This window comes from Caenibius sp. WL, from assembly GCF_019803445.1.
In the GTDB taxonomy this organism is placed as follows: domain Bacteria; phylum Pseudomonadota; class Alphaproteobacteria; order Sphingomonadales; family Sphingomonadaceae; genus Caenibius.
Window position 1 is genome coordinate 1291323 of the sequence record NZ_CP081844.1, and the last position, 114342, is coordinate 1405664.

Annotated in this window: 102 protein-coding genes, 1 tRNA gene and 1 riboswitch (1 of these 104 cut by a window edge); of the genes, 64 read left to right on the forward strand and 39 right to left on the reverse strand. The window is 64.6% G+C overall.

Translation table 11 applies throughout. The features are described from left to right. Window positions 1-77: 77 nt before the first annotated feature. The 4 genes from K5X80_RS06000 to K5X80_RS06015 are packed head-to-tail and all read left to right on the forward strand — an operon-like array spanning window position 78 to window position 3780. Window positions 78-1799 (forward strand): methylmalonyl-CoA mutase family protein, encoded by a 1722-nt coding sequence (locus K5X80_RS06000; RefSeq protein WP_222559935.1) that lies wholly within the window; start codon window positions 78-80, stop codon window positions 1797-1799. 5 nt (window positions 1800-1804) lie between these two features. Beyond that, window positions 1805-2233, forward strand: coding sequence for a cobalamin B12-binding domain-containing protein (locus tag K5X80_RS06005; RefSeq protein WP_222559936.1), 429 nt, complete (start codon window positions 1805-1807; stop codon window positions 2231-2233). Further along, entirely contained in the window at window positions 2233-3171 is a 939-nt protein-coding gene (gene meaB / locus K5X80_RS06010) for a methylmalonyl Co-A mutase-associated GTPase MeaB (RefSeq protein ID WP_222559937.1), read from the forward strand. Before K5X80_RS06005 ends, meaB begins: the two co-directional genes overlap by 1 nt. A gap of 6 nt (window positions 3172-3177) precedes the next feature. After that, the gene (locus tag K5X80_RS06015; protein WP_222559938.1) at window positions 3178-3780 is read left to right on the forward strand and encodes an EthD domain-containing protein; all 603 of its coding nucleotides are present in this window, start codon (window positions 3178-3180) and stop codon (window positions 3778-3780) included. A gap of 194 nt (window positions 3781-3974) precedes the next feature. Here the strand turns inward: K5X80_RS06015 and K5X80_RS06020 are convergent, their stop codons facing one another. Beyond that, the gene (locus K5X80_RS06020) at window positions 3975-5567 is read right to left on the reverse strand and encodes a class I adenylate-forming enzyme family protein (protein ID WP_261390654.1); all 1593 of its coding nucleotides are present in this window, start codon (window positions 5565-5567) and stop codon (window positions 3975-3977) included. Between the two features lie 459 nt (window positions 5568-6026). On the opposite strand from K5X80_RS06020, the gene K5X80_RS06025 reads away from it, so the two are divergent. Continuing rightward, entirely contained in the window at window positions 6027-8435 is a 2409-nt protein-coding gene (locus K5X80_RS06025; protein ID WP_222559939.1) for a TonB-dependent receptor, read from the forward strand. Between the two features lie 140 nt (window positions 8436-8575). On the opposite strand, the gene K5X80_RS06030 is transcribed toward K5X80_RS06025, so the two are convergent. Continuing rightward, a complete protein-coding gene (locus K5X80_RS06030; RefSeq protein WP_222559940.1) occupies window positions 8576-9544 on the reverse strand; it encodes an aldo/keto reductase in 969 nt (322 codons plus the stop codon). A 30-nt stretch (window positions 9545-9574) separates the two neighbouring features. Beyond that, window positions 9575-10321: an SDR family NAD(P)-dependent oxidoreductase gene (locus K5X80_RS06035; RefSeq protein ID WP_222559941.1), complete on the reverse strand. Its 747-nt coding sequence runs from the start codon at window positions 10319-10321 to the stop codon at window positions 9575-9577. Window positions 10322-10485: 164 nt separating this feature from the next. Between K5X80_RS06035 and K5X80_RS06040 the strand changes: the two genes are divergently transcribed. Next, window positions 10486-10953 (forward strand): nuclear transport factor 2 family protein, encoded by a 468-nt coding sequence (locus K5X80_RS06040; protein ID WP_222559942.1) that lies wholly within the window; start codon window positions 10486-10488, stop codon window positions 10951-10953. A gap of 81 nt (window positions 10954-11034) precedes the next feature. On the opposite strand, the gene K5X80_RS06045 is transcribed toward K5X80_RS06040, so the two are convergent. After that, window positions 11035-11571, reverse strand: a complete 537-nt coding sequence (locus K5X80_RS06045) for a nuclear transport factor 2 family protein (protein WP_222559943.1) — start codon at window positions 11569-11571, stop codon at window positions 11035-11037. A 243-nt stretch (window positions 11572-11814) separates the two neighbouring features. Here K5X80_RS06045 and K5X80_RS06050 point away from each other — a divergent pair, with 243 nt between their 5' ends. From K5X80_RS06050 to K5X80_RS06075, 6 genes are all read left to right on the forward strand, one after another. Continuing rightward, complete coding sequence (locus tag K5X80_RS06050) at window positions 11815-13065, forward strand: MFS transporter (protein WP_222559944.1); 1251 nt, start codon at window positions 11815-11817, stop codon at window positions 13063-13065. A 106-nt stretch (window positions 13066-13171) separates the two neighbouring features. Continuing rightward, complete coding sequence (locus K5X80_RS06055) at window positions 13172-13960, forward strand: SDR family NAD(P)-dependent oxidoreductase (RefSeq protein ID WP_222559945.1); 789 nt, start codon at window positions 13172-13174, stop codon at window positions 13958-13960. A gap of 75 nt (window positions 13961-14035) precedes the next feature. Continuing rightward, a complete protein-coding gene (locus tag K5X80_RS06060) occupies window positions 14036-14824 on the forward strand; it encodes an SDR family NAD(P)-dependent oxidoreductase (protein WP_222559946.1) in 789 nt (262 codons plus the stop codon). Between the two features lie 44 nt (window positions 14825-14868). Next, a complete protein-coding gene (locus K5X80_RS06065) occupies window positions 14869-15843 on the forward strand; it encodes an alpha/beta hydrolase (RefSeq protein ID WP_222559947.1) in 975 nt (324 codons plus the stop codon). 65 nt (window positions 15844-15908) lie between these two features. After that, window positions 15909-16469: a carboxymuconolactone decarboxylase family protein gene (locus tag K5X80_RS06070; protein WP_222559948.1), complete on the forward strand. Its 561-nt coding sequence runs from the start codon at window positions 15909-15911 to the stop codon at window positions 16467-16469. Between the two features lie 58 nt (window positions 16470-16527). Then, a complete protein-coding gene (locus K5X80_RS06075) occupies window positions 16528-17328 on the forward strand; it encodes an SDR family NAD(P)-dependent oxidoreductase (protein ID WP_222559949.1) in 801 nt (266 codons plus the stop codon). Window positions 17329-17622: 294 nt separating this feature from the next. Here the strand turns inward: K5X80_RS06075 and ctrA are convergent, their stop codons facing one another. The 3 genes from ctrA to lptB all read right to left on the reverse strand — a co-directional run bounded on the left by ctrA (window position 17623) and on the right by lptB (window position 20934). Further along, window positions 17623-18318, reverse strand: a complete 696-nt coding sequence (ctrA, locus tag K5X80_RS06080) for a response regulator transcription factor CtrA (protein ID WP_222559950.1) — start codon at window positions 18316-18318, stop codon at window positions 17623-17625. Between the two features lie 203 nt (window positions 18319-18521). Further along, window positions 18522-20033, reverse strand: coding sequence for an RNA polymerase factor sigma-54 (gene rpoN, locus K5X80_RS06085; RefSeq protein WP_261390655.1), 1512 nt, complete (start codon window positions 20031-20033; stop codon window positions 18522-18524). Window positions 20034-20142: 109 nt separating this feature from the next. Then, the gene (gene lptB, locus K5X80_RS06090; RefSeq protein WP_222559952.1) at window positions 20143-20934 is read right to left on the reverse strand and encodes an LPS export ABC transporter ATP-binding protein; all 792 of its coding nucleotides are present in this window, start codon (window positions 20932-20934) and stop codon (window positions 20143-20145) included. 210 nt (window positions 20935-21144) lie between these two features. Between lptB and K5X80_RS06095 the strand changes: the two genes are divergently transcribed. Next, entirely contained in the window at window positions 21145-21537 is a 393-nt protein-coding gene (locus K5X80_RS06095) for a hypothetical protein (protein WP_222559953.1), read from the forward strand. Window positions 21538-21581: 44 nt separating this feature from the next. Further along, window positions 21582-22928: a TldD/PmbA family protein gene (locus K5X80_RS06100; protein ID WP_222559954.1), complete on the forward strand. Its 1347-nt coding sequence runs from the start codon at window positions 21582-21584 to the stop codon at window positions 22926-22928. A gap of 213 nt (window positions 22929-23141) precedes the next feature. Here the strand turns inward: K5X80_RS06100 and ppa are convergent, their stop codons facing one another. Then, a complete protein-coding gene (gene ppa, locus K5X80_RS06105; protein WP_222559955.1) occupies window positions 23142-23681 on the reverse strand; it encodes an inorganic diphosphatase in 540 nt (179 codons plus the stop codon). Window positions 23682-23850: 169 nt separating this feature from the next. Between ppa and hisS the strand changes: the two genes are divergently transcribed. The 7 genes from hisS to K5X80_RS06140 all read left to right on the forward strand — a co-directional run bounded on the left by hisS (window position 23851) and on the right by K5X80_RS06140 (window position 32743). After that, window positions 23851-25089: a histidine--tRNA ligase gene (gene hisS / locus K5X80_RS06110; protein WP_222559956.1), complete on the forward strand. Its 1239-nt coding sequence runs from the start codon at window positions 23851-23853 to the stop codon at window positions 25087-25089. Window positions 25090-25198: 109 nt separating this feature from the next. Then, window positions 25199-26269, forward strand: a complete 1071-nt coding sequence (gene prfA, locus K5X80_RS06115) for a peptide chain release factor 1 (protein WP_222559957.1) — start codon at window positions 25199-25201, stop codon at window positions 26267-26269. Between the two features lie 194 nt (window positions 26270-26463). Continuing rightward, entirely contained in the window at window positions 26464-27336 is an 873-nt protein-coding gene (prmC, locus tag K5X80_RS06120; RefSeq protein WP_222559958.1) for a peptide chain release factor N(5)-glutamine methyltransferase, read from the forward strand. A gap of 204 nt (window positions 27337-27540) precedes the next feature. Next, the gene (locus tag K5X80_RS06125) at window positions 27541-28266 is read left to right on the forward strand and encodes a DUF4167 domain-containing protein (protein WP_222559959.1); all 726 of its coding nucleotides are present in this window, start codon (window positions 27541-27543) and stop codon (window positions 28264-28266) included. 206 nt (window positions 28267-28472) lie between these two features. Then, entirely contained in the window at window positions 28473-30056 is a 1584-nt protein-coding gene (lnt, locus tag K5X80_RS06130) for an apolipoprotein N-acyltransferase (protein ID WP_222559960.1), read from the forward strand. 52 nt (window positions 30057-30108) lie between these two features. Further along, window positions 30109-31323, forward strand: a complete 1215-nt coding sequence (metK, locus tag K5X80_RS06135; protein WP_222559961.1) for a methionine adenosyltransferase — start codon at window positions 30109-30111, stop codon at window positions 31321-31323. Window positions 31324-31708: 385 nt separating this feature from the next. Continuing rightward, window positions 31709-32743, forward strand: a complete 1035-nt coding sequence (locus K5X80_RS06140; RefSeq protein WP_222558624.1) for a hypothetical protein — start codon at window positions 31709-31711, stop codon at window positions 32741-32743. Between the two features lie 42 nt (window positions 32744-32785). On the opposite strand, the gene K5X80_RS06145 is transcribed toward K5X80_RS06140, so the two are convergent. Genes K5X80_RS06145 through K5X80_RS06155 form a run of 3 tightly spaced genes read right to left on the reverse strand, consistent with a single transcriptional unit; the run spans window position 32786 to window position 34724 of the window. After that, window positions 32786-33334 carry a glutathione peroxidase gene (locus K5X80_RS06145; protein ID WP_222559962.1) on the reverse strand — a complete coding sequence of 183 codons (549 nt, stop codon included), beginning with the start codon at window positions 33332-33334 and terminating at the stop codon, window positions 32786-32788. 46 nt (window positions 33335-33380) lie between these two features. Next, window positions 33381-34016: a CoA transferase subunit B gene (locus K5X80_RS06150; protein ID WP_222559963.1), complete on the reverse strand. Its 636-nt coding sequence runs from the start codon at window positions 34014-34016 to the stop codon at window positions 33381-33383. Then, window positions 34017-34724: a CoA transferase subunit A gene (locus tag K5X80_RS06155; protein ID WP_222559964.1), complete on the reverse strand. Its 708-nt coding sequence runs from the start codon at window positions 34722-34724 to the stop codon at window positions 34017-34019. It abuts the gene before it with no gap. A 514-nt stretch (window positions 34725-35238) separates the two neighbouring features. Here K5X80_RS06155 and K5X80_RS06160 point away from each other — a divergent pair. Next, complete coding sequence (locus tag K5X80_RS06160; RefSeq protein WP_222559965.1) at window positions 35239-37545, forward strand: CDC48 family AAA ATPase; 2307 nt, start codon at window positions 35239-35241, stop codon at window positions 37543-37545. Between the two features lie 56 nt (window positions 37546-37601). Here the strand turns inward: K5X80_RS06160 and K5X80_RS06165 are convergent, their stop codons facing one another. Together K5X80_RS06165 and polA are read right to left on the reverse strand one after the other, a co-directional pair. Next, on the reverse strand, window positions 37602-38906 hold the full coding sequence (locus K5X80_RS06165; RefSeq protein WP_222559966.1) for a sensor histidine kinase: 1305 nt from the start codon (window positions 38904-38906) through the stop codon (window positions 37602-37604). Further along, the gene (gene polA, locus K5X80_RS06170; RefSeq protein WP_222559967.1) at window positions 38893-41730 is read right to left on the reverse strand and encodes a DNA polymerase I; all 2838 of its coding nucleotides are present in this window, start codon (window positions 41728-41730) and stop codon (window positions 38893-38895) included. The genes K5X80_RS06165 and polA overlap by 14 nt, the downstream gene beginning before the upstream one ends. A gap of 176 nt (window positions 41731-41906) precedes the next feature. On the opposite strand from polA, the gene K5X80_RS06175 reads away from it, so the two are divergent. Beyond that, a complete protein-coding gene (locus K5X80_RS06175) occupies window positions 41907-42332 on the forward strand; it encodes a hypothetical protein (RefSeq protein ID WP_222559968.1) in 426 nt (141 codons plus the stop codon). A gap of 402 nt (window positions 42333-42734) precedes the next feature. Here the strand turns inward: K5X80_RS06175 and K5X80_RS06180 are convergent, their stop codons facing one another. From K5X80_RS06180 to K5X80_RS06195, 4 genes are all read right to left on the reverse strand, one after another. Beyond that, window positions 42735-43748 carry a serine hydrolase gene (locus K5X80_RS06180; RefSeq protein ID WP_502778656.1) on the reverse strand — a complete coding sequence of 338 codons (1014 nt, stop codon included), beginning with the start codon at window positions 43746-43748 and terminating at the stop codon, window positions 42735-42737. 420 nt (window positions 43749-44168) lie between these two features. Further along, window positions 44169-45809, reverse strand: a complete 1641-nt coding sequence (gene groL / locus K5X80_RS06185; protein ID WP_222559970.1) for a chaperonin GroEL — start codon at window positions 45807-45809, stop codon at window positions 44169-44171. A 50-nt stretch (window positions 45810-45859) separates the two neighbouring features. After that, on the reverse strand, window positions 45860-46147 hold the full coding sequence (gene groES, locus K5X80_RS06190; protein WP_222559971.1) for a co-chaperone GroES: 288 nt from the start codon (window positions 46145-46147) through the stop codon (window positions 45860-45862). A 116-nt stretch (window positions 46148-46263) separates the two neighbouring features. Further along, window positions 46264-47652: an MATE family efflux transporter gene (locus K5X80_RS06195; protein WP_283249237.1), complete on the reverse strand. Its 1389-nt coding sequence runs from the start codon at window positions 47650-47652 to the stop codon at window positions 46264-46266. Between the two features lie 112 nt (window positions 47653-47764). Between K5X80_RS06195 and K5X80_RS06200 the strand changes: the two genes are divergently transcribed. After that, on the forward strand, window positions 47765-48214 hold the full coding sequence (locus tag K5X80_RS06200) for a c-type cytochrome (protein WP_222559973.1): 450 nt from the start codon (window positions 47765-47767) through the stop codon (window positions 48212-48214). Between the two features lie 140 nt (window positions 48215-48354). On the opposite strand, the gene K5X80_RS06205 is transcribed toward K5X80_RS06200, so the two are convergent. From K5X80_RS06205 to rplJ, 3 genes are all read right to left on the reverse strand, one after another. Further along, a complete protein-coding gene (locus K5X80_RS06205) occupies window positions 48355-49650 on the reverse strand; it encodes a serine hydrolase domain-containing protein (protein WP_222559974.1) in 1296 nt (431 codons plus the stop codon). A 159-nt stretch (window positions 49651-49809) separates the two neighbouring features. Continuing rightward, a complete protein-coding gene (gene rplL / locus K5X80_RS06210; protein WP_222559975.1) occupies window positions 49810-50187 on the reverse strand; it encodes a 50S ribosomal protein L7/L12 in 378 nt (125 codons plus the stop codon). 81 nt (window positions 50188-50268) lie between these two features. Next, window positions 50269-50784, reverse strand: a complete 516-nt coding sequence (gene rplJ / locus K5X80_RS06215; RefSeq protein WP_222559976.1) for a 50S ribosomal protein L10 — start codon at window positions 50782-50784, stop codon at window positions 50269-50271. A 373-nt stretch (window positions 50785-51157) separates the two neighbouring features. Here rplJ and K5X80_RS06220 point away from each other — a divergent pair, with 373 nt between their 5' ends. The 5 genes from K5X80_RS06220 (at window position 51158) to K5X80_RS06240 (ending at window position 63348) form a co-directional block, all read left to right on the forward strand. Continuing rightward, entirely contained in the window at window positions 51158-52303 is a 1146-nt protein-coding gene (locus K5X80_RS06220; protein WP_261390656.1) for a glycosyltransferase family 2 protein, read from the forward strand. Beyond that, window positions 52258-53820, forward strand: a complete 1563-nt coding sequence (locus tag K5X80_RS06225; RefSeq protein WP_222559978.1) for an ArnT family glycosyltransferase — start codon at window positions 52258-52260, stop codon at window positions 53818-53820. Before K5X80_RS06220 ends, K5X80_RS06225 begins: the two co-directional genes overlap by 46 nt. Window positions 53821-54046: 226 nt before the next feature. Then, window positions 54047-58222 (forward strand): DNA-directed RNA polymerase subunit beta, encoded by a 4176-nt coding sequence (rpoB, locus tag K5X80_RS06230; protein WP_222559979.1) that lies wholly within the window; start codon window positions 54047-54049, stop codon window positions 58220-58222. Window positions 58223-58311: 89 nt separating this feature from the next. Then, window positions 58312-62613, forward strand: a complete 4302-nt coding sequence (gene rpoC / locus K5X80_RS06235; protein ID WP_222559980.1) for a DNA-directed RNA polymerase subunit beta' — start codon at window positions 58312-58314, stop codon at window positions 62611-62613. Between the two features lie 111 nt (window positions 62614-62724). Next, window positions 62725-63348, forward strand: a complete 624-nt coding sequence (locus K5X80_RS06240) for a LysE family translocator (protein ID WP_222559981.1) — start codon at window positions 62725-62727, stop codon at window positions 63346-63348. A 27-nt stretch (window positions 63349-63375) separates the two neighbouring features. On the opposite strand, the gene K5X80_RS17065 is transcribed toward K5X80_RS06240, so the two are convergent. Next, the gene (locus K5X80_RS17065; RefSeq protein WP_261390657.1) at window positions 63376-63504 is read right to left on the reverse strand and encodes a hypothetical protein; all 129 of its coding nucleotides are present in this window, start codon (window positions 63502-63504) and stop codon (window positions 63376-63378) included. A gap of 154 nt (window positions 63505-63658) precedes the next feature. Then, the gene (locus tag K5X80_RS06245; RefSeq protein ID WP_222559982.1) at window positions 63659-64228 is read right to left on the reverse strand and encodes a TMEM165/GDT1 family protein; all 570 of its coding nucleotides are present in this window, start codon (window positions 64226-64228) and stop codon (window positions 63659-63661) included. 88 nt (window positions 64229-64316) lie between these two features. Next, a riboswitch (yybP-ykoY riboswitch) is annotated at window positions 64317-64416 on the reverse strand. A gap of 115 nt (window positions 64417-64531) precedes the next feature. Here K5X80_RS06245 and K5X80_RS06250 point away from each other — a divergent pair. The 3 genes from K5X80_RS06250 (at window position 64532) to gltX (ending at window position 68159) form a co-directional block, all read left to right on the forward strand. After that, entirely contained in the window at window positions 64532-66187 is a 1656-nt protein-coding gene (locus K5X80_RS06250) for an NAD+ synthase (protein ID WP_222559983.1), read from the forward strand. 105 nt (window positions 66188-66292) lie between these two features. Continuing rightward, a complete protein-coding gene (locus K5X80_RS06255; protein ID WP_222559984.1) occupies window positions 66293-66799 on the forward strand; it encodes an META domain-containing protein in 507 nt (168 codons plus the stop codon). A 31-nt stretch (window positions 66800-66830) separates the two neighbouring features. Then, complete coding sequence (gene gltX, locus K5X80_RS06260; RefSeq protein ID WP_222559985.1) at window positions 66831-68159, forward strand: glutamate--tRNA ligase; 1329 nt, start codon at window positions 66831-66833, stop codon at window positions 68157-68159. A gap of 188 nt (window positions 68160-68347) precedes the next feature. On the opposite strand, the gene pyk is transcribed toward gltX, so the two are convergent. Next, entirely contained in the window at window positions 68348-69802 is a 1455-nt protein-coding gene (gene pyk, locus K5X80_RS06265) for a pyruvate kinase (RefSeq protein ID WP_222559986.1), read from the reverse strand. 174 nt (window positions 69803-69976) lie between these two features. On the opposite strand from pyk, the gene K5X80_RS06270 reads away from it, so the two are divergent. The 11 genes from K5X80_RS06270 (at window position 69977) to K5X80_RS06320 (ending at window position 75846) form a co-directional block, all read left to right on the forward strand. Then, window positions 69977-70213 (forward strand): DUF2312 domain-containing protein, encoded by a 237-nt coding sequence (locus K5X80_RS06270; RefSeq protein WP_222559987.1) that lies wholly within the window; start codon window positions 69977-69979, stop codon window positions 70211-70213. A 59-nt stretch (window positions 70214-70272) separates the two neighbouring features. Continuing rightward, window positions 70273-70590 carry a heavy metal-binding domain-containing protein gene (locus tag K5X80_RS06275; RefSeq protein ID WP_222559988.1) on the forward strand — a complete coding sequence of 106 codons (318 nt, stop codon included), beginning with the start codon at window positions 70273-70275 and terminating at the stop codon, window positions 70588-70590. After that, window positions 70587-71081, forward strand: a complete 495-nt coding sequence (locus K5X80_RS06280; RefSeq protein ID WP_222559989.1) for an arsinothricin resistance N-acetyltransferase ArsN1 family B — start codon at window positions 70587-70589, stop codon at window positions 71079-71081. Before K5X80_RS06275 ends, K5X80_RS06280 begins: the two co-directional genes overlap by 4 nt. A gap of 59 nt (window positions 71082-71140) precedes the next feature. Continuing rightward, window positions 71141-71884, forward strand: a complete 744-nt coding sequence (locus K5X80_RS06285; RefSeq protein ID WP_222559990.1) for a YebC/PmpR family DNA-binding transcriptional regulator — start codon at window positions 71141-71143, stop codon at window positions 71882-71884. 108 nt (window positions 71885-71992) lie between these two features. Further along, window positions 71993-73054, forward strand: coding sequence for an acyl-CoA desaturase (locus tag K5X80_RS06290; protein ID WP_222559991.1), 1062 nt, complete (start codon window positions 71993-71995; stop codon window positions 73052-73054). A gap of 73 nt (window positions 73055-73127) precedes the next feature. Further along, a complete protein-coding gene (gene ruvC, locus K5X80_RS06295) occupies window positions 73128-73601 on the forward strand; it encodes a crossover junction endodeoxyribonuclease RuvC (RefSeq protein ID WP_222559992.1) in 474 nt (157 codons plus the stop codon). Continuing rightward, window positions 73601-73915: an antibiotic biosynthesis monooxygenase family protein gene (locus K5X80_RS06300; protein ID WP_222559993.1), complete on the forward strand. Its 315-nt coding sequence runs from the start codon at window positions 73601-73603 to the stop codon at window positions 73913-73915. Before ruvC ends, K5X80_RS06300 begins: the two co-directional genes overlap by 1 nt. Beyond that, window positions 73912-74271, forward strand: a complete 360-nt coding sequence (locus K5X80_RS06305) for an arsenate reductase (protein ID WP_222559994.1) — start codon at window positions 73912-73914, stop codon at window positions 74269-74271. Before K5X80_RS06300 ends, K5X80_RS06305 begins: the two co-directional genes overlap by 4 nt. A gap of 164 nt (window positions 74272-74435) precedes the next feature. Further along, window positions 74436-74708: a hypothetical protein gene (locus tag K5X80_RS06310; protein ID WP_222559995.1), complete on the forward strand. Its 273-nt coding sequence runs from the start codon at window positions 74436-74438 to the stop codon at window positions 74706-74708. 279 nt (window positions 74709-74987) lie between these two features. Continuing rightward, a complete protein-coding gene (locus K5X80_RS06315; RefSeq protein WP_222559996.1) occupies window positions 74988-75509 on the forward strand; it encodes a GNAT family N-acetyltransferase in 522 nt (173 codons plus the stop codon). A gap of 67 nt (window positions 75510-75576) precedes the next feature. Continuing rightward, complete coding sequence (locus tag K5X80_RS06320; RefSeq protein ID WP_222559997.1) at window positions 75577-75846, forward strand: PepSY domain-containing protein; 270 nt, start codon at window positions 75577-75579, stop codon at window positions 75844-75846. A gap of 24 nt (window positions 75847-75870) precedes the next feature. On the opposite strand, the gene ubiG is transcribed toward K5X80_RS06320, so the two are convergent. Then, on the reverse strand, window positions 75871-76629 hold the full coding sequence (gene ubiG, locus K5X80_RS06325) for a bifunctional 2-polyprenyl-6-hydroxyphenol methylase/3-demethylubiquinol 3-O-methyltransferase UbiG (RefSeq protein WP_222559998.1): 759 nt from the start codon (window positions 76627-76629) through the stop codon (window positions 75871-75873). Between the two features lie 68 nt (window positions 76630-76697). Between ubiG and K5X80_RS06330 the strand changes: the two genes are divergently transcribed. Beyond that, window positions 76698-77963: an aspartate kinase gene (locus K5X80_RS06330; RefSeq protein ID WP_222559999.1), complete on the forward strand. Its 1266-nt coding sequence runs from the start codon at window positions 76698-76700 to the stop codon at window positions 77961-77963. A gap of 283 nt (window positions 77964-78246) precedes the next feature. Here K5X80_RS06330 and K5X80_RS06335 read toward each other — a convergent pair whose 3' ends face one another. Both K5X80_RS06335 and K5X80_RS06340 read right to left on the reverse strand, forming a co-directional pair. After that, complete coding sequence (locus K5X80_RS06335) at window positions 78247-79005, reverse strand: alpha/beta fold hydrolase (RefSeq protein WP_222560000.1); 759 nt, start codon at window positions 79003-79005, stop codon at window positions 78247-78249. A 45-nt stretch (window positions 79006-79050) separates the two neighbouring features. Then, a complete protein-coding gene (locus K5X80_RS06340; RefSeq protein ID WP_222560001.1) occupies window positions 79051-79590 on the reverse strand; it encodes a nuclear transport factor 2 family protein in 540 nt (179 codons plus the stop codon). A 118-nt stretch (window positions 79591-79708) separates the two neighbouring features. On the opposite strand from K5X80_RS06340, the gene K5X80_RS06345 reads away from it, so the two are divergent. Then, window positions 79709-80185 (forward strand): SgcJ/EcaC family oxidoreductase, encoded by a 477-nt coding sequence (locus tag K5X80_RS06345; protein ID WP_222560002.1) that lies wholly within the window; start codon window positions 79709-79711, stop codon window positions 80183-80185. A 45-nt stretch (window positions 80186-80230) separates the two neighbouring features. Here the strand turns inward: K5X80_RS06345 and K5X80_RS06350 are convergent, their stop codons facing one another. Further along, window positions 80231-81754, reverse strand: a complete 1524-nt coding sequence (locus K5X80_RS06350; protein WP_222560003.1) for a catalase — start codon at window positions 81752-81754, stop codon at window positions 80231-80233. Window positions 81755-81958: 204 nt separating this feature from the next. Here K5X80_RS06350 and K5X80_RS06355 point away from each other — a divergent pair, with 204 nt between their 5' ends. The 3 genes from K5X80_RS06355 to K5X80_RS06365 all read left to right on the forward strand — a co-directional run bounded on the left by K5X80_RS06355 (window position 81959) and on the right by K5X80_RS06365 (window position 85046). Beyond that, window positions 81959-82969, forward strand: coding sequence for an NAD(P)H-dependent flavin oxidoreductase (locus tag K5X80_RS06355; RefSeq protein ID WP_222560004.1), 1011 nt, complete (start codon window positions 81959-81961; stop codon window positions 82967-82969). Between the two features lie 590 nt (window positions 82970-83559). Then, the gene (locus tag K5X80_RS06360; protein WP_222560005.1) at window positions 83560-84579 is read left to right on the forward strand and encodes an SPFH domain-containing protein; all 1020 of its coding nucleotides are present in this window, start codon (window positions 83560-83562) and stop codon (window positions 84577-84579) included. After that, window positions 84579-85046: an NfeD family protein gene (locus K5X80_RS06365; protein WP_222560006.1), complete on the forward strand. Its 468-nt coding sequence runs from the start codon at window positions 84579-84581 to the stop codon at window positions 85044-85046. Before K5X80_RS06360 ends, K5X80_RS06365 begins: the two co-directional genes overlap by 1 nt. A 21-nt stretch (window positions 85047-85067) precedes the next feature. Here K5X80_RS06365 and K5X80_RS06370 read toward each other — a convergent pair whose 3' ends face one another. Continuing rightward, window positions 85068-86018 carry an NAD(P)H-binding protein gene (locus K5X80_RS06370; RefSeq protein WP_222560007.1) on the reverse strand — a complete coding sequence of 317 codons (951 nt, stop codon included), beginning with the start codon at window positions 86016-86018 and terminating at the stop codon, window positions 85068-85070. Between the two features lie 193 nt (window positions 86019-86211). Here K5X80_RS06370 and K5X80_RS06375 point away from each other — a divergent pair. From K5X80_RS06375 to K5X80_RS06395, 5 genes are all read left to right on the forward strand, one after another. Beyond that, a tRNA-Leu gene (locus K5X80_RS06375) sits at window positions 86212-86298 on the forward strand. Window positions 86299-86531: 233 nt separating this feature from the next. Beyond that, window positions 86532-87416, forward strand: a complete 885-nt coding sequence (locus K5X80_RS06380) for a beta-keto acid cleavage family enzyme (RefSeq protein ID WP_222560008.1) — start codon at window positions 86532-86534, stop codon at window positions 87414-87416. Between the two features lie 84 nt (window positions 87417-87500). Beyond that, entirely contained in the window at window positions 87501-87968 is a 468-nt protein-coding gene (locus tag K5X80_RS06385; protein ID WP_222560009.1) for a nitroreductase family deazaflavin-dependent oxidoreductase, read from the forward strand. 119 nt (window positions 87969-88087) lie between these two features. Continuing rightward, entirely contained in the window at window positions 88088-88354 is a 267-nt protein-coding gene (locus K5X80_RS06390) for a hypothetical protein (protein WP_222560010.1), read from the forward strand. Window positions 88355-88493: 139 nt separating this feature from the next. Continuing rightward, a complete protein-coding gene (locus K5X80_RS06395; protein WP_222560011.1) occupies window positions 88494-90029 on the forward strand; it encodes a phospholipase D-like domain-containing protein in 1536 nt (511 codons plus the stop codon). On the opposite strand, the gene K5X80_RS06400 is transcribed toward K5X80_RS06395, so the two are convergent. The 3 genes from K5X80_RS06400 to K5X80_RS06410 all read right to left on the reverse strand — a co-directional run bounded on the left by K5X80_RS06400 (window position 90014) and on the right by K5X80_RS06410 (window position 94052). Continuing rightward, window positions 90014-91279, reverse strand: coding sequence for an MFS transporter (locus tag K5X80_RS06400; protein WP_222560012.1), 1266 nt, complete (start codon window positions 91277-91279; stop codon window positions 90014-90016). The two genes, K5X80_RS06395 and K5X80_RS06400, sit on opposite strands and share 16 nt — an antisense overlap. A gap of 103 nt (window positions 91280-91382) precedes the next feature. Further along, window positions 91383-92474, reverse strand: coding sequence for a DUF1214 domain-containing protein (locus tag K5X80_RS06405; RefSeq protein ID WP_222560013.1), 1092 nt, complete (start codon window positions 92472-92474; stop codon window positions 91383-91385). A 153-nt stretch (window positions 92475-92627) separates the two neighbouring features. Then, entirely contained in the window at window positions 92628-94052 is a 1425-nt protein-coding gene (locus K5X80_RS06410; RefSeq protein ID WP_222560014.1) for an NAD-dependent succinate-semialdehyde dehydrogenase, read from the reverse strand. Window positions 94053-94358: 306 nt separating this feature from the next. Between K5X80_RS06410 and K5X80_RS06415 the strand changes: the two genes are divergently transcribed. Continuing rightward, complete coding sequence (locus tag K5X80_RS06415) at window positions 94359-96620, forward strand: putative bifunctional diguanylate cyclase/phosphodiesterase (RefSeq protein ID WP_222560015.1); 2262 nt, start codon at window positions 94359-94361, stop codon at window positions 96618-96620. An 18-nt stretch (window positions 96621-96638) separates the two neighbouring features. Here the strand turns inward: K5X80_RS06415 and K5X80_RS06420 are convergent, their stop codons facing one another. Continuing rightward, entirely contained in the window at window positions 96639-97529 is an 891-nt protein-coding gene (locus K5X80_RS06420; RefSeq protein ID WP_222560016.1) for a LysR family transcriptional regulator, read from the reverse strand. A gap of 116 nt (window positions 97530-97645) precedes the next feature. Here K5X80_RS06420 and wrbA point away from each other — a divergent pair, with 116 nt between their 5' ends. Next, window positions 97646-98245, forward strand: a complete 600-nt coding sequence (gene wrbA / locus K5X80_RS06425) for an NAD(P)H:quinone oxidoreductase (protein WP_222560017.1) — start codon at window positions 97646-97648, stop codon at window positions 98243-98245. Window positions 98246-98312: 67 nt separating this feature from the next. On the opposite strand, the gene K5X80_RS06430 is transcribed toward wrbA, so the two are convergent. The 7 genes from K5X80_RS06430 to cyoA are packed head-to-tail and all read right to left on the reverse strand — an operon-like array spanning window position 98313 to window position 105147. Next, entirely contained in the window at window positions 98313-98846 is a 534-nt protein-coding gene (locus K5X80_RS06430) for a response regulator transcription factor (RefSeq protein WP_222560018.1), read from the reverse strand. Then, window positions 98843-100147, reverse strand: a complete 1305-nt coding sequence (locus tag K5X80_RS06435; RefSeq protein ID WP_222560019.1) for a sensor histidine kinase — start codon at window positions 100145-100147, stop codon at window positions 98843-98845. Before K5X80_RS06435 ends, K5X80_RS06430 begins: the two co-directional genes overlap by 4 nt. 10 nt (window positions 100148-100157) lie before the next feature. Beyond that, the gene (locus tag K5X80_RS06440; RefSeq protein ID WP_222560020.1) at window positions 100158-100889 is read right to left on the reverse strand and encodes an SURF1 family protein; all 732 of its coding nucleotides are present in this window, start codon (window positions 100887-100889) and stop codon (window positions 100158-100160) included. Continuing rightward, window positions 100886-101281, reverse strand: a complete 396-nt coding sequence (cyoD, locus tag K5X80_RS06445; protein ID WP_283249238.1) for a cytochrome o ubiquinol oxidase subunit IV — start codon at window positions 101279-101281, stop codon at window positions 100886-100888. The genes K5X80_RS06440 and cyoD overlap by 4 nt, the downstream gene beginning before the upstream one ends. Continuing rightward, window positions 101281-101907 carry a cytochrome o ubiquinol oxidase subunit III gene (cyoC, locus tag K5X80_RS06450; RefSeq protein WP_222560022.1) on the reverse strand — a complete coding sequence of 209 codons (627 nt, stop codon included), beginning with the start codon at window positions 101905-101907 and terminating at the stop codon, window positions 101281-101283. The genes cyoD and cyoC overlap by 1 nt, the downstream gene beginning before the upstream one ends. Before the next feature lie 4 nt (window positions 101908-101911). Further along, window positions 101912-103918 carry a cytochrome o ubiquinol oxidase subunit I gene (gene cyoB, locus K5X80_RS06455; RefSeq protein WP_222560023.1) on the reverse strand — a complete coding sequence of 669 codons (2007 nt, stop codon included), beginning with the start codon at window positions 103916-103918 and terminating at the stop codon, window positions 101912-101914. A gap of 17 nt (window positions 103919-103935) precedes the next feature. Next, the gene (gene cyoA, locus K5X80_RS06460; protein ID WP_222560024.1) at window positions 103936-105147 is read right to left on the reverse strand and encodes a ubiquinol oxidase subunit II; all 1212 of its coding nucleotides are present in this window, start codon (window positions 105145-105147) and stop codon (window positions 103936-103938) included. A gap of 159 nt (window positions 105148-105306) precedes the next feature. Here cyoA and K5X80_RS06465 point away from each other — a divergent pair, with 159 nt between their 5' ends. The 9 genes from K5X80_RS06465 to K5X80_RS06505 all read left to right on the forward strand — a co-directional run. Continuing rightward, a complete protein-coding gene (locus tag K5X80_RS06465) occupies window positions 105307-106632 on the forward strand; it encodes an MFS transporter (RefSeq protein ID WP_222560025.1) in 1326 nt (441 codons plus the stop codon). Window positions 106633-106803: 171 nt separating this feature from the next. After that, window positions 106804-108537, forward strand: a complete 1734-nt coding sequence (locus K5X80_RS06470) for an SLC13 family permease (protein WP_222560026.1) — start codon at window positions 106804-106806, stop codon at window positions 108535-108537. 95 nt (window positions 108538-108632) lie between these two features. Further along, window positions 108633-109103: an RrF2 family transcriptional regulator gene (locus K5X80_RS06475; RefSeq protein ID WP_222560027.1), complete on the forward strand. Its 471-nt coding sequence runs from the start codon at window positions 108633-108635 to the stop codon at window positions 109101-109103. Window positions 109104-109233: 130 nt separating this feature from the next. Beyond that, complete coding sequence (locus K5X80_RS06480; protein ID WP_222560028.1) at window positions 109234-110283, forward strand: sulfate ABC transporter substrate-binding protein; 1050 nt, start codon at window positions 109234-109236, stop codon at window positions 110281-110283. Between the two features lie 17 nt (window positions 110284-110300). Beyond that, the gene (cysT, locus tag K5X80_RS06485; RefSeq protein ID WP_283249239.1) at window positions 110301-111185 is read left to right on the forward strand and encodes a sulfate ABC transporter permease subunit CysT; all 885 of its coding nucleotides are present in this window, start codon (window positions 110301-110303) and stop codon (window positions 111183-111185) included. Further along, window positions 111182-112024: a sulfate ABC transporter permease subunit CysW gene (gene cysW / locus K5X80_RS06490; RefSeq protein WP_222560030.1), complete on the forward strand. Its 843-nt coding sequence runs from the start codon at window positions 111182-111184 to the stop codon at window positions 112022-112024. The genes cysT and cysW overlap by 4 nt, the downstream gene beginning before the upstream one ends. Beyond that, entirely contained in the window at window positions 112021-113073 is a 1053-nt protein-coding gene (locus K5X80_RS06495; RefSeq protein ID WP_261390661.1) for a sulfate/molybdate ABC transporter ATP-binding protein, read from the forward strand. Before cysW ends, K5X80_RS06495 begins: the two co-directional genes overlap by 4 nt. Further along, window positions 113070-113252, forward strand: a complete 183-nt coding sequence (locus K5X80_RS06500; protein ID WP_222560032.1) for a YezD family protein — start codon at window positions 113070-113072, stop codon at window positions 113250-113252. Before K5X80_RS06495 ends, K5X80_RS06500 begins: the two co-directional genes overlap by 4 nt. An 85-nt stretch (window positions 113253-113337) precedes the next feature. Then, window positions 113338-114342: the start of a TonB-dependent receptor gene (locus K5X80_RS06505; protein ID WP_222560033.1), read on the forward strand. The gene runs 1428 nt beyond the window's last position; only the first 1005 of its 2433 coding nucleotides appear in the window; its start codon is at window positions 113338-113340; the stop codon falls past the right edge of the window.

Sequence of the window (114342 nt, forward strand, 5' to 3'; positions counted from 1 at the left end):
CCGCGAACCGCGCCCCGGCAGCATGACCGCTGGCAAGGGGGAGCGATACGCGGAAGCGAAAACCCGGAGGTCCGCACGTGAACAAGCCGATCGATGCCTTCGTCGCCGCCAACGACAATATTCTGGCCGAAGCGGAGCGCTGGGAAGCGCAGACCCGCGCGCCGTTCGTCGCCCAAAATCCCGAACGCCGCGATGCCTTTACCACTCAGGCGCTGGGCTGGCCGGTCAAGCCGCTTTACACCCCCGCCGATCTGGAGGCCGTGGGGTTCGATTATTGCACCGATCTCGGCTTCCCCGGCGAATATCCCTACACCCGGTCGACCCGCCCCAACGGGCACCGCTCGGCTTACTGGACGATGACGCAGGTGACAGGGTTCGGGAAAGGGGCGGACTGGTCGAAGCGGGCGCGCTACATGCTCGATCAGGGGCTTTCCGGCCTGATTCTCGAATACGATCTGGCCACCACCAACGGCTATGACAGCGACGATCCGATGGTGGAAGGCGAAGTCGGCCGGGCGGGGATGGCGCTCGACAGTCTGGAAGATCTGGAAGCGGCGTTCGATCTCCCTTTCGACAAGCTGCATTACCTGATGAGCGTGTGCAACGCGCCGCAGCCGGTCAACCTCGCCATGATTATCGCCGAGCTGGAGAAGAAGGGCGTCGATCCGCAGGATTTCGTCCTCCACATCGTGAACGGCATCCTGATCGAATACACCTGCGTCGGGCGTTATATCTATCCGCCCGAACATGGCTTGCGCATCGCGACGGACTGCATCGAATATATCATCCGCAACCATCCGAACTGGGCGCCGCTGTCGATCATTTCGGCGCAGTTGCAACCGGCCAAGGCCAACCCGGTGCAGGAAATCGCTTTCAGCCTCGCCATCGCCTGCGCCTATATCGATGCGACGCTGGAGCGCGGCTTCACGATTGACGAGATCGCCCCCTATCTCAATCACTTCGTCGTCAACGTCGACATGGATTTCTTCGAGGGGGTCTGCAAGCTCCGCGCTTTCCGCAAATGCTGGGCGCGGCTGATGAAGGAGCGGTACGGCGCGGCCACGCCCGAAGCGCTCAAGATCCGGATGATGACCTCGCCCACCACCATCGCCCTGACCTTGCAGCAGCCGCTCAACAATATCGGGCGGCTGGCGATCATGGCCACGGCCTGCGCGCTGGGCGGCGCGGGCGAAGCGATGACGACCCCGCTCTATGACGAAGCCCATGCGCTTCCGGCGGAGGATGCGATCCGCGTCGGCGCGGCCCTGCAGCATATCGTCGCCCATGAAACGGGCGTGGCCGAAACCATCGATCCGCTGGCCGGCTCCTATTATGTCGAGACGCTGACCAAACAGATCGAAGACGCCGCCTTTGCCGAAATGGACACAATCTTCGCCATGGGCGGAGCGACCAAAGCGATCGAGCAAGGTTATTTCCAGCGCGCGCTGGGCCGCGAACAATACGAACGGAACAAGGATCTGGAGCAGGGCCGCCGCAAGTGGGTGGGGGTCAATCATCTCGTCCTGCCCGAAGACAAACGCGAGATCGAAATCTTCCGGCTGGACGAAACGATGGAGGATGAGCAGGCGGCCAAAGTCCGCGATCTGCGCGCCCGGCGCGATTCCGCGGCGGTGGAGGCGGCGCTGGAAAAAGTGCGGCAGGCCGCGCGCCAGGGCGAAAACCTCGTGCCGCCGTGCCTCGAAGCGGTGAAAGTCTATGCGACGCATGGCGAACTGTGCAACGCCATGCGCGATGTGTTCGGCGTCCACACGCCCGACAGCCAGCTTTCGGGGGTATGACGGCCATGCGCGAACATTCGGGCCGCCGCTTGCGGGTGCTGCTGGCCAAGCTGGGCATGGATACGCACACGGTGGGCATCACGATCATCGGCCACGCCCTGCGCGAGGCGGGGATGGAAGTGATTTTCACCGGGCTCAAGCAGACGCCGGAAATGGTGGTGGCCGCCGCCATTCAGGAAGATGTCGATGTGGTGGGGATTTCCACGCTGTCCGCCGGGCATACCCGCAATCTGCCCCGGCTCGCCCGCCTGCTGAAAGAGGCGGGGGCGGAGGACAAGCTGTTGCTGGCGGGCGGCGTGATCCCGGAGGAGGACCGGCCGTTCCTGCTGGAGGCAGGGGTCGGCAAGATCTTCACCATGGGCACCGACACGCGCGATATCGTGCGCTATCTCGAAGAATGGTGGGCGGAAAGACAGGCCGCTGAAACCGTCTGATGGGAATTGCTGCCGATGTGCTGGCGGGCAGGATCGCCGCCGGCGCCCGTGCGATCACCTGGCTGGACGATGGCGATCCGCGCGGGGCCGAAGTCATCAAGCGCATTTTCCCGCACACCGGCCGCGCGCATGTGATCGGCATCACCGGCCCGCCGGGCGCGGGCAAATCGACGCTGACCAATATGCTGGTGGGCGCATTGCGCGCGCGGGGGCAGCGGGTGGGGGTGGTCGCCGTCGATCCGTCCAGTCCGTTCACCGGCGGCGCGATCCTGGGCGACCGGGTGCGCATGGCGCGCCACACGCTCGACCCCGGCGTGTTCATCCGCTCCATCGGCACGCGCGGGGCGGCGGGGGGCCTGTCGCGCTCCACCCATGATGCCTGTCTCGTGCTCGATGCCATGGGCTTCGATGCGGTGATCGTTGAAACGGTGGGCGTGGGGCAGGACGAGATCGACGTGGTCAATCTCGCCCATACCACGATCATCGTCGGCGTGCCGGGGCTGGGGGATGAAGTGCAGGCGGTGAAAGCAGGCATTCTGGAAGCGGGGGAGATTTTCGTCGTCAACAAGGCCGACCGCGACGGATACGAAGCCACGCGGCGGCAGTTCGAACTGATGCTGCATCTGCGCGAACAGGCGCGGCCGGAAGAGGACTGGCGCCCGCCGCTGTTGCGCGCCGTGGCCAGCGCGGGCGAAGGCGCGGCGGAAATCGCTGATGCGATCGCGGCGCATAGGGCCCATCTCGATGGCACCGGCGGGTTCGCTTTGCGTTCCGGATTGAGGGAGCGCGAACAAGTGCTTGCCTTGTTGCGCGAAAGGCTGGCACGAGTGGCCCGCGCCCGGGCGGGTGATTCCTTATTGGATGATGTCGAAGCCCGCAGGCTGGACCCGTACAGCGCCATAGAACGGCTGACGGGAGGGTTGGATCAGGAAGGATAGCAAGGCATGACGAAGAGCATCTGTGCGATGGTGCACAAGCCCGGTTCCACGCGTGAGGCATTCCAGGCCTATTATGAGGAAAACCATGCCCCGCTGGGCTGCCAGCATTTTCCTTTCACCCGCTATGTCCGCAATCACCTGATCGATAACGAGAATTTCGGCTTCGACACGATCACCGAATTCTGGGCGCGCGATATCAAGGCTGCGGCTGCGCTGATGAGCGGCCCGGTGGGCGACATCATGCGCGCCGATGAACTGAAGTTCATGGACCAGTCGAAGACTGCGCCCGCCAGCGCGGAAGAACATGTCTTTTCCCAGCAGCGCGACCCGATCCCTTCGGAACGGCAGGCATGGCTGCTCGACTGGGAGGAAGACGATACGTCGATGCGCGGCAAAGTGCTGGCTTGGGCCGGGCGGCTGGGGGGCGAACATCCCGGCGTTTCGGTCGATTTCGCGACATCGTGGCAGGAACCGGGCTTCCCCGCGCGCGCGGTTCTCTGGCTGCCTGTGGGCGTGGATGCCACGGCCCCGGTCGGGCTGGAAGTGACGCGCCTGCGTGTCCGGCGCGAGGAAACCCCGGCGGGCAAGCTGCTGGCGGGCGGGGTCTGAACGGAAGGGATGGATCGTTTGGCAATGCCGTCTCGCTTGTCCTGAACTTGTCGCAGGACGCGCGCCGACGGCATGGCCGGGCCATCGCGTATAGGCCGAGGTTTGCGATAGCCATTCAGACGGGTGCAGGCAAAGCGGAATAGCGCGCGGCGGTGAACCCGGCGCGCTTTCCCTGATTGCCGCCGCCCCGCCTGTCAGACCGGGTAGTTGGCCAGCCAGTCGCGCAACGCGGTTTTCAGCAATTTGCCGTTGGGGTTGCGCGGCAGCGGCCCTTCCACGACATGGACCTGATCGGGCACTTTGTAATCCGACAGGTTGGCCGCACAGAAATTGCGCAGTTCCTCGCTCGTCACCCCGTCGCGGGCCACTGCGAACGCGACCACCCGTTCGCCCAAGACTTCGCACGGACGGCCGACGACACCGGCTTCGGTAACGGCATCGTGCGCCATCAGCGTGTTTTCGACTTCGACCGAATAGATCTTGAAGCCGCCCCGGTTGATCATGTCCTTCTTGCGATCGAGCACGCGCAGGTATCCCTCGGCGTCCATCACGCCGATATCGCCCGAACGCCAGTATCCGCCGGTGAAGCCCGCCGCCGTTGCTGCGGGGTTGTTCCAGTATTGCGGGATCGTCATCGGCCCGGCGATCCAGATTTCGCCCTGTTCGCCCGGCGGGACCTGCCGCCCGTCATCGTCGACGACGATGATTTCCGCATAGGGCAGCGCGCGGCCGACCACATCGCTCCGCTCGCGCCCTTCGCCCAGCGGCATCATCACGGCGGGGGAGGATGTCTCGGTCGCCCCGTAGATGTTGACCAGCGTCAGTTGCGGGCAATGCTCGGCCAGTTCCGCGATCGTCGCTTCGGGCATCGGCGCGCCGCCGAACGCGCCCACCCGCCATGCGCTGAGATCGAAGCGGGCGAAGTCCGGATCGAGCAGGCACAACTTGTACATCGCGGGGACCATGATGGCGTAGCTCATCCTTTCCCGTTCCGCGATTTCGAGGAAAGCCCGCGCCTTGAAGCCGCGCTGCGCCACGACTTTGCCTGCGATCCGGATCGCGGTCAGCAGGATCAATTCGATTCCGGTGACGTGCGATGCGGGCACGGACAGGACCATCGCATCGCCATCGCGCAGGCGGAGGTGGTTTTGTGTGCCGATGGTGTTGGTGATCAGGCCGAAATGCGTCAGCACCGCGCCTTTGGGTTTGCCCGTGGTGCCGGAGGTATAGAGGATGCAGAACGGATCGTCTTCGTGCACCGTGCCGCATGCGGCGATGGCGGCCACGTCCGCCGCGGTTTCGCCCCAGGCGGCGGCTTCCACCGAATAGGGCAGCCAGCGGCGCACGCTCGGGGTATCGGCGGCGGCGGGCAGGTACTCGGCCAGATCGTCTTCGTAGATGATCGCGGCGGCGGTGCAGTCGTTCAGCACATAGGCGGTTTCGGGAGCGCGCTGGCGGATGTTGCCGGGCACGCAGATCGCCCCGATCCGGGCCGTTGCCATCAGCAACACCATATAGTCCGCGCGGTTGTCGAGCAGGATCACCACACGGTCGCCCGGCTTGATGCCGAGGCCGAGCAGCCGGGTGGCGCAGCGATCCGCCCGGTCGGCGACATCGGCGTAAGTCAGTCGCAGATCGCCATCGACCATGGCGATTTCGCCGCCGCGCCGGGCCACCGCTTCATCGAACATCGCAGCGATATGGGACGGCCGCTCCGCATGGGACAGCACCACGCGGCCGTGATGCGTTTCATAGCGCATGCCATCGGCCCAAGACTGGTATTCCATCGTATCCTCTTTCCGCAAATCGTCGCCCGCCTGGGGTCTATTGCGCCTTTGCGTAGCGCGAACACCGGCGGGCATCTGTTCTGGCTTGTGCGATCACGAATCCCTTGCGTCCATTTGCTGCCCGTTGGCAAGACCTCCGTGCATGGGGCGATGAAATACCGTCAGGGTTAAGGAAAATCGATCTTGTGCCGGTGGACAGAACGGGCATGACGGCGATGCGCACGGGAAGCGGCGGATCGCGAACGGGGCGAGGCTGGTTTCCCCCGTAACTGGCCGAAAACGGCCATTGAGTGTGGTTTAAATGCCACATTTGACAGAACCCGTTCGGACATTCAAACCTATCGAGACGCATCCATGCACGTTTCGTCGCGGCAGCGGCGGCTGTGGTTTTGCATTCTCGCCCCGCGCTCCTAAGAGCCCGCGAATATCAAGCAGACAAAGACCTTCAGGGAGGTTTTCATGAAAAATTTCGTATTTTTGGGCGCTGCCAGCCTGGCCGCGCTGGGTTTCTCGCAGGCAGCCTACGCACAGGACGCTGGCGCCAGCACCGCCGCCGAGCCCGCCCCGCAGGCGGAGACCGGCTCGACCGGCCTGCAGGATATCGTCGTCACCGCGCGCCGTTCCAATGAATCGCTGCAATCGGTGCCGGTGGCCGTCACCGCGCTGTCGGGCGAATTTCTGGAACGCCAGAATTTCAACGACGCCACGGCCCTGCCGCGTCTCGCCCCCAGCCTGACGATCGAAAAGCAGCCGTCCAGCCTTTCGGCGGCAACCGTCTATATCCGCGGTATCGGCAACCAGGAACCGTCCGCCCTGTCGGAACAGGGCGTGGGCATCTATCTCGACGGCGTCTATCTCGCCCGTTCGGCGGGTGCGGTGTTCGACCTGCTCGATCTCGAACGCGTCGAAGTGCTGCGCGGCCCGCAGGGCACGCTGTTCGGCCGCAACACCATCGGCGGCGCGCTCCAGCTCGTTTCGAAGAAGCCGAGCGACGATTTCCATCTTACCGCCAAGGCCGGTTACGGCAATTTCGATGAATGGTATGTCCGCAGCCGTGTCGACACCGGCTATATCGGCAATTCGCCGTTCAAGCTGTCGGTCTCGGCGCAGCATCGCGAGGCGGATGGCTTCGTCAACAACACGCTGACCAAGGGTTCGCAGGATCCGGGCGCGGTCAAGGCGGACACGGTCGCTGTCGGACTGCAGGCCGATCTGGGCAAGCTGACCGTCAACTACGGCTTCGACTACGATTACCGCACCGGCACGCCGGGCTTCTTCCAGCTCGTCGCCACGACGCCGGAATATGCCGCCTACTTCGGCCAGTCGGCCAGCCTGGGCGGCGCGCCGTTCATGGTCAGCCCGGATCGCCAGGGCACCGTGCAGCAGGCCGGCTTCGTCGATCGCAACGGCAAGTACCGCTACGGCTCGAAAACGCGCGTGCAGGGCCACAGCCTGACGCTCGCCTATGAAGCGTCGGATGCGCTGACGATCAAATCGATCACCGGCTATCGCAAGTTCTACCAGGACACGATCCTGAACCTGAGCGGCAACGGCGAACTGAAAGGGCTGGTTTACGATCCTTCCTCGCCCACTCTGACTTCGGTCCAGTCGGTCATTCCGTACACCGGCAACAACGCGCCGCAGAAGCAGCACCAGTTCAGCCAGGAATTGCAGTTGCTCGGCAGCTCGGGCGATTTCAGCTATCTCGGCGGCCTGTACTACTTCAAGGAAAAGGCTTCCGAATATAACCACCAGTCGCTGACCAGCGTGGTGCCGGTGGGCTATCTGGCGGCTTACGGCTTCATGTCGCAGGCGGATCAGGATGCGCTGATCGCCGCCAATCCGGGGGTTGCGCAGATCGGCGTGAATCTCAATCCGTTGCAGGCATTCGGCGGCACGTCCGAATCCAAGGCGGCATTCGGCCAGGTAAGCTGGAAGCCGTCCGCGCTCGACCAGAAGTTCGAACTGACGGTCGGCGCCCGCTACACCAAGGACAAGAAGACCGCATGGCTGGGGGGCGACATCGACCCGGTGCAGCGCGGCAAGACCTCGTTCGACAACTTCTCCTGGCTGGTTTCGGCATCCTACAAGGTGACGCCGGATGTGATGGTCTACGCCCGTGCATCGACGGGATATCGCTCCGGCGGGATCAATCCCCGTGCGGGCGTGATCAACACGTTCAAGCCGGAAAAGGCGATGTCGTATGAAGCGGGCATCAAGTCCGAACTGTTCGACCGCCGCCTGCGCCTGAACTTCGCCGCGTTCCTGACCGATTACGACGATCTGCAGGTCCAGCAATTCGCTGCGGGCATGCAGGGCGCCACGTCGCTGATCGTCAACGCGGGCAAAGTGCAGCTCAAGGGCTTCGAAGCCGAAGCGACCCTGATGCCGGTCGACGGCCTCACCATCGATGGGTCGGTGGGTTACGTGGACACGAAGTACAAGACTTTCATGTTCCGCGATCCCTATACCGATGTGGTCGATAACGTCGCCGATGTCGCCAAGCCGATCTACACGCCCAAGTGGACGGCGCGGATCGGGGGCGAATATGTGCACGATCTGGGCGGCCCGCTGGCCCGCCTGCGGGTGGACTATTCCTACCGCTCGTCGATGTACTTCAACGCGCTCAACGCGACGACGCCGTTCAACGAGAACATCAAGTCGCCCGCGGATGACAATCTCAAGGCGCGTTTCTCGGTCGAAGAGATCCCCGTGGGTGGCGGCATGCTGGAAATCGGCGTGTGGGGCGACAACCTGACGAACGAAAAGACCCTGACTTACGGGATCGATTTCGGCGCGCTCGGTTTCGCGGGCGCGACGTTCAAGAAGCCGCGCAGCTACGGCATCGACGCCAAGATCAGCTTCTGATCTTCCCCTTGGGCTGCCGGTGCGAAACCGGCGGCCCTGCGGTGGACAGGAAAAGGGCCCCGACGGCATTGCCGCCGGGGCCCTTTTCGTATGCTGAGGCGGAAGCGGGCGCGCGCTGGCCCGCCCGCTTCCGCCGCCGTTTATTCGCCGCGCAGTTGCGCCAGTTCCGTCGCGCTCAGCGTGACAGCGGCGGCTTTCACGCTGTCGTCCACCTGTTCGGGCGTGCGGGCGCCGAAAATCGGAATCGTCAGGTGCGGCTGGTTGACGAGATAGGCGAGCACGATCTCGTTGATCGAAACGCCATGCTTGCCCGCCAATTCCTGCACGGCGGCGAAGCGCCGGGCGTTGACCGGGTTGTCGTAGCGCGCCTTGAGGAAATCGGGCAGCCCGGCTTCGCCCCCGGCGGCGAGCTTGGTGAAATAACCGCCGCTCTGCGCGGCATAGGGGATCATCGTCACCCCTTCGGCGTGGATGTCCTGATAACCGTCTTCGTAATAGAGCTGGTAGCCCTGCGCGGTGGAGGCTTCGCGGTCGGGCGCGGCAAGGCCCCAGAACGTCTGCGAGGCGACGAAGCCCTGCTTGCCTTTGGACGCGGCATAGGCGTTGGCTTCGCGGATGCGTTCGGGCGTCCAGTTCGATGCGCCGAAGTAGCGGATCTTGCCCGCCGCCTGATGCGCCAGCAGGGCATCGATGATAGGGCCGACCGGGGCTTGCGGATTGTCGGCATGGAGCCAGTAGAGATCGATGGTGTCGATTCCCAGATGGTCGAGGCTTTCGGCCAGATCCTGCGCGATGTCTTCCGCTGTCACCCGGTTGCGCCAGTCGCCCGCGCGCATATCCACCTGAGCGCCTTTGGTGGCGATCACCACATCGGCGCGGTTCCTGCCTTTCAGCCACGCACCGATGGCGCGCTCGCTCGCGCCCGCGGGGGCATCGGGCACCCAGTCGCCGTAGGACCGCGCGGTGTCGAGGAAATTGCCGCCCAGTGCGGTAAAGCGGTCGAGAATGGTGTTGGCGCTGGGCTGGTCGATCGCGGTGCCGAGCATGTTGGTGCCGTAGCAGAGCTGGCTGACCTGGAGATCGGTGCCGGGCAGAGTCAGTTTCTTCATTGGGGGGCTATCCTTTTTCACGAAGGGGGATCAGGCGGCGGTTTGCCCGCCATCGACGGGGAAGGCCACGCCGGTGATCCGGCGCGCTTCGCGCGAGGCGAGGAATGCGACCGCATCGGCGATATCTTCCGGATCGCAGTTTTCTCCGCCGTCGAGCCATGGCACCGCGCGCATCACCAGTTCCCAGTCGATATTTTCCGGCGGCGCGCCCGCGATCATCGGAGTGTTGACCCCGGTCGGGCAGATGCAGTTGATGCGGATGCCCTGCTTGGAGAATTCCAGCGCCAGCGCCTTGGTCAGCCCGACGACGCCGTGCTTCGCTGCGACATAGGCGGAATTGAACGGTACGCCGACCAGCCCCGCGGCCGAGGCCATGTTGACGATATTGCCCTTGGTCTTCAGCAGATGCGGCATGGCGAGGCGCGACATCAGATAGACGCCGGTCAGATTGACGGCGATGGTCCGGTCCCAGCGGCTCTTGTCGAGATCGGCCATGCACCCGAAATCGAGAATGCCGGCGATGTTGCACAGCACGTCCAGCCCGCCGTGCGCGGCCACCGCGCGTTCGACCAGCGCCTGGCAGGACTGTTCGTCCGCCACGTCGAGCGGCATGGCGATCGCATCGCCGCCGAGATCGCGCGCGGCGGCGGCCACGCCTTCCTCGTTACGGTCGCCCAGTACCAGCCGCGCCCCTTCGGCGGCGAATTTCCTGGCCGTGGCCAGTCCGATGCCCGATGCGGCCCCGGTCACGATGATGGATTTGCCTTCGAAACGCACGCTGTCTTCTCCCGTTTGCCGAATCCGGCTCGATATCCGTTTCGTGCAGACTTGCGTCAGGCGGCTACGCGTTTCAACCATAGGCTATCGGCCGGTGCGAATTTGCGTGGCGAATCGACACCGGGATCGCACGAGATGGCAAGAACCAAAGGAGGATGCCCCCGATGATGTCGTTGCAGGAAATGTCCGACCGGCTGGAAATTCAGGATCTGTTTTCCCGCTACACTTACGCGATCGACGAACGGAACTGGGATGGGCTGGATGATGTGTTCACGCCCGATGCGTTCATCGATTACACCGAAGCGGGCGGGGAAAAAGGGCAATTGCCCGAAATCAAGCGCTGGCTGGCCACGGCGATGGAACGCTTCCCCACGTTTCAGCACATGGTGGCGACGCACAAGCTGAAGCTGAACGGCGATACGGCGGAAAGCCGCACGATCCTGTTCAACCCGATGGTGCTGCGCAAGGACGACGGGGAAGATCACGTCTTCTTCGTCGGCTTGTGGTACAATGACAAGTTGGTGCGGACGGAGAAGGGCTGGCGCATCGCCGAACGGCGAGAGGAAATATCCTACACTTACAACACCCCGCAGATGGCGCCGGCCCCCGCGATTGCGGATGTGGTGGGCTGAACGGGGCCCGAAACGATACCGGCCCGCCGACCGGGAAAGGGCGGCGGGCCGGGCTGGTTCCGTTTAACCGGAAGGGGCAGTTCAGGCCGCCTTGGTCCAGGAGATCATGCTGCTGATATCGGTCAGCTGATCCGGCTTGAGCCCCGCGCGCGCCAGATGGTGCGAGGTGAGCTTCGCGTTTTCGGACAGCGGGAAGACGACTTCGAACACGCGGTCGTATTCGGTGCGTTCGATTTTCCACTTGCCGCCGACGCGGCGATACTGATCCTTATAGATCGCGCTGCCGATGGTGTGCGTTTTTCCGGCCAGATTGATGAAGATGTCTTCGAGATACCAGATGCCATCGGCGGTGTCTTCGCCGGTGATGGTGATTTCGGGCATATGGCCGTGGTGCATCGCCGCCACCTGCGAATTGAAGCTGTTGGCGAGGAATTCGAGCATCGTGTCCTTGCCCTGCAAATTGACGCGGTATTCACCACCGCGATAGTCCACCGTGACATCGTCGGTGAACAGGGTGGCGAGCAGTTCGGCGTTGGCCGTGTCGATTCCGCGGAAATAGCGATGCTTGAGCATGCGGATTTCCTCGATGTCGGACAGTTGCTGCAGAGTATAGGGCATGGGGGCTCTCCAATTTTTGGTCGTTTCCGTTCGAAGCGATATATGCGCACCATTGCCGGACAGTTGCAACGCATATCAAAAGGCGCGCGGCGATCGGCGATTCAATCGGGCAATCGCGGGCGCAACGGACAACGCAGGGCGGGCCTTGCGCCGATGCGCCCGCATCGCACGCCAAGTTTGATTGACGGGTGGTGCCAGCCGAAGGTAAGCCCGCGCCCATAAAAAGACGTGGAGTTGGGAGATATGGCGATGACGTCGGCAAGCGTACCAGCGGAGGCCGTGCCGCAGCCCGGACGATGGGCCATGGCTGTGCGCGGTTTCCTGTGTCAGAATGTGTCGGTTGGTTGCGCTTTTGGCGGGTTTGGCGTCGCGGTCGGGGAAATCAAGGCGAAGTATGCCGTCAGCATGGGGCTGGCTTCGATGGGGCTGGCGCTGGCGGTGCTGACCATGGGGCTGGTGAGCCCGCTGGTGGCGCGCATGATCGGCCATTTCGGCCTGCGGCGGACGATGCTGACCGGGCTCATGCTTTCCGGACTGGGCTATGTCGCGCTGGCCTTCGCTCCCAACATCTATGTCGTGCTCGCCGCTTTCGGCCTGCTGATCGGCATCGGCATCGCCATGTTCGGCCCGTTTCCGGCCAGCGTTCTGGCGAGCAACTGGTTCCAGCCCAACGCGGGCGGGGCGCTCGGTTTCGTCAATATGCCTGTCATGGTGGCGCTGGTGCCGCTGCTGGGCGTGGCGCTGATCAAGAGCCAGGGATTGCCGACGTTCTTCCTCGCTCTGGCGGGCATCCATGTCCTGCTGGTGCCGGTGGTGCTGGGCGTGATCGACGCGCCGCCGGGCATGGCGGCGGGCGGCGATGCGCAGGGCCATGGCGCGGACAGCGCCACGAGCGCACGGGCGATTCTGACGCGGCCGGTCTTCTGGGCCGTGGTGGTCGGCGCGGGGTGCCTCAGCGCGGCGGGCATCGTCGGCATTTCGCACATCGTCGCTTTCGCCACCGAGCGCGGCCTGCCCGATGCGGACGCGGCCCTGCTGCTGTCGATCATGGGCGCGGCGAGCATTATCGGTTCGCTGCTGGCCGGGATCATCGCCAACCGGATCGGTTCAGCCAACACGCTGGCGCTGATCGGCGCGCTGATCGCGGGCGGCTGGGCCGTGCTTTATGCGACGAGCTTCTACCCTCTGCTGCTTATGGCGACGCTGGTGCTGGGCGCCTGCGGGGCGGGCGTGTTCCCCGCCGTCAACATGCTAGGCGCGCAGATATTCGGGGTCAGCGCGCTGGCGCGGGTGATCGGCCTGTTCACCTTGTGCACGCTGCCGATGAACTTCCTGCTGCCCCCGGCGGCAGGCGTGCTGCGCGATCATTCGGTGAATTACAATCCGGTGATCGTCGCGATTATCGCCATGGCGGCGGCGATCATGGCGCTGTTCCTGATCGTCGCCCGCGTCGTGGCCAGCAGACGCGCGGCGCCGGAAGCGGCATCCGCCTGACAGGACGAACCAACGCGGCCCGCCGCCATCGCGGGGCGGGCCGGAACCGAAATGCGCGCAAGGGCAATCCCGCGCCGATCCGTGAACTGAAACAGGAGACTGAGCAATGGGCCGACTTTCCGGCAAAGTGGCAATCGTAACCGGCGGCGCGCGCGGAATGGGCGCGGCAACCAGCCGCCTGTTCGCGGCCGAAGGGGCGAAAGTGGCGATCACCGACGTGCTGGAGGAAGACGGCAAGGCGCTGGCCGCGGAACTGGGCGATGCGGCCCGATTCTACCGCCATGACGTGACCAGCGAAAGCGAATGGGCGGCCATAGTCCAGCAGGTCGAAGCCGACCTCGGGCCGGTGGATGTGCTGGTCAACAACGCCGGAATCCTGATGTTCAAGAGCCTGCTGGCGACCACGCTGGAAGATTACGAACGCGTGCTCAAAGTCAATCTCGTGGGCGAATTCCTCGGCATCAAGGCCGTGGCGCCGGGGATGATCGCGCGGGGCAAGGGTTCGATCGTCAACATCTCGTCGGTGGATGGGATGAAGGGGGCCAACGGCCTCGTCGCTTATGCGTCCAGCAAGTGGGGCGTGCGCGGGCTGACCAAGGTGGCCGCGCTGGAGCTGGGCCATCGCGGCGTCCGCGTCAATTCCGTCCATCCCGGCGGGGTCGACACGGCGATGACCAATCATGACAACACCGCGCGCGACAAGGTCAACGAACGTTTCACCAATATTCCGCTGCAGCGCGTGGCCGGGCCGGAAGAAGTCGCCGCCGCTTCGCTGTTCCTGGCGAGCGACGATGCCTCGTACCTCGCCGGTGCGGAAATCGTCGTCGATGGCGGGATGACCTCGGGCCAGTACTATCCGGGCTTCCCCGGCGCGCCGGGCGTGCCCGAAGCCTGAACGCACGCAATGCCCCCTTCCGGTGGCGCGGCCGACAACGGCCGGCGCCGGGAGGGGCGAAACGGAGAGGATCGTATGGGAAGGCTTTCAGGCAAAGTGGCCATCGTCACCGGCGGCGCACGGGGCATGGGTGCGGCGACCAGCCGGCTGTTCGCGGCCGAAGGCGCCAAAGTGGCGATTGCCGACGTGCTGGACGCCGAAGGGGCGGCGCTGGCGGCGGAACTGGGCGATGCGGCCCGGTTCTATCATCATGACGTGACGAACGAAGCGGGCTGGGCCGATCTGGTCGCCGGGGTGGAGAGCGATCTCGGCCCGGTGGATGTGCTGGTCAACAACGCCGGAATCCTGATGTTCCGCACGCTGATCGGCACCACGCTGGACGAGTACGAACGCGTGCTCAAAGTCAATCTCGTGGGCCAGTTCCTCGGCATCAAGGCGGTGGCGCCGGGGATGATCGCGCGGGGCAGGGGCTCGATCGTCAACATCTCCTCCGTCTCCGGAATGCAGGCGGGCAATTGCCTGGGCGCTTATGCCTCCAGCAAGTGGGGCGTGCGCGGGCTGACCAAAGTGGCGGCGCTGGAACTGGGCCATCGCGGCATCCGCGTGAATTCGATCCATCCCGGCACGATCGACACGGCGATGGGCAATCAAGGCGCCATGTCGCGCGAGGAACTGGATGCGACTTTTGCCCATCTGCCGTTGCAGCGCGCGGGCGGGCAGGAAGAAGTGGCCGCCGCGTCGCTGTTCCTGGCGAGCGACGATGCCTCCTACATGGCGGGGGCGGAAATCGTCGTCGATGGCGGGCTGATGGCGGGGCAGTTCTATCAGGGCATGCCCGGCGCACCCGGCGTGGCCGAAAGCTGACGGGAATCGAACCACACACGGCGCGCGAGCGCGAAGGAGGGCCCATGACGGATCGAGATACGCAGGACGGGGTGACACTGGCGGAACGGACCATTCCCTGGCCGCGCTCGCTCAGTCCGGCGGCGGTGGCGTTCCTGCAAGCGTCGCACGCCGCGCCCGCCCGCACGATGCCGCCGGCCAGCGACACGGAGGCCTGGCGCAAGGCTATCGCCGCCACCGATGCGATGATGGTGCAATACTTCGCCGGGCTGGACGAAGCGGGGGCCGTTTCCGAAACGGCCACGGTGGGCGGCGTCACCTGTCACCGGGTGCGGCCTGCCGGGCATCAGGCGTCCGACCGCCGGATCTATCTCGATATCCATGGCGGCGGGCTGGTTTTCGGGGCGGGGGAATTCGCCCGTCTGGGCGCGGTGCGCGTGGCCAATCTGCATCGGGTGGAAACGATCGCGGCCGATTACCGCATGCCGCCCGATCACCCCTATCCCGCCGCGCTTGACGATTGCGTGGCGGTCTATGCCGAACTGGTGGCGCGGCACGGGGCCGGGAACGTGGTGATCGGCGGATCGTCCGCCGGGGGCAATCTCGCCGCCGCGCTGCTGCTGCGGGCCCGCGATGAAGGGCTGCCGATGCCCGCCGGGCTGGTGCTGCTGACGCCCGAAGTGGACCTGACCGAAAGCGGGGACAGTTTCGAAACGCTGCTCGGGCTCGATCCGGTGCTGAAATCCCGCCTGACGGACAGCATCGCACTCTATGCTGATGGGCACCCGCTGGACGATCCCTATCTTTCGCCGCTGTTCGGCGATCTGGCGGGCTTCCCGCCCACTTTGCTGCAATCGGGCACGCGCGATCTGTTCCTGTCGAACACCGTGCGGATGCATCGCCGCATGCGCGATGCGGGGGTGGCGGCCGAACTGCACGTGTTCGAGGCGATGCCGCACGGCAGCTTCATGGGCGCGCCCGAAGATGCCGGGATGCAGCGGGAACTGGCGGGCTTTGTCGCCCGTTGCTGGCAATCGTGATAAGCTGCCCGGCCTGACGGGTGACGAAAAGGCGGCGCGCCGATGCCGCCGGAGAGGAGAATACGATGATCCGGATTGCCTTGCCTGACAGCGATGGAGCCGATCCCTACGGCTATGCCGCGCGCACTCATGCGACGGAAATCATGGCGGCGGCGGCGGCCTTTTCGAAAGCGGTGTATCAGCACTCGCGCCTGCCGCTGCGCGAATTCGAAGGCGCCCGCGCGCGCATCGCGCAGATCAACGGCTGCCTGATCTGCCAGCAGTTCCGCGCCGCGCGCGATGTGCAGGCGATGTTCGCCGCCACCGGGCAGCGCCCCGCGCATCTGGTGTCTGACAACGGCCCCGCCCCGGACGAGGCGTTCTATGGCGCGGTGGCCGAATGGCGCACCTCGCCGCTGTTCAGCCCGCGCGAAAAGCTGGCGATCGAATATGCCGAACGCTTTGCCGAGGAGCCCAAGGTTCTGGCCGATGATGAGGCGTTCTGGGAACGCGCCCATGCGCTCTATTCCGATGCCGAGCTGGTCGACCTGTCGCACTGCGTCGCCGCGTGGATGGGGCTGGGGCGCGTGGCGCATGTGCTGGGATTCGATAGTGTGTGCCTGCCGTTTTCGCAAGCCGCCGAATAGGGCCGGAAACAGGGCCGGCGGCGTAAGCAGGGTCGTGATACCATAACAGGAGGAAAGCATGAGTGAGGGCAGGCTGGCCGGGCGCGCCGCGCTGGTGACAGGCGCGGCGGACGGGGTGGGGCGCGGCATCGCGATCCGTTTCGTACAGGAAGGCGCCGCCGTGGTGGTGGCCGATTTCGACGAGGAACGCGGCCGCCAGGTGACGGAGGAATTGCGCGCCATGGGCGGCAGGGCCGAATTCTATGCCTGCGACGTGACGATCAAGGAACGCGTCGTCGGCGCGGTGCAAGCCTGCGTCGATCATTTCGGATCGATCGATATCCTGGTCAACAACGCCTATCGCGGCAGTTCGATGATCCGCATCGAGCAGAAGGACGACGAGACGTTCGAAACCGCGATGAAAATGAATCTCTACGCGGTCAAATGGACGATGGAGGCGGCCCTGCCGCATATGCGCGGGCAGCATTGGGGGCGGGTGATCAACATGGGCTCGCTCAACGGTGTCAACGCGCACATGGGCTCTGCCGATTACAACGCCAGCAAGGAAGCCCTGCGCGCCTACACCCGCTCCGCCGCGCGCGAATGGGCGGGCTATGGCATCTGCGCCAATATCATCTGCCCGGCTGCCATTTCCGCCGCCTATCGCCGGTTCGTCGAAAGCGCGCCCGATGTCGCCGCCGCCACCAATGCGGCCAATCCGATGGGGCGCATGGGCGATCCGGAAAAGGATATCGGCGGCGTGGCGGTGTTCCTCGCCAGCGAAGACGCGCGCTATCTGACGGGCAACACGCTGTTCGTCGATGGCGGGGCGCATATCAACGGGGCAGGCTGGGCGCCCGATCTCGGCCCCGATAGCTGACCTGGATAGCTGGGCAGAGTGGTTGCCTGAAGGGCTAACCCACCCCGCTCGGCCTGAGCCTGTCGAAGGCTGCACGTAACGGCAGCCTCTCACTCTGAACAGCTCCTTGCCACACCTTGCGCGCGTGGCCTTCGACAGGCTCAGGCCGAGCGGAGGTTGGTGGTGTGGGAGCAGTCATGAGCGCCGCGGGCAAATCATGCTTGCAAGATTCGATCGCCAAAGCAAACGGCCCGCCTCCATCGGGGGCGGGCCGTTTGCGGCAGGCGCGGCGATCGGCCGGCGCCGGGCGCCCGTTCAGGCGGCTTCGGCGCTCTGGTCCGGATCGCGCAGGACATAGCCGCGCCCCCAGACCGTTTCGATGTAGTTTTCGCCATCGCAGGCCAGGCTCAGCTTCTTGCGCAGCTTGCAGATGAACACGTCGATGATCTTGAGTTCCGGCTCGTCCATCCCGCCATAGAGGTGGTTGAGAAACATTTCCTTGGTCAGCGTCGTGCCCTTGCGCAGCGAAAGCAGTTCCAGCATCGCGTATTCCTTGCCCGTCAGGTGCACGCGCGCGGCGTTCACTTCCACCGTCTTGGCATCGAGATTGACCGAAAGCTTGCCGGTGCGGATGACCGATTGCGAATGCCCCTTGGACCGGCGCACCACCGCGTGGATGCGGGCGATCAGCTCTTCTCGGTGGAAAGGCTTGGTCACGTAATCGTCAGCCCCGAAGCCGAAGCTGCGGATCTTGGAATCCATTTCGGCAATGCCCGACAGGATCAGCACCGGCGTTTCAACCTTGGCCACACGCAGGTTCTTGAGCACGTCGTAGCCATGCATATCCGGCAGATTGAGATCGAGCAGAATGATATCGTAATCGTACAGCTTGCCCAGATCGAGGCCTTCTTCGCCCAGATCGGTCGAATAGACGTTCAAGCCTTCGGCAGTGAGCATGAGTTCGATGGCTCTTGCCGTCGATGGCTCATCTTCAATCAACAGAACACGCATGGGTTTTGCCCCCCCTTACCCGACGATTTCCCCGATCGCGCAGCCCGCGTCAGGGATAACGCCACGTATTAACCATGGAAGGACTGAACGGAAAAGGTTAATTTTGTTATAAAGCGGCGGGAAGTGGCTGTTTTGCGTGCCTGCGGCAGTGCCAAAACGGGACGGATGCCCGCGATGCGCCCGAATATTAGCGTCTCGTCAATCTACCTTACCGCTTCGAGCGCTTTCTGCCGCCGCCGCTGGACCGAACTGCCGATGCCCATGGCCTCGCGATATTTGGCCACGGTGCGCCGGGCGAGATCGAACCCCCTGGCGCGCAGCAGATCGACCAGCGCATCGTCAGACAGGATCGCGCCCGGTTCTTCCGCGTCGGTCAGCGCCTTGATCTGCGCTTTCACCGCCTCGGCCGAAACCGCGCCCGCGCCATCGGCGGCGGCGACGCCGCTGGAGAAGAAGTATTTCAGTTCGAACGTGCCGCGCGCGCAGTGAAGATACTTGTTCGCGGTCACGCGGCTGACGGTCGATTCATGCATATCGATCGCTTCGGCCACGGCTTTCAGCGTCAGCGGCTTCAATTCCAACACGCCGCGCCGGAAAAAGCCGTCCTGCTGGCGGACGATTTCGGCCGTCACTTTGAGAATGGTCTTCTGCCGCTGGTCCAGCGCCTTGATCAGCCAGTTGGCATCGGCCAGCTTCTCGCTCAGCCAGGCGCGGGCGGCCTTGTCCGGGCAGCCCTTGCGCAGTTCGAGGTAATAGCTCCGGTTGATCACCAGCCGGGGCAGGGACGCCTGGTTGAGCGCGATGTCCCAGCCGCCATCGGCGCGCGGGCGCAGCAGGATATCGGGCACCACCGCCCGGTTGCCGCCGTTCCCGCCGAACCGCAGGCCCGGTTTGGGATCGTAGCCGCGCAGTTCGGCCAGCATGTCGGCGAAATCCTCGTCATCGACTTCGCAGATCCGCTTCAACTGCTTGATGCCGCCTTTGGCCAGCAGATCGAGATTGTCGATCAGCCGGGCCATGCAGGGGTCGTACCGGTCGGCCTCTCGTGCTTGCAGAGCGAGGCATTCGGCCAGATCGCGCGCGCCGACGCCCGTGGGGTCGAGCGACTGGACCAGCGCCAGCGCGGCTTCCGCCTCGTCCAGCGGGATCGCCAGATCGTGGGCGGCGTCGCGCAAGGGCACGGTGAGATAGCCCGCTTCGTCCAGCAGCCCGACAAGGTACATGGCGATGGCGGCGCTGCGTTCGTCCTGCGCCGCCGCGCCCACTTGCGCGGCCAGATGGGCGGCGAGGCTTTCCGCCGCATCGCCCGGCATATCGATGGCGCTGGCTTCGCCGCTGCCCGCCGGAAACCCGCTGTCCCCGCCGAACAGCGCGCCGTCGCCGGTGTCGCGGTCGGTATCCAGCGCGGCGGGATCGATATCGAGCGGCTGGTCGGCCGCGGCCAGGCCTTCATCGATCATCTGGTCCACCGCCGCTTCCTCGCGCGCGGGGGCGACATATTCCGGCTGTGCGGGTTCGGGCGGCGCATCGGGGGCGGGCGTTTCGCCGCCCGCGCTCTCGCCCAGTTCGAGCAGGGGATTGGCGGCCAGCGCTTCACCGATGAAGGTTTCGATTTCGAGATTGGACAGCGCCAGCAGCTTGATCGCCTGCTGCAACTGCGGCGTCATCACCAGTTGTTGCGATTGCCGGAGATCGAGGCGGGGCCCGAGCGCCATCAGCAGCGCCCCGCCATGCATATATGCGGGGGCAGAGTGCGGGCATCGCCGCCCCGGCCCGTTGCGCCGCGCTCATCCCCTCGCGACATGGCCGCAAGAGGCGGCCCGGTCATAAGGTGAAATTCTCGCCCAGATAGAGTCGCCGCACGTTCTCGTCGGCCACGAGGTCTTCCGGGCTCCCGGCGAACAGCACCTGCCCGCCGTAGATGATGCAGGCGCGATCCACGATATCCAGCGTTTCGCGCACGTTGTGGTCGGTGATCAGCACGCCGATCCCGCGTTCCTTGAGATCGATCACCAGATGGCGGATATCCGAAATGGATAGCGGGTCGATCCCGGCGAAGGGTTCGTCCAGCAGCATGATCGACGGCTTGGCCGCCAGCGCGCGGGCGATTTCGCACCGCCGCCGCTCACCGCCCGACAGCGCCATGGCCGGGCTTTCGCGCAGGCGGACCAGCCCGAATTCGTCCAGCAGCCGTTCCAGTTCCTCCCGGCGAACGTCCTTGTCGGGCTCGGCCATTTCGAGCACGCAATTGATGTTCTGTTCCACCGTCATACCACGGAAGATCGAGGTTTCCTGCGGCAGATAGCCGAGGCCGAGAATCGCCCGGCGATACATCGGCAGCTTGGTGACATCGACCCCGTCCATCAGGATGCGGCCCGAATCGGGGCGCACCAGCCCCATGATCGAATAGAAGCAGGTGGTCTTGCCCGCGCCGTTGGGGCCGAGCAGCCCGAGCACTTCGCCCTTGCCCACCGAAAGCGAGATATCGGTCAGCACCGCGCGCTTGTCATAGCTTTTGGCGATCGAGATCACTTCCAGCCCGCCTTGCGGAATCGGCGGGGCGGCGTTGGTCTTTTCGTGCGGCTGGGCCGGGCGGGGATCGTCCAAGGAGCTCATAGGGCATGCTTTACCACGGGAACGGTTGCAGAAAACCCCCGCTGCATCGGTTTGGCAGGCTTTGTGCAGGGTAGGCGGAGAGACGGGCGGGAAGCGCGGCGCGGCGGGCCGATTCCGGGCCTGCGGCAGGGCACTTGATCCCGCGCGCCGCATGAATATAGTCTGCATCATAGAACAGGGCCGAAACGGCCGACATGATGGAGAGCTTGGATGGCACGAGCTGAGCCCAAATGGGGCTTTCTGAAATCCCCCGCGATTTCGGCGCATCAACTGAAGCCGCGCGATTGGCGCCGCCGGATGAGCGACAATGTCGCCTATGCGCTGTGGGCCTATACCGGGCTGCAGATTTTCATGACTCTCGCCATTCTCAAGGGGCCGGGCGGGTCGATCCTGCCCTATTTCGCGCTCGTGGTGCTGATCATGGCGGTGCTGCCGGGCTTCCAGAGCCTGGAAAAGCGGTGGGAGGAACTGAGCGACGCCGAAGCCTGCAATCCCGCGCTCGAACCCGCCTATCGCCGGGACAAACGCCTGATCTGGAGCCTGGCCATCGGATTGCCGTTCCTGCTCACGCTGATAATCAAGGCGCTTGACGCGCTGCTCTGATCGGGCGAGGCCGTTCGCCGGATTCCGTTTGCGAAAGGCCTTCCATGTTCGATCTTTCCCGTGCCGAGGAACGGTGCGACGCGCTGATTGCGCTTGCCCGCCGTTTCGGGGCTGATGCCGCCGACGCGGTCGCCATCGGCGATATGTCGGAAGGGGTGCAGGTGCGCCTCGGCGCGCTGGAAGATGTCGAACGATCCGAAAGCGAAGCGGCGGGCCTGCGGGTGTTCGTCGGCCGCCGGTCGGCTTCGATCCATGCCAGCGATCTCAGCGATGCGGCGCTGACCGAACTGGCCGAACGCGCCGTGGCCATGGCCCGCGCCGCGCCCGAAGATCCCTATGCCGGGCTGGCGCCGGAAGAACTTCTGGCCAAAGGCCCGTTCCCCGCGCTCGATCTGGAAGATGCCAGCGAACCTTCGCCGCAGCAGTTGCGCGCCATGGCGGAAGAAGCGGAGGACGCCGCGCGCGCGGTGGCGGGCGTCACCAACAGCGAAGGCGGCAGCGCCGGTTTCGGCCGCTCGGTCATGGCGCTGGCGACCAGCCACGGCTTTTCAGCCGGATACGGGGCGACCAGCCATTCGGTCAGCGCCAGCGTGGTCGCCGGGCAGGGCGGCGGGATGCAGCGCGATTACGCCTGGCGGCAGGCGCGCCATGCCGGCGATTTGCTCAGCCCGGCGGACATCGGCCGCATGGCGGGCGAACGGGCGGTGGCCCGGCTCAATCCCGGCCGCCTGCCGAGCAAGGCGATGCCGGTGATTCTTTCCCCCCGCGTCAGCAACGGGATCATCGGCCATCTGGTCGGCGCGATGTCGGGCGCGGCCATCGCGCGCCGCTCCAGCTTTCTGCTCGACCGGCTGGATGATACGCTGTTCGATACGTCGATCCGCATTCTCGATGTGCCGCACCGCCCGCGCGGGCTGCGCTCGCGCCCGTTCGATGGCGAAGGCCTGCCCACGGCGGAGCGGGCGCTGGTCGAAGGCGGCAAAGTCACCGGCTGGCTGGCCGACAGCGCTTCGGCCCGGCAACTGGATATCGCCCCCACCGGCCATGCCTCGCGCGGGGCGGGCGGCGGGCCGGGCATTTCGGTCAGCAATGTCCATATCGCGGCAGGCGCGCAGAGCCCGGAAGAGCTGATGGCGGACATTGCCGACGGCGTTTATATCACCGAACTGTTCGGCCATGGCGTCAACGGGGTGACGGGCGATTACAGCCGCGGCGCTTCGGGTTTCCGCATCGTCAACGGGGCGCTGGCGGGGGCGGTGGCCGAATTCACCATCGCGGGCAACCTGATCGATATGTTCGCCGCGATGATCCCGGCCAACGATCTGGAGATGCACCGAGCGATGAACGCGCCGACGCTGCGGATCGACGGGATGACGATCGCGGGCGACTAATCTTATTCAATCGTCACCCTGAACTTGTTTCAGGGTCCGTCTCTCCGGATTGGAAAACCGCGCCTGGGGTAGGATGGATGCTGAACCAAGTTCAGCATGACGGAGGAGGATGAAGCGGAACCTTTTTCGCCTCATCGTCTGCAAGCGATACAATTCCCTTTCCAGCAGGGCCGGTGCGCGCTGTTGCGGCCCCGGCCTGCCGGACGAACCGGATCAGCCGTTCTTGGCTTCCTTGGCGCGTTCCACCGCTTCGATCACCACGCGGCGCGCTTCGGCGGCATCGCCCCACTGGCCGACGCGGACCCACTTTTCCTTTTCCAGGTCCTTGTAATGGGTGAAGAAGTGCTCGATCTGCTGGAAAATGATCGAGGGCAGATCCTGCCGTTCACCCACGTCCGAATAATAGGGGAACGTGGTGTCCACCGGCACGCAGATCAGCTTTTCATCGCCGCCGTGTTCGTCTTCGAGATTGAGCACGCCGATCGGGCGGGCCCGCACGACGCAGCCCGGAATGAACGGCGAGCGCGAGATCACCAGCGCGTCCAGCGGATCGCCATCGGGCGAAAGCGTGTGCGGGATGAAGCCGTAATTGGCCGGATAGCGCATCGGCGTATGCAGGATACGGTCGACGAACAGCGCGCCCGATTCCTTGTCGAATTCGTACTTCACCGGTTCGCCGCCAGCGGGAACTTCGATGATGACATTCAGGCTTTCGGGCGGATTGTCGCCCGTGGGAATCAGGTCGATGCGCATATTGGGCCTTACTGTTTGGCTATATGGTTGGGAACGGCGCAGCCTCTAGCCCCGGCGCCCGGCACCGCCAAGCCCTAATTGGTGCAATGCAAAATGCGGCTGGCGTGCGTGGCGCGTTTGCGGTGTGGGATTGCGGAAAGGCCGCCCAAGCCCTAATCGCCGCGCCATTATGGCGACACAGACACCGCAAGCGATCCGGGGCACGCAGGACATTTTCGGGGCAGAGGCCGAGGCTTTCGCCCGCGTGGTGGAAACTTTCGAACGCCTGCGCAGGCTTTACCGTTTCCGCCGCGTGGAAATGCCGGTCTTTGAAAAGACGGCGGTTTTTTCCCGTTCCCTGGGTGAAACGACCGATGTGGTCTCGAAAGAGATGTATTCGTTCGACGATCGCGGCGGCGAATCGCTGACGCTGCGCCCCGAATTCACCGCCGGGATCGCGCGGGCCTATCTCACCGACGGGTGGCAGCAATATGCCCCGGTCAAAATCGCCACCCACGGGCCGCTGTTCCGCTACGAACGTCCGCAGAAAGGGCGGTATCGCCAGTTCCACCAGATCGACGCCGAAGTGATCGGCGCGGCCGAACCGCAGGCGGATGTCGAACTGCTGGTCATGGCCGATCACCTGCTCAAGGAACTGGGCATCGCCGACGGTGTGACGCTGCAACTGAACACGCTGGGCGACGGGGCCAGCCGCGAGGCTTGGCGCACCGCGCTGATCGACTATTTCCGCACCCACCGGGCGGAACTGTCGGAAGACAGCCAGGACCGGCTGGAACGCAACCCGCTGCGCATTCTCGATTCGAAGGACCCGCGCGACAAGCCGTTCACGGCGGGCGCGCCCCGGATCGACGATTACCTTTCGGGCGAAGCGCAGGATTTCTTTGGCGCGGTGACGGCGGGGCTGGATGCGGCGGGCGTTGCCTGGACCCGCGCCCCGGCGCTGGTGCGCGGGCTCGACTATTATCGCCACACGGCGTTCGAATTCGTCACCGACCGGCTGGGCGCGCAGGGCACCGTGCTGGGCGGCGGGCGCTATGATGGCTTGCTGGAGGCACTGGGCGGCCCGGCGACCCCGGCGGTCGGCTGGGCGGCGGGTATCGAACGGCTGGCGATGCTGCTGGACGGCGTGGGCGAAACCGCGCCCGATGCGATTCTCGCGATCGAGGATGACGGGGCGCTGCAATTCGGCATTCGCGCGCTGGCCGCGCTGCGCCGGGCGGGCCTTTCGGCCGATATGATCGCCACCGGATCGCCCAAGAAGCGGTTCGACAAGGCGGTGAAAGCCAATGCCACGGTGCTGGCCGGGGTGACTCTGCGCGATGGGCAGCCCGCGGTGAATCTGCGCGGGGCCGCCGATGCCGCCGCCTACATCACCGCGCAGCAGGTTTTCGAAGCGCTGCTGGACTGATGATTGCGGGCCAATCTTTCGTCATTCCCGCGAAGGCGGGAATCCAGCCTCCGGCGGCTGATCTGGACCCCCGCCTTCGCGGGAATGACGAAGAGCGGGAAGCATCCGCATGAGCATCCCTGACGAACGTCTGGCCCAGCTTGGCGCGCGGTTCGCGGAACTGGAAGCGCGGCTTGCGTCGGGCACGCTGGAAGGCGAGGCTTTCGTGGCGGCGAGCCGGGACTATGCCGAGCTGGAGCCGGTCGCCCGCGTGGCCGAGGAAGTGCGCACGATGCGCGGCGAACTGGCCGAACTGGAAGCGCTGAACGACAGCGATCCCGAAATGAAAGCGCTGGCCGAGGAGGAAGTGGCCCGCCTGCGCAGCGCTCTGCCCGAGGCGGAGCACCGGCTGGCCGTGGCTATGCTACCGCGCGATTCGGCGGACAGTCGCCCGGCGATGCTGGAAATCCGCGCCGGAACGGGCGGGGATGAGGCCGCGCTGTTCGCCGCCGACCTCTATCGGATGTACGAACGCTACGCGGCGGAGCGGGGCTGGCGGGTCGAGATGATCAGCGCCAACGCCTCCGATATCGGCGGGTTCAAGGAAGTGGTCGCCCATATCGCGGGCACGGGCGTGTTCGCCAAGCTGAAATTCGAAAGCGGGGTCCACCGGGTGCAGCGCGTGCCGGTGACGGAAAGCGGCGGGCGCATCCACACGTCCGCGGCGACGGTGGCGGTGCTGCCCGAAGCGGAAGAAGTCGATGTCCAGATCGAGGACAAGGATCTCAAGATCGATATCTACCGCGCCTCGGGGGCGGGCGGGCAGCACGTCAACACCACCGATTCCGCCGTGCGCATCACCCATTTGCCCACCGGGCTGGTGGTGATCCAGCAGGACGAACGCAGCCAGCACAAGAACCGCGCCAAGGCGATGCAGGTGCTGCGCACCCGCCTGTTCGATCTCAAACGCGCCGAAGCGCACGGCGCGGAAGCCGAAGCGCGCAAGGCGATGGTCGGTTCGGGCGACCGTTCGGAACGCATCCGCACTTACAATTTTCCGCAAGGGCGGGTGACGGACCATCGCATCGGCCTGACGCTGCACAAGCTGCCCGAAGTGCTCGAAGGGCACGGGCTGGGCGAACTGATCGACGCGCTGATCGCCGAGGACGAAGCCAAGCGCCTCGCCGCGATGGGGGAATGATGGGGCTGATGGCTGGTGCGCGTCTTGCGACACGCTCAGAGGTTTATGTGCGTCCTTCGACAGGCTCAGGACGAGCGGACATTGTGCCCGATCCTTTATCGGGCCCCGTCATGCCAAGACCCGCTCGTCCTGAGCCTGTCGAAGGACGCATACTGCCCTATCCCGAAATCCGCCCATCCTGAGCTGGTCGAAGAATGCGCGAAGCCCTTTCCCCACCGACTGTTGCCGAAGCCCTGCGCGAAGCCGCCGCCACGCTGGCCGGGGTTTCCGACACCGCGCGGCTCGATGCCGAAGTGCTGATGGCCCATGCGCTGGGCGTCGGCCGGTCTGACCTGCTGCTGCGCCATATGCGCGATCCGGCGCCGCCCGCTTTCGCGCCGCTCGCCGCGCGGCGCATGGCGCATGAACCGGTGGCCTATATCACCGGCCATCAGGAATTTTACGGGCGGGATTTCCGGGTGACGCACGATGTGCTGATCCCGCGCGGAGACAGCGAAACGCTGGTGAACGCAGCGCTGGAAGCCGCGCCCGCGCCGCACCGGGTGCTCGATTGCGGCACCGGATCGGGCGCGCTGCTGCTGTCAGTGCTGGCCGAGCGCGAAGGGGCGGAAGGTATCGGGATCGACCGTTCGCCCGCCGCCTTGGCGGTGGCGGCGGACAATGCGCGGCATCTGGGGCTGGACGGGCGCGCGCAGATGCTGCTGCGCGACTGGGACCGGCCCGGCTGGCGCGAAGGGCTCGGCCGGTTCGATCTGATTCTGGCGAACCCGCCCTATGTGGAAGACGCCGCGCCGCTCGACCGTTCCGTGCGGGACTATGAACCGGCGGGCGCGTTGTTTGCCGGGCCAGAAGGGCTCGACGCCTATCGCGTGCTGATCGCGCATCTGCCCGTGCTACTAACACCCGATGGCGTGGCGGTGGTTGAAATCGGGGCGGGCCAGGCCGATGCGGTCGCCGGAATCGCCGCCGGGGCCGGGTTAACCAGTGTATTGTACAGGGATCTGGGCGCGCGCCCACGTGCGCTTTCGTTACGATTTGGGGTTGGCAAGGCCGTTTTAGCCAGCTAGGCAAAAGTGGACCGCCGGTTGGATGGAAATTCCCGACTGGCAGGTTGCGCTCCGAAATTTGTTCATGTTCGCACGCCTGCGGGTGTCGGCATCATGCAGATGGAGGGACCGGCACTCGGCCTGGTTGCCCTGTGCGTGGCGCGGGATTTTGCGACCTTGGGGGCATGGGTGCTCTCCGGTCACAAGTTGAGGATGAATGTTCCCTTGAACAACAATCGCAGCAATCGCCGCAGGGGTCGTGGCAACAATCGCTCGCAAGGCGGCAACCAGCTTAACCGGATCGACAGCCGGGCGCGGGGCAATGCGCCGCAACTGCTCGAAAAGTACAAGAAGCTGGCGCATGACGCGTCGCTTAACGGCGACCGGGTCCAGACCGAATACTATCTGCAGTTCGCGGACCACTATTTCCGCGTGATCGCCGACACCAAGGCGCGGCAGGACGAACAGCGCGCCCGCCGGGACGACTATCGCGACCAGCAGAGCGACGGGGACGAGGAGGATGAATTCTCCTCCTACGGCGCCGATCGCGGCCGCTCGCGCCGCCCCGACCGGGACGAGACGCCGGGCCAGGACAGCGGCGTGGAAACGGACGGCGGCGATGCGGAAGGGGAAGGCGAACGCGCCGACGCCACCAACGCCTACGAACCGGTGGAAAACCCGTTCACGCGCGGCAACCGCGAACGCAACACCCAGCGCCGCCAGCGCAAGCCGCGCGGTGAACCGGTGGCCGATGCGTCCGTCGATACGGCGGCCGAAGCCCCGGCTGAACCGGGTTTCGATCTCTCGGTACTTCCGCCCGCCATCGGCGAACGCCGGGACGAGGATGACGTACCGGCCGAACCCGCCGAGAAGGCCCCGCGCCGCCGCCGCACGACTCGCGCCAAACCGGCCGCGGAAGGCGGCGACGAATCGCTGCAGAAAGTCGGCTGACGAACTGCCCCGCTTCGGCGGGGCATTTTGTTGGCGGCAAGCCTGCCCCTTGGTATGCGCGCGTCCTGAGCCTGTCGAAGGACGCGTCGAACCCTTTCCCCTGTTTGCCATCAAACTGGCACGGCGCCGGGGGTAAGCCATCCACAGCGGGTTGCGCAGGCGCGGTGCGCGCGGCACAAACCGCGCCGATGCGACCGGCCAGCCAGATGATGGAATCATGCTTTCGCCGCCCGCGCTGGCTGGCCCTCGCTTTGGGGCTGGTGTCCGCGCTGGGCTTCCGCCCGCTTGCGCTGTGGCCGCTGACGCTGCTCGCGCTCGCCGGGCTTGTCGTGCTGCTCGCCCGGACGGGCCGGGTGCGCGAGGCCTTGGTGCTCGGCTGGCTGTTCGGCTGGGGCCATTTCACGCTCGGCAACAGCTGGATTGCCACCGCGTTCACTTATCAGGCGGAAATGCCCGCCGTGCTCGGCTGGCTGGCGGTGCCGCTGCTGGCGCTCTATCTCGCCGTCTATCCCGCGCTGGCCGCGGGCGCGGCGCGCGCGCTGGCGGGGCGGGGCAGGCCGGATGCGGACGAACCGGGTGCGCCGGGCTGGCCGCTGGCTCTAGCCTTTGCCGGGTGCTGGATCGTGGCCGAATGGCTGCGGGCCTGGGTTTTCACCGGTTATGCCTGGAACCCGCTGGGGATCGTGCTGCTGGGCGGCTATGCCGCGCCGGGGCTGGCCTCGCTCGCCCCGTGGATGGGCACTTACGGGCTTTCCGGGCTGGTCGCGCTGATCGCTGCCGGGGGCGCGGTGCTGTGGACGCGCCGCCGCATCGTGCCGCTGGCCGTGACCGTGGGGGTGCTGGCGATCATGCCATTCCTGCCCACACCGCCCGCACGCAACAGCGCCTTGCCGATGACGCTGGTCCAGCCCGACACGCGGCAGGACGCGCTCAACGATCCGAAGCAATACGAAGCGCAGTTCCTGCGCACGGCGAATCTCAGCCGGGCGATCGTTCCGGGGCAGAAGCGGCTGGTGCTGTGGCCGGAATCGGGCGTGCCCGATTACCTGCGCGACGGCTATCCGCAGGGCTATTACGCCGCGACCACTGCGGCGGGCGATCCGGCTTTCGCCCGCGCGCGGATCGGCCACGCGATCGGGCCGGACAGCCTGCTGATGACCGGCGCGGTCGATCTGGAAATCGCGCAGGGGCAGGCGGTCGGCGCGCGCAACGTGGTGACCGCGCTCGACGGGCAGGGGCGGATTCGCGCCAGCTATGCCAAGGCGCATCTGGTGCCTTATGGCGAATATCTGCCGATGCGCGGGCTGCTGGAGCCTCTGGGACTCAGCCGTCTGGTCGCGGGCGCGCTCGATTTCTGGCCGGGGCCGGGGCCGCGCACGCTCGATCTCGGGGCATGGGGGCAGGCGGGCATCCAGATCTGCTATGAAATCACCTTCTCGGGCGAAGTGGTCGATCGCGGCCACCGGCCGGGCTATATCTTCAACCCTTCGAACGACGGCTGGTTCGGCGCCTGGGGGCCGCCGCAGCATCTGGCGCAGGCCCGGCTGCGCGCGATCGAGGAAGGGCTGCCGGTCCTGCGCGCCACGACCACCGGTATCAGCGCGGTGATCGATGCGCAGGGCGTGGTTCGCCATGCGATTCCGCAGCACACCGCGCAGCGGATCGATGCGCTGGTCCCTGCCGCTCTGCCGCCCACGCTGTTCGCCCGCTGGGGCAACGCGCTGCCGCTGTGCTGGGCAGGTGTTCTTATTGCGCTGGCGCTGGTTGCCAGAGCCAGACGGCGCGGCTAGACCCCGCCATCGAAACCCAACGTCCCAGTTAGCGGGGAAGGACCGACGCCGCATGCGCGCCAATTACCTGTTTACTTCCGAAAGCGTTTCCGAAGGCCACCCGGACAAGGTTGCCGACCAGATTTCCGACGCGATTGTTGACCTCTTCCTGTCGAAAGACCCCGAAGCGCGCGTGGCCTGCGAAACGCTGACGACCACGCAGCGCGTCGTGCTGGCGGGCGAAATCCGCTGCAAGGGCGTGTACGAAAACGGCGAATGGGCACCGGGCGCGCTCGATGAAATCGAACGGACCGTGCGCGATGTGGTCCGCGATATCGGCTACAGGCAGGACGGCTTCGACGCCGATACGCTGGAATTCTCCAACTATCTTCACGGCCAGTCGGCCCATATCGCCCAGGGCGTCGATGCCGCGGGCAACAAGGACGAAGGCGCGGGCGATCAGGGGATCATGTTCGGGTTCGCCTGCGATGAAACCCCCGATCTGATGCCCGCCACGCTGGATTACAGCCACAAGATCCTGCAACGCATGGCGGCGGACCGCAAATCGGGCGCGGCCCCGTTCCTCGAACCCGACACCAAGAGCCAGGTCACGCTGCGTTTCGAAGGCGGCAAGCCGGTGGCGGCCACTGCCATCGTCGTCTCGACCCAGCACAAGGCGGGCTACGATCAGGGCGCGCAGGAAGCGGAACTCAAGGCCTATGTCAAAGGCGTGGTGGCCGATGTGCTGCCCGATGGGCTGCTGTCCGATGCCACCGTCTATCACATCAATCCCACCGGCAGTTTCGAAATCGGCGGGCCGGATGGCGATGCGGGGCTGACCGGGCGCAAGATCATCGTCGATACCTATGGCGGCGCGGCGCCGCACGGCGGCGGGGCGTTTTCGGGCAAGGACCCGACCAAAGTCGACCGTTCGGCGGCCTATGTCACCCGTTATCTCGCCAAGAACATCGTCGCGGCCGGGCTCGCCCGCCGGTGCACGATCCAGGTGGCCTACGCCATCGGCGTGTCGGAGCCGCTGTCGCTCTACGTCGATACGCACGGCACCGGCACGGTGGCCGACAGCGCGCTGGAACAGGCCGTGGCCGATGTGGCGAGAGAGCGCCTCGGCGGGCTGACCCCGCGCGGCATCCGCGAAGGGCTGGGTCTCAACAAGCCGATCTATCGCTGCACCGCCGCTTACGGCCATTTCGGCCGCACGCCGGATGGCGACCGTTTCCCGTGGGAAAAGACCGATCTGATCGACGCGCTGAAAGCCGCGCTGGGCTGATCGCGGAGCCTGCCGTCCGGTGGGCTTATAGGCGGGGAGGGGCGGCGCCTGCGCGTGCTGGCCCGCCGCTCCTCGGCCTGGCCTGAGTCGGCCAGACCTTTTCCCTAGCTTAGCCTGCGCCCGCCAAACTTTTCCAGTCCCGCTCAGGCTGAGCCTGTCGAACTCTCCAACCCCCGTTCGACCTGAGCTTGTCGAAGGTCGCGCGCCAACATCAGCTTATAGGGCGACCGTATCGCGCGGCCTGCGACAAGCTCAGGCTGAGCGGATGGTGGCGGGAAGGAGTGGTGGGATGAGCCGCGTCCCTTGCCAAAAACCGCTGTCCTACAGGCAACTCCGTGCATAGTAGATGCGATTCGCCTTTTGTTCTGTTGAGGAGCAGCGAATCATGTCGGATCTTTCGAACACGCCCGTGATACCCGGCGTCTCGCCCCGCGGATGGACGCCCGCCGCCCGGACCCGGTTTCTCGAACACCTTGCGCTGAAAGGCCATGTCCGCGCCGCCTGCGCCCACGTCGGGCTCTCGGCCGAAGCGGCCTATCGCCTGCGGCGGCGCGATCCGCTGTTCGCGCGCGGATGGGCGGCGGCGCTGGTGCTGGCGCACGATCATGGCGAACAGGTGCTGGCCGCCCGCGCCATCGATGGGGTGGAAGAACCGGTCTATTATCGCGGCGAACAGGTGGGCACGCGGCGCAAGTACGACACCCGGCTGCTGTTGGCGCATCTCGCCCGGCTCGACCGGATGGCAGAGAACCGCGCGGCGCAGCGCGATGCCGGGCGGTTCGACGATCTGCTGGCCGTGCTGGCCGGGGCGCCGTGCCCCGAGGGGCTGGCGGGCGAGGATGCTCTGCCGCTGCCGCGCGAGCAGGCGATTGCGCGGGCGGTGGCGGAGGCCGAACAGCGGCTGTTCCACGGCGATGAGGACGCGGATGAGGATGCGGCGGAGGAAGCCGATGCCGCCGGCGAGGAGGACATGCCGCTGTGGCGGCGGGAGGACGAGGCCTATTTCGCGGTGCGCGCGGCGGCAGAGGGCGAGGCCGCGGCGCAGTGGGATGCATGGCGTGCCGAAGCTTATGCTCTGGTGGATGAGTTGGCCATGCCCGAAGAAGCGGCGGTCAAGGCCATGGGGCACTGCGCCTTGCTTGCCCTTCGTCATCCCCGCGCAGGCGGGGATCCAGAGGCGACGGCAGAACTGGATTCCCGCCTGCGCGGGAATGACGAAAGAGGCGAGGGGAATGGCGCAGAAGGGGCTATCGGGGATAGCGAAGGGAGCCCCGCAACCGTGCCTCCAGGCGTCCCCGCATTCACCCCTTGCACCGTGTCAACCGTGTCAACTTCGGCCCTTGCCCGGATCATCGCCGGGCCCGCACGCGGCTTTGCCGTGGCCGATCATCCCGCCTTCCATGCGCGAAAACGGCGCTAGGGGAACAGGAAACCCCCTCCGCGCGGGAGGGGGCTTCGCCGTTTATCGGGCCAGCGCGCTTTCGATGTCGGCGACGAGCGCGGCGTCGTCAGGGGCGACGGTGGGGGCGTAGCGGCCGACGACCTGCCCATCCTTGCCGATCAGGAACTTTTCGAAATTCCACAGCACGTCCGGGTCTTCGGTCGGCGTCATGCCGAAGCCGCGCAGGCGTTCGCGGAACGATTCGGCATCGCCCTGCTTGGCCGGCTGCGCGGCGGTCAGCGCGGCATAGAGCGGCTGCTGGCCCGCGCCGGTGACATCGGCCTTGCTGAACATCGGGAAGCTGACGCCGTAGTTGGCGGAGCAGAACTGGGCGATGTCCTCGTTGCTGCCGGGTTCCTGCGCGCCAAAATCGTTGGCCGGGAAGCCGAGCACTTCGAAACCCTTGTCCTTGTACTGGCCATAGAGCTTTTCCAGCCCTTCGTACTGCGGGGTCAGCCCGCACTGCGAAGCGACATTGACGACCAGCAGCACGTTGCCCTGGTGGTTGGCGAGGCTGTCGGCGCTGCCGTCGAGGCGGGTCAGCGGGATCGCGGAAAGATCGGCGGACATTATGGTACTCTCCCTTTTTGTGTGGTCGTTGCCGGGCGCAAGCGCCCTATTCGACGTAATGGGCGGTGGTCTTCGCCCTTATGTCCTCTTTCGTGACGCCGGGCGCAAGTTCGATCAGGCGGAACGGGCTGTCATGATCGGGGCGCTGGAACACGGCCAGATCGGTCACGATCATATCGACCACGTTCTGGCCTGTCAGCGGCAGAGTGCAGGCGGGGATGAACTTGGGATCGCCGCTTTTGGAGCAATGCTCCATCACCACGATGATTTTCTTGACCCCGGCGACGAGATCCATCGCGCCGCCCATGCCCTTGATCATCTTGCCGGGGATCATCCAGTTGGCGATGTCGCCGGTTTCCGCCACTTCCATCGCGCCGAGCACGGTAAGATCGATATGCCCGCCGCGAATCATCGCGAAGCTGGTGGCGCTGTCGAAAAAGGCGGTGTTGGGCAGTTCGCTGATCGTCTGCTTGCCCGCATTGATCAGATCGGCATCCTCTTCGCCTTCGTAGGGGAAGGGGCCGATGCCCATCATGCCGTTTTCGGATTGCAGCGTCACTGTTATGCCGGGGGGCACGTGGTTGGCCACCAGCGTGGGGATGCCGATGCCGAGATTGACGTAGAAACCGTCCTGCAGTTCGCGCGCGGCGCGGGCGGCCATTTCATCACGGGTCCAGGGCATTCAGGCGGCCTCCCTCTTGCGAGTGGTTACGAATTCGATCTTCTTGTCATAGGGCGCCCCCATGACGATGCGCTGGACATAGACGCCGGGCAGATGGATCGAATCGGGATCGAGGCTACCGGTGGGCACCACTTCCTCCACTTCGACCACGCAGATCTTGCCGCAGGTGGCGGCGGGCAGATTGAAATTGCGCGCTGTCTTGCGGAACACCAGATTGCCGCTTTCGTCCGCCTTCCACGCCTTGATCAGCGAGAGATCGGCGAAAATCCCGCGTTCCAGGATATATTCCTGCCCGTCGAAGACTTTCGTTTCCTTGCCTTCGGCCACGGCGGTGCCGACGCCGGTCCTGGTATAGAAGCCGGGAATGCCCGCGCCGCCCGCGCGCATCCGCTCCGCCAGCGTGCCCTGGGGGGAAAATTCCACTTCCAGTTCCCCGGCGAGGTACTGGCGTTCGAATTCCTTGTTCTCGCCCACGTAGGAGGCGATCATCTTCTTCACCTGCCGCGTGCGCAGCAGCTTGCCGATGCCTTCGTTATCGATGCCGGCGTTGTTGGAAGCGAACGTCAGGTTCTGCACCCCACTGTCGCGCACGGCATCGAGCAGACGTTCGGGAATGCCGCACAGGCCGAAGCCGCCCGCGGCGATCAGCATGCCGTCGCTCAGAATACCGTCGAGCGCCGCGGCTGCATCGGGATAGAGTTTTTGCATCGAGTCCCTTCTCCCCCCGGCGGAATAGCCGGTATGTTGCACCGCACATATCGGCTCGAACCGGCGCTGTCATCCCGTCGGAACACTTCGGGAATCATATTGCATTTGCGCAGATCGGAATTGTGCAATGCGGAATTGCCATGAGCTTCGGGGTGGCAAGCGGCGCAATTCATGCACGAAACAGTTTGTTCACTCGGTAAAATGCCAAAATTTTCAACGGACAGGAAGTTTGTTGCAATTCATGCAACATGGCGTGAGGTTTTCGCACTTGCGAAAAACAGGGGGTCGGCGCATATCACACTTGCCTTTCAGGCATCCTCTCCCAAAACTTCCAGGCCCGGTCGGCAACGACCGGGCCTTTTTTTTATCCGCTTCCGCGAATCCCCGCAAATCCGGCTTTTCGGCGCGCTTTTCCAGCCCGCGCGGGCCCCGGGTGGGAATTTCCGCCATCGCCGTTTGCAATCCGCCCCGGCCGTACTTAGCTTTGCCCTGCGACAAGGTTCAGGAGAGCGCTATGGCCGATGCCCAAGCGGCACAGAAAGAGACTTCGATCAGGCTGCAGGTCGCTGCCGCCCGCCAGGAAGAAAGCGGGCATGGCATCGCCCGAATGCCCAGGTCGGCCTTCGCCGCGCTCGGCATCACCGAAGGGGACATGATCGAGATCGAAGGCAAGCGGACCACGGCGGCCATCGCCGTGCCGGCCTATCAGGAAGATCAGGAACTCGATGTCGTCCGGCTCGACGGGCTGCAACGCGGCAACGCGGGGATCGGTTCGGGCGAACATGTCACGCTGCGCCGCGCCGAATCGCGCCCCGCCACCCGCGTGGTCTTCGCCCCGGCCCAGCGCGAAATGCGGCTGCAGGGGCCGACCAACGCGCTCAAGCGCAATTTCTTCGGCAAGCCGCTGGTCGCGGGCGATCTGGTGGCGACGGCGGGCCAGCAGCCGGTGACGGACATGCCGCCCGAAGTGCGCCGCATGTTCAACGCCCCGGCCTATGCGCTGACCCAGATTCGCCTGCAGGTGGTGTCCACCGCGCCCAAGGGCATCGTCCATATCGACGAAAACACTGAAGTCGAACTGCGCGCCGAGTTCGAGGAACCGCGCGATGGCCGTGGCACGGTCAATTACGACGACGTGGGCGGCATGGGCGACACGATCCGCCAGTTGCGCGAAATGGTGGAACTGCCCCTGCGCTATCCCGAACTGTTCACCCGCCTGGGCGTCGATCCGCCGAGAGGCGTGCTGCTGCATGGCCCGCCAGGCACCGGCAAGACGCGTCTGGCGCAGGCCGTGGCCAACGAAAGCGAGGCGGAATTCTTCATTATCAACGGGCCCGAAATCATGGGTTCGGCCTATGGCGAAAGCGAGAAGCGCCTGCGCGAAGTGTTCGAGGAGGCGGCCCGCGCTGCCCCGTCGATCATTTTCATCGACGAGATCGATTCGATCTCGCCCAAGCGCAGCCAGGTGCAGGGCGAAGCGGAAAAGCGCGTGGTGGCGCAACTGCTGACGCTGATGGACGGGCTCGATGCCCGCACCAATCTGGTGGTGATTGCCGCGACCAACCGCCCGGATGCGATCGACGAGGCGCTGCGGCGGCCCGGCCGGTTCGACCGCGAAATCGTGATCGGCGTACCTGACGAATCGGGGCGGCGCGAGATTCTCGCCATCCACACCCGCGGCATGCCGCTGGGCGAGGGGGTTGATCTCAAGGAACTGGCGCGCACCACGCACGGCTTCGTCGGGGCGGATATCGCCGCGCTGACGCGCGAAGCTGCGATCGACGCGGTGCGCCGGATCATGCCCAAGCTCGATCTGGAAAAGCAGACGATCCCGGCCGAAGTGCTGGACGAACTGTGCGTGGAGCGCAGCGATTTCATCGCCGCGCTCAAGCGGGTGCAGCCAAGCGCGATGCGCGAGGTGATGGTCGAACTGCCCAATGTCGGCTGGTCCGATATCGGCGGGCTGGGCGATGCGCAGGAAAAGCTCAAGGAAGGTGTGGAGCTGCCTCTGCGCAATCCGCAGGCGTTCCGCCGGCTGGGTATCCGCCCGGCCAAGGGTTTCCTGCTATACGGCCCGCCGGGCACCGGCAAGACTCTGCTGGCCAAGGCCGTGGCGAAAGAGGCGGAAGCCAATTTCATCTCGATCAAAAGCTCGGACATGCTCAGCAAGTGGTACGGCGAAAGCGAGCAGCAGATCAGCCGCCTGTTCGCCCGCGCGCGGCAGGTGGCCCCGTGCGTGATCTTCATCGACGAGATCGACAGTCTCGTGCCCGCACGCGGATCGGGCGATGCCGAACCGCAGGTCACGGCGCGGGTGGTCAACACCATCCTGGCCGAAATGGATGGGCTGGAAGATTTGCAATCGGTGGTGGTGATCGGGGCGACGAACCGGCCGACTCTGGTCGATCCCGCTTTGCTTCGCCCCGGCCGGTTCGATGAACTGGTCTATGTCGGCACGCCCGATGCGCCGGGCCGCGAACATATCCTCAAGATCCACACCCGCGATATGCCGCTGGCCGACGATGTCGATCTGGCGAAAATCGCGGTGGAAACCGAACGTTTCACCGGTGCCGATCTGGAAGATGTGGTGCGCCGGGCGGGGCTGGTCGCCCTGCGCCGGGCGGGCGAGAATGCCGACGTGGTGACCGGGGCCGATTTCGCCAAGGCGCTGGAGGATTCGCGGGCCACGGTGACGGCGGAAATGGAAGCGGAATACGGCAAGATGAAAGGCGAACTGAAAAAGCGCGCTCTGGAAGTCCGCCCCATCGGCTTCATTCACGAAGGCATGGTCGAACCGACGCGCCAGAAGAAGCACGAATAAAGCAGGTATGGGGCAGGGGCCGCGTGGCTCCTTGCCCCTGCCGGCCCTTTCGGGTGTCAGGTGAGCGGGAAGGCGATCCGCACGTGGCACCCTTCGGGCCTGAATTCGCGGGTGATCGTGCCGTCAAGCTGGCGGGCGGAGCTTTCGATCAACAGGCTGCCGAAGCCCTTGTGTTCGGTGGGCGCGCAGGAATCGGGGCAATGCTCGCGCCAGTCGAGCACCAGTTCGCCATCGTCTTCGCCTTCGCATCGCCATTCGATCGTCAGCGATCCGTTCTGGCTCCACGCCCCGTACTTCACCGCATTGGTCGCCAGTTCATGCAGCACGAGGCCGAGCGACTGGACTTTCGCCGTGGGCAGGACGACGCGAGGCCCGGCCAGCGAACAGCCGCGCTGCGGGGCATGGTGTGGGGCCAGCGTGGTTTCGATCAGATGCTTCAGATCGGCCACCGGCTGGCCGGGTGCGCCCTGCGTCGCTTCGTGCGCGATCAGCAGGGCCTGGATGCGGCGGGCGATGCTTTCGGTCACCGGCCGGGCTTCCGGCGCGGTGCGCGCGCTGAGGCGGACGATGGCGAGAATCACCGCGAACAGGTTCTTCACCCGGTGGTTGAGTTCGCGTGCCAGCAGATCCGCCCGGTCACGCGCGGCGGCCAGTTCGTCGGCATGGGCTTCCGCGCTTTCGACCCGCGCGGCGCGCAAGGCCTGCCTGAGCCCGAGCGCCGAAGCGGCCAGCAGCATCAGCAGCAGTAGCCCGAGCAGGGGCAGCACGCGCGCTTCGGCCACGGCGGAACGGGCGGTCGTCTGTTCCAGCACGTCCTGTTCGATTCGTTCCATCTCGCCCAGTGCGCGGCGCAGGCGGTTCATCACTTCCTCGCCTTCGTCGCTGAGGAAACGGGCCTGCGCTTCGGCCAGTTCGCCCCGTTCGATCATCCCGGTCGATTCTTCCAGTTCGGCGAACTTGGCGGTGGTGAGCTGGTCGATTTCGGCCAGCAGTGCGCGCTGGCGCTGCGGGGCGCCTTCGTCCTCCATCAACCGGTTCAGCCGTTCCAGCGCGGGGCGATACTGTTCGCGGCCCAGCCGGTAGGGGCCGAGGTAACGCTTGTCGAGCGTGATGAAATAGCCACGCTGGCCGGTTTCCGCATTGATCGCGGCATGGCCGACATTGCGCAGTTCGGCCAGGATATCGTGCGTGCGCTGGGCCTGCGCGCGCTGGGCGCGTTCGGCATCGATAGTGGTGATGATGACCAGCACCGCGGCCACCAGCGAGCCCGCCACCAGCAGCGAGACGGTGATGCGCGCCACCCATGCCCGGCGGGCGGCGCCGGGCCCGGCTTGCCGTTTGCGCCGATCAGTGTGCGGCATCCCAGTTCTTTCCGATGCCGATTTCCACGCCCAGCGGCACGTCCAGCCGGATCGCCGGGCCCGCCGCGTCGTCCATCACCCGCTGAATCACCGCGCTGGCCGCGGCGACATCGGCTTCGGGCAGTTCGAACACCAGTTCGTCATGCACTTGCAGCAGCATCCGGACATGGCCGAGGCCCGCCGCTTCGAGTTCGGGCATCATGCGGGTCATCGCGCGCTTGATGATATCGGCGCAGGTTCCCTGGATCGGCGCGTTGATCGCGGCGCGCTCGCTCCCCTGCCGTTCGGCCTGATTCTTCGAATTGATGCGCGGGAACCAGGTCTTGCGGCCGAACAGCGTCTGCGAATAACCGCATTCGCGCACCTGCTCCAGCGTGGCGACGATATAGCGCTGGATACCGGGGAAACGTTCGAAATAGCGGTCGATCATCGCTTGCGCCTCGTCCGGTTCCACGCCCAGCCGCCCGGCCAGACCCCAGCGGGAAATGCCGTAGAGAATGGCGAAATTGATCGTTTTCGCGCGGGCGCGGGTGTCGCGGTCGACCAGGCCGAACATTTCCATCGCCGTGCGCGCGTGAATATCCTCGCCCTTGGCGAACGCGTCCTTCAGCGCGGGCACATCGGCCAGATGCGCGGCAAGGCGCAGTTCGATCTGGCTGTAGTCCGCCGACAGCAGGACATTGCCTTCCTCCGCCACGAACGCTTCGCGGATGCGGCGGCCGATATCGGTGCGGGCCGGGATGTTCTGGAGATTGGGGTCGGTGGAGGACAGCCGGCCCGTTTGCGCGCCAACCAGGCTGTAGCTGGTGTGGACCCGGCCCGTGGCCGGATTGATCGCGGCCTGCAACGCATCGGTATAAGTCGATTTCAGCTTGGCCAGTTGCCGCCAGTCGAGCACCCGGGCGGCGATATCCGCCCCTTGCGCGGCGAGCTTTTCCAGAATGGCCTGATCGGTCGAATATTGCCCGCTCTTGCCTTTGCGCCCGCCTTTGTAGCCGAGCTTGTCGAACAGGATATCGCCCAGTTGCTTGGGGCTGCCGATAGTGAATTCGGCCCCGGCCAGCGCATGGATTTCCTTTTCCAGCGCGCCGATCCGGTCGGCAAATTCGGTCGACAGGCGGGCGAGCTGTTCGCGATCGACCTTGATGCCGTGCCGCTCCATCCGCGCCACCACGGGAATCAGGGGCCGGTCCACCCGCTCGTAAATGCGCGTGCCGCCTTCGTCACCGAGGCGATTCCTGAGCAGCGCATGCAGCCGCCAGGTCACGTCGGCGTCTTCCGCGGCATAGTGCGTTGCCCGGTCGAGCGGGACTTCGGTAAAGGAGATCGCGTTGCGGCCGGTGCCGCACACATCCTTGAACTTGATCGTGGTGTGGCCGAGGTGACGCAGGGCCTGCTCGTCCATTCCGTGCCCGCCGCCGATCCCTTCCTCGCCGCGCCCAGCGTCGAGCGCGAAGCTCATCACCAGCGTATCGTCGAGCGGGTGGATCGCGATGCCGTAGCGGGCAAGCACGTTGATGTCGTATTTGATGTTTTGCCCGATCTTGAGCACCGCATCGCTTTCCAGCAGCGGCTTGAGCCGGGCCAGCGCGGTGTCGAACGGAATCTGCTCCGGCCGTTCGGCGAACATGTCGTTGCAGGTATGGCCGAGCGGAATATAGCAGGCGTCGTTCGGACCGATGGCAAGGCTGACACCGGTCAGATCGGCCTGCATCGCATCGAGCGCGCTGGTTTCGGTATCGACCGCGATGACCCGCGCGGCGAAAGCGCGCGCGATCCAGGCGTCCAGTTCCTCAAGCGTCTGTACGCAGCGATAGCTGGCATGGTCCACCGTCGCCATGGGCGGCAGTTCCTGCCTGCTGCCGCTCGATTCGGGGGCAGGGGCCGCCGAATCGCCCGCCTGCGACGGGGCTGACGCCGGGCTTGCCTGCTCGCCCGACATGCCTTCGAGCCGCCGCAGCAGGCTGGAAAAACCATGCGTGGTGAAGAATTCGGCCAGCGGTGCAGGCGGAATCGCGGTGAGGCGGAATTCCTCCAGCGCCATCGGCATCGGGCAATCCTGCTTCAATTCGACGAGCTGGCGACTGAGCCGGGCCATTGCCGCCTCCTCGATCAGCCGCTCGCGCATTTTGGACGGTTTCATCGTTTCGGCGGCGGCCAGCGCGCTTTCGAGATCGCCGTATTCCTGGATCAGCTTGGTCGCCGTCTTGGGCCCGATTCCGCGAATACCCGGCACATTGTCGACCGAATCGCCCATCAGCGCCAGCACGTCGCCGACCTTTTCGGGCGGAACACCGAATTTTTCGACCACTTCAGCCACGTCGATTCGCTGATTCTTCATCGTGTCGAGCATGTCGATCCGGCCGCCACCGGCGCTTTCGCCGACCAGTTGCATCAGGTCCTTGTCCGAGGAAACGATCGTCACATCCCATCCCTGACGCGCGGCTTCGCGGGCGTAAGTGGCGATGAGATCGTCCGCTTCGAGCCCTTCCTCCTCGATGCAGGGGAGGCTGAAAGCGCGCGTCGCATCGCGAATCAGCGGAAACTGCGGCACCAGATCTTCCGGCGCGGGGGGGCGGTTGGCCTTGTACTGGTCGTAAAGATCGTTGCGGAACGAGGTGCTCGACTTGTCGAGAATCACCGCCAGATGGGTGGGCCCGTCGGCCTGATGCAGCTCCAGCGCCAGTTTCCACAGCATGGCGGTGTAGCCGTAGACCGCGCCCACAGGCGTTCCCTGCGGGTTGGTCAGCGGCGGCAGCCGATGATAGGCGCGGAAAATGTAGGACGATCCGTCGACGATATAGAGATGCTGTTTGTCGGCCATGGCGCGTTCGTAGCAGCGCCTTCGCGCCGGGTCAGCCGGTTTCCGCTTCCCCGCCTTTGCCTCGCGCGCGGGGTCATGAAATTGTCGCAATTATGCCCCATGGGGCAGGAACGAATGGGTGGGCTGCGATAATATGAAAATTATCCAGACCGCGAACATGCTTGCATAGTGTTTGAATGGCGATTATTTGTGCGCGCGAAGTTTGCCCCTCGGGGCAGGCTTTGCGTACGGCGCAATTGATGCCGTGCGTATTCCACTCGCTGTTCAAGGATTGCTATAACATGCGCAAGATCGTTCTCGCTGCCGCTGCTGCCGCTGCTGCTCTGACCGTTGCAGCCTGCTCGGAAAAGACCGAAGACGCTGCCACCCAGACCGCTGACTCGGCAATGGCTGACGCTGAAGCCGCTGCTGACACGGCTACCGACGCTGCTTCGCAGGCTACTGACGCTGCTGCTACGGCTACCGACGCTGCTGCTGATGCCGCTGCTGCTCCGGCTGCCGACAAGGCTGCTGACGCTGCTGCTGCTTCGGCCGACAAGGCCACTGACGCTGCTGCAACGGCCGACAAGGCTGCTGACGCTGCCAAGAAGGCAGCCGAGTGATCTTTTGATCCATTCGGAAAAAACGGAAAGGGCGTGGCGATTGTCACGCCCTTTTTGTATCTGCGGCTCGTATGCGGCTTTCGCCGGTCCGCAAGGCTGATCTGATCATTGCCTCGGGCGGGAGTCCGCTCAAGGCTGCCAGGCGCTACTAAGCGGTTGGCCGGTCATATTGCGCAAGCATAGCGCTGACAGCCCTCAGCTATGGGCGCTATATCCAAGTAATCGCGCCAAATGTCGCTGCGCTCCCGCGTGGAGGGCGGATACGACAGAACCGCCGTCTCGCCTCATCCCATTTTATGCAAAGCCCGCCGTTCCGCCAGGAACACCGGCCCGCCTTGGGCTTTCAGGAAGCATGGCAGGCGGTGCTGCCCGGTTTCCGGGCAACAACATCTGTATCGCCTGTCAGTAGCGGGCGTTGACCCAGTTGGTGTTTTCGGTCGCGGGCATGGTGCTGTAGCCGTCATAGATCGCGCGGGCGATCTGGGCGATGCGTTCTTCGCGGGCGAGGCGTGTGCCTTGCCCGGTGACATAGATCGCCACGGCATAAGTGCGGCCATCGGCCCCTGTGATGAACCCGATATCGCTCGACGTGTTGTTGAGCGAACCGGTCTTGTGCGCGACCTGCACCCCTGCGGGCAGTAATGCGGGGATGCGGCGCTTGCCGGTGATGCACCGTTCCATCGCGCTCATGATGACGCGGCGGCTGGAATCGCTGAGCCAGCGTCCCTGATGCAGGCCCGAAAGCAACTGGATCATTGCGCGCGGCGAGGCGCTGTCGCGTTGGTCGATATGCGAAGCGGGATCGAATTCTCCGTCATCGCGCACCAGTGTGGCGATGTCGCGGTCGATGCGGAAATCGGTGATGCCTGCCTTCTGCATCCAGCGGTTGACGGCTTGCGGGCCGCCGATCACCGCCAGCAGCGCATCGGTTGCCTGATTGGAACTGCGGGTGATCATCAGGTCGATCAATTGGTGCGCGGACATGTAATTGCCCTTGCGCACGGGGGCGATGGAAGTGGAGAAGGGCTTGGAAGCGACGGGAACCAGCAGCGGAAACTCACTGCTCAGGCTCCACCGACCCTTGTCGACCCCGTCGAGGAACGTGGCGGCAATGGCGATCTTGCTGGTGCTCGCCATGGGGAAGCGCTGGTCGCCCAGAACGGCGATTTCGCGCCCGGTGGCAAGATCGATCGCGGCCACGCCGATCCGGCCCTTGCCTCCATCGGCGGCGCGGGCCACCGCTGCTTCGAGCGGGCTGGAATAGCTGGCGCGGAATTCCTTGGGCGATCGGAGATCGGTGCCCAGCACGCTGTCGAAACTCGACGCGTAATCCTGTGCAACAGCGGTTTGCAGTGGCTGGAACGCCAGCACCCCGGCCCCGAGCGCGAAAGCCGCGCGTTTGAACGCCCTCAACATCATCGTATTATCCTACCTGAGCCTTATGAACAGGAATATAACAGAATCCGCTGATTTGCGGCAAGTTAGACGGCGATGAACCGTTCTGCGACATGAGGCGAAGCGAATCCGGACCCGGCCCATGCGGTTCGGCAGGTGGGCGGTAGAGCGGAAGAACCGGCAAATACGGGAATGGCGATCGTATCTTGCCAGTACGAACGGGCCTGGCACGAATTCCGCTTGTCCTGAGCCTGTCGAAGGACGCGCGCCAAACGTGTGTGGCTGGGTGCTTTCCAAAGCAGGAGGCTGCGGTTGTGCGCGTCCTTCGACAGGCTCAGGACGAACGGGTTTGGGGGATTGGCAAACGCCACAATCGCCAAAGAAAAAGGGCCGGAAGGATCGCTCCTTCCGGCCCCATCTTTATCATATCGGCGGCGGGCCTTAGAAGCCCATGCCACCCATACCGCCCATGTCGGGCATCGGCGGCATCGCCGGCTTGTCTTCCGGCAGATCGGAAATGGCCGCTTCGGTGGTGATCAGCAGACCGGCAACCGAAGCCGCGTCCTGCAGAGCGGTGCGCACGACCTTGGTCGGGTCGATCACGCCGGCGGTGACGAGGTTTTCGTAAACGTCGGTGGCTGCGTTGAAACCGAGGGTTTCGTCGTTGCCGTCGATCAGCTTGCCCGCGACAACCGCGCCGTCATGGCCGGCGTTTTCGGCGATCTGGCGAACCGGCGCCTGCAGCGCACGGCGGACGATGTCGACACCACGGGTCTGGTCGTCGTTGATGCCGGACAGGCCTTCGAGAGCCTTGGTGGCGTAGAGCAGGGCCGTGCCGCCGCCGGGGACGATGCCTTCTTCAACGGCTGCGCGGGTGGCGTGCAGCGCGTCGTCGACGCGGTCCTTGCGTTCCTTCACTTCGACTTCGGTTGCACCGCCGACCTTGATCACGGCAACACCGCCAGCCAGCTTGGCGAGGCGTTCCTGCAGCTTTTCACGGTCGTAATCGCTGGTGGTGACTTCGATCTGGGCGCGGATCTGTTCGACGCGAGCCTTGATGTCTTCCGCCGCACCGGCGCCATCGACGATGGTGGTGTTGTCCTTGTCGATCGTGACGCGCTTGGCCTGGCCGAGCATGCCGACCGTGACGTTTTCGAGCTTGATGCCGAGGTCTTCGGAAATCATTTCGCCCTTGGTCAGGATCGCGATGTCCTGCAGCATCGCCTTGCGGCGATCACCGAAGCCCGGAGCCTTCACAGCAGCGATCTTGAGGCCGCCGCGCAGCTTGTTGACCACCAGCGTGGCCAGCGCTTCGCCTTCGATATCTTCGGCGATGATGAGAAGCGGACGGCCGCTCTGCACCACGGCTTCGAGGATCGGCAGCAGCGGCTGCAGGTTCGAAAGCTTCTTTTCGTGAACCAGGATGAACGGATCGTCGAGTTCGACGATCATCTTTTCCGGGTTGGTGATGAAGTAGGGCGAGAGATAGCCACGGTCGAACTGCATGCCTTCGACGACATCGAGTTCGAATTCGAGACCCTTGGCCTCTTCGACGGTGATGACGCCTTCCTTGCCGACCTTTTCCATGGCTTCGGCGATCTTTTCACCCACTTCGGTGTCGCCGTTGGCCGAGATGATGCCGACCTGCGCGATTTCCGAAGACGCCGAAATGTCCTTCGAGCGGCCCTTGAGGTTTTCGACCACCTTGGCGACGGCAAGATCGATGCCGCGCTTGAGATCCATCGGGTTCATGCCCGCGGCAACCGACTTCATGCCTTCGCGCACGATCGCCTGAGCGAGCACGGTGGCGGTGGTGGTGCCGTCACCGGCCTTGTCGTTGGCCTTCGATGCCACTTCGCGCAGCATCTGGGCGCCCATGTTCTCGAACTTGTCCTTGAGTTCGATTTCCTTGGCGACGGAAACGCCGTCCTTGGTGATGCGCGGTGCGCCGAAGCTCTTGTCGATCACGACGTTGCGGCCCTTGGGGCCGAGAGTGACCTTCACGGCGTTGGCGAGGGTGTCGACGCCCTTGAGGATGCGTTCGCGTGCGTCACGCGAAAATTTCACGTCCTTTGCAGCCATTGTGAGAATTCCTCTTTATAAATCGGGATATAGGGGAAGCGCCGGAGCGATCAGGCGATCACGCCGAGAATGTCGCTTTCCTTCATGATCAGCAGGTCTTCACCGTCGACCTTGACTTCGGTGCCCGACCATTTGCCGAACAGCACGCGATCGCCAGCCTTGACATCGAGCGGGGTAACCTTGCCGTCTTCGGCGCGCGCGCCGCTGCCGACAGCCACGATTTCGCCTTCGCTCGGCTTTTCCTTGGCGCTGTCGGGGATGATGATGCCGCCGGCGGTCTTTTCTTCGGCTTCGATGCGCCGAACGAGAACGCGGTCATGCAACGGACGGAATGCCATGTCTGTGACCTCTTCCAGTTGAGTTGAATGCAGTTGGCACTCCCTGCGTGGGAGTGCCAGCGGCCGGGATATGGTGCCAGCCGATCAGGTCGTCAAGCGCACCTGATGAAGTTTTTTCACGGCAGTTCGGCGACAAGCCCGAAGCGTTCGCGGCGGTGCCAGCGATAAAGCAGCATCAGGGCGACGACGGCAAGCCCGATGGCAAAGCCGAACCACACCCCCTGGCCGCGCAGCGGAGTGAGGAAAGCCAGCGCCAGCGCGCCGCCGAAACCGGGCAGCCAATAGCCGAAGATGGCGATGACCATCGGCACTTTGGTATCCTGCAATCCGCGCAGCGCACCCGCCGCGACGGTCTGCAATCCGTCGAACAACTGGAAGAACGCGGCAATCGCCATGAATTGCACGGCAAAGCCGAGCAGGATGGCATTGGCCGGATCGTGAATGTCGAGATAGGCGGAGATGATGAATTCCGGGATCAGCCACAGCGCGCTGGCGGTGAACACCATGAAACCGAGGCTGAGGCCGATGGCCGCCCATCCGGCATGGGCAATCCCGGCCCTGTCGCGCGCGCCGTAGTGATAGCCGACCCGGATCGTTGCCGCCTGGCCGATGCCGAACGGCACCTGAAAAGCGAAAGCGGCGATCTGCAGGGCAATGGTGTGCGCGGCCAGTTCCGCCTTGCCGATCCAGCCCATCAGCACGGCCGCGCTGCTGAACAGCCCGGCTTCCGCCAGGATCGTGCCCGCGATCGGCAAACCGATGCCGACGATTTCGCGGAAACGGGTCATTTCCGGGCGCCATAGACGCCCGAACAGGTAATAGCGGCGCAACCGCCGGTCGGCATAGATCGCGCCGACATAGGCCAGCAGCATGAGGACGGCGGTAAGCGTGCTGGCCAGCGCCGAACCGTTGAGGCCCATGGCCGGAACCCCGAACGCGCCGAACACGAACACGTAGTTGGCAAGGATGTTCACCCCGATCGCCGCGGCGGTGATGACCGTGGCGAAAATCGGCCGCCCCATGGTGGCGACGAAAGTGCGCAGCACGCTGGCGAGAATCATCGGGATCATCGCCCACATCAGGATACGCAGGAACGCGCCCGCTTTATGGGCGATCACCGGGTCTTGCCCGCTGGCGAGCAGCAGCACTTCGCCGAAAGCGCAGATCGCCATTCCGGCGAGGCCGGACAGCACCCCGAGCCACAGCGCCATGCGCACGCTGCGGCGGATTTCGCGCACCGCGTGGCGGCCCTTGCCGAGTTCGGCGGCGATCAGCGGGGCGACCGCGCCGGTAAGTCCGGAGAAGCACCAGGTGAGCAGACTGAACAGCGCGACCGACAGGCTGGAGGCGGCCAGCGCTTCCTGGCCCAGCCGGGCGACGAAGATCACGTCCACCGCGTGCACCGCCATCTGCAGCAGATTGGCCGCCGCCAGCGGCACGGCGAGCCGCACCGTGGCCTTGATTTCCGTGCGCACGGCAGATCCGGGGAGAGGCAGGGGTGACATCGGTTGCCGCCGATAGGCCAGCGGACAGATTGGGGGAAGCGAATAGTTGCACCCCGCGTGGGGCTTGATAAGGACGCGGCCTACACATGGCGTTCGCCGAGGGAGGGAAAGAATGCGCAAGCTCATGGCCAACGGCGTTGCGGCGCTTCTGACGCTGGGGCTCATGGCCTGTGGCGGGCAGGATGCGGGCGAGCGGACTGCTGGCGGTGAAACGGGCGATGCCGCCGCCGCGCCGGAAGCCGCGACCGCGCAGGCGGATAACGCGCCGGCCGCGTTCAACCAATGCCGCAGTTGCCACTCGGTGGAACCGGAGCGGCATATGATCGGCCCTTCGCTGGCGGGTATTTTCGAGACTCCGGCGGGCGATGTGGAAGGCTATGCGTTCAGCCCGGCGATGCGGGAATCGGGCCTGGTCTGGGATGAAAAGACGCTGGACGCCTATCTCAAGGCGCCACGCCAGACCGTGCCGGGCACCAAGATGATCTATCCCGGGCTCAAGAACGATGCGCAGCGGGCCGAAGTGATCGCCTATCTCAAATCGCTTGCGCCGCCCGCGCCCTAACGACTCCGGCTGGCTGCGCGCGTGGTTGGAACCGGACAGGCTTGGGCGCAGTTCGGGCAGGCAGGCTAAACCGGGGCGTGCGCCGCCAGTCGGTTTCGACTGTCCGCTTCATCCCCATGCGAGGGGGCAGGCGTTAAAGTCTAGTGCGCCGGCCAATCGGCGTTCACCGCAGCGGGCAGTTGCTCCGGCAGGGCCATATTGTTCATGCAATTCAGCATGCCGGTGATCCGCAACCGGCGATCTGGGTTGACCGTTCCCAGCGTCCCAGCCGCGCCCATCCAGCCGAACGTGCCTTTGTCCGGCCCTGAGGAAACCAGCCGGCCCCCGGCGCCGAACCCGTCGCCCGAACCGGGGAAGATATAGCTGTTCATGTTCGTGCCCGCGGGCAGGAGATTGGACATGCCCATTGCCACCGCGGCGGGTGGCAGGACGGTAGTCCCGCGAAATGTCCCTCCGCCCACCAGCATGGCGAGGAAGCGATCGTAGTCCCGCGCGGTGGACACGAGGCCGCCGCCGCCCGAAACGTATGTCGGCTGCTTCAGGAATTGGGATTGCGCGCCGGGATCGATCAGCGTGGCCTTGCTGCCGTCGGCGGGATAGGGGGTGCTGTAGTTATCGACCAGGCGCATGCGATCTTGAGCGGGAACGCGAAAGCCCGTGCTGGCCATGCCCAGCGGATCGAAAAACGCCTGCTTCAGGAACGCATCGAACGGCTGGCCAGAGACGATCTCCACGATCCGTCCGATCAGATCGAGCCCATAGGAATAGCGCCAGTGCGTTCCCGGTTCCGCCTCCAGCGGGACCGTGGCAAGACGGCGCGCGAATTCGGCTAGGCCGGTCACCGCGCCGGGCACGTCGGGCGCGCCATCGGCATCCAGCACGCCGCGCTTGAGCCCCACTGCTGTATAGGCATCGATCAGCGGCCCGCCGACCATCGGTATGGCGGCGCCTATCCCCGATGTATGAGTCAGCAGATGGCGTACCGTGATCGGATTTCTGGCCGGTCTTGCCGCAAGGCCGGCCTTTGGATCGATCAGCACCTGCATGGTTCCGAATTCCGGCATGAAATCGGCAATCGGCTGATCCAGGGTGATCCTGCCTTGCGCGATCAGCAGCATCGCAGCCATGCCCGCCACAGGCTTGGTCATCGAATAGATCCGCCACAGGGTGTTTTCATCGACGGCCACTTCGCTGCCGAAGCCCAGTGTCCCATGGCAGATAAAGGTGGGGTCCTCTTGCCCGTGGCCAAGGGCGACAACCACTCCGGGGACGACTTCCGCTGAAACCAGATCGCGGGCAAGCGCTTTGACGGAAGGAAAATCGCTCTTTTGGGGATGAGCGGTGTTGGCCGTTACAAGCGGTGACACGCTCAGCGCGCCCAGCCCCTGCAGAACCCGCCGCCGATGCGTTGTCGCATTCCCTGTCTGGCCGCCCATCCTTCCCCCTTTTGTGCTGTATCCGGAGGAGGTTAGCGCATCTCGGCCCAAAGGAAAGGCGATTGTATCGTTGGCATCGCTTGCCAATACCTCACCCAAACGAAAAGGGCGGCACCTTGCGGGGCCGCCCTTCGCGTAATCTCTCGAAGAGAGGATCGCTTACTTCAGCTCGACGGTGCCGCCGGCTTCTTCGATCTTCTTCTTGATGTCTTCGGCTTCGGCCTTGTTCACGCCTTCCTTCAGCGCCTTGGGGGCGCCTTCGACGAGAGCCTTGGCTTCGGTCAGGCCCAGGCCGGTGATGGCGCGGACTTCCTTGATGACCTGGATCTTCTTGCCACCGTCGCCGGTCAGGATGACGTCGAATTCGGTCTTTTCTTCAGCGGCTGCACCGGCATCGCCACCAGCGGCGGGGGCGGCAACAGCAACAGCAGCGGCAGCGCTCACGCCCCACTCTTCTTCAAGAGCCTTGGCGAGTTCAGCTGCTTCGAGGACGGTCAGCTTCGAAAGTTCTTCAACGAGCTTGGCGATATCGGCCATTGTTCAACACTCCAAAAAATTGACTGGTTCGAGGTCCAGAGGATTCTGCGGCCCCGAAAATTCGCTTGTGCGGATAACCGTTTACGCTGCTTCCTTGGCGCCGTAGGCACCGAAGACGCGAGCGAGCTTGGCGGCGGGTTCGTTGACCACCCGGGCAATCTTCGTTGCCGGGGCGTTGATGAGACCCACCAGCGTGCCGCGCAGCTCGTCGAGCGAAGGCATCGAGGCGAGCGCCTTGATACCAGCCTGATCGAGCAGCTGCCCACCCATCGAACCACCAACGATTTCAAGCTTGTCGTTGGTCTTCGCGAAGTCGACCGCAGCCTTGGCTGCCGCGACCGGATCCACCGAATAGGCGATCGCGGTCGGGCCGGAGAGATATTCCTCCAGGCCTTCGTACTGGGTTTCCTTCAGGGCGAGCTTGGCAAGACGGTTCTTCGCAACCTTGTAGGACGCGCCAACATCACGCATCTTCGCACGCAGGTCGGTGGACTGGGCCACAGACAGGCCGAGGTTGCGGGTGACAACCACCACGCCGACCTCGTTGAAGACCGCGTTGAGCTGGGCGACCGAATCGGCTTTTTGCGAACGATCCATGCCATACTCCTTCACATGTGACCGTGCGGGGTTCGTGCCCGTACGGCCGGCTACGTTTGTCCATGCCGAAAACCGGCATGGGCGAGTCCGTTGAAGGGGAAGGAGGTGCGCCAATGGCGCGAAATATGGGCATGCGAGAAGCGGCCCATGAAATCTCTTTTCCCCGTCTAGGCCGGAAATTAAGAAGGCCATATTGCCTTCACCGACTGTCTCGGACGGATGATTGCCAGCCCTTGCGGAACCGGCGATCGGGCGGCGCTTTGGCCACATCGCAGGAAAAAGTCAACTGGGCGCGCGGAAACTTGTGGCGGCGCGGGAAATCTGTATGGGCCGGAAAGTGGAGCCGGCGCCGGTTCATATCGTGAGGTTGGCTTTGCTTGATACGCGTTCGCGGCTGGAGACAGCCACTTATGAACAGGCCGGCCTTGACGCGGCGGGTGTGCGTCTCGCGGTCATCGTTCCCACGCTGAATGAGAAGGACAATGTCGGCACGATGATTGCCGCGCTCGATGCCGCCCTGGCGGGCATCGCGTGGGAAGCGATCTTCGTGGATGACGATTCCCGGGACGGCACGCCCGAAGAGGTTGAGCGGTTCGCCCGTCAGCGCGGCAATATCCGCCTGATCCGCCGCATTGGCCGCAAGGGCCTGTCCGCCGCCGTGATCGAAGGCTTCCTTGCCACCACGGCCCCGGTGGTCGCCGTGGTCGATGCCGATATGCAGCACGACGAAAGCAAGCTGGCCGCCATGCTGTGCGCAATCGAGCGAGAAGGGGCGGAGCTGGTGATCGGCACCCGATACGCGGACGAAGGCAGCACCGGCGAATGGTCGCAGGGGCGCGAAGTGATCAGCCGCTTTGCCGGATGGGTCGCCGAGCGGGTGATGCCGCAGCGGCTGAGCGACCCGATGAGCGGGTTCTTCATGATGCGCCGCGACCTATTCGTGGAAATCGCGCCGCGCCTGTCGGCCCTCGGTTTCAAGATTCTGCTGGATATCGTCCTGTCCGCCGGGCGTCCGCTCGCCGTGGCCGAAGTGCCATATACGTTCCGTCCGCGCCATGCGGGGGAAAGCAAGCTCGACAGCGCCGTGGCGCTGGAATTCGTCATCCAGATTCTCGACCGGATATGCGGCCGCTGGATTCCGCCACGCCTAATCCTGTTCGGGCTCGTCGGCGGGCTGGGGCTGATCGTGCATCTGGTGGTGTTGCGCACGGCGCTGGAGCTGGGCCTGCCGTTCGGCAATGGCCAGACCGCCGCCGTGGCGGTGGCGATCCTGTTCAATTTCGTGCTGAACAATCTCATCACGTATCGCGATCGCCGCCACAAGACGCTGGGGGCCTGGCTCAAGGGTCTGGCGGGCTTCTATCTCGTCTGTTCGGCCGGTGCGGTGGCCAATGTCGGCGTGGGCGTGATGGTCTTCGCGGCGGAACCGCGCTGGTGGCTGGCCGGGATCGCCGGGGTGGCGGTCGGTTCGCTATGGAACTTCTGTGCTTCCACGCTGCTGGTGTGGCGCAACAAGTGATCGCGCGCGCAGGGGCTGCCTTTTCCGGTGGCAGGTTGCACTGGGCGGTTCCCGCTCTGCTGGTGCTGGCCGCTTTCGCGCTGCGTTTCTGGCAGTTCGGCAACCCCCTGATCCAGTCGGACGAGCAGTTCTATCTGCTGGCCGGGCAACGGATGTGGGAAGGCGCATGGATTTATAGCGACCTTTGGGACCGCAAGCCCGTGGGGCTGTTCCTGCTCTATGCCGTGTTCGCGAAGCTGGGCGGCGGGGTCTATGTCTATCAGATCGCCGCCACACTGTTCGCCGCGGCCACGGCGTGGGTCATCGTCTGCATCTGTCGGCGCTGGACTTCGGATCGCGCGGCCTTTTGCGCCGGATTGCTCTATCTCGCGGCGCTCAATCTGATCGGCGGCGATGGCGGACAATCGCCCGTGTTCTACAATCTGCCGATGACGCTGGCGGGGCTGTGCATGATCCGGGCCACCGGCCAGACCCATCTGCGGTGCGGGGCGGCCTGGGGCGCGGCGGCGATGCTCTGCGCGGGAATTGCCATCCAGATCAAGTACAGCGCGGTGTTCGAAGGCGTGTTCTTCGGGCTGGTGCTGATGGCATGGCTGTGGCGCGCGCGTGTAAGGCCGGCGGCGTTTCTGGGTGGCAGCGCCGTCTGGGCCTTGCTCGGCCTGTTGCCGACGCTTGCCGCGCTGGCGGTCTATGCAGCGGCGGGCCGGGGCGAGGATTTCGTTTACGCCAATTTCGTCTCGATCTTCGCGCGCGGCGATGTGCCGCTGGGGCGGCAACTGGGGCGGTTGGCCGATATGGTGTTGATCCTGCTGCCGGTGCTCGCGGCGGCGCTGGCCGGGCTGGCGTTGGCATGGCGGCGGAATGCCCCCGCCGCGCGGTTTGCCGCGCTGTGGTTCCTGGCATCGGCGTTCGGCCTGCTGCTGATGGGCGATTTCTACGATCATTATGCTCTGCCGTTGCTCCTGCCTGCGGCGATCAACGCGGCGGTGCTGTTCGATGCGCCGGGGCGCTGGCGCTGGCTGGGCTATGGCGCCGCCGCCTATGCCGTGGTGGCAGGCGGCATGCATATCGCGGGCAACCGCGCGAAATACGGCATCGGGGCGGATCTCGCCCCGTTCGTGCGGGCGATCGGCATGCATCCGCGCGGATGTCTCTATATCTATCAGGGGCCGAGCAGCCTCTACTCGCTGACCGGATCGTGCCTTGTCACGCGCTTTGCCTATCCTAGCCATCTCAGCCACGTGAAGGAACAGGATGCCATCGGCGTGCCGCAAGGGGCCGAATTGCAGCGGATCATGATGCACCCGCCCGGCTTCGTCCTGATCGAGGCGGCAGCGGACAAGAACAACGCGCGCCGCAGCCGGGCGCAAATCGAGAGCGCGCTGGCGCAAGGATATCGGCCGGTGCTGCGTGCGCCGATCGGGCGCGACACCTATGTGCTCTATGCCAATCGTGCGCCGGGGGCCTCTGCGTTTGACTCCGGTGGATTGACGAAACGCGGCGGAAACACTAGATAGAACGCAACCGACCGCTTCGGGAAAGGCCGCCTTTGCGCGGAGGCAGGCCAGGAATGGGGGCGGCGGGTTATCCTGAAACGCGACGTGAAGCTGCATGGCGGCCCCGGAAGGGGTGTGTGCCGTGCGGCCTTTTCGGCGTTTTGGGGCCACATTCCCGTGCGTGGCATGACATTTTCTCCGGGGCCATTCGGCGCCGGAACGACAGCGAAGAGGCACAATTCCTCCTATGGCAAGCAAGGCGAAAGCTCCGGCCATCTCCGGCACCGCGAAGAAGCGCATCCGCAAGATTTTCGGCGACATCCACGAAGTGGTGCAGATGCCGAATCTGATCGAGGTGCAGCGTGAAAGCTATGAGCAGTTCCTGCGCTCCGATCCGTCGACGGGTTACGTCTCGGGTCTGGAAAAGACGCTGCGTTCGGTTTTCCCGATCCGCGATTTCGCGGGCACGGCCGAACTGGACTTCGTGCATTACGAACTGGAAGATCCGAAGTACGACACGATCGAATGCCGCCAGCGCGGCATCACGTACGCGGCGCCGATGAAAGTGACGCTGCGCCTGATCGTGTTCGAAGTCGATCAGGAAACCGAAACCCGTTCCGTGCTCGATATCAAGGAGCAGGACGTGTACATGGGCGACATGCCGCTCATGACCGAGAACGGCACGTTCATCATCAACGGCACCGAACGCGTGATCGTGTCGCAGATGCACCGTTCGCCGGGCGTGCTGTTCGATCATGACCGCGGCAAGACGCACTCTTCGGGCAAGTACCTCTTCGCTGCCCGCGTCATTCCCTATCGCGGTTCGTGGCTCGATTTCGAATTCGACGCCAAGGATATCGTCAACGTCCGTATCGACCGCAAGCGCAAGCTGCCGGTCACCGCGCTGCTCTATGCGCTGGGCCTCAACGACGAGGAAATCCTCCACCGCTTCTATGAAACGATTGTCTGGCAGCGCGCTTCGGGCGCGTCCGGCGATGGCTGGAAGCTGCCCTATTCGCCCGAGGCATGGCGTGGCCAGAAGCCCGCGTTCGACATCGTCGATGCGCAATCGGGTGAAGTGATCTTCCCGGCGAGCCAGAAGATCAGCCCGCGCGCCGCCAACAAGGCGCAGAAGGACGGGCTTGAAACGCTGCTGATCCCGACCGAGGAAATCTTCGGCCGCTACGCCGCCAACGACATGATCGACGAAACGACCGGTCGCATCTGGATCGAAGCGGGCGACGAAGTGACGCCTGAAAACCTCGAAGCGCTGGACAAGGCAGGCATCGACGCGATCGAACTGCTCGATATCGATCACGTCAACACTGGTCCGTGGATCCGCAACACGATGAAGGTCGACAAGGCCGAAAACCGTGATGAAGGTCTGGAAGCGATCTACAAGGTCATGCGCCCGGGCGAACCGCCGACGAAGGAAACGGCGGAAGCGCTGTTCGAAGGCCTGTTCTTCGATGGCGACCGCTACGACCTGTCGGCCGTGGGCCGCGTCAAGCTCAACATGCGTCTCGGTCTCGATGTCGATGACACCATCACCACGCTGCGCACGGACGATATCCTGGCCGTGGTGAAGGAACTGGTCGATCTCAAGGACGGCAAGGGCGAAGTCGACGATATCGACAACCTCGGCAACCGCCGCGTCCGCTCGGTGGGCGAACTGCTGGAAAACCAGTATCGCGTCGGCCTGCTGCGCATGGAACGCGCGGTCAAGGAACGCATGTCCTCCGTCGACGTGTCGACCGTGATGCCGAACGACCTTATCAACGCCAAACCCGCCGTGGCCGCGGTGCGCGAATTCTTCGGCTCCAGCCAGCTTTCGCAGTTCATGGACCAGACCAACCCGCTGTCGGAAGTGACGCACAAGCGCCGCGTTTCGGCGCTCGGGCCGGGCGGTCTCACCCGCGAACGCGCGGGCTTCGAAGTCCGCGACGTTCACCCGACGCACTATGGCCGTATCTGCCCGATCGAAACGCCGGAAGGCCCGAACATCGGTCTGATCAACTCGCTCGCGTCGTTCAGCCGCGTCAACAAGTACGGCTTCATCGAAACGCCGTACCGCAAGGTGATCGACGGCAAGGTGACGAGCGAAGTCGTCTATCTCTCCGCCATGGAAGAGCAGAAGCACACGGTGGCGCAGGCTTCGGCCGAAACCAATGCCGATGGCAGCTTCGTCGAAGAACTCGTCTCCGCGCGTGAAGGCGGCGAATTCGTGATGGCCCCGCGTGACAGCATCACGTTGATGGACGTCAGCCCCAAGCAGCTCGTTTCGGTTGCCGCCTCGCTCATTCCGTTCCTGGAAAACGACGACGCCAACCGCGCGCTGATGGGTTCGAACATGCAACGTCAGGCCGTGCCGCTGGTGAAGGCGGAAGCGCCGTTCGTCGGCACCGGCATGGAAGAAACCGTGGCGCGCGATTCGGGCGCCGCGATCACCGCGCTGCGGGCCGGGATCGTCGACCAGGTCGACGCGACCCGTATCGTGATCCGCGCCGCGGGCGATATCGAACCCGGCAAGTCGGGCGTCGATATCTACACGCTGCAGAAGTTCCAGCGTTCCAACCAGGACACCTGCATCAACCAGCGTCCGCTGGTGAAAGTGGGCGATATCATCAACCAGGGTGATATCCTGGCCGATGGTCCCTCCACCGATCTGGGCGAACTGGCGCTGGGCCGCAACAGCCTCGTCGCGTTCATGCCGTGGAATGGCTACAACTACGAAGACTCCATCCTGATCTCCGAACGGATCGTGAAGGATGACGTGTTCACCTCGATCCATATCGAGGAGTTCGAAGTCATGGCCCGCGACACCAAGTTGGGGCCGGAAGACATTACCCGCGACATTCCGAACGTCGGCGAGGAAGCGCTGCGCAACCTCGACGAAGCGGGCATCGTCTATATCGGCGCGGAAGTGCATCCGGGCGATATCCTCGTCGGCAAGATCACGCCGAAGGGCGAAAGCCCGATGACGCCGGAAGAAAAGCTGCTGCGCGCGATCTTCGGCGAAAAGGCCAGCGACGTGCGCGACACTTCGCTCCGCCTGCCGCCGGGCGTGGCCGGGACGATCGTGGAAGTGCGCGTGTTCAACCGCCACGGTATCGAAATCGACGACCGTACCCGCGCGATCCAGAACGAGGAAATCGAACGCCTCAAGAAGGATAGCGAAGACGAACGCGCCATTCTCAACCGCGCGACCTACAACCGCCTCAAGGACATGCTGATCGGCCAGACCGCTTCGGCCGCGCCGAAGGGCGTGAAGAAGGGCGGGGAAATCACCGAGGAACTGCTCGAAGAAGTCGAACGCCACGAATGGTTCAAGTTCGCGGTTGCCGACGACAAGATGCAGAGCCAGCTGGAAGCCGTGAAGGCCCAGTATGACGAAGCGGTGAAGGGCATCCAGGAAAAGTTCGAGGACCGTAAGGAAAAGCTCGAACGCGGTGACGAACTGGCCCCCGGCGTGCTCAAGATGGTCAAGGTCTTCGTCGCGGTGAAACGAAAGCTGCAGCCGGGCGACAAGATGGCCGGCCGCCACGGGAACAAGGGTGTCATCAGCCGCATCCTGCCGCAGGAAGACATGCCCTTCCTCGAAGACGGGACGCCGGTCGATATCGTGCTCAACCCGCTGGGCGTGCCGTCGCGCATGAACGTCGGGCAGATCTTCGAAACGCACCTGGGCATGGCCGCGCGCGGTCTTGGCCAGCAGGTCACCCGGGCGCTGGAGGAATGGCGCGAAGCCAATCCGAACCCGGAAGCCGCCGCTCCGCCCGAAGCCGTCCGCGAAGTGCTCAAGGACATCTACGGCGAACAGTACCATGCCGAACTGGATGCCCGTTCGACCGAGGAACTGGTCGAACTGGCCGGGAACCTGAAGAACGGCGTGCCGATGGGCACTCCGGTGTTCGACGGCGCCCGCGAAGCCGACGTGTCGGCGATGCTGGAGAAGGCCAACCTGCCCACTTCGGGCCAGGTCACGCTGTTCGACGGCCGCACCGGCGAGGCGTTCGACCGCAAGGTGACCGTGGGCTACATCTACATGCTCAAGCTGCACCACCTTGTCGACGACAAGATCCACGCCCGCTCGATCGGCCCCTACAGCCTCGTCACCCAGCAGCCGCTGGGCGGTAAGGCGCAGTTCGGCGGCCAGCGCTTCGGGGAAATGGAAGTCTGGGCGCTTCAGGCCTATGGCGCGGCCTACACCTTGCAGGAAATGCTCACCGTCAAGTCGGATGACGTTGTCGGCCGGACCAAGGTCTACGAAGCGATCGTCAAGGGTGACGATACGTTCGAGGCCGGCATTCCGGAGAGCTTCAATGTGCTTGTGAAGGAAATGCGCAGCCTCGGCCTCAATGTCGAACTGTCCTCGCTCACCGATGAGGAAGATGGCGACGAATGGCCGGAGGCGGCGGAATAAGAGCAGGCAGGGCGGCGCCGGCCCGGTGCCCGCGCCGCCCGTCTCCTTGTTCCACCACGACGATTTCACCCGCTTAGGGATGTGAAAATATGAACGACCTGACCAAATTCACCAACCAGCTCGCGAAGCCGGAAACTTTCGATCAGATTCAGATCGGCATCGCTTCGCCCGAGCGTATCCGCTCCTGGTCCTTCGGCGAGATCAAGAAGCCGGAAACGATCAACTACCGCACGTTCAAGCCGGAACGCGACGGCCTGTTCTGCGCCCGCATCTTCGGCCCCGTGAAGGATTACGAATGCCTTTGCGGCAAGTACAAGCGGATGAAGTACAAGGGCGTCGTCTGCGAAAAGTGCGGCGTCGAAGTGACCGTGACCAAGGTCCGCCGCGAACGCATGGGCCATATCGAACTGGCCGCGCCGGTCGCGCACATCTGGTTCCTCAAGTCACTGCCCAGCCGCATCGGCCTGCTGCTCGACATGCAGCTCAAGCAGCTTGAGCGCGTGCTGTACTTCGAAAGCTACATCGTCACCGAACCGGGCCTGACCCCGCTGGAGAAGTATCAGCTTCTCACCGAAGACGAACTGCTCGACGCGCAGGACGAATACGGCGAAGACGCGTTCTCCGCCGGAATCGGCGCCGAAGCCGTCAAGCACATGCTGATGGATCTGGACCTCGAACAGGAACGCGTGGACCTGCTCAAGGAACTGGAAGAAACCAAGTCGACGCTCAAGCCGAAGAAGATCATCAAGCGGCTCAAGGTCGTGGAAAGCTTCATCGATTCCGGCAACCGCCCGGAATGGATGATTCTCGAAGTGATCCCGGTCATTCCGCCGGAACTGCGTCCGCTGGTTCCGCTCGATGGCGGCCGCTTCGCGACGTCGGACCTCAACGACCTCTACCGCCGCGTGATCAACCGCAACAACCGCCTCAAGCGGCTGATGGAACTGCGCGCGCCGGACATCATCGTGCGCAACGAAAAGCGCATGTTGCAGGAAGCGGTCGATGCGCTGTTCGATAACGGTCGCCGCGGCCGGGTCATCACCGGCGCCAACAAGCGCCCGCTCAAGTCGCTGTCCGATATGCTCAAGGGCAAGCAGGGCCGCTTCCGCCAGAACCTGCTCGGCAAGCGCGTCGACTATTCGGGCCGTTCGGTGATCGTGACCGGTCCGGAACTCAAGCTGCACCAGTGCGGCCTGCCCAAGAAGATGGCGCTCGAACTGTTCAAGCCGTTCATCTACGCCCGTCTCGACGCCAAGGGTCTGTCGATGACTCTCAAGCAGGCGAAGAAGTGGGTCGAGAAGGAACGCAAGGAAGTCTGGGACATCCTCGACGAAGTGATCCGTGAGCACCCGGTTCTGCTGAACCGCGCGCCCACGCTGCACCGTCTGGGCATCCAGGCGTTCGAGCCGGTGCTGATCGAAGGTAAGGCGATCCAGCTTCATCCGCTGGTCTGCTCGGCCTTCAACGCCGACTTCGACGGCGACCAGATGGCCGTCCACGTGCCGCTTTCGCTGGAAGCCCAGCTCGAAGCGCGCGTGCTGATGATGTCGACCAACAACATCCTCTCGCCCGCCAACGGCAAGCCGATCATCGTGCCTTCGCAGGACATGGTGCTGGGGCTCTATTACCTGTCGATGGACCGCGATGGCGAACCGGGCGAAGGCATGATCTTGGCCGACATGGCCGAAGTGCATCAGGCGCTGCATGTCGGCGCGGTGACGCTGCACTCCAAGATCGTCAGCCGCGTTCCGCAGACGGGCGAAGATGGCGTGGAACGGATGGTTCGCTATGAAACCACCCCGGGCCGCATGCTCATCGGCGAATGCCTGCCCAAGAGCCACAAGGTGCCGTTCGACGTGGTCAACCGCCTGCTGACCAAGAAGGACGTGGGCGACGTGATCGACGAAGTCTATCGCCACACCGGCCAGAAGGACACGGTGCTGTTCGCCGACGCGATCATGGCGCTCGGCTTCCGCAACGCGTTCAAGGCGGGTATCTCGTTCGGCAAGGATGACATGATCATCCCCGACAGCAAGGTGGAACTGGTCGATCAGACCAAGGCGCTGGTTGCCGATTACGAGCAGCAGTATCAGGACGGTCTGATCACCCAGCAGGAAAAGTACAACAAGGTGATCGACGCCTGGAGCCGTTGCGGCGATCAGGTGGCCGCGGCCATGATGGACGAGATCAAGGCGACGCCGAAGGACCCGGAAACGGGCCGTCTGGCGCCGATCAACTCGATCTACATGATGAGCCACTCCGGCGCCCGTGGTAGCCCGGCGCAGATGAAGCAGCTTGCCGGGATGCGCGGCCTGATGGCCAAGCCGAGCGGCGAAATCATCGAAACGCCGATCATCTCGAACTTCAAGGAAGGCCTGACCGTTCTTGAATACTTCAACTCCACGCACGGCGCCCGCAAGGGTCTGGCCGACACCGCGCTCAAAACGGCGAACTCGGGTTATCTGACCCGCCGTCTGGTCGACGTGTCGCAGGACTGCGTCATCGTGGAAACGGACTGCAAGACGCAGAACGCGCTGGAAATGCGTGCGATCGTGCAGGGCGGTTCGACGATCGCCTCGCTCGGCGAACGTATCCTGGGCCGCACCACGGCCGAGGACCTCATCAACGCCAAGACCGGCGAAGTGATCGTGGAAGCGGGCACGCTGCTCGACGAAGCGATGGTCAAGGCGATCGAGGAAGCCGAAGTGCAGTCGGCCAAGATCCGCAGCCCGCTGGTCTGCGAAGCCGAACAGGGCGTTTGCGGCACCTGCTACGGCCGTGACCTCGCACGAGGTACGCCGGTGAACATCGGTGAGGCTGTCGGCGTGATCGCGGCGCAGTCGATCGGTGAACCGGGCACGCAGCTGACCATGCGGACCTTCCACATCGGCGGCGCGGCGCAGGTGAACGAAACCTCGCATCTCGAAGCGATTTCGGACGGCAAGATCGAATACCGCGACATGCCCACCATCAAGGACAAGCGCGGCCGCCTGCTGTCGCTCGCCCGCAACGGTGAAATGGCGGTGATCGATGCCGAAGGGCGCGAACGCGAAATCCACAAGGTGCCTTACGGGACCACGCTGATGTTCGCCGATGGCGCGCTGGTGAAGGCGGGCGACCGTCTGGCCGAGTGGGACCCGTTCTCGCTGCCGATCATCACCGAACAGTCGGGCGTGGTGAAGTTCCAGGATCTGGCCGAAGGCAAGACGATGGAAGAACGCGTCGACGAAGCGACGGGTATCGCCCAGCGCGTCGTCACCGAATACCGTTCGGCGGGCCGGGCCAAGAAGGAAGACCTGCGTCCGCGCCTCACGCTGCTCAACGAAGCGTCGGACGAGACGGAAGCCGCGCGCTACATGCTGGCGCCGGGTACGTCGCTCTCGGTCGAGGATGGTCAGCAGGTCGAAGCGGGCGACATTCTCGCCCGTGCGTCGCGCGAAGCGGCCAAGACCCGCGACATCACCGGCGGTCTGCCGCGCGTGGCCGAACTGTTCGAAGCCCGCAAGCCGAAGGACAATGCGATCATTGCCAAGGTTTCCGGCCGCGTCGAATTCGTTCGCGATTACAAGGCCAAGCGCAAGATCGCGATCATTCCGGAGGAAGGGGAACCGGTGGAATACCTGATCCCCAAATCGAAGGTGATCGACGTCCAGGAAGGCGACTATGTGAAGCGCGGCGACCAGCTCGTGGCCGGTTCGCCCGATCCGCATGACATTCTGGAAGTGCTCGGCGTGGAAGCGCTGGCCGAATACCTTGTGGCGGAAATCCAGGAAGTCTATCGCTTGCAGGGCGTGAAGATCAACGACAAGCACATCGAGGTGATCGTTCGCCAGATGCTGCAAAAGGTCGAGATCACGGCCAGCGGCGACACCACGCTGCTGCCGGGCGAACAGGTCGATCTGGAAGAAATGAACGAAATCAACGCCAAGCTGACCAAGGGCCAGCAACCGGCGCAGGGCAACCCGGTGCTGCTGGGCATCACCAAGGCGAGCCTGCAGACCCGTTCGTTCATTTCCGCCGCCTCCTTCCAGGAAACCACCCGCGTGCTCACGCAGGCGGCGGTCGAAGGGAAGAAGGATTCGCTGATCGGGCTGAAGGAAAACGTCATCGTCGGTCGCCTCATCCCCGCCGGGACCGGCGCGGCGATGAACCGTGTCCGCGTGGCCGCCTCCAGCCGCGATGCCGCGCTGCGCGCGCAGTATCGCAAGCTGCAGGAATCGCTCATCGCCCCGGAAACGGCGGCGGAAGAGCATGCGGCCGAACTGGCGCAGGGCCCGGAAGCGGCCATGGGTGACGATCCGCTGGCGACGGTCGAAGGGGAAACCCACGGCACCGACGCCGATGCGGGCGAATACCTCGTCAAGGATGAGGATGGCGGCAGCGAAGACTAAGCGCTGCTGACAGCCTCAGGCTCGAACAAGACCCCGCCGGACACGCATCCGGCGGGGTTTTTGCTGGGGCGGCGGCGCGCGTATTGCGCAGGTTGATGCAAAGGAACCCGAATGACCATCATGCAGGCGTTGATTGCTTTCCTGGGCGTTGCGGCGGTGGTGGTTGTCACGCCGGGGCTCGACGTGGCGATGGTGCTGCGGGCGTCGGCGGTGGGTGGCGCGCGTGGGGGCGCTCATGCCGCCGCTGGCATCACTTTGGGCTGCCTCATCTGGGGGGCTACTGTTTCGGTCGGGCTGGGGGCGCTGCTCGCGGCGTCGGAACTGGCATTCGGACTGGTGCGGTGGGCCGGGGCCGCTTATCTCACATGGATGGGCCTCAAACTGATCGCGCGCCCGCGCCAGACGTTCGAAGGCCTGCCCGCGGGGCTGGGGAGTCCGAATCCCGGCGAATGGCTGCGGCGTGGCCTGCTGACGAATCTGCTCAATCCGAAAATCGCCGTCTTCTTCATCAGTTTCCTGCCGCAATTCGTCCCCGCCGGGGCGAATGTCGCGCTGTTCTCGTTCCTTCTCGCGGCGATCTACGCCGCCATGGGGGCGCTGTGGTTCGCGGTGCTGATCGCCGCCACGCTTCCGCTGAGCCGCGCGCTGCGCCGCCCCGCCGTGATCAAGCTGATGGACCGCCTGACCGGCGGCGTATTCGTCGCGTTCGGGGCCAGGCTGGCCCTGTCGCGATAGCCCGACAGCCGCTTTCCGCGCGGCCGGTCAGATGTAGCGCATCACAATCAGTGCAAGCGCAGCAACCAGAAAGCTGACCGAGAACCAGAACATCGCGCCAACGCCATGGTCGTCGCGGTTCGGTTCCAGGTGGTTCTTGTCGAATGGCCTGTACATGGTCGTTCCTCCGTGGGAACTGCACCCGGTATCGCCTGCTCGTTTGGCGCAGATGCCTGGAGCATGGTGGCAGCGGGCCAAGTGTACGCCTGAATCGCGTTGCGCGCCAGCCGTCCGGGGCTTTGCGCCCGGCCCCGAACGGCTGGCCAGCGGTTTAGAGCAGCCCCGCCGTCTGCAACAGCAACCACACGCCGATAACGAGGAACAGCAGCGCGGTCACGATCCGCACGGTGGTGAGCGGGATGCGCTTGATCAACTCGTTGCCGAGGTACACGGCGGGGACATTGGCGATCATCATGCCCAGCGTCGATCCGCTCATCACCGCGAGCACGCTGTGGAACTGCGCGCCCAGCGCGATAGTGGCGATCTGCGTCTTGTCGCCCATTTCGACGAAGAAGAAGGCGATCAGCGTGGTGAGAAAGGCGCCGAAACGGGAAGGCCTGGCCTCATCCTCGTCGAACGTGTCGGGGATCAGCGTCCAGCCCGCCATGAGGATGAAGGACGCCGCCACGAGATAGCGGAACCATTGCCCTTCCAGCAGCGAGGCCGCCTGCACGCCCACCAGCGCGGCAAGGAAGTGATTGGCCAGCGTTGCCACCAGAATGCCCAGAACGATGGGCACAGGCCGCTTGAAGCGGGTGGCCAGCACAATGGCGAGAAGTTGCGTCTTGTCGCCGATCTCGGCCAGCGCGACGACCGCGGTGGAGGTAAGCAGGGCTTCCATGAAAATACTCCGGGCCGGGCGCGTAGCAAAACCATGACATCGCACCCCGCGCCCGGCAGGCGAGAGTGCAACGCCATTGGTCTCGCCCGAACGGTGTCCCGTTCCCCATGCGCCATGGCCTCTCGACCAAGTATGTTGACGCGCGGGCCCGCCGTGCGGCGGCTGGCTACTCCCCAGATGACTGGGGCCGCCGATATGGCATTCGGCGCGGCGTGACAAGCGTTTTGCCGCGCCCCCCGTGCGCCCTGGCCCTGTGCGCCGATTTCCCTTTCCCCCCGCCGCGCCGCGTCTTACAGCAAAGGCATGACCGACACGCTTTCGATCACGCTCGCGCAACTCAATCAATCCGTTGGCGATATCGGCGGCAACGCCGCGCAGATGCTGACCGTCAGGGCCGAAGCCGGGAAAGTCGATCTGGTCGCGTTCCCCGAAATGCACCTGATCGGCTATCCGGCTGAGGATCTGGTGCTCAAGCCCTCGCTGATCCAGCGGGCGCAGGCGGAACTGGAACGGCTGGCGGAAGCGACCAACGACGGCGGCCCGGGGATGCTGGTCGGCAGTGTGTTCGTGCGCGACGGGGCACTGCACAACGGCGTGGCCATGCTCGATGGCGGGCGGATCACGGCGGTGCGTTTCAAGCATGAATTGCCCAATTACGGCACGTTCGATGAAAAGCGCCTGTTCGCACCCGGCCCGCTGCCTGAGCCGGTGCTATTCCGGGGGACGATGCTGGGCCTGCCGATCTGCGAGGATATCTGGCACCCCGATGTCTGCCGGCATCTCGCCGAATTCGGCGCGGGGATGTTCGTCTGCATCAACGGCAGCCCTTATGAGATCGAGAAGGACGTGCTGCGGATGGAAGGCGTGGCCAAGCGCCGCGCCGCCGATACCGGCCTGCCGCTGGCCTATCTCAACCGCGTCGGCGGGCAGGACGAACTGGTGTTCGACGGTTCGAGCTTCGTCGTCAACGGCGATGGGCGGCTGGCATTGCAGATGGCCGACTGGACGGAGCAGATCACCCGCACCAACTGGACCCGCACCGCGCGCGGCTGGCACTGCGACCGGGGGGATATGGCGGAACTGACCGATCACCCGGAAGACATCTATTGCGCGATGGTCCTGTCGCTGCGCGATTATGTGAACAAGAACGGCTTTCCCGGCGTGGTGCTGGGCATGTCGGGCGGGATCGACAGCGCGATCTGCGCGGCGATCGCGGTGGATGCGCTGGGGCCTGACCGGGTGTGGTGCGTGATGCTGCCCAGCCGCTACACCAGCCGGGCCAGCCTCGAGGATGCGGAAGCCTGCGCCAAGGCGCTCGGCTGCCGCTATTCGACCATTCCGATCTCTCCCGCCGTGGTCGGGTTCGAGGCCATGCTGGCGGCCGAATTCGCCGGAACCACCCCCGATCTGACTGAGGAAAACCTCCAGTCGCGCATTCGCGGGGTCACGCTGATGGCGCTGTCCAACAAGTTCGGGCCGATGCTGCTGACCACCGGCAACAAGAGCGAGATGAGCGTCGGCTACGCCACGATCTATGGCGACATGGCGGGCGGCTACAACCCGCTCAAGGATGCTTACAAGATGACGGTGTTTGCGGTGTCCGAATGGCGCAACCGCCGCAAGCCGAGAATCGGGCTGGGGCCGGAAGGCGAAGTGATCCCGCGCAATATCATCGACAAGCCGCCCAGCGCCGAACTGCGCCCCGATCAGAAGGACGAGGATTCGCTGCCGCCCTATCCGGTGCTCGACAAGATCCTCCTCGGCCTTGTCGAACATGAGGAAAGCGTCGAGCAATTGGTGGCCGACGGTTTCGACCGCGACACCGTGGTGCGGATCGAACGCCTGCTCCATCTGGCCGAATACAAGCGCCGCCAGGCTCCGCCGGGGGTGAAGCTGGGATCGCGCAATTTCGGGCGTGACCGGCGCTATCCCATCACGCACAGATTCCGCAGCGGCTGAGGCGGGCAGGGCAACGCTTCGGCTCACATTCCACATGGTTCATTGCCGCGCAATTTTATGTGGGGCAGGATGGGCGCACGATTGCGTACCTGCCGGAGTGTTGTGATGCGGTATCTTGCCTGTCTGCTAGCGCCCGCCCTGATGCTGGGCGGCTGTTCGGTCCTGGTTCCGCGAACCGCGCCGCCGCCCGATGCGGCGGGATCGTGGAACACGGCAGGGCAAACGCCGCCGCCGAGTACAGTGCCCAACACCGGCGCGCCGAACATGGGCGGCAATACCGCGACCGGCGCCCCCATGGTGTTGCAGGGCGAATGGCGTGTCGGTTCGATCGATGGCAAAGTGATCGAATTGCCCCATGCCATCACGGTGACGATCGATCCGGCGATGATCAACGTCCGTTCGGGCTGTGTCGCCATTGCCTGGAACTACACCGCCGCGGGTTCGACGATCACCACCCGCTATGCCCCGGTGATGAGCTGCATGCGCGGCTATTTCCCGCAGGAGCAGGCGCTGTTCAATGCGCTGTCGGGGCCGATGCAGGCCCACCGCACGTCCAGCGGCGGGCTGGAACTGACGGGCAACGGGCACCGGGTTCTGCTTTTCAGCCAATGACAGAACGCCTGCGGGCGGCTAGGGCGCGGGGATGACTGTCATCACCCGTTTCGCTCCTTCGCCCACCGGGCGGCTCCATGTCGGCAATATCCGCACCGCGCTGCATAACTGGATGCTGGCGAAGAAGCAGGGTGGGCGCTTCCTGCTGCGGATCGACGACACCGATGCCGAACGCAGCCGGGAAGACTATGTCGATGCGATCCGCGCCGATCTCGCCTGGCTGGGGCTCGACCCCGACGGGGAGGAGCGGCAGTCGCAGCGTTTCGCGCTTTACGAAGCGGCGTTCGCCCGGCTGGTGGAACAGGGGCGGATCTATCGCTGCTATGAAACGGCGCAGGAACTGGACCTGAAGCGCAAGGTTCTGCTGGGGCGCGGCCTGCCGCCGATCTATGACCGGGCGGCGCTGCGCCTGACCGAGGCGGACCACGCGGCCAAGGCCGCCGAAGGCATCGCCCCGCACTGGCGCTTCCAGCTCGATCATGGCGAGCAATTGGCTTGGGAAGACGGGATTCGCGGACCCCAGCATTTCGATCCGGCGCAACTGTCCGATCCGGTGGTTCGCCGCGCGGATGGAAGCTGGCTCTACATGCTGCCCAGCGTGATCGACGATATCGATATGGGCGTGACGGATGTCCTGCGCGGGGAAGACCATGTGTCGAACACGGCGGTGCAATTGCAGATGTTCACCGCATTGGGTGCACAGCCGCCGCGCTTCGCGCACGAGGCGCTGCTGGTGGGCAGCGAAGGCAAGCTGTCCAAGCGGCTGGGCGCGCTGGGCGCGGACGGTCTGCGCGAACAGGGGATCGAGCCCGAGGCGCTGGTGGCGCTGCTTGCCCGGCTCGGCACCTCGCAGCCGGTGGAACCGGTGTTGGACCGTGCCGTGCTGATTGCCGGGTTCGATCTGGGCACTTTCGGGCGGGCGCCCGCGCGGTTCGACGATGCGGAATTGCAGCGGGTCAATGCCGCAATCGTTCACCAGTTGCCGTTCGCGCAGGTGCAAGGCCGCCTGCCCGCCGGGATCGACGCCGCCGGATGGGATGCGATCCGGCCCAATCTGGCGCATGTGGGCGAAGCGGCGGATTGGTGGCGGGTCGTTACCGGACCGGTCGAACGGCCCGCTTTCGATGACGAGACCCGCGCTTATCTGGCGCAGGCCGCGCGCAGCCTGAACTGGAGCGATCAGCCCTGGCGCGATCTGACCGAAGCTTTGAAAACCGCCACCGGGCGCAAGGGCAAAGCGCTGTTCCTGCCGCTGCGGCTGGCGCTGACCGGCCGGGAACACGGCCCCGATATGGCCGCGCTGCTGCCGCTGATCGGTGAAGCCGAAGTGCGCGCGCGGCTGGAGCAGGCGGTGGGGTAAGTTGCGAGTGTAAAGCGCTTGCGCTTACTCCCGCCCGGCCTCCAACACTTGGGGCGAGCATTATCGCGCGTCCTTCGACAGGCTCAGGACGAACGGGGTGGTGGGCCTTGGAGGCCATGATCTCCTAGAGGTGACAAGCGGCCACCTCCGTTCGTCCTGAGCCTGTCGAAGGACGCGCGCGATACCTCTCAGTCTTCGGGGCGTTTCAGCTCGTCGCCGGTCAGGGTGACGATGTGCAGCAGATTGGTGGAACCGGGTGTGCCGAAGGGAACGCCGGCCAGCGCCACCAGCTTCGATCCGGCCATGCCGAACCGGTGGCGCAGCGCCATCCGTTTGCCCTTGGCGATCATCTCCTCGAAGCTGCCGATGTTGCGTGTGGTCACCGCATGGGCGCCCCACAGCAGCCCCAGCCGCCGGGCGGTGGTGGTGGACGGGGTCAGCACCAGCATCGGCACGCCGGGCCGCTCCCGCGCCACGCGCCGCGCGGTGGAGCCGGAGCCGGTGAACACCACGATCGCGGTAATCGGCATGTTTTCGGTGATCGTCATACAGGCATGGCTGAGCGCGTCGGCGGTGGTGGGATCGGGCAGCGTTTCGAGGAAATGGATACGCCCCTTGTAGGCCGGATCGCTTTCCACCTGCGTGGCGATGCGGTGCATGATGGTGACAGCTTCTTCCGGCCAGGCCCCGGCGGCGGTTTCGGCGGACAGCATCACCGCATCGGCCCCATCGTAAACCGCGTTGGCGACATCGGACACTTCGGCGCGGGTGGGGGCGGGGCTTTCGATCATCGATTCGAGCATCTGCGTCGCCACGATCACCGGCTTGCCCAGCGTGCGCGCGGCGTTGACGATGCGTTTTTGCAGCGGCGGCACGTCTTCCGGGTTCAGTTCCACCCCCAGATCGCCGCGCGCGACCATCACGCCATCGGCCAGTTCGAGGATGTCGCCCAGCCGCTGCACCGCCTGCGGCTTTTCGATCTTGGCGCACAGCGCGCCGTGGCCGCCCATCAGGCGCCGCGCTTCGGCCAGATCTTCCGCCCGCTGGACGAACGACAGGGCGATCCAGTCCGCGCCGTGGGCAACGGCGAACGCCAGGTCCCGGCGATCCTTGTCGGTCAGCGCTGGGATCGGTATTTCGGCATCGGGCACGTTCACGCCCTTGCGATCCGAAATCACCCCGCCGACTTCGGCCGAACAGAGGATGGCTGTGTCATCGGCACGGATCACGCGCAGGCGGATCTTGCCGTCGTTGATCAACAGCCGCTGCCCCTTGTGCATCAGGTCGAACAGTTCGGGATGCGGCAGATGGACGCGGGTATCGTCGCCCGGTTCGGGATTGCGGTCGAGCGTGAAATGGCTGCCGTGGCGGATCACCGCCTGCCCCCCGGCAAACGTGCCGACGCGCAGCTTGGGCCCCTGCAGATCGCAGAGCACCGTGATCGGGCGGTGGAATTCCTTTTCCAGCGCGCGGATCGCGGCGATGGTTTCGGCATGGGTGGCATGATCGCCATGGCTCATATTGACGCGGAAGGCGTCCGCCCCGGCCAGCAGCAGCCGCTTCAACATTTCGGGATCGCGGCTGGAAGGACCGACGGTAGCGAGAATCTTGACCTTGCGGCCACGCGGTTCGAGTTTTGCCATAGCGTTCGCTATGGCACAGCTTTGCGGCAAGACAAGGACAGAGGGCGCTTCGCATCGCGCGGCCGGAAAGAACGCGGAAAGAGAATAAGCTGCCAAGCCACCTTCACCCGCCGCCGCGTCGCCGCTATCAGCCGATGCCTGTGATTCTCATTTTCTGACCGGAGCATTTTCCCGATGGCCGAAACCACCGATGACCGCCTGCGCCTGCTGATCGAACGCGTCGAACGCCTGGAGGAAGAGAAGAAGGGCATTTCGGACGATATCCGCGATGTCTATGCCGAAGCCAAGGCGGTGGGCTATGATGTCAAGATCATGCGCCAGATCGTGCGCCTGCGCAAAATGAAGCCGGATGATCGGCGCGAAATGGAAATGGTCCTGGAAACCTACAAGGCCGCGCTCGGCCTGGGCTGACAGGCAGGAACGGGGCGGCCGCGTTGACAGGCGCCCCGCCGCAAAGGAGTTGAGCCGCCATGATCGTAACCACCACCGCGATTGTCGAAGGACGGCCGGTGCAGGACTATCTTGGTATCGTGACCGGCGAAGTGATCGTCGGCGCGAATATCGTGCGCGATCTTTTCGCGTCGATCACCGATCTCGTCGGCGGCCGCTCCGGCAAGTATGAAAACGTGCTGGCCCGGGCCCGGGAAGAGGCGCTGGGCGAAATGAAGGCGCGCGCGGCGCAACTGGGTGGCAATGCCGTCGTCGGGGTGGACCTCGATTACGAAGTGCTGGGCAAATCGGGCTCCATGCTGATGGTCAGCGCCAGCGGGACGGCCGTCCGCCTGTGATCACGGCGGTGCGACCAGCCGATCCCGCAAGGGATGCCGCGGATTGCGCCGCCATCTATGCGCCTTATGTCACCGATCACTGGGCCAGTTTCGAAATCGAAGCCCCCGATGCTGCCGAAATGGCCCGCCGCATGGCGCTGTACGGCCCCACGCACGGATGGCTGGTGGCGCAATGCGATGGGCAGGTGGTAGGCTATGCCTACGCCAGCCCGCACCGCGAACGCGCGGCCTATGCCGGTTCCTGCGATGTCGCGATCTACATCGCGCAGGCTTTCCATGGGCGCGGGATCGGGCGGGCGCTTTACGATGCGTTGCTGCAAGGGTTGCGAGAGCGCGGCTATCATGCCGCTTTTGCCGGGATCGCGCTGCCCAACCCGGGCAGCATCGCCCTGCACGAGGCGCTGGGCTTCACCCCGGTGGGCATTTATCGCGAAGTCGGCTGGAAACACCACGAATGGCGCGATGTCGGCTGGTGGCAATTGTTGCTCTGACCGATATGCCCGTTGTAAGGGCACCCCATCACACCATTTTCCAGAGATGAAGACGAGCCATGGCAGGCCATTCCAAATTCAAGAATATCATGCATCGCAAGGGCGCGCAGGACAAGAAGCGCTCGGCCATGTTTTCCAAGCTCAGCCGCGAAATCACGGTGGCGGCCAAGATGGGCGCGCCCGATCCGGACATGAATCCGCGCCTGCGCCTGGCGGTGAACAACGCCAAGGCGCAATCGATGCCGAAGGACAATATCCAGCGCGCGATCGACAAGGCTTCGAAAGGCGACGCGGAAAATTACGAGGAAATCCGCTATGAAGGCTACGGCCCCGGCGGCGTGGCGCTGATCGTCGAAGCGCTGACCGACAACCGCAACCGCACCGCCACCAATGTGCGCACCGCCTTCGCCAAGAACGGCGGCAATCTCGGCGCTTCGGGCGCGGTGAGCCATGGATTCGAGCGCAAGGGCCTGATCGAATACCCGGCGGGCGCGGGGGACGAGGAAAAAGTCCTCGAAGCCGCGATCGAAGCGGGCGCCGATGACGTGGAAAGCGCGGAAGACGGCCACAGCGTCTGGACCGATATGGAAGTGCTGCACGAAGTGGCGGGCGCTCTCGAAAAGGTTCTCGGCGAGGCGGAAAGCGTCAAGCTGGCGTGGAAACCCAATCTCACTGTCGAAGTGGCCGAAGGCGATGCGCAAACGCTGTTCAAGCTGATCGATGCGCTCGACGACGATGACGACGTGCAGACCGTGTGGGGCAATTACGACGTTTCCGACGAGGTCATGGCCAAGCTCGGTTAACCGCCGTTGTATAATTCCGGGACGTTAACCATTATGTCCCGGAGTTTTCAGGTTCTCTTTAGTTAACAAATCCTGTAAACCATTCCTCGGCTTAACCTAGGGATGGCTATGACTGACAGGTTGATCGGCGACATTGCGTATAGCGCGCAAGGCATGGATTCGGGCGTGGAAGCGCTCGATACCATGCCGCTCGGCTTCCCCGGCGGTGAACCCGCCGTGGCCGGTTCCGGCCGCGAATCGCGCATGGCATCGCGCCGCGAAGCATGGCGCGCGGCGGTCCGCTATGGCGGCGAAGATGCGGCCGACCGGCGGCGCGAACACCTGATCTATGCCGGAATCAAGCAGGGCGGGGCACTGGCTGCGGTGGCCTATGTCCTGTTCATGCCGACCGGCTGGGTGGAATGGAGCGGATTCGCCTTCTTCTATGTGCTGAACATTCTCGCCATGTCGATCGGCTATCACCGCTATTTCACGCACAAGGCGTTCGAAACCTCCACGCCGATGCGCTATATCCTCGGCGCGCTGGCCCAGTGCGGCGTCTACGGTTCGCTCAAGCGGTGGTGCGCGGATCACCGGCGGCATCACGCCTATGCGGATCGCGCGGGCGATATTCACAGCCCCTATGTCGATGATTACGGGCAGGGCATTTCCGGCCGCGCGGGGCTCAAGCACGCGCATCTCGCCTGGGCCTATGGCGATGCGATGACCAATCTCGATATCTACGGCAAAGGGATCGTCGGCGACCCGGTGATCGAATGGTGCCACCGGACACGCTGGCACTGGTTCGCGGTTTCGGCCGTCATCGCCCCCGCCGTCTGGGGCTTGGCATTCGGCGGACCGAAGGCGGTGCTCGGCACGGTGATGGTCGCGGGCTTCCTGCGGCTCGCGCTGGCGCTGCACGCCATCGCCGCCGTCAACAGCTTCGGCCACCGCTATGGCTACCAGAATTTCACCAGCGAGGATCAGGCGCGCAACAATCCGGTGCTCGGTTTCCTGACGCTGGGCGAAGGCTGGCACAACAACCATCACGCCCACCCGCGCGGCCATTCGACGCAGGTCCGCTGGTACGAAATCGACGTGAGCGGATGGATCATTTCCGGGCTCGAGAAGCTCGGGCTGGTCTGGGATGTGCAGCGGCCCAATATGCACGCGCGGCCGCACCACCGCTGATTTCGCCGGTAGCGCACGGGTCTTTCGGCGCCGGGACTTGTCTTGGGCAGGTCTGGCCCGCTAGGCCCGGAGGATGATCATCCTCGGCCTCGATCCTTCGCTCACCTGCACCGGCTGGGGCGTGATCCGCAGCGAAGGCTCGCGCCTGACGCATATCGCCAACGGCCAGATCGCGACCAACACCAAGGCCCCGATGCCGGAACGGCTGCTCCATCTCCTCGATGCCGTCTATGCGGTGATCGGGCAGTACGAGCCGGATCGCGCGGCGGTGGAGGAAGTGTTCGTCAACAAGAACCCGCAATCCACGCTCAAGCTCGCCCATGCGCGCGGGGCGGTGCTGGCTGCCTGCGGGCGCGCGTCGCTGCCGGTGATCGAACATTCCACCCGCAGCGTGAAGAAATCGGTGGTCGGCACCGGGGCGGCGGAAAAGACGCAGGTGCAGGCCATGCTGAAAGTGTTGCTGCCGGGAATCGCGGTCAGCGGCGCCGATGCCGCCGATGCGCTGGCGGTGGCCATTGCCGATGCGCATATGGGGGGGCGAATCTGATGTTTCTGGTGGTATTTCGCAACCGCAAGCGTGCGGATATGGATCAGGCGGCATACGAGGCCGATGCCGATCGGATGCTCGCTTTGGCGGGGCAGCAGCCCGGCTTCCTTTCCTTCAAAAGTTACCTTGCAGAAGATGGCGAAGTGATCGCTCTGTCCGAATGGACGGACGAGGCTTCGGCGCGCAATTGGGGCCAGCAAGCGGAACATCTTGTCGTGCAGGGCAAGGGCCGCAATGCTTATTACGCCAGCTACACGCTTTTCGCCTGCGCCAATCCGCGCATCCATCATTTCGAGTACGAGGACGCACAGTGACCATCACCCTTTACGGCATTCCCAACTGCGACACGGTGAAAAAGGCGCGCAAATGGCTGGATGCGCGGGGAATCGGCTACACTTTCCACGATTACAAGAAAGCCGGGGCGGACCCTGCGAAGCTGGAGGCATGGGTCGCGGCCAGGGGCTGGGAGGTGATCCTCAACCGCGCGGGCACCACGTTCCGCAAGTTGCCCGATGCCGACAAACAAGGGCTGGACGCGGCCCGCGCCGTGGCGCTGATGGCTGAGCATACCTCCACCATCAAGCGGCCGGTGGTGGAATATCCCGGCGGCCTGCTGGTCGGATTCAAGGAACCGGAATGGGCGGCGGCGCTGGAGGGGCTCGGTCGCTGATGCCGATTTGCGAACTTTCTCTGGTTCGATACTTACCGGCAACGGGTTGCGATGTGTGCTGTCGGAGTACTGCATCAATAATTTTCATAAAATTCACAAAGTATTCATTCTAAAAATATAACAATCGTACTATCGATAATTGAGTTGCAGTTCGGGAGAGTGTCATGAAAATGCGTTCGCTTGTCCTGTTGGCGGCCGCTTTGACAGCTGTCGCAGGCGCCGCCCCTTCGTTCGCGAAAGATAAGGAAGAGCCGAAAAAGTTCCCCTATCGGCCGCTTCCAGTTGAAGTGGTCTGCCTGTCCGGCACGCATCCCACCCAGACGCCGGACGGCCCCGCCTTCCCCTGCATCGCGGACGCCGAGCGTGTCGCACCCGCGACGCCGCCCGCGCCCGCAACCGCAACCACGGAACCGGCGCAAGCCCCGCCGAAGCGATAACGCGATCAGACAGGCTGCGCCGCACTGGCCCGGCCTGCGCCGGTGGCTGGCGCTCCGTTCCTCGCCATCGCTGCGCGAGGCATGTGACGATTGCCCGGCGGCGGCGCTTATGGCAAAGGGCATGGCGATGACCGACTCCGTTCGCCTTTCGCACCGATTTTATTGGCGCTTCCTCTAGGGAGCGGCAGCGTCATCATATGTGACCATTGCCGCCGTGTCGGTGTGCATGGTCATCTTTCATCCCCATCACGCGTCGCGGCGGCCTCAGGAGAGACCACCATGACCGATTTCCTCGCCACGATCCTCACCGCGCGATGTCGCATCGCCCCGCTGGAGGATGCCGATGCCGCTGCGCTGGCGGCGATCACCGATGGTTCGGTGACGCAGCGCATTTCCTTCCTGCCCGAACCGTTCACGCCCGCCGATGCGCGCGCGCTGATCGGCCGCCGGGGCATGGGCGACCGCTTCCACGGCATCTGGAGCCGGGAGACAGGCCGCCTGCTGGGCGTGATCGGCGTGCATCACGCGCGCCGCCGCGGGGAGATTGAGATCGGTTACTGGATGGCGGCCACGGCGCGCGGGCAGGGGCTGGCGCGGGAAGCCTTGCAGGCGCTGACCGCCCGGCTGAGTTTGCGCCATCCCGAATGCCGCATGGTTGCGGAATGCCATCCGGACAATGGGCCTTCGTGGGAATTGCTGCACCGTGTCGGCTTCACGCACACGGGGCAGGTCGGGCAGCGGCCCGGGCGCGTGCTGTTCGCCCGTGGGGCGCGGCATCAGGGGCGGATCGATGTGTGCTGACAGGCAGGCGCAATTGCCGGAACCATCGCGGTGGCGCCCGGTTCCTTCTTCAGAAGGAGCAACGGATATGCGTCAAACCCTGTTTACCGTGCTGTTGGCATCCACGTTCGGCCTGGCTGCCACCCCGGCGCTCGCCAGTGATCGCCCGCCGACCGAGGCGGAGCGCACGGCGATCGAAAAAGTGCTGCGTGAGCGAGGCTATGTCAGCTGGGAAGAGATCGAATTCGATGATGGCCGCTGGGAAGTGGACGATGCCCGCACCCGCAACGGGCTGGAATACGATCTCAAACTCGATCCCAGAACGCTGGCCATCGTCAAGCGCGTGCACGACGACTGATCGCGGGGCCGCAAACCCCACCAATCATGCGTGGCGCGCGGTGACGATATAGTTCAGCGCCAGATTGTCCGACAGATGCAGCCCCCTGGCGGGCGCAAAGGCGATGCCGCGCGGTTCGCCCATTGCCAGCCCGGCATGGGCCAGAAGATCGCGCAATTCGTCCGGGGTGATGAAATCGTCCCAGTGATGCGTGCCCTTGGGGATCGCGCCGACCCCTTCGGCCAGCCCGATCATCAGCAGGCGCGATTGTGGGGTGCGGTTGGGGCAGGACAGGATCATCAGCCCGCCCGGCGCCAGATGGCGGACGAGTTCGGCGATGAAAGCCGCCTTGTCGGCCACATGCTCGATCACTTCCATCGCGGTGACCAGATCGAACGTGCCGAGGCCGAGCGTGGACAGTTCCCCGGCGCAATAGGTGATCGGCAGACCTGCCCCCGCCGCATGGGCGCGCGCGGCGGCGATGTTTTCCGCTGCCGCATCCACCCCGGTCACCGCGCCGCCCAGCCGGGCCAGCGGTTCCGCCAGCAGGCCCGCGCCGCACCCGACATCGAGCGCGGTCCTGCCCGCCAGTGGCTTCAGCGCGCGGGTGTCGCTGCCCCAATGCGCGTCGATCGCTTCGCGCACGAAGCCCAGCCGCACCGGATTGAGCTTGTGCAGCATGGCGGACGAGCCCTTCGGGTCCCACCATTCGGCAGCCAGCTTGCCGAAGTGGGCCGCCTCTTCCGGGCGGATGGTCGCAGGGGCGGATGGGGCGGGGTGTGCCCCGGGAGTTGCATTCGTCATGCCACATCCCTAACAGCGCCGGAGATTTGATTCCAGCAGGCCAGACCTCAACCAACAGGAGCGCAAGCTTGGCTCGCATAGTGATGAAATTTGGCGGTACTTCGATGGCGGGGACGGAACGCATCCGCCGTGTGGCCAATATCGTGCGCCGCCAGCAGGCCGCCGGGCATGAAGTGGCCGTGGTGGTATCGGCCATGGCCGGGGAAACCGACCGTCTGGTGAACTTCTGCCGCGAAGCGAACGCGCTGTACGACCCGGCGGAATACGACGTGGTCGTGGCGGCGGGCGAACAGGTCACTTCGGGGCTGCTGGCGCTGACCCTGCAGGCGATGGGCTGCAAGGCGCGCAGCTGGCTGGGCTGGCAATTGCCGATCAGGACCAACGACGCCCATGCCAAGGCGCGGATCGAGGATTTCGATGCCGATGCGCTGATCGCCTCGATGCAGGCGGGCGAAATCGCGGTGATCCCGGGCTTTCAGGGCTTGGCGCCGGATGGCCGGGTGACGACGCTGGGCCGGGGCGGTTCCGACACGTCGGCGGTGGCGGTCGCGGCGGCGGTCAAGGCCGACCGGTGCGATATCTACACCGATGTCGATGGCGTCTATACCACCGATCCGCGCATCGTGGCCAAGGCGCGCAAGCTGCCCAATGTCACTTACGAAGAAATGCTGGAGCTGGCTTCGGTCGGCTCGAAAGTCCTGCAGACCCGTTCGGTCAGCCTCGCCATGAAGGAAGGCGTCCGGGTGCAGGTGTTGTCATCCTTCATCGACGACGATGCCCCGCTGGCGGATGAACTGCCCGGCACGATGATCGTCAGCGACGAAGAACTGGAAGGACTCGATATGGAACGCCAGCAGATCACCGGTATCGCCGCCGACAAGAACGAGGCGAAGATCACTCTTACCCGCGTTGCCGACCGGCCGGGCGCGGTTGCGGCGATTTTCGGCCCGCTGGCCGCCGCCAACATCAATGTCGACATGATCATCCAGAACGTCGCCAAGGACAAGGGTGAGACGGACGTGACGTTCACCGTGCCGCAGGCCGATCTCGAACGGTCGCAGGCGCTGCTCGAAGGGCAGAAGGACGCCATCGGCTTCTATCGCATGATCACCGACAGCAAGGTTTCGAAAATCAGCGTCGTGGGCGTGGGTATGCGCAGCCATGCGGGCGTCGCCGCCACCATGTTCAAGACGCTGGCCGATCGCGGAATCAATATCCAGGCGATCTCCACCAGCGAAATCAAGGTTTCGGTGCTGATCGACGCGGACGAAACCGAACTGGCCGTGCGCGTGCTGCACACCGCCTATGGTCTCGACGCCGCCGACGCGGCCTGAGGACACGGGGCACAGTTTTCTTCTCCCGTCATTCCCGCGCAGGCGGGAATGACGAAGGTTGGTGACGAGGGTGCGTGCAGGGTTTTAAAGCTTAGGCGATTGTATCTTTTACAAATACTCCACCCGTTCAGCCTGAGCCTGTCGAAGGCTGCATGCAACAGCAGCCCCCCTGCTCAGGAAAGCTCCTTGGCCACACTTTCGGCGCATGGCCTTCGACAGGCTCAGGCCGAACGGAAATTGGGCCGGGGCAATTCGTATTTGCAAAAGATACAATCGCCTAAGCTTAAGCCTGCACCGCAGGCGCGCCGACCCGCTGCGCGATATCGTCCAGAATGTCGGCCAGTTCGGCGGTATGTGTGACATTGGGCATATGCCCGGTGTCGAGAGTGTAGGTTTCCACCGGCCCGGCGACCGCGATCATCGCGCGCTGCGTGGCGATGGGCAGGATCTTGTCCTGCAACGTTTCGATATAGAACCGGGGAAGGGCCCCATAGCGCGCTGGGCTGAGATGCAGCGGTGCGGCCAGCGCGGTTGACGGTTCGGGCGCGATATGTGCGCGCGACCACGCCCGCTCTTCCCCGGTGTAGCCTTCGTGGAACCAGGCATCGGGATCGGGCGGCAGCAGCCAGCGCCGATCCTCGCTGAAGCCGATGGGAAACGGCACGCGGCCGTCATCCGCATGGCCCGATCGGGCAAGCAGATCGGCCATCGTCGCCATCGCCGTGCCATCGGGCAGCATGACCGCCGTCAGATAGACCACGCCTGCCACCTGCTGCGCCGCCTGTTCGGCCACCTGGCTGGCCACCAGCCCGCCGCGGCTGTGCCCGACCACGATCACCGGATCGCCCTGCGCCGCGATAGCATCGGCAACGTCGCCGGCCCAGCGTTCCAGCGTGCACTGTTCGGGCGGGGTGGGATCGCCCGCGCAGCCCGCCAGATTGGGCACGATGGCGCTGTGGCCGCGCGCCGCCAGTTCGGGCAGCAATCGGTCCCAGCACCACGCGCCGTGGAACATTCCGTGGATCAGCACGAATTTCGCCAATGTCTCTCTCCCTTCAATACTGTGCAGCCGGTTCTTGCCGCTGGTTCATGGCCGCTCCCGGCATATGGGCGATGCTGCGGTGGGCAGCAGTTCCGGCGCGATCGGCTGAGTTTCGGCCGCGCGCCGCTCCGCGAATTTCCAGCCCTGGGGCGTGTGGACGATCGTGTCTTCATACACGGCGAAGCCGACATAGGGGGTGCTGCCCGTGGCCGCGCCTGCGGTGTCTTTCATATAGACCAGCTGCGAACGGGCCCGCACCGTATCCACGGCCACTTTGACCAGCGCCGGGGCGGAAGGCAGGTGCAGAGTCCGGTCCGTCTTCCCGTCGATCATCGCGGCCAGCGCGCTTTGCCCGCGCACCGGCTGGCCGCGAACGATCAACTGCCCTTCGGCGGTGAACGTGGCCGCGAAGGCGGCCCCGTTGCCCGCATCGGCATAGAGCGCATAGCGCGCCATCAGATCGGCAATTTCCGCCCGGTCTTCCAGCGAGAGGCAGAGCGGCGCGGCAGCGGGCTTCGCTGCGGCGGGCGTGGCCGCGAGCGGCAGAGTGAGCGCCAGCAGCAGAGCGGCGAGGCGGTGCTTCATCTTTCGGGTTCCCCAATCGTTGCGAAGGGATGGTGCCGCAGCGCGCGCCGTGGCGCAATCGTGATGCGCGTCGTCTTCGCTGCGGGGCAGGGCGTGCCGCGCCACCTTGACCGCGCCCATGCCTGCGCCCACTAGCGGGCAGCATTACGATGGAGAGGACATGGTTGAAATTCCCGAAATGGGCAAAGCGCAGATGGCAGGGCAGGCGGAAGGGCCTTCGGCCGGTCATATCCGCGATGTGTTCGAACGCTATGTCGCCCTGTTCAGCGCGGGCGATGCCGATGCGGTGGCCGCGCTCTATGCCGAAGACGCGGTGCTGCGCGATCCGGTGACATCGCCGCCGGTGCAGGGCCGCGCCGCCATCCGCGCGTGGTATCAGGCCGCGTTCGACGCGATGGCGGAAGGCATGCGGCTGGAACTCGAAGGATCGGTGCGGATCGCCGGGCCTCTGGGGGCCGCTGCGATGATGGTCCATGCGGTGAACAATGGTGTGCCGTTCCGCGTGGAAACGCTGGATGTGATGCGTTTCAATCCCGATGGGCTGATCGCGGCGATGGACGCCTATTTCGGCGAATCGAACTATCTTTCGGCATAACGAGATGGCCCCCGTCCGGTGTGGGCGGGGGCCATCCGGGGCCGATCAGCGGGTGCGCGGGGTTTCGATCGCGCGGGCCTGCACTTCCCCTTCGGTCGGGGCAGGCAGGCCGAGCGCCGCCGCCACGCCCGCGCCATAGGCCGGGTCGCAGCGGGTGCAGTTGCCGATGTGCCGGAGCTTGATGAAGTCCGGGGCATCGCCCATCGCCGCCGCTGTGTTGGCGAACAGCGCCTGCTGCTGTTCCGGGCTCATCTGCTGGAACAGCTTGCGCGGCTGGGTGAAGTAATCGTCGTCATCCTCGCGGAAGTTCCAGTGATCGGCATTGCCGTTGATTTTCAGCGGCGGTTCGCGGAATTCGGGCTGTTCCTCCCACTGGCCGAAGCTGTTCGGCTCGTAATGCGGGCGGCTGCCGTAATTCCCGTCGACCCGGCCGGCCCCGTCGCGCTGGTTGCTCATCACCGGGCAACGGGCGGCGTTCACCGGAATCTGATGGAAATTCACCCCCAGGCGATAGCGCTGCGCATCGGTGTAGTTGAACAGCCGCGCCTGCAGCATGCGGTCGGGCGAGAAGCCGATCCCCGGCGGAACCGTGGACGGGGCAAACGCGCTCTGTTCCACATCGGCGAAGAAATTCTCCGGATTGCGGTTCAGTTCGAATTCGCCCACTTCGATCAGCGGGTAATCGGCCTTGTACCACACCTTGGTGAGATCGAACGGATGGAAGCGATAGGTTTCCGCATCCGCTTCGGGCATGACCTGAATGTACATTTTCCATTTCGGGAAATCGCCCCGTTCGATGGCGTCGTAGAGGTCGCGCTGGTGCGATTCCCGGTCTCCGCCGACCAGGGCCGCGGCTTCCGCATCGGTCAGGTTTTCAATGCCCTGCTGGGTCTTGAAGTGGAATTTCACCCAGAACCGTTCCCCGGCTTCGTTCCAGAAGCTGTAGGTGTGGCTGCCGAAGCCGTGCATGTGGCGGTAGCTTTTCGGAATGCCCCGGTCGGACATCACGATCGTCACCTGATGGAAAGCTTCGGGCAGCAGCGTCCAGAAATCCCAGTTGTTGGTGGCGCTGCGCAGGTTGGTGCGCGGATCGCGCTTCACCGCCTTGTTGAGATCGGGGAATTTGCGCGGATCGCGCAGGAAGAACACGGGGGTGTTGTTGCCCACCATGTCCCAGTTGCCTTCCTCGGTATAGAATTTCAGCGCGAAGCCGCGAATGTCGCGTTCGGCATCCGCCGCGCCGCGTTCCCCGGCCACGGTGGTGAAACGGGCGAACATTTCGGTCTTCTTGCCGACTTCGGAAAAGATTTTCGCGCGGGTGTAGCGGGTGATGTCGTTCGTCACCGTGAACGTGCCGAACGCGCCCGATCCCTTGGCGTGCATGCGCCGTTCGGGGATCACTTCGCGCACGAAATTGGCCAGCTTCTCGTTCAGCCACACATCCTGGGCGAGCAAGGGGCCGCGCGGCCCGGCGGTGAGGCTGTCCTGATTGTCCGGCACCGGGGCGCCGAAAGCGGTGGTCAGATGCGAAACGGGGCATTTGCCTGCGTCGGGATGCGATCGGTCCATTGTCTCTCTCCTCGTGAATGGTGACGGTACATTTTTCTATCCGGATATCCATAATCGACTAAACAAATTAAAATCGTAAGTCTAATCGACGAGGTGATTTAACTTGCGCTGTTGCTGCCATTTCTCCCGGTTGTTGCGGCTTGTCGGCTGGCAGACAGCGCTTTAAGGCGCGTGCCGACCGATTTCATGACCACCGGAGCCAGAATGAGCGCCTTTCCCAAGACAACCCACCTCATGGCGCGCGGCGCCGCATTCCTCGGCAGCGAACATGCCATTCTCTGCGGGGCGATGAGCTGGGTGTCGGAACGCAATCTGGTGGCGGCGATCTCCAACGCCGGGGGCTTCGGCGTGATCGCCTGCGGGGCGATGACGCCCGAACTGCTCGATGCCGAAATCGCCGGGACCAAGGCGCTGACGGGCAAGCCGTTCGGCGTCAATCTCATCACCATGCACCCGCAATTGTTCGATCTGATCGAAGTCTGCGCGAAGCACGGGGTCGGCCATGTGGTGCTGGCCGGCGGCATTCCGCCCAAAGGCAGCGTGGAAGCGATCAAGGCGTTCGGGGCCAAAGTGATCGTGTTCGCGCCCACGCTGGCGCTGGCGAAGAAACTGCTGCGCTCGGGCGGCGATGCGCTGGTGATCGAAGGGATGGAAGCGGGCGGCCATATCGGCCCGGTCGCCACCAGCGTGCTGGCGCAGGAATTCCTGCCCGCGCTGGCGGAGGAGCATCTGGTGTTCGTCGCCGGGGGGATCGGCCGGGGCGAGGCGATCGCGGGCTATCTCGAAATGGGCGCGGCCGGGGTCCAGCTCGGCACGCGGTTCGCCTGCGCCACCGAAAGCATCGCCCATCCGGCATTCAAGCAGGCGTTTTTCCGCGCCAACGCGCGCGACGCGGTGGCCAGCGTGCAAGTCGATCCGCGCCTGCCGGTGATCCCGGTGCGCGCGCTCAAGAACAAGGGCACCGAGGAATTCACCGCCAAGCAGCGCGAAGTGGCGCAATTGCTGGACGACGGCCAGGTGGAAATGGGCGAGGCGCAGCTGCGGATCGAACATTACTGGGCCGGCGCGCTGCGCCGCGCGGTGATCGATGGCGATGTGGAGAACGGCTCGCTGATGGCGGGCCAGTCGGTCGGCATGGTCAGCAAGGAAGAGCCGGTGGCCGACATCATCGCCGAACTGCTGGCTGAAAGCGAAACCGCGCTTTCGCGGCGGTGATTTCGGCGGGGGCCTTCCGCCCCGCGTGTCCTTCGACAGACTCAAGATGAGCGGGGTGGGGGGATAGCCGGTATTCGGGATGGAGCGGAGGTAACATCCCTCCATATCCGTTCGTCCTGAGCCTGTCGAAGGACGCGCACCCCCCAGCCCCAGGGGCACGGTCCGTCAAACTTTCCTACACGCGCCAAATCTGGCTTAACCTGCGGCATGAGACGCCGCATCGCTCCTTGTGCCGCCGCAGCCAGCAATCCCCGGGATGAAGCGGGGCGGGCAGGCGGTAACAGGATACCGCTGCGAAAAGTCACACCCATCGCCCGGCCCGCAGCAGGCGCCTGGAGAGGGGCGGGCCTGCACGCGCGGGGTGGGAAGGGGCATCATCCTCGGAAAACCGGGCTTTTCCCCTATCCGAAAGGGTGGAAGGCAGGCCCTGCCGGATGGCGGGCGGCGCATCGTCGGGCGAGAAACCGGGCGCACTTTCGGGCCGTTCTGTGTCAACCGGGCCAGTCCTGCGGGCGAAGGGCCGATTTCGGTTCCCGGCAGGGACTTGCCGGGTTACGATGTCTTGTCCGGCAGTGGAAAGAGAGAGGCAGATGGGCAGTTTTCTGATCGCGCTTGTGGTTCTGGTGGTGATTTTCCTGCTGATGGGCGTTCGTGTCGTCCGCCAGGGGTATGTCTATACGATCGAACGGCTGGGCAAATTCACGCTCGCCGCCGAACCGGGGCTGCATCTCATCATCCCGTTCATCGACCGCGTGGGCCAGAAAGTGAACATGATGGAGCAGGTGCTGGATATTCCGGGGCAGGAAATCATCACCCGCGACAACGCCATGGTCGGTGTGGATGCGGTGGTGTTCTTCCAGGTGCTGGATGCGGGCAAGGCGGCTTACGAGGTGTCGAACCTCTACAATGCGATCATGCAGCTCACCACCACCAACCTGCGCACGGTGATGGGCTCGATGGATCTGGACGAGACTCTGTCCAAGCGGGACGAGATCAACGCCCGTCTGCTCTCGGTGGTCGATCATGCCACGTCGCCGTGGGGGGTGAAAATCACCCGCGTCGAAATCAAGGATATCCGCCCGCCGGCGGACATTTCCAACGCCATGGCCCGGCAGATGAAGGCGGAGCGTGAAAAGCGCGCGCAGATTCTGGAAGCGGAAGGCCTGCGGGCGGCGGAAATCCTGCGCGCCGAAGGCGACAAGCAATCGCAGATTCTCTCTGCCGAAGGCCGCCGCGAAGCCGCTTTCCGCGACGCCGAGGCGCGTGAGCGCGAAGCCGAGGCCGAAGCGCGCGCAACGCAGATGGTCAGCGCCGCCATCGCCGAATCGGGCAGCCAGGCGATCAATTACTTCGTGGCGCAGAAATACACCGAGGCGGTTTCGCAATTCGCGACCTCGCCCAATGCCAAGACCATCCTGTTCCCGGTGGAAGCGTCCAATCTCATCGGCACGCTGGGCGGTATCGGCGAACTGGTGAAGGATGCGCTGGGCGATGGGAATGGCGGGGGTGGCGGCAATGCTGGCGGCGGCGGCAGGGGCCGGAGCGCCGATACCCCGCGTCCGCCGGTCATGCCGCGGCCCAGCGTGCCGCCTTCGGCGGGCGGGCAGTGATGGAGGCGCTGAACAATCTGGACGCACACTGGGTCTGGCTGGCGATCGGCCTGATCCTCGCCTCCGCCGAAATGGCGCTGCCGGGGTTGTTCCTGATCTGGCTGGCCGGGGCGGCGCTGATTACCGGGATTGCCGCCTGGCTGCTGCCGATCGGCCTGCCGGTGCAGATCGTGCTGTTTGCCGTGCTGGCGATCGTGGCGGTGTTTACCGGCCGCACGTATCTGCGCGCCAATCCGGTGGCGGAGGCCGATCCCAAGATGAATCGGCGGGGTGCGCGGCTGACGGGGGAAACGGCGGTGGTGACGCAGGCTATCGTCGGTGGCAGCGGCCGCATCCATCATGGCGACAGCGAATGGATCGCCCGTGGGCCGGACACCGCGCCGGGCACGCGCGTGCGCATCGTCGGCAGCGATGGGGCGGTGCTGCTGGTGGAACCGCTCGGCAGCGGTGAGACCGACGGAGCCTGAGAGAAGGGCCCGAGGTTTCCCTCAGGCCACCGTCTTGGGGGCCGCGCCGAAGCGGCCGAGCTTGCGATAGCGGACCATCCAGCGGTCGAGGAACAGCGACAGCGGGCGGGGCGTGATGCCCAGCGCTTCGATCCCCGGTTCCTGCCCCGAAGGCACGCTGCCGGCCCGCAGCAGCTTCAACTGGTCGCGGCTGATCGGGATGCCGGGTAGCGCGGCCAGCACGCCGGCAAGGCCGTCGGACAGTTCGATGAATGTCCGCTCACGCTCCTGCGCGGCGGCGATCCGGCGGTTGAGCGTGGCCACCTCAATCGCTTCGGGCCCGGCGATCTCGTAAGTCTTGCCGCCATGCGCGGCGGGATCGGCCAATGCCTGCGCCACGGCCTGCGCCGCGTCGTCGATGAACAGCGGCTGGAGCTTCGCATGCGGGGCGAAAATCGGGATCACCGGCAGGCTGGCGATCAGCCCGGCGAACTTGTTGATGAACTGGTCGTCGTCCCCCGCCAGAATCGCCGGGCGCAGAATCGTCGCCGTGGGGAAGGCCGCGCGCACCGCCGCTTCGCCGGCGGCTTTCGTCCGGGCGTAGGCGACAGGCGATTCGGCATCGGCGCCCAGCGCCGATATATGGACGAAAGCGCTCGCCCCGGCGTTCCGCGCAGCCAGCGCGCATGCTTCGGCGCCGCGCACGTGCACCGCGTCGAGATCGCCAGTGAACGCGCCCACCAGATAGACCACGGCATCCGCCCCGGCCACGACCGGGGCGATGGTGTGCGGCTTGGTAACGTCGCAGCCGACGAACTGGATCTGGCCGAGATTGGCCAGCGGGCGCAGATTGAAGCCGCGTTTGGGATGGCGCGAAGCCACGCGCAACCGCGCGCCGCGCGCCAGCAGTTCCTGCGCGACATGCGTGCCCAGCATGCCGCTGCCGCCCAGCAGCAGCACCAATTTGCCATCCAGCGGATCGGAATGTGCCATAGTATGCAGGTCCAACCTGTGTAAAAGAATGCCGTTCTGCGGCTCGCCATGCCGCAAGGCGGGGCACATCGCAAGGGAGCGCGCAATTTGTTTCGCCTTCCTGCAAGAGAGGCGTTGACAGCCCCCGGGGCGTTGGCTAGTGGCGCCCACCTACCCGCTGCACAGCGCCTTTTTCGAAGCCTGTGCGGTCCGTGCCCAGATGGCGGAATTGGTAGACGCACCGTCTTCAGGTGGCGGCGCTCGCAAGGGCGTGGAGGTTCGAGTCCTCTTCTGGGCACCATTTTTTCCTTCTGGAAGAATCCGGAAGGTTTTCAACGAAATCGCCAAGAGCACGCCGGGTTTCACGCCGTGGGCCTGCGGTTTTCTCTCGATCAGCACCATGGCAACGGCTCCCCCCAAAGGGCGTAACTTCCCGCGCGCTCAGGCATGGCTTGATTCATTGCGCCAATCGCGGCTGAATGCGGGCAGAGAAAACAGAATGATGGGGAGCATGAGGTGGCAGGAGAGGCGAATATGAAGGGGCGGCCGCTGGTGGTGGCGGTTTCGATCAATGGCGAGCGTTCGAAAAGCGCCAACCCCCATGTTCCCATCGGGCCCGATGAAATCGTGGCAACGGCGCTGTCCTGCTACGATGCCGGGGCCTCGATCATTCACTGCCACAATGCGAGCACCGCGCTGAAGGGGCAGGCGGCGGCTGACGATTATCTGGCGGCGTGGCGGCGCATCCGGGCGGAGCGGCCCGGCGCGCTGTGGTATCCGACGCTGACCCGCGACGGCTGCGACGATCTCGACCATGTTCGGATCATCGATGAGGCGATCGGGCTGGAGTTCGCCTGCTGCGATCCGGGCTCGGTCGGCTTTTCCGCTCTCGATGCGGAAGGCATTCCGATGGGCGGTTACTACACCAACAGTTACGAGCAGATCCGGGCCAATTTCGCGCAGCTCGCCGCATGGAAGCTGGGGCCGCAGATAGCGATCTACGAGCCCGGCTATCTGCGCACGGTGCTGGCCTATCATGCGGCGGGCACACTGCCGCAAGGGGCGGTGGTCAACCTCTATTTCGGCGGACCTTACGGCTTGTCCACCCAGGCCAGCCCCAGTTTCGGCCTGCCGCCCACGCGCCATGCACTGCTGGCCTATCTCGATATGCTGGAGGGGACGGACCTGCCGTGGACCGTTTCCGTCTGGGGCGGCGATCTGTTCAGGACGGAGCTGCCCGAAATGGCCATCGAACGGGGCGGCCATCTCCAGATCGGTCTCGAAAGCCATTTCGATCCAGTGGACAAGCCGACCAACGAGGACCAGATTCGGGCCGCGCTCCGGCTGGCCGAGCAGGCGGGCAGGCCGGTGGCGGACCGTGAAGCGACGCTGGCTGTGTGGCGGTCGCCTAAGGCTTAAGACCCAAGCGCCATGGCGGTCTCCCTTGCGGAGGCCGGGCGAGGCGGGCACAACATCGGGCATATCGGATTGGGAGTGACACGCATGATCAAGGCCACCGCGGATAACGTCGATTGGTACGCCGAACATATTCGCACTTATCTGGAAACCGATGGGCGCGAAGGGCACTACGTGGATTTCAGCGGGCTGGGCGGCAAAGGGCCGACGCAGACGCTGCTGCTCAAGACGGTGGGGCGCAAATCGGGCAAGGTTTCGATCGTGCCGCTGATCTACGGCAAGTTCGGTGAGGATTACGCGATCATCGCTTCGAAAGGCGGTGCGCCCAGCCATCCGGGCTGGTTCCTCAACATGGAGGCGGCGGACGAGGTGGCCTTCCAGGTGGCGGAGGATCATTTCACCGGAAGCTGGCGCGTGGCCGAAGGGGAGGAACGCGCGCGGATCTGGGCCGGAATGGTCGATATCTATCCGCCCTATACGGATTATGAAGCCGCCACCAGCAGGCGCATCCCGGTGGTGGTGCTGACGCCGACCGGCAGGACGGCGACGCTCTGATGCTCTTGCGCGGCGCGCCGGGGCACCCTGGAGGCCTCCGGTGCGATAGTGGGGGCAGTGCCGCGCTTGTTTTTGCTGGCGCGGGGAACCGGGCGGCGTTTCTTGCGTAGGGATGCCTGATGCTTTCGTCCACAATCAGCGCGTTGCAATATCTGGGGGCCTTCCTGTCGACTGTGGCGGCGCTTATCGTATCCCTCAATCTCGGCAGACGGTGGACGGGCTTCGGCTTTGTCCTGTTCGTGTTCGGCAGCATTGTCCTGATTGCATGGGGATTCCTGCAACCGGACAGTGCGGGGATCGGCTGGCAGAATATCGCCCTGCTTATCATCAACTGTGTGGGGGTTTACCGCTATCTTATCCTGAAGAAACCGGTGGCCGACGGGTGAAGCAGGGAGGAGTAGGGCGATGCGCGTTCTGCCTGCGTTTGCCGCACGGGGATATCCTCTGGGCAGAACGGCTGGCCGGACACAAATGGCACGCGGTTCGATGAGAGCGGAAGCAAAGGCATAGCGGGGTTCGGGGCGCATGACAGACGGGCCGGTAGCTGAAACACCTGAGGGCACGGTGCAGCCGATCGTCGCGGAAGGGCGGAACTGCTGGCGGATCGAACGGGCCGAGCGCGCCAGCGTGGTGGTGGATGCGGCGGATTATTACCACCTGATCCATGAAGCGATGGACAAGGCGCGCCAGCGTATCCTCATACTCGGCTGGGATTTCGACACGCGAATCTGTCTCGAACAGAAAAACGGGAAACGGTCCGAAACGCTGGGACACTTCTTCCTCCGGCTGGCGAAAAGCAATCCCGCGCGTGAAATCGACATTCTCAAATGGAATTTCGGCGCGCTGAAGCAGTTCCTCCATCCCAGAGCGGTCTGGTTCCTCCTGCGCTGGTCGCGCACCAGGGCGATCGATTTCCGGCTGGACAGCGCCCATCCGCCGGGATGCAGCCATCACCAGAAAATCGTGGTGATCGACGAGCAATTCGCGGTGTGCGGCGGGATCGATATTTCCACCGGGCGCTGGGACACGCCGCAACACCGGGATAACGAGCCGGGCCGCCGCCTGCCCGGCGGCAAGCCGTATATGCCCTGGCACGATGCGACGATGCTGCTGACGGGCGATGTGGCCGGGGCCTTGGCCGATCTCGGGCGGGACCGCTGGCATGTGGCGACCAACGGCCAGCTTCTGCCCCTGCCGCAGGCGAGCGAACGGCTGTGGCCCGACGATCTGCCCGCCCAGTTCGAGAACGTCCAAGTGGCGATTGCGCGCACGCGGGCACCGTATCGCGATGTGGAGGAAGTGCGCGAGATCGAAGCGCTCTATCTAGACATGATCGCCGCCGCCCGCCGCTTCATCTATTTCGAAAATCAGTATTTCACCTCGGCCAAAGTGGCGGCGGCCATCGCCAATCGGATGGAGGAGGCCGATCCGCCCGAGATCGTGATGGTCATGCCGCGCCAGGCCGATGGCTGGCTGGAGCAGATGGCGATGGACGCGGCGCGGGTGCAACTGGCCAGGGCCATCGCCAAAGTGGACCGGCTGAACCGCTTCCGCATCTATGTGCCGGTCACCGATGGCGGCACGGATATCTACGTTCACGCCAAAGTGTCGATTGTCGATGATCGGCTGCTGCGGGTGGGATCGTCCAATCTCAACAACCGTTCGCTCGGGCTCGACAGCGAATGCGATGTGGTGATCGATGCCGGGCTGGCGGGCAACCGCGATACGCCGCAGGAAATCGCCCGTATTCGCAACCGTCTGCTGGCCGAACATCTGGGCGTGGAGCAAGAGGCCTTCGCCGCCGCTTTCGCGGAACGCGGCTCTCTCGTCGCCACGATCGAAGCGCTGCGGAGCGGAGGCAAGACGCTGGACCTGCTCGATCTGGTCAAACCCGGCCCCTTCGACGCGTTCATTGCCGAGAACGAACTGCTCGACCCCGAACATGCCGAGGGGTTTCTCGATCCGCTGGCGGCACGCGGGCTGCGCAAGCAGTGGAAAAGGATTCGCTCCTGGCGCGGCCGGGCGCGGGGGAAGGGCGGTCGCCGTCAGCCGGTGGGCTGATCGAGCTGCTGCCCCCGCGTTTCGGGGATCAGGAACAGCACCAATGGGATCGCCAGCCATGCCACCGCGGCCAGCGCGGTGGCGGCGGGGCCGATACCGCCCAGTTGCGCGCCGAGATTGCCCATCACCGCCGGGGCGATCACCACGCCCCAGCGGCCGATCAGATTGTTGCACCAGCCATTCGCCGCGCCGCGCAATTCGGTGGGGAACAGTTCGCTGTTCAACGTGTAGGCGACTGTCCAGACGCCCAGCATCGTCTGCAGCCCGACGAATGACGCGGTGATCGCGTGCCATCCGGTGGAGGCATAACAACTCACCGTCAGCAGGCCGAGCAGTCCGGCAAACAGGCTCACCGTCCAGCGCCGCCCTATGGCATCGGACAGCAGGCCCGCCCCCATATATCCGACAAAGGCCCCGACCAGACCGAGCGGAGCGATCGCGGCGAGGTCACTGGCCGGCCAGTGACGTTCCTTGACCACGTAGAGCGTGAAGAACAGCCCGCCGACCGAACTGGCGAAGTTGACGATGAACCACAGCGCGCTCATCGCGAAGAAGCGCATACGCAGGTGCGGGGCCAGCAACAGCCGCAATTCCGCGAGAGCCGATGGCCGCGCCAGCCCGCGTCCGCGCACGGCCAGCCAGATCGGCGTTTCGCGCAGGCGCCACAGCAGCAGCGGCATCATCAACAGGGGCGCCGCGCCGATCACGAACAGCATCCGCCAGCCGAGCGGGCTTTCCAGCGCAGGGCCGATGGCGAGGAACGGCAGGGCCGCGCCGAAGCTGCCCATCGCGCCGAGCATGCCGTTTGCCCGGCCGCGCAAGTGCGCGGGCAGGGATTCGCTGACGATGAGATAGGCCAGCGCCACCTGCCCCACGAGCAGCGCCCGGGTGACGAACTGGATCGCGGTGTAGGACGCGATGTTCCACGTCAGCACGGTCGCCAGCGAACCGAGCGAAAAACCCGCCGCCGCCAGCAGCAGGAGCGGGCGGCGGCCGAAACGGTCGGCCAGGCGCAGCAGCATCCAGGCCGCCATCGATCCCAGCGCGATCACGGCCAGCGCATCGCCCAGCCGCTCGGTCGGCGTGCTGAATTCCTTGCTCAGGTACGGCAGGACCACGCTGGTGGCGCTGATGTCGAACCCTTCGAACATCACCACCACCGCCAGCATGGCCAGCGTGATGAACTGTTCGCGCGTGAGTTTTTCGCCCGTTCCGGCGGCTATGGCGGCGGGGCCTGTTGCCGGGATCATGCGGCGGTGTGCTGCGATGGGGCGAGGGGCGATGCAGAGGTGCGGCCCTGCGAAGCGGCGGTGGCTTTCATGCTGGCGATCATTGGGCGATGCGCGCGCCCGGTCAAGCGCGGAGGCTGTCCAGCGGTACGACGCGGCAACGCGGGATGGGGTGATGTTTCGTGCTGATCCAGCGCAGCAGCGCAGTGCCGCTGGCGTGGCCGGTGGTATCGATCCAGTTGTAGGGGGCGCCGGGATCGCTGGGTGCGACAACGATGCGCAGCAGGCCATCATCCCCGATCCGGGCGCGATGCTTGGTCAGCCAGGCGTGAGGGATGAACGTGTAATCGGCCGATTCCATCCACCAGTTCTGCAAGACGAAATTCCAGAACCGGCATTCGGGCACTTCGGTTTCGATCAACCAGGCTTCGCCGGGCTGTAACCGCCAGTAGCCGTGCAGATAATGGATATTGGGATCGCCGCCCACGTTCTGAAAAATGGTCTGGTCCCATGGCAGCAGTTCGTTGGGCCGGGCCATGAACATTTCGCTCCATCCCGCGAAGGCCCGGGCGGTTTGAGTCACGAAGGCGGCGGCCGCCGTCAACGAACGGTCCATCATCGCGGGATCGGCGGGGGCGGGGCGAGCCGGGCGGTCGAGGCATTCGATCGTCAACCGGGCCGGGCTTTCCGCCCCCCCGCGATCCAGAAACGTCTGCCGCACCAGCAGCATCGAACTGTCGGCCTGCATCGGCAGCCAGTTGCCCTGCGCCGGCTTCTGCTGGCTGACCGTGATCGCGAAGCTGCCATCGGGTGCGATGTCCATCGCCGCGTCCTCCAGCTCTCCGGTGGAAGCCATGCCCCCGTCGATGGCGAAGCGGTTGGCCTTGGTCCCGAAGCTGAGGTAGGACACCGTCCCGCGCTGCCCGTGCAGGACATAGGTCCGGTCCGCCCTAATGGTGGCGTTGAGATAGAGATTGTCGGGATTGTCCCCGCCGATTTTCAGCGTGTCGCTGGTCAGGCGGTAGAAGCGGGGAAAATCCGCATCGCCTCCTTCGATGATCGACAGGAACGCGGCCCGGGTCAGCCGGGTGAGATACCGCAGCCCTTCCGCCTGATCGAGTGGGGCTTTGGGTGCGGATGCGCGCTCCAGCACTGCCCCGGCTTCGGCCAGCCGGTTGCAGAACGCGCTCCATTCCTTCGCCAGTCCGTTTGTCATCACCGCTCACCTTCCCTGTGGAGGGACGATCCCAATCTCGATGGAAGGGGATCACACGCCCGGTGGCGGTGCAAGTGGGCGGCCTGCTTTTATGGCACGATGCGGAAACCCTGACCGCATCGTGCCATAAGGAGGTGGGCAAATCGCGCCGGTTCAGCCCGCCGCGATGAATTTGAGATTGGTGAACGCCTCCAGCCCTTCGATTCCGCCTTCGTGGCCATGGCCGCTGTGCTTGATCCCGCCGAAAGGGGTTTCCGGGGTGGAGATGGCCAGCGAATTGACGCCCACCATGCCCGCTTCGATGGCTTCGGAAATGGCATGGCCCGTCCGCGCGGACGAGGTGAACGCGTAGGAGGCGAGGCCGAGTTGGAGCGAATTGGCGCGTTCCACCACTTCATCGAAGCTTTTGAACGGAACGATGGGGGCAATCGGGCCGAAAGGTTCCTCGGTCATCACGCGGGCGGTGTCGGGCACGTCGCGGATCACGGTCGGCTGGAAGAAGAAGCCCTGGTTGCCGATCTTCTCACCGCCGGTCACCACTGTGCCCCCCGCCTCGCGGGCATCGCGCACGAAGCCTTCGATGGCTTCCACCCGGCGCGCGCTGGCCAGCGGGCCCATCTGGCTGTCGGGTTCAATTCCCGGGCCGACCTTGATCGCGGCAGTCAGTTCGGCAAAGCGCGACACGAACCGTTCATAGGAATCCTGCTGGACATAGAACCGCGTGGGGGCGACGCAGACCTGCCCGGCGTTGCGGAACTTGCCTGCCACCAGGGTTTGCGCGGCCTGATCGATATCGGCATCGTCGAACACGATCACCGGCGAATGGCCACCCAGTTCCATCGTGGTCCGCTTCAGCGTTTCCGCCGCTTGTCTGATCAGCAGCTTGCCGACGGGGACCGATCCGGTGAAGGATACCTTGCGCACCGCTTCGGCGCGCATCAGGTATTCCGACACGAACGCGGGCTGGCCGTAAACCACGTTCAGCACGCCCGCCGGAACGCCTGCGTCGACGAAGCATCGGGCCAGTTCGGCGCAGGTGGCAGGGGTTTCTTCGGACGGTTTGATAATGATCGAACAGCCTGCCGCAATCGCCCCCGCCATTTTGCGGATCGGCGTCACCGCCGGGAAATTCCATGGGGAGAACGCGGCGACCACGCCGACCGGTTCGTGCGTGACCAACTGGCGCACGTCCGGATTGCGGCTGGGGACGATGCGGCCATAGCTGCGCTTGCACTCTTCCCCATACCATTCGACGATATCGGCGGCGTAAGTCAGTTCGACACGGCTTTCGGCAACCGGCTTGCCCTGTTCGAGAGTCAGGATCGGGGCGATCTGCTCGATCCGTTCGCGCACGAGATCGGCCGCCTTGCGCATGATCCGCGCGCGTTCGAGCGGAATGGTCTTGCGCCAGGTCTTGAAGGCCGCTTCGGCGGCGGCCAGCGCTTCGTCCAGAACGGCTTCGGTTGCGAACGGACAATCGCCCAGCGAAGCACCCGTTGCCGGGTTGAGAATGGGTTCGCCATGGCCGTTGCCATCGCGCCAAACGCCGTTGATCAGGAACTGGACTGAAGGGTACATGCTGGCCTCTCCGGGCAGAAAATGGTTCGATGCGGGAACATGGCCTTGTCTGGCCGCTTTGATCGCTCCCCGCCGGTTTCGTAAGGGGCATAGCCGGGTGGGTAAAGGCTTTCGTGTACCCGAGTGCATAGTTCGCGGTAGGCCGGCAGGCGCTGTTCTCGCGAGACGATGCGTGCTAAGCGTCTTCTTCTTGTTAAGGATTTCGCGCTAGGCAGACTGAACCGATAACAGGTTGTGGTTGGAATGAACGCCGGGCGTACACCGCTGAATAGATTGACGGACTGGTTGCTTGGCTCACGGGTCAGGATGCCGCTTGACGTTTCCGATGCGTTGCGGGGCGGCCTGTTCGCTTCGACGCCCATTTTCCTGGGCGGGGTGTTCAACACCATCGCGGTGGCGGGCATCGCCGCCTGGCGGTATCCCACGGCGCCGTTCATTGGCTGGCTGCTGTTCGAAATCTGCCTGGGGATCGTCCGGCTGGGCACTTTGATGATCGGCCGCCGGGCTATCGCCGCCGGGCGCACGCCGCCATTCAGTCTGCTGTTTGCGTTCCTGTCCTGCCTCTGGGCGGGCTCGATCGGCTATGGCGCGTTCATCTGCGTGATGATCGGCGACTGGGTGATGACCACAATCGTCTGCCTTTCGGCTTCGGCGATGGTCTGCGGCATCTGCCTGCGCAATTTCGGCACGCCGCGCCTGGCGGCGCTGATGGTCTGCCTGGCGCTGACGCCCTGCGCGCTGGCGGGATGGCTGGCCGCCGAGCCGGTGATGAAAGTGATCAGCATCCAGTTGCCGATCTACATGGCGGTAATTTTCGCGGCCACCTTCGCGCTGCACAAGATGCTGATTTCGCGCATGATCGCGCTGACCGACCTGAAACTCAGCGAATCCTTCAACCGCACCATTCTCCAGTTCAGCCCGGACTATACCCTGTTGCTCAACCGCGAATGCGAAGTGGTGTTCAGCAACAGCCCCTATTCGCCGCTGGCCTCGTCGTGGCCAGCGCCGCAGGACGATTGGCTGGAGCGGTGGCGCCCGGAACACCGCGCGATGGGGAAAAAAGTGCTGGCGCGGGTCCGCACCGGCCAGACAGGCAGCTTTACCCTGTGCGACAAAGACGCCGATGGCCGGTCGCACTGGTTCGAAGTGATCGCCAACATGATCGCCGACGGATCGGGGCGCACCGTGGTGGTGGCGCGCGATATCACCCATCAGAAGCTGTCAGAAGAAAAGGCCTTGTGGATGGCGCATCACGATGCGCTGACCGGCCTGCCCAATCGCCCGCTGCTGCAGGAACGGCTCGACAGCGTGCTCGAACGGGCGGACAAGGAGATGGTCGGCGCGCTGCTGTTGCTCGATGTCGACAATTTCAAAATCATCAACGACACGATGGGCCACGACGCGGGCGATGCCTTGCTGACCACGTTTGCAGCCCGGCTCAAGGCGGCACTGGCTGAGAGCGATCTCATCGCCCGGACGGGCGGCGATGAATTCGCCATCATTCTGCCGGTCGACAGCGAGGATCAGGTGGATGCGAAAGTTCGCCGGATTTTTTCGCAATTGCGCCGGCCGTTCAATTACGAAGGCCGCCTGCTGGAATGCAGCGCCAGTGTCGGCGCCAGCTTCATTCCCCGTGACGGGACCACCCGTGCGGAAATCTTCAAGGCGGCCGATATCGCGCTCTACGCGGCGAAGGCCGCCGGTCGCGCGCAGATCAAAGTGTTCGAACCGGCCATGATGGTGGAAGTCGAACGGCATCAGGGCATGATCGCCGCCGCGCGGCAGGCCTTGCAGATGGACAGTATCGAACCCTATTACCAGCCCAAGATATCGCTGGGCACCGGGCAGGTGAACGGTTTCGAGGCGCTGCTGCGCTGGCGCAATGCCGATGGCGAAATCTGTGCGCCCCGGGCGCTCGGCGCGGCGTTCGAAGATCCCCGGATCGGCCATGTGCTGGGCCAGCGGATGCTGGAAAAGGTGCTCGATGATGTCAGCGCCTGGATCGCGGCGGATGTGCCTTTCGGCCATGTGGCGATCAATGTCGCGGCGGTCGATTTCCGCAGCGGCGCTTTCGCGGAAAATCTGCTGAGTCAGTTGAAAGCGAAGGGAGTGCCCACTTCCGCGATCCAGATCGAAGTGACCGAAACCGCGTTCCTCGGCCGAGGTTCCGAGCATGTCGAGGAAGCGCTGGAACTGCTGAGCGAGAACGGCATTCGCATCGCGCTGGACGATTTCGGCACCGGCTATGCCTCGCTCTCGCATCTTAACCAGTATCCGGTCGACCTGCTCAAGATCGACCGCTCCTTTATCGATCAGATCGGCAGCAATGCCGATACCGCCGCAATCTGTTCGGCCGTGATCAATCTGGGGCATTGCCTGGGCATGGAAGTGGTCGCCGAAGGGATCGAAACGCGCGATCAGGAAGCGCACCTGATCGGCGTCGGCTGCGATACCGGGCAAGGCTACCTTTATTCCAGCGCGCTGGCCGCTGCCGATGTGCCCGCGCTGGTGCACGATCAGCCATTCATGCCGGGCCCGGCCGAACGTTCGGCCACGCAGGTCGCCTAGAGCCGCCGGAACACGCCTCTAGTGGCCGATACTCTTCGGCTCCGCAGGCCGCATCACGCTTGCCATAGCGTTGAACTGCGCCAGGATGGCATCCATCACCGCCCGCACGCGCGGCATGTGGCGCATATCGGCATGGACCCCCAGCCAGACATCGCGCACCAGATCGGGCGTGTCGGTGTTGAGATAGACCAGATTGGCTTCCTCATCAGCCCGGAACCGGGGCAGGGCGGCGATGCCGGCCCCGCTTGCCGCCGCGCTCAGCATGACTTCGCGGCTGTTGGAACGAAAGCTTGCCTGCGCTTCGGGATAGCGTTCGCGCAGCCACTTGGCTTCGGGCAGGTGTTCCTGATCATCGAGAACGGTGATCAGCCGCGCCTGGCGGCCTTCCTGCCGGGCCGCCCAGTCGGCGGTGGCGTAGATGCCCAGCGCAAGCGAACCGGCCTTGCGGGCAATGATCTCGTGCCCTTCGAACCGGCTCATACGCAAGGCGATATCCGCCTCTCGCTTCGAGAGGCTGAGCGTTCGCATATCGGGCACCAGCTCCACGACGATCCCCGGATGCACGCATTGCAGGCGGGCCAGTGCCGGGGCCACGATACGGTCGGCCAGCGTGTCCACCGTGGTCAACCGGACAAGCCCCGCCAGCGCCACATCGCGGCCGACGATAGTCCGCTCCGCGGCCAGTGCTTCGGCTTCGATCCGTTCGGCATTGGCCAGCACGCTTTCGCCCAGCGCGGTCAGGGCATAGCGGTTGGGCAGGCGCTGCAACAGGCGCGCGCCCATGCGCCGTTCCATCGCCGCCAGCCTCCGGCCCATGGTCGGCTGCGTGACCCCGAGCGCGCGGGCGGCGGCGGACAAGGTGCCGCCGCGAGCGATGGCGAGGAAAGTCTGCAAATCATCCCATTGCATTGGTCAATCATGCGATAACGCATGGCGGATAGTCAATATCGTGCATTTCAATGCAATCCTGCATGGGTATGTTGTCACTCAATCCCGTTGTTTCCATGCTTTGAAGGACATTCGCGATGAGCAAGATTCTCGTTCTGTATTATTCGAGCTACGGCCACATCGAAACCATGGCCGAAGCGATTGCCGAAGGGGCCCGTGCCGCCGGGGCGGAAGTCGATATCCGTCGCGTTGCCGAAACCGTGCCCGAAGAAGTGGCGCGCGCCAGCCATTACAAGCTCGATCAGCAGGCCCCCATTGCGACGGTGGCCGAACTGGAACAGTATGACGGCATCATCGTCGGCACCGGCACGCGCTTTGGGCGGATGTCCTCGCAGATGGCCGCATTCCTCGATCAGGCGGGCGGATTGTGGGCGCGCGGCGCGCTCAACGGCAAAGTGGGTGCGGCGTTCACGTCCACCGCCACCCAGCACGGCGGGCAGGAAACCACGCTGTTTTCGATCATCACCAATCTGCTGCATTTCGGCATGACGGTCGTCGGCCTCGACTATGGCTTTGCCGGGCAGATGCGCAACGATGAGATTGTCGGCGGCGCGCCCTATGGTGCGACCACGATCGCCAATGGCGACGGCAGCCGCCAGCCGAGCGAAACCGAGCTGGAAAGCGGCCGTTACCTCGGCCGCCGGGTGGCCGAAACGGCGCAGAAGCTGTTCGGCTAAACCAGTGAAAACGGGGCTGGCGACCGGGCAACAGCGAGCCGGCCACCAGCCCCGTTCCTGTCTTCGCTTATTTAAGCTGCCGCTTTTCCAGTTTGCGCGCCAGTGTGCGACGGTGCATGCCCAGGCGGCGCGCGGCTTCGGAAATGTTGAAATCCGTTTCCACCAGCGTCTGGTGGATATGTTCCCATTCCAGCGTCTTGATCGACGATTGCCGCCCGTCGACCGGGGCATCGGGATTGCCGTCGGATCTGGCGAAGGCGGCTTCGATATCGTCGGTGTTGGACGGCTTGGCGAGATAGTGCGACGCGCCCAGCTTGATCGCCTCCACCGCCGTGGCGATGCTGGCAAAGCCGGTCAGCACGACGATTTTCATATCCTCGTCATGCGCGCGCAGCGTCTGCACGCAGGCAAGACCCGATGCGCCGCCGAGCTTGAGATCGACCACGGCATAACCGGGCGAATGATCGGCCAGAAGCGCAAGCAGCGCCTCGTGGCTGTCGGCGGAAAGAACGGCATAGCCGCGCCGTTCGAACGAACGGGAAAGCGTGCGGGCAAAAGCCGCATCGTCTTCCACGATCACCAGTTGGCGTTCGCCGTTCATCGCTTGGACGCTCCTTCATAGGCGAGAGTGGCAAGCGGCAGATGCAGCCGCACGGTGGCGCCGCCGGGGCGGTTTTCGGCTTCGGCCTTGCCGCCCATCTGCCGCAGCACGTTGACCAGCAGGAACAGCCCGAGCCCGCGCCCGGCCTGCCCCTTGGTCGAACGATAGGGTTGCCCGAAACGTTCCAGCATTTCCGGCGCGAAGCCGGGGCCGTGATCGGACACTTCGAGAATCAGCGTCTCGTCCTTGCGGGCGGCGTGGATGCCGATCCATTCGGGGGAGACTTCGGCGGCGTTGTCGATCACATTGCCGATCACCTGCCGCAGCGCGGGATCGGCCACGATGGGAATGTCCGCGCCGAAACGGTCATCGTAATCCAGCGTCACATTGCGCCAGGCCGTGCGGCAATCGCCGACGATGCCATCGAGAAAGGCGCGCATCGTGGTCACTTCCGGGGCGACGCCGCGCGCTTCGCCCGCCGACATCAGAATACCGCTGACGATCGTCTTGCACCGCTGCACCGCGGCATCCATGTCGGCCAGATCCTCCTGCAATTCGGTGTCGCGGGCCAGTTGCGGCAGGTGCCGCCAGTCGCCGATCAGCACCGAAAGCGAAGAGAGCGGCGTGCCCAGTTCGTGTGCCGCGCCCGAAGCGAGCAGGCCCATGCGCACGATATGGTCTTCTTCCGCGGCCCGCTGGCGCGCGGCGGCGAGCGCGGCATCGCTGGTGCGCAGATTGCGGTTCACCCGGGTGAGGAACACCACCAGCAGCACCGCGATCAGCAGGAAGCAGACGAGGCTGCCCTTGAGATACAGCGCCAGCGGATCGGAGCGGTAGGGTTCGGGCAGAGCCAGCGGCACCGGCTCGACGGTCAGCACGCCCATGGCGCACAACGCGGCGGCGAGAATGCACCACGAGGAAATCGGCTTGAGCAGGATCGCCCCCAGCGCCACCTGCAGCAGGAACAGCGAAGCGAAAGGATTGGCGAGCCCGCCCGAAAAGTGCAGTTGCCAGGTCAGCACCGCCACATCGACGAGGAGGACGCTGGTCAGTTCGGCATTGGTCACCGCCGCGCGGTGGCGCATCAGCGGCAGGCCCGCGATGTTGATCGCCGCGACCAGGGCGATTGCCGCCAGCATCGGTTCGAGCGGCAGCGGAATGCCCATGAAATTGTGCACCAGCTCGATCGTCAGCAACTGGCCGCCGACCGCCAGCCAGCGCAGCAGCATCAGCAGGCGGAGATTGCGCCCCCCGGCATCGGTTTCCAGCAATGTGGCAAGATGGCTTTCGGGCGCGGGCATGGGGCAGGGCTTACCTGTCGGAGGCGGGGTGGCGGAGGATGTACCACGCGCTCCAGCAGGCGAGCAACGCCAGCGCAAACCAGGTCAGGGCATAGACCAGGTGATTGTCGGAAAACGCCACCACCGTGAGGCCGCCGACCGGATAGCCGCCGGGATTGGCCGCCTTGTCCGCATCGATGAAGTAGGGCGCCGTATGGGGGAGATCGCGCGCGGCGGCGATGGCCGCCACATCGCGCGAATACCATTTGCCCGCCGCCGGATCGTTGGCGCGCAGGAAGCCGCCGCCCGGCTCCGTCGCGCGCAGCAGGCCGGTGACAGTGACGGGCCCGGCCCCGTTGCCCGCCGCGCGACTGGCGGGATCGCGCTTGTCCGGCGGGACGAAGCCGCGATTGACAAGCACGGTGAAGCGCGGGGTTTCCAGCGGAGTCAGAACCCAGAAACCGCCGCCATGATCGGTCACGGCCTGAACCAGCGTTTCGCGGTCGTGGCGGAAATGGCCGGTTGCGGCCACCCGGCGATAGGCATCGCCCTCTGCGGTGATTCGGGGCCATGCGGCGGGGCCGGGGGCGGGGATGGGTTGGCCGTGCGATCGTTCCGCAACGGCGGCGATCAGGGCATGCTTCCATTCGCGCCGTTCGAGCTGCCACACTCCCAGTGCGGCAAGCCCGATGGCCAGAAGCAGCGCCGCCCCGGCGATGACCGCGCGCAGGCGCGGCGATCGCGGGCGGCGCGCCTGCGTCATGGCAACTGGCTCACGTCATGCGGCATGGGCATCATGTTGGTGTTCAAATGATGCATGACCCACAGGGACCCTGCGAGCATGATGACGACCACGATGATCGTGAAGACCAGCGAGGTCATCGTCCAACCGTCGTCGCTTTTCGGGCTCATGTGCAGGAAGTACACCATGTGGACGACGATCTGAACCGCCGCGAAAGCCACGATGATCGCCGCGGTCATCCCGGCTTCGAGCGGGCGGGCCATCACCAGCCAGAAGGGGATGGCGGTGAGGATGACCGAGAGGACGAAGCCGGTCACATAGTCGCGCATCGAACCGTGCGGCAGGCCGTCGTCGTGATGGGCCCCATGATGAACATCGTGGCCGTGGTTGGAGTGATGGGGGTCCTGGCTCATCACAGCGCTCCCATGAGATAGACAAAGGTGAAGACGCCGATCCAGATGACGTCGAGGAAGTGCCAGAACAGGCTGAGGCACATCAGGCGGCGCTTGTTGGCCTGGATCAGGCCGTGGCGGCTGGTCTGCACCAGCAGCGTGACGAGCCAGATCGAACCGAACGTCACGTGCAGGCCGTGCGTGCCGACCAGCGTGAAGAACGAGGACAGGAACGCGCTGCGCTGCGGCGTGGCGCCGATGTGGATCAGGTGATGGAACTCGTAAAGTTCGATCCCCAGGAACGCGAGGCCGAACAGCAGCGTGACGACCAGCCACATCTGCATCTGGCGCAGCTTGTTCTGCATCATCGCCAGCATGGCGAAGCCGTAAGTGATCGAGGAGAACAGCAGCATGGCCGTGTTCAGCGCGATCAGATTGAGATCGAACAGGTCCTTCGGGCTGGGCCCGGCGGCATAGTTGCCGCCGAGCACCGCGTAGCAGGCGAACAGGATCGCGAAGATGAGACAGTCGCTCATCAGGTAGATCCAGAAGCCCAGCATCGTGCTGTGGCCTTCGGGGTGGGCGTGTTCGTCCAGATCGTAGAACGCGACCGGACCGCCCGAAGTGGTGAGAGTTGCTGTGCTCATGTCATCAGGCTCCGGCGGCCAGCTGGCGGGTGCGCGCTTCCTCGGTCGCGGCCACGGTGGCGGCCGGGATGTGGAAATCGCGCTTGTAGTTGAACGTATGGGCGATGGCGCCGCCGATCAGCGCGACGAAGCTGAGGCCCGCAAGCCACCAGATATGCCACACCAGAGCGAAGCCGCAGACCAGGCTGATACCGGCCAGGATGATCCCCGCGCCTGTGTTGCTGGGCATGTGGATGTCGCGGAAACCGGCCAGCGGGCGCTGCGCACCGCGTTCCTTCATGTCGTGCCACGCATCGATATCGTGGATCACCGGCGTAAAGGCGAAGTTGTACTCCGGCGGGGGCGAGCTGGTCGCCCATTCCAGCGTGCGGCCGCCCCACGGGTCGCCCGTCTCGTCGCGCAGTTCGTCACGCTTCCAGATGCTGACAGCGAACTGGATCAGCATGGCGGCGATGCCCACGGCGATCAGCGCGGCGCCGATCCCGGCGATCGCGAACCAGATTTGCAGGCTCGGATCGTCGAACACCCGCATGCGGCGCGTCACACCCATCAGGCCGAGGATGTAGAGCGGCATGAAGGCCAGCCAGAAGCCGATCACCCAGCACCAGAAGCTGATCTTGCCCCAGAACTCGTTCAGCTTGTAGCCGAAGGCCTTGGGCCACCAGTAGTTGATCGCCGCGAACACGCCGAACACGACGCCGCCGATGATCACGTTGTGGAAGTGGGCGATAAGGAACAGCGAGTTGTGGAGCACGAAGTCCGCCGGCGGCACGGCCAGCAGCACGCCCGTCATCCCGCCGATCACGAAAGTCAGCATGAAGGCGACGGTCCACATCATCGGCAGATCGTAGCGGATGCGGCCACGGTACATCGTGAACAGCCAGTTGAAGAGCTTGGCGCCCGTCGGGATCGAGATCACCATGGTGGTGATGCCGAAGAAGCTGTTGACGCTGGCGCCGGAACCCATCGTGAAGAAGTGGTGCAGCCACACGAGATAGCTGAGGATGGTGATGCAGACGGTGGCGTAAACCATCGAGGTGTAGCCGAACAGCTTCTTGCCCGAGAATGTCGAGGTGACTTCGGAGAACACGCCGAACAGCGGCAGGATCAGGATATAGACTTCCGGGTGGCCCCAGATCCAGATCAGGTTCACGTACATCATCGGGCTGCCGCCGAAGTCGTTCGTGAAGAAGTTGGTGTCGACGTAGCGATCGAGGCTGAGCAGGGCGAGCACCGCGGTCAGCACCGGGAACGAGGCGACGATCAGGATGTTGGCGCAGAGCGAAGTCCAGGTGAAGACGGGCATCTTCATCAGGTTCATGCCCGGCGCGCGCAGCTTCAGGATCGTCACGATCAGGTTGATGCCGGATAAGGTTGTCCCGACCCCGGCTATCTGGAGCGCCCAGATATAATAATCGACCCCGACATTCGGGCTGTAAGCGATGCCCGAAAGCGGCGGGTAGGCCAGCCAGCCGGTCTGCGCGAATTCCCCGATGAACAGCGAAATCATGACCAGCACGGCGCCCGCGGTCGTCATCCAGAAGCTGAAGTTGTTGAGGAACGGGAACGACACGTCGCGCGCGCCGATCTGCAGCGGCACGATGTAGTTCATCAGGCCGGTGATGAACGGCATCGCCACGAAGAAGATCATGATCACGCCGTGGGCGGTGAAGATCTGGTCGTAGTGATGGGCGTTCAGATAGCCTTCGGACCCGTTGAACGCGAGGACCTGTTGCAGGCGCATCATGATCGCGTCGGCAAAGCCGCGCAGGAACATGACGAGACCCAGGATCATGTACATGATCCCGATCTTCTTGTGATCGACCGTGGTGAACCACTCTTTCCAGAGATAGCCCCACAGGCGGAACTTGGTCAGCAGGGCGAGCAGGGCGATACCGCCCAGGGCCACCGCCGCGAACGTGGCGATCAGGATCGGCTCGTGCAGCGGGATCGCCTCGAAGGAGAGGCGGCCGAGAAGCGGGCCGGTTTCAGGTACGGGATGCGGAGTCATAAGGGTCTCGGGCGCAATCAGGATGCAGGGCGCGACACAGGGCCGCGATTTTCAAACAGGGCCAGCGTTTCGGCCTTGCCCGGCTGGCCGGGGCGGGTCAGCCCCGCGCCAGTCAACGGCTGGGGGTTCACCGGGGCCGGGCCGGCCTTGAGATTCGGTGCGGTGGGCGTGATGCAGACCGCGGCGACGTAGCGCTTGCCCGCATCGCCCGCCGAAGGCAGGGGAAGCTGGGGGCCGGTGCCGCGCGCGGCGTGCTTGTCGTAAGCGATCTGATGGACATTGTGGATGCCCGCGATGCCCATGCCGCCGCGCGCGTCGATCGCCATCATGTCGTGCATGCACATCTTGCCGGGCTCGACGCACATGTTCACGATCATATCGAACAGATTGGGTTCGACGCTGGCGAAGTGGCGGGCGGGTTCCTTCTCGCTCGGGCGTTCGAGCTGGAGATAGGCCGCGCGGTCAAGCGAACCGCTGCCGCTCTTGGCTTCTGCCACCCACTTTGCGAAACCGGCATCGTCCAGGCTCTTCACCGCGAAGCGCATGTTGGAGAAGCCCGCGCCGCTGTAATTGGCGGAAAAGCCGGTGAATTCGCCGGTCTGGTCCATGATGCCGTGCAGTTTGGTTTCCATGCCCGGCATGGCGTAGATCTGCCCGGCCATGGCGGGGATGTAGAACGAATTCATCACCGAGGACGCCGAAATGCGGAAGCGCACCTGGCGGTGGGTCGGCACGGCCAGTTCGTTCACTGTGGCGATGCCCTCTTCGGGATAGATGAACAGCCATTTCCAGTCGAGCGCGACGACATTGACATCGAGCGGCCTGGTTTCGGCCACCGCGGCGGTCTGCTGCTTGTTCTCGGCCAGCGGGCGATAGGGATCGAGCAGGTGCGTGGCGACCCAGGTGATCGCGCCCAGGCAGATGATGATCAGCAGCGGCGCCGCCCAGATGACGAGTTCGAGCTGGGTCGAGTGATCCCAGTCCGGCTTGTACGTCGCTTCCTTGTTGTTCGCGCGGTAGCGCCAGGCGAAGAAAACGGTCAGCGCCATCACCGGCACGATGATCAACAGCATCAGCACGGTGGAAATGACGATGAGATCGCCCTGCTGGCGCGCGATGTCCCCGGCGGGGTCAAGCACGACCAGGTCGCAACCGGCGACCAAGGGCAGCAGGGCAAGCAGGGGCAACGGCCTGAGCCGTGCGGCGAGTCGAGGAAGTGGCGTCGGCATGCCGCGCGCCTAGGCAAGGTATGCTGCACCGCACATAGGACATTTTGTCCAATCCCTTGATGGCTCCCGATGCCGCAGGGGGACTTTCATGTTGCGGGCGCGAAGCCCTCGCCTTAAGATTCGTGCCGTGAAAGCGGCCCATTGCTACAGGATGTGTCCATGAGCGCCGACACTGTGCCAACCGTTCAGGCCGAACGCGATGCCCGTGCCCTCAATGCCGAAGGGCATCGTATCGCGCCCGGTGAAATCGCCATCGGCGTGATTATTGGCCGTACTTCGGAATTTTTCGACTTCTTCGTTTATGCCATTGCTTCGGTTCTGGTTTTTCCGAAACTGTTCTTCCCCTTCGTCGATCCGCTGACGGGGACTCTCTATTCCTTCGGCCTGTTCGCGCTGGCGTTCTTCGCCCGCCCGGTGGGGACTGCGATCTTCACCGCGGTCGATCGGGCGTATGGCCGGGGCGCGAAGCTGACGATCGCCCTATTCCTGCTCGGCGGTTCGACCGCCGCGATCGCGTTCCTGCCCGGTTACGATTCGATCGGCATTGCCGCCGTGGTCCTGCTGGCGCTGTTCCGCATGGGGCAGGGCGTGGCGCTGGGCGGTTCGTGGGACGGCCTGGCTTCGCTGCTGGCGATCAACGCGCCCGAGGGCAAGCGCGGCTGGTATGCGATGGTGCCGCAGCTCGGCGCGCCGCTCGGCCTGATCGTGGCCAGCCTGCTGTTCATGTTCCTCGTGTCCGCGCTCTCGGCGGAAGATTTCCTCGGCTGGGGCTGGCGCTATCCGTTCTTCGTGGCGTTCGCGATCAACGTGGTGGCGCTGTTCGCGCGCCTGCGCATCGTGGTGACGCCCGAATACGCCCGCCTGTTCGACCGCATTTCGCTCAAGCCGGGTTCGGTGCTGGATACGGTCCGTTCGGAATGGCGCGTCATCGCCGCCGGCGCCTTCGCGCCGCTCGCCAGCTTTGCCATGTTCCACATGGTGACGGTGTTCCCGCTGTCCTGGGTGTTCCTGTTCACCGAGGAAATGCCCGCGCGCTTCCTCGGCATCGAAGCCATTGCGGCGGCTTTCGGCGTGCTCGCGATCATCGCATCGGGCTATCTGGCCGACCGCGTCGGCCGCCGCACGGTGCTCGGCGTGACGGCCGCCGGGATCGCCGCGTTCAGCGGCTTCGCCCCGCAGCTTCTCGATGGCGGCGAACTGGGCGAACTGGTGTTCATGATTTCCGGCTTCCTCTTGCTGGGCCTGTCGTTCGGCCAGTCGTCGGGCGCGCTGTCTTCCAGCTTCCTGCGCCACAACCGCTACACCGGCTCGGCGCTGACCTCCGATCTGGCATGGCTGTTCGGCGCGGGCTTCGCGCCGCTGGTGGCTCTCTGGCTGTCGAGCGCGTTCGGCCTGCTGGCCGCCGGCGCCTATCTCCTGTCGGGCGCGGTGGTGACGTTGGTCGCCCTGTGGCTGAACGCCGAACTCGGCCGTTCGATCGACTGATCCGGGCTGGGGAGGCGGCATGCCTCCCCGCCTTCCGGCCCTGAAAAGGGCGGGTATGGGCTCTGCCGCATACCCATTTCCCCGGTTGCCCTGGTCTTTCGCCCGCATCGGGAATGACGTCCCGGCTCACTCCCGCTAGGTAAGGGGGCGAATCACCGTCCGGGACACCGCATGACTTTTGACCAATGGGCGATCATTGTCATTCTGCTGGCAATGCTCGTCGCCTATGCGACAGAGCGGTTCCGGGTGGAACTGGTCGCCATGGTCGGGCTGGCCGCGGGCCATCTTGTCGGCGTGGTGCCGGTCCAGAATATCTTCGCGGGCTTTTCCAACCCGGCGGTCATTACCGTCGCCGAAGTCCTGCTGATCGTGTCCGCGCTTTCCGCCACCCGGGTGATCGACGATTTCGCGCGGCGGATCGCGGTGCATACCACCAGCGAGCCCGCTGTGTTGACGATGCTGTGCTGCACCGGGGCGTTCATTTCCATTTTCATGAACAATATCGGTGCGCTGGCGCTGATGTTCCCGGTGACTTTGTCGGTCTGTTCGCGGCTGGATATCCCGCCGGGGCGGGTGCTGATGGCGCTGTCCTTCGCCACGCTGCTGGGCGGGATGTGTTCGCTTACCGGCACGCCCGCCAATCTCGTGGTCAACCAATGGAAGATCGCGGAGAGCGGAGCGGGCTTCGGATATTTCGAACTGGGGCTGGTGGGCGGCCCCGTGGCGCTGGCGGGGCTGGCGTGGATCATTTTTGCCGCCCCCCGCGTGTTTCGCCATATCGTTTCGCACGAGGCGCCGTTCGAAGCCGGGCCAGCCGATTTTCTGGCCGAAATGCATATTCCCGCCCATTCAGCGCTGGCCGGGCTGCATCTCCCCCAAGCGGAGGAGCGGTACGAAATCGCGATCCATGGCGTGCTGCGCCATGGTGCGCATGTCTTCGCCAGACGCGGCGATATCGTCCTCGCCCCCGGCGATACCGTGCTGCTGGAAGGGACGCTGGGCCATCTGCAGGATCTGGTCGAAGGCGGGCAGCTTGAAGGGCTGCATCCCGACGAAAGCGCCGGGGTGGAGCGGATGGAAATCGTGGTGATGCCCGACAGTCTGCTGCAGGGCACGCGCATCAGCGATGTTATGGCGTTCATCGAACGCAATGTGCAGGTGGTCGGGATCGCCAGCCGCCGGCGCCGGATCGAAGGCCGTTTCGAGGATCTCCAGATCGGCGTGGGCGATGTGCTGGTGCTGGCGGGCGAACGCAGCGCCCTGCGCGAAGCGGCGGCCGATTGCGGCCTGCTGCCGCTGTCTGCCCGCCGGGTGCCGCGCCGGACGCGGGCCGCCTGGCCGAGCGTGGCGGTCTTCGCGCTGGGCGTTGTGCTGTCGGCGTTCGATGTCGTGCCGACCGAGCTGGCTTTCGGCGCGGTGGTGATCGCGATGGTCATGCTCGGCAGCCTGAATCTGCGCGGCGCGTTGCAGGACATGAACTGGAGCATCGTCATCCTCCTGGCCTGCATGATCCCGCTGGGGCTGGCGGTGGAGGACACGGGCACCGCGCGGGTGATCGCCAATGCGTTGGCGGATTATCTGCCATCGACCCAGCCGGTGGTGGTGGCGACGATGGTCCTGCTGCTGGCGGTGGCGATCACGCCGTTTATCGACAACGTGTCCACCGCCGTGGTGCTGAGCCCGATTGCGGCGGGCGTTTCGGCCCGCACCGGGATGCCGCTGGAACCCCTGCTGATCGCGGTTGCCATCGGGGCTTCGCTTGATTTCCTCACCCCGTTTGGCCATCACAACAACGCGGTGGTGATGGGTGCGGCGGGTTATCGGTTCCGCGATTTTCCCCGGCTTGGCGCACCGCTGCTGGCCATATCGGTGTGTGTCGCCATCGCCTGTTTCGCGGTGATCTGACCGTTCCCGCGGCAAAGCGGGCAGGGCGGACTTGCAACAATTTGTTGCCTGCCGTAAAAGTCTACTTTGTGAATAGGAAATCGGCGTAGCCAGATATGATCTCGAACAAGGCCAAATATGCGTTCCGGGCGCTGCTTGCGATTGCGTCCGCGCCGGAGGGGGAATCCTTGACCAGCGCCGAAATCGCGCGCCGCCATTCCATTCCGCACAAGTTCCTCGAACAGATTCTGCTCGATCTCAAGAAAGCCGGCATTCTTGACAGCCGCCGGGGAAAAAGCGGCGGATATGTGATGCTTAGGCCGTCCGACACGATCAGTTTCGGGGAAGTCCTGCGTCTGTTCGAAGGCCCGCTGGCCCCGCTGCCGTGCCTGTCCCGCAATTCCTACCGCCGGTGCGAGGATTGCGAGAGCGAAGCGCGTTGCGACATTCGCCGCGAATTCGGCCGGGCCTACGACGCAAGCCGGCAGGTGCTCGATTCGCGGACCATTGCCGATGCCCTGCGTGATGGTGGGCGCGATGGCGCGGCAACCCCGGAAATCCGCTATGACGAACGCATGACGGGGTGATCGCGGGCAGGGAATGCAAATAGGCGCTTGCTAATCCCTACTACATAGATAGAGATAATGGGGTGTGTTGAACGCGCCCTGATTCGTCGCCTCGCAAAGGCCGGACCCGGGCAGTCGGGAGAATGGCGGAATGCGTGGATTTCGAACCGTCCGGGCCTGGGGGCTGGCAACTTTGGCCGCGGTGGGCATCGCCGGGCTGGCGGCCTGTTCGCCGGCTGGAAACAAGGCTGACACCAAGGACCGGGTCGAACTGCTCAACGTGTCCTATGATCCGACACGGGAACTCTACGAAGCGATCAACCCCAGGTTCGCCGCCGAATGGAAGGCGAAGACCGGGCAGGATGTCGCGATCAAGATGAGCCACGGCGGATCGGGCAAGCAGGCGCGGGCGGTGATTGACGGGCTGGATGCCGATGTCGTCACGCTGGCGCTGGCCTATGATATCGACGAGATCGCCGAGCGCGGGCAGCTTCTGCCCAAGACCTGGCAATCGCAGCTCACCGCCAACAGCGCGCCCTATACCTCGACCATCGTGTTCCTGGTGCGCCATGGCAATCCCAAAGGGATCAAGGACTGGGGCGATCTGGTGAAGCCGGGTGTCGCAGTCATCACCCCCAATCCGAAGACCAGCGGCGGCGCGCGGTGGAATTTCCTCGCCGCCTGGGCTTTTGCGCACAAGGCTTACGGGTCCGATGCGGCGGCGGAAGACTATGTCCGCAAGCTGTTCGCCAATGTCCCGGTGCTCGACAGCGGCGCGCGCGGATCGACCACCACCTTCGTCGAACGCGGTATCGGCGATGTGCTGCTGGCGTGGGAGAACGAGGCGTTCCTCGCTCAGAAGGAATTGGGCAAGGGCAAGTTCGATATCGTCGTCCCGTCGATCTCGATCCTGGCGGAACCGCCGGTGGCCGTGGTCAGCAAGAATGCGGAACGCCACGGCACGCAGAAAGTGGCCGAAGCCTATCTCAAGTATCTCTACACGCCCGAAGCGCAGGATGTGATCGCCCGCAATTACTACCGCCCGATCGATCCCACGGTCGCCGCGAAGTATGCGGATGTCTTCCCCAAGCTCGAACTCGTCACCGTGGATAAGGATTTCGGCGGCTGGCAGGCTGCGCAGAAGCGGTTCTTCAACGAAGGCGGCGTGTTCGACACGATCTTTGCCGCGACCAAGCGATAAGCACCATGGATATCGCATTGAGCAGTCCACTGCAGGTGCCCGACGCCACTCGCCATCCGGCCCCGTCGCGAACCCCGCGCCGGAAAAGCCGCTCCGTCATTCCGGGTTTCGGTCTGACGATGGGCCTGACGCTCGCTTGGCTCTCGCTCGTCGTCCTGATCCCGCTGAGCACGGTGTTCATCCGTTCGGCCGGGATGGGGGTGAGCGATTTTCTCGCCGCCGGTTTTTCCGATCGCGCTCTGGCCGCTTACCGGATCAGCTTCGGCACGGCATTCCTCGCCGCCGTGGTCAACGGCGTGTTCGGCCTGCTGACGGCTTGGGTGCTGGTGCGCTACAGCTTTCCGGGCAAGCGCATCGTCAACGCGCTGGTCGATCTGCCGTTCGCGCTGCCCACGGCGGTGGCCGGGATTGCGCTGACCGCGATCTATGCGGGCAACGGCTGGGTGGGGCAGTTCCTCGAACCGCTGGGGATCAAGATCGCCTACACCCCGCTCGGGATCGTGATGGCGCTGGTTTTTATCGGCCTGCCGTTCGTGGTCCGCTCGGTCGAACCGGTGCTGGACGATTTCGGCGCCGAACTGGAAGAAGCGGCGCTCTCGCTCGGCGCGCGGCCGTGGCAGGTCTTCGCCCGGGTGGTCCTGCCCGCGATCCTGCCCGCGCTGCTCACGGGATTCGCGCTCTCCTTCGCCCGCGGGGTGGGGGAATACGGTTCGGTGATCTTCATCGCGGGCAACATGCCCTATAAGTCCGAAATCGCGCCGCTGCTGATCGTCACCCAGTTGGAACAGTACGATTATGCCGCGGCCACCGCGATTGCCACGGTCATGCTGGTGGCGTCGTTCGCCATTCTGCTGGGTATCAACTGCATCCAGGCGTGGAGCCGGAGGAGGCTGGCGGCATGAACGGTGTTCTCGCTTTGTCGGGCAGGCTGCAGGCGCGCCATCTGCTGATTGGGCTGATGCTGGCCTTTATCGGGCTGTTCCTCGTGCTGCCGCTGGTGTCGGTGTTCGCCGAAGGGCTGTCCAAAGGCTTTGCCGCCTACGGCGCCGCGCTGGTGCAACCCGATGCGCAATCGGCGATCAAGCTGACCTTGCTGGTCGCGGCGATCAGCGTGCCGGTGAATGTCGTGTTCGGCGTGATGGCCGCCTGGGCCATCGCCAAGTTCGATTTTCCGGGCAAGAGCCTGCTGATCACGTTCATCGACCTGCCGTTTTCGGTGTCGCCGGTGGTGGCGGGGCTGATCTATGTGTTGATGTTCGGGATGCAGGGCTGGCTGGGGCCGTGGCTGCGCGAATACGATATCCAGATCATTTTCGCCGTGCCCGGCATCGTGCTGGCGACGATTTTCGTGACTTTCCCTTTCGTTGCCCGCGAACTGATCCCGCTGATGGCGGAACAGGGGCGCGATGACGAGGAAGCGGCGCTGTCGCTGGGGGCCAGCGGTTTCCAGACGTTCCTGCGCGTGACTTTGCCCAATATCCGCTGGGGCCTGCTGTACGGCGTGCTGCTGTGCAACGCCCGGGCCATGGGGGAATTCGGCGCGGTCTCGGTCGTTTCCGGGCACCTGCGCGGGCTGACCAACACCATGCCGCTGCATGTCGAGATTCTCTACAACGAATACAATTTCGTCGCCGCCTTTGCCGTCGCCTCCCTGCTGGCCTTGCTGGCGCTGGTGACGCTGGTTCTCAAATCGATTGTCGAATGGCGGTTCGACTACCAACGCGGGAGTGTGGGACATTGATCAGACTCGATAGCATTTCGAAGCGCTATGGGGCCTACCAGGCGCTCGATAACATCAATCTCGATGTGCGCGACGGCGAATTTCTGGCGCTGCTCGGCCCGTCGGGGTCCGGCAAGACGACGCTGCTGCGGATCGTCGCGGGGCTGGCTTTTCCCGATCACGGTTCCGTGCTGTTCAACGGCGAGGACGTGACCGATCTCAAAGTCGCGGAACGCAAGGTCGGCTTCGTGTTCCAGCACTATGCGCTGTTCAAGCATATGACCGTGGCGGACAATATCGGCTTCGGCCTGTCGGTGCGCAAACGCCGTGAGCGCCCGTCGAAAGCGGCGATCCGTGCGCGGGCGGAGGAATTGCTCGATCTGGTGCAGTTGCGCGGGCTGGGCGATCGCTATCCGGCCCAGCTTTCGGGCGGGCAGCGCCAGCGCGTGGCGCTGGCGCGGGCGCTGGCGGTGGAACCGCAACTGCTGCTGCTGGACGAACCGTTCGGCGCGCTCGATGCGCAGGTGCGCAAGGAACTGCGCCGCTGGCTGCGCCACCTGCACGACCAGATGGGGCTGACTTCGATCTTCGTCACCCATGACCAGGAAGAAGCGCTCGAACTGGCGGACCGGGTGGTGGTGATGGATCACGGGGTGATCGAACAGATCGGCACACCCGAAGAAGTCTATATGGCGCCGCGCAGTTCGTTCGTTTCGAATTTCGTGGGCGAAACCAACAGCCTGCCGGTGTCGGTGCGCGACGGGCAGGCCCATTTCTTCGACCGCCACATCGCCATCGAGGCGGAGCGGATGCCCGATGGTCCCGCGCGGCTCGATTTCCGCCCGCACGATGTGACCGTGGGCGACGAACAGCCCGGTTGCCTGCCGCTGCTGGTGACAGGCGTCTATCGCCGGGGCGGCGATTGGCGGGTGGAAGGCGAAGTGACCGGGGTCGACCGGACGATCGAAGTCAATCTCGATGCCCGGATGCCCGCGCCCGAAGTGGGCAAGCGGCTGGCGATCAAGGTCCAGCGGGCAAAACTGTTTCAGCTATCGGAGGTGAAGCCATGACGAACGACCGGCCTGCCGGCAGCATCAAGCCGGAGAAATTCCAGCATGTCGAGCAAAGCCTCGCCAATATCCGCGAAGCCTTGCTGGGCCTGCGTTTCGGATCGATCGCGATCACGATCCACGAAGATCGTATCGTCCAGATCGATGTGACCGAGAAGAAGCGCCTGCAATCCGGCTGACCGGCAAAGGCGATCCATAACCAACCTTTCCAAGATGCTGACCGGACGGCCGGAGGCATCGTGATCTCAATCATGGGGACTTACGATGTTATTCCGTGCCACTCTTCTGGCGGGGGCGGCGGGCGCCGTTCTGGCCGCGACACCCGCCCAGGCGGCCGAGGCCGAGGCTACCGCCGCCGCCGATGCGCAGCCGACCGCCGCCGGGACCGGGGCGGGCGACCGTCAGGATGAAATCCTCGTCACCGCCCGGCGCAGGCAGGAAACCGCGCAGGACATTCCGCTCGCCATTTCGGTGATCGGGGGCGAGCATATCGACAACACCGGCAGCTTCAATGTCGGGCGGTTGCAGCAACTGACGCCGACGCTGCAGTATTATTCTTCCAACCCGCGCAACACGGCGGTGAACATCCGTGGGATCGGTGCGCCATTCGGCCTCACCAACGATGGCATCGAACAGGGCGTGGGGATCTATGTCGACGATGTCTATTACTCGCGCATCGCCTCGGCCACGTTCGATTTCCTCGACGTGGCGCAGATCGAAGTGCTGCGCGGGCCGCAAGGCACGCTCTACGGCAAGAACACCACCGCCGGGGCGATCAACATCACCACCAACCAGCCGACGTTCGATTTCGAAGGCAAGGCGGAAATCAGCGTCGGCAATCTGAATTTCAAGCAGGCCAAGGCGGCCGTGTCGGGCCCGCTGTCCGAAACGCTGGCCGCGCGCATCGCCGTGTCGGCGACCAGCCGTCGCGGCACGATCTACAATGTCACCACCGACAAGTGGATTCAGAGCCAGGACAATCTCGGCCTGCGCGGCCAATTGCTGTGGCAGCCGACGGAGACGCTCAGCGTCACGCTGTCGGGCGACTACAGCACGCAGGATGCGGTCTGTTGCGGTTCGGTCTATGTCCGCACCGGCACGACGCAACGCCCGCTGAACCGCCAGTTCGCCGCGCTCGCCGCCGCGCAGGGCTATGCCCCCGTCAGTCTCAAGCCGTTCGACCGGCTGACCGATCTCGATGCCAATCTCAACGCAGGCAACAAGATCGGCGGGGCCGCGCTGCGGGTCAAATGGGATGTGGGGCCGGGC

Excerpts from the sequence above, each read along its gene's own strand:
- K5X80_RS06005 (WP_222559936.1), top strand. The coding sequence starts at position 1,805 with ATGCGCGAACATTCGGGCCGCCGCTTGCGGGTGCTGCTGGCCAAGCTG.
- meaB (WP_222559937.1), top strand. The coding sequence starts at position 2,233 with ATGGGAATTGCTGCCGATGTGCTGGCGGGCAGGATCGCCGCCGGCGCC.
- K5X80_RS06015 (WP_222559938.1), top strand. The coding sequence starts at position 3,178 with ATGACGAAGAGCATCTGTGCGATGGTGCACAAGCCCGGTTCCACGCGT.
- K5X80_RS06020 (WP_261390654.1), bottom strand. The coding sequence starts at position 5,567 with ATGGAATACCAGTCTTGGGCCGATGGCATGCGCTATGAAACGCATCAC.
- K5X80_RS06025 (WP_222559939.1), top strand. The coding sequence starts at position 6,027 with ATGAAAAATTTCGTATTTTTGGGCGCTGCCAGCCTGGCCGCGCTGGGT.
- K5X80_RS06030 (WP_222559940.1), bottom strand. The coding sequence starts at position 9,544 with ATGAAGAAACTGACTCTGCCCGGCACCGATCTCCAGGTCAGCCAGCTC.
- K5X80_RS06040 (WP_222559942.1), top strand. The coding sequence starts at position 10,486 with ATGATGTCGTTGCAGGAAATGTCCGACCGGCTGGAAATTCAGGATCTG.
- K5X80_RS06045 (WP_222559943.1), bottom strand. The coding sequence starts at position 11,571 with ATGCCCTATACTCTGCAGCAACTGTCCGACATCGAGGAAATCCGCATG.
- K5X80_RS06050 (WP_222559944.1), top strand. The coding sequence starts at position 11,815 with ATGGCGATGACGTCGGCAAGCGTACCAGCGGAGGCCGTGCCGCAGCCC.
- K5X80_RS06055 (WP_222559945.1), top strand. The coding sequence starts at position 13,172 with ATGGGCCGACTTTCCGGCAAAGTGGCAATCGTAACCGGCGGCGCGCGC.
- K5X80_RS06060 (WP_222559946.1), top strand. The coding sequence starts at position 14,036 with ATGGGAAGGCTTTCAGGCAAAGTGGCCATCGTCACCGGCGGCGCACGG.
- K5X80_RS06065 (WP_222559947.1), top strand. The coding sequence starts at position 14,869 with ATGACGGATCGAGATACGCAGGACGGGGTGACACTGGCGGAACGGACC.
- K5X80_RS06070 (WP_222559948.1), top strand. The coding sequence starts at position 15,909 with ATGATCCGGATTGCCTTGCCTGACAGCGATGGAGCCGATCCCTACGGC.
- K5X80_RS06075 (WP_222559949.1), top strand. The coding sequence starts at position 16,528 with ATGAGTGAGGGCAGGCTGGCCGGGCGCGCCGCGCTGGTGACAGGCGCG.
- ctrA (WP_222559950.1), bottom strand. The coding sequence starts at position 18,318 with ATGCGTGTTCTGTTGATTGAAGATGAGCCATCGACGGCAAGAGCCATC.
- rpoN (WP_261390655.1), bottom strand. The coding sequence starts at position 20,033 with ATGGCGCTCGGGCCCCGCCTCGATCTCCGGCAATCGCAACAACTGGTG.
- lptB (WP_222559952.1), bottom strand. The coding sequence starts at position 20,934 with ATGAGCTCCTTGGACGATCCCCGCCCGGCCCAGCCGCACGAAAAGACC.
- K5X80_RS06095 (WP_222559953.1), top strand. The coding sequence starts at position 21,145 with ATGGCACGAGCTGAGCCCAAATGGGGCTTTCTGAAATCCCCCGCGATT.
- K5X80_RS06100 (WP_222559954.1), top strand. The coding sequence starts at position 21,582 with ATGTTCGATCTTTCCCGTGCCGAGGAACGGTGCGACGCGCTGATTGCG.
- ppa (WP_222559955.1), bottom strand. The coding sequence starts at position 23,681 with ATGCGCATCGACCTGATTCCCACGGGCGACAATCCGCCCGAAAGCCTG.
- hisS (WP_222559956.1), top strand. The coding sequence starts at position 23,851 with ATGGCGACACAGACACCGCAAGCGATCCGGGGCACGCAGGACATTTTC.
- prfA (WP_222559957.1), top strand. The coding sequence starts at position 25,199 with ATGAGCATCCCTGACGAACGTCTGGCCCAGCTTGGCGCGCGGTTCGCG.
- prmC (WP_222559958.1), top strand. The coding sequence starts at position 26,464 with ATGCGCGAAGCCCTTTCCCCACCGACTGTTGCCGAAGCCCTGCGCGAA.
- lnt (WP_222559960.1), top strand. The coding sequence starts at position 28,473 with ATGATGGAATCATGCTTTCGCCGCCCGCGCTGGCTGGCCCTCGCTTTG.
- metK (WP_222559961.1), top strand. The coding sequence starts at position 30,109 with ATGCGCGCCAATTACCTGTTTACTTCCGAAAGCGTTTCCGAAGGCCAC.
- K5X80_RS06140 (WP_222558624.1), top strand. The coding sequence starts at position 31,709 with ATGTCGGATCTTTCGAACACGCCCGTGATACCCGGCGTCTCGCCCCGC.
- K5X80_RS06145 (WP_222559962.1), bottom strand. The coding sequence starts at position 33,334 with ATGTCCGCCGATCTTTCCGCGATCCCGCTGACCCGCCTCGACGGCAGC.
- K5X80_RS06150 (WP_222559963.1), bottom strand. The coding sequence starts at position 34,016 with ATGCCCTGGACCCGTGATGAAATGGCCGCCCGCGCCGCGCGCGAACTG.
- K5X80_RS06155 (WP_222559964.1), bottom strand. The coding sequence starts at position 34,724 with ATGCAAAAACTCTATCCCGATGCAGCCGCGGCGCTCGACGGTATTCTG.
- K5X80_RS06160 (WP_222559965.1), top strand. The coding sequence starts at position 35,239 with ATGGCCGATGCCCAAGCGGCACAGAAAGAGACTTCGATCAGGCTGCAG.
- K5X80_RS06165 (WP_222559966.1), bottom strand. The coding sequence starts at position 38,906 with ATGCCGCACACTGATCGGCGCAAACGGCAAGCCGGGCCCGGCGCCGCC.
- polA (WP_222559967.1), bottom strand. The coding sequence starts at position 41,730 with ATGGCCGACAAACAGCATCTCTATATCGTCGACGGATCGTCCTACATT.
- K5X80_RS06175 (WP_222559968.1), top strand. The coding sequence starts at position 41,907 with ATGGCGATTATTTGTGCGCGCGAAGTTTGCCCCTCGGGGCAGGCTTTG.
- K5X80_RS06180 (WP_502778656.1), bottom strand. The coding sequence starts at position 43,748 with ATGTTGAGGGCGTTCAAACGCGCGGCTTTCGCGCTCGGGGCCGGGGTG.
- groL (WP_222559970.1), bottom strand. The coding sequence starts at position 45,809 with ATGGCTGCAAAGGACGTGAAATTTTCGCGTGACGCACGCGAACGCATC.
- groES (WP_222559971.1), bottom strand. The coding sequence starts at position 46,147 with ATGGCATTCCGTCCGTTGCATGACCGCGTTCTCGTTCGGCGCATCGAA.
- K5X80_RS06195 (WP_283249237.1), bottom strand. The coding sequence starts at position 47,652 with ATGTCACCCCTGCCTCTCCCCGGATCTGCCGTGCGCACGGAAATCAAG.
- K5X80_RS06200 (WP_222559973.1), top strand. The coding sequence starts at position 47,765 with ATGCGCAAGCTCATGGCCAACGGCGTTGCGGCGCTTCTGACGCTGGGG.
- K5X80_RS06205 (WP_222559974.1), bottom strand. The coding sequence starts at position 49,650 with ATGGGCGGCCAGACAGGGAATGCGACAACGCATCGGCGGCGGGTTCTG.
- rplL (WP_222559975.1), bottom strand. The coding sequence starts at position 50,187 with ATGGCCGATATCGCCAAGCTCGTTGAAGAACTTTCGAAGCTGACCGTC.
- rplJ (WP_222559976.1), bottom strand. The coding sequence starts at position 50,784 with ATGGATCGTTCGCAAAAAGCCGATTCGGTCGCCCAGCTCAACGCGGTC.
- K5X80_RS06225 (WP_222559978.1), top strand. The coding sequence starts at position 52,258 with ATGGAACTTCTGTGCTTCCACGCTGCTGGTGTGGCGCAACAAGTGATC.
- rpoB (WP_222559979.1), top strand. The coding sequence starts at position 54,047 with ATGGCAAGCAAGGCGAAAGCTCCGGCCATCTCCGGCACCGCGAAGAAG.
- rpoC (WP_222559980.1), top strand. The coding sequence starts at position 58,312 with ATGAACGACCTGACCAAATTCACCAACCAGCTCGCGAAGCCGGAAACT.
- K5X80_RS06240 (WP_222559981.1), top strand. The coding sequence starts at position 62,725 with ATGACCATCATGCAGGCGTTGATTGCTTTCCTGGGCGTTGCGGCGGTG.
- K5X80_RS17065 (WP_261390657.1), bottom strand. The coding sequence starts at position 63,504 with ATGTACAGGCCATTCGACAAGAACCACCTGGAACCGAACCGCGACGAC.
- K5X80_RS06245 (WP_222559982.1), bottom strand. The coding sequence starts at position 64,228 with ATGGAAGCCCTGCTTACCTCCACCGCGGTCGTCGCGCTGGCCGAGATC.
- K5X80_RS06250 (WP_222559983.1), top strand. The coding sequence starts at position 64,532 with ATGACCGACACGCTTTCGATCACGCTCGCGCAACTCAATCAATCCGTT.
- K5X80_RS06255 (WP_222559984.1), top strand. The coding sequence starts at position 66,293 with ATGCGGTATCTTGCCTGTCTGCTAGCGCCCGCCCTGATGCTGGGCGGC.
- gltX (WP_222559985.1), top strand. The coding sequence starts at position 66,831 with ATGACTGTCATCACCCGTTTCGCTCCTTCGCCCACCGGGCGGCTCCAT.
- pyk (WP_222559986.1), bottom strand. The coding sequence starts at position 69,802 with ATGGCAAAACTCGAACCGCGTGGCCGCAAGGTCAAGATTCTCGCTACC.
- K5X80_RS06270 (WP_222559987.1), top strand. The coding sequence starts at position 69,977 with ATGGCCGAAACCACCGATGACCGCCTGCGCCTGCTGATCGAACGCGTC.
- K5X80_RS06275 (WP_222559988.1), top strand. The coding sequence starts at position 70,273 with ATGATCGTAACCACCACCGCGATTGTCGAAGGACGGCCGGTGCAGGAC.
- K5X80_RS06285 (WP_222559990.1), top strand. The coding sequence starts at position 71,141 with ATGGCAGGCCATTCCAAATTCAAGAATATCATGCATCGCAAGGGCGCG.
- K5X80_RS06290 (WP_222559991.1), top strand. The coding sequence starts at position 71,993 with ATGACTGACAGGTTGATCGGCGACATTGCGTATAGCGCGCAAGGCATG.
- ruvC (WP_222559992.1), top strand. The coding sequence starts at position 73,128 with ATGATCATCCTCGGCCTCGATCCTTCGCTCACCTGCACCGGCTGGGGC.
- K5X80_RS06300 (WP_222559993.1), top strand. The coding sequence starts at position 73,601 with ATGTTTCTGGTGGTATTTCGCAACCGCAAGCGTGCGGATATGGATCAG.
- K5X80_RS06310 (WP_222559995.1), top strand. The coding sequence starts at position 74,436 with ATGAAAATGCGTTCGCTTGTCCTGTTGGCGGCCGCTTTGACAGCTGTC.
- K5X80_RS06315 (WP_222559996.1), top strand. The coding sequence starts at position 74,988 with ATGACCGATTTCCTCGCCACGATCCTCACCGCGCGATGTCGCATCGCC.
- K5X80_RS06320 (WP_222559997.1), top strand. The coding sequence starts at position 75,577 with ATGCGTCAAACCCTGTTTACCGTGCTGTTGGCATCCACGTTCGGCCTG.
- ubiG (WP_222559998.1), bottom strand. The coding sequence starts at position 76,629 with ATGACGAATGCAACTCCCGGGGCACACCCCGCCCCATCCGCCCCTGCG.
- K5X80_RS06340 (WP_222560001.1), bottom strand. The coding sequence starts at position 79,590 with ATGAAGCACCGCCTCGCCGCTCTGCTGCTGGCGCTCACTCTGCCGCTC.
- K5X80_RS06345 (WP_222560002.1), top strand. The coding sequence starts at position 79,709 with ATGCCTGCGCCCACTAGCGGGCAGCATTACGATGGAGAGGACATGGTT.
- K5X80_RS06350 (WP_222560003.1), bottom strand. The coding sequence starts at position 81,754 with ATGGACCGATCGCATCCCGACGCAGGCAAATGCCCCGTTTCGCATCTG.
- K5X80_RS06355 (WP_222560004.1), top strand. The coding sequence starts at position 81,959 with ATGAGCGCCTTTCCCAAGACAACCCACCTCATGGCGCGCGGCGCCGCA.
- K5X80_RS06360 (WP_222560005.1), top strand. The coding sequence starts at position 83,560 with ATGGGCAGTTTTCTGATCGCGCTTGTGGTTCTGGTGGTGATTTTCCTG.
- K5X80_RS06365 (WP_222560006.1), top strand. The coding sequence starts at position 84,579 with ATGGAGGCGCTGAACAATCTGGACGCACACTGGGTCTGGCTGGCGATC.
- K5X80_RS06370 (WP_222560007.1), bottom strand. The coding sequence starts at position 86,018 with ATGGCACATTCCGATCCGCTGGATGGCAAATTGGTGCTGCTGCTGGGC.
- K5X80_RS06380 (WP_222560008.1), top strand. The coding sequence starts at position 86,532 with ATGAAGGGGCGGCCGCTGGTGGTGGCGGTTTCGATCAATGGCGAGCGT.
- K5X80_RS06385 (WP_222560009.1), top strand. The coding sequence starts at position 87,501 with ATGATCAAGGCCACCGCGGATAACGTCGATTGGTACGCCGAACATATT.
- K5X80_RS06390 (WP_222560010.1), top strand. The coding sequence starts at position 88,088 with ATGCTTTCGTCCACAATCAGCGCGTTGCAATATCTGGGGGCCTTCCTG.
- K5X80_RS06395 (WP_222560011.1), top strand. The coding sequence starts at position 88,494 with ATGACAGACGGGCCGGTAGCTGAAACACCTGAGGGCACGGTGCAGCCG.
- K5X80_RS06400 (WP_222560012.1), bottom strand. The coding sequence starts at position 91,279 with ATGATCCCGGCAACAGGCCCCGCCGCCATAGCCGCCGGAACGGGCGAA.
- K5X80_RS06405 (WP_222560013.1), bottom strand. The coding sequence starts at position 92,474 with ATGACAAACGGACTGGCGAAGGAATGGAGCGCGTTCTGCAACCGGCTG.
- K5X80_RS06410 (WP_222560014.1), bottom strand. The coding sequence starts at position 94,052 with ATGTACCCTTCAGTCCAGTTCCTGATCAACGGCGTTTGGCGCGATGGC.
- K5X80_RS06415 (WP_222560015.1), top strand. The coding sequence starts at position 94,359 with ATGCCGCTTGACGTTTCCGATGCGTTGCGGGGCGGCCTGTTCGCTTCG.
- K5X80_RS06420 (WP_222560016.1), bottom strand. The coding sequence starts at position 97,529 with ATGCAATGGGATGATTTGCAGACTTTCCTCGCCATCGCTCGCGGCGGC.
- wrbA (WP_222560017.1), top strand. The coding sequence starts at position 97,646 with ATGAGCAAGATTCTCGTTCTGTATTATTCGAGCTACGGCCACATCGAA.
- K5X80_RS06430 (WP_222560018.1), bottom strand. The coding sequence starts at position 98,846 with ATGAACGGCGAACGCCAACTGGTGATCGTGGAAGACGATGCGGCTTTT.
- K5X80_RS06435 (WP_222560019.1), bottom strand. The coding sequence starts at position 100,147 with ATGCCCGCGCCCGAAAGCCATCTTGCCACATTGCTGGAAACCGATGCC.
- K5X80_RS06440 (WP_222560020.1), bottom strand. The coding sequence starts at position 100,889 with ATGACGCAGGCGCGCCGCCCGCGATCGCCGCGCCTGCGCGCGGTCATC.
- cyoD (WP_283249238.1), bottom strand. The coding sequence starts at position 101,281 with ATGAGCCAGGACCCCCATCACTCCAACCACGGCCACGATGTTCATCAT.
- cyoC (WP_222560022.1), bottom strand. The coding sequence starts at position 101,907 with ATGAGCACAGCAACTCTCACCACTTCGGGCGGTCCGGTCGCGTTCTAC.
- cyoB (WP_222560023.1), bottom strand. The coding sequence starts at position 103,918 with ATGACTCCGCATCCCGTACCTGAAACCGGCCCGCTTCTCGGCCGCCTC.
- cyoA (WP_222560024.1), bottom strand. The coding sequence starts at position 105,147 with ATGCCGACGCCACTTCCTCGACTCGCCGCACGGCTCAGGCCGTTGCCC.
- K5X80_RS06465 (WP_222560025.1), top strand. The coding sequence starts at position 105,307 with ATGAGCGCCGACACTGTGCCAACCGTTCAGGCCGAACGCGATGCCCGT.
- K5X80_RS06470 (WP_222560026.1), top strand. The coding sequence starts at position 106,804 with ATGACTTTTGACCAATGGGCGATCATTGTCATTCTGCTGGCAATGCTC.
- K5X80_RS06475 (WP_222560027.1), top strand. The coding sequence starts at position 108,633 with ATGATCTCGAACAAGGCCAAATATGCGTTCCGGGCGCTGCTTGCGATT.
- K5X80_RS06480 (WP_222560028.1), top strand. The coding sequence starts at position 109,234 with ATGCGTGGATTTCGAACCGTCCGGGCCTGGGGGCTGGCAACTTTGGCC.
- cysW (WP_222560030.1), top strand. The coding sequence starts at position 111,182 with ATGAACGGTGTTCTCGCTTTGTCGGGCAGGCTGCAGGCGCGCCATCTG.
- K5X80_RS06500 (WP_222560032.1), top strand. The coding sequence starts at position 113,070 with ATGACGAACGACCGGCCTGCCGGCAGCATCAAGCCGGAGAAATTCCAG.